At 56.6% G+C, this 113955-nt stretch carries 113 protein-coding genes and 2 riboswitches (1 of these 115 only partly in view); of the genes, 49 read left to right on the forward strand and 64 right to left on the reverse strand.

The features are described from left to right. Positions 1-955: the 3' portion of a caspase family protein gene (locus ABLQ08_RS05210; protein ID WP_352940057.1), read on the forward strand. It extends 842 nt beyond the left edge of the window; the window shows 955 of its 1797 coding nt (coding positions 843-1797); its start codon lies off the left edge, out of view; its stop codon occupies positions 953-955. A gap of 22 nt (positions 956-977) precedes the next feature. Here ABLQ08_RS05210 and ABLQ08_RS05215 read toward each other — a convergent pair whose 3' ends face one another. Both ABLQ08_RS05215 and ABLQ08_RS05220 read right to left on the reverse strand, forming a co-directional pair. After that, entirely contained in the window at positions 978-1838 is an 861-nt protein-coding gene (locus tag ABLQ08_RS05215; protein WP_352940058.1) for a methyltransferase, read from the reverse strand. A gap of 55 nt (positions 1839-1893) precedes the next feature. Further along, complete coding sequence (locus ABLQ08_RS05220) at positions 1894-2649, reverse strand: SOS response-associated peptidase (protein WP_352940059.1); 756 nt, start codon at positions 2647-2649, stop codon at positions 1894-1896. Between the two features lie 123 nt (positions 2650-2772). Between ABLQ08_RS05220 and ABLQ08_RS05225 the strand changes: the two genes are divergently transcribed. From ABLQ08_RS05225 to ABLQ08_RS05245, 5 genes are all read left to right on the forward strand, one after another. Further along, on the forward strand, positions 2773-3285 hold the full coding sequence (locus ABLQ08_RS05225; RefSeq protein ID WP_352940060.1) for a hypothetical protein: 513 nt from the start codon (positions 2773-2775) through the stop codon (positions 3283-3285). Positions 3286-3311: 26 nt separating this feature from the next. Beyond that, positions 3312-3731 (forward strand): NUDIX hydrolase, encoded by a 420-nt coding sequence (locus ABLQ08_RS05230; protein ID WP_352940061.1) that lies wholly within the window; start codon positions 3312-3314, stop codon positions 3729-3731. A gap of 106 nt (positions 3732-3837) precedes the next feature. Beyond that, positions 3838-4866, forward strand: coding sequence for a DUF3179 domain-containing protein (locus ABLQ08_RS05235; protein WP_352940062.1), 1029 nt, complete (start codon positions 3838-3840; stop codon positions 4864-4866). Between the two features lie 38 nt (positions 4867-4904). Continuing rightward, positions 4905-5315 (forward strand): TIGR02301 family protein, encoded by a 411-nt coding sequence (locus tag ABLQ08_RS05240; protein ID WP_352940063.1) that lies wholly within the window; start codon positions 4905-4907, stop codon positions 5313-5315. A 190-nt stretch (positions 5316-5505) separates the two neighbouring features. Next, positions 5506-5778, forward strand: a complete 273-nt coding sequence (locus tag ABLQ08_RS05245; protein ID WP_068407121.1) for a hypothetical protein — start codon at positions 5506-5508, stop codon at positions 5776-5778. Positions 5779-5901: 123 nt separating this feature from the next. On the opposite strand, the gene ABLQ08_RS05250 is transcribed toward ABLQ08_RS05245, so the two are convergent. After that, positions 5902-6537, reverse strand: coding sequence for a LysE family translocator (locus ABLQ08_RS05250; protein WP_352940064.1), 636 nt, complete (start codon positions 6535-6537; stop codon positions 5902-5904). 180 nt (positions 6538-6717) lie between these two features. On the opposite strand from ABLQ08_RS05250, the gene ABLQ08_RS05255 reads away from it, so the two are divergent. Beyond that, positions 6718-7401 (forward strand): hypothetical protein, encoded by a 684-nt coding sequence (locus ABLQ08_RS05255; RefSeq protein ID WP_352940065.1) that lies wholly within the window; start codon positions 6718-6720, stop codon positions 7399-7401. A 97-nt stretch (positions 7402-7498) separates the two neighbouring features. On the opposite strand, the gene ABLQ08_RS05260 is transcribed toward ABLQ08_RS05255, so the two are convergent. The 3 genes from ABLQ08_RS05260 to ABLQ08_RS05270 are packed head-to-tail and all read right to left on the reverse strand — an operon-like array spanning position 7499 to position 9968. After that, positions 7499-7879: a cupin domain-containing protein gene (locus ABLQ08_RS05260; protein ID WP_352940066.1), complete on the reverse strand. Its 381-nt coding sequence runs from the start codon at positions 7877-7879 to the stop codon at positions 7499-7501. After that, positions 7866-8354: an OsmC family protein gene (locus ABLQ08_RS05265; RefSeq protein WP_352940067.1), complete on the reverse strand. Its 489-nt coding sequence runs from the start codon at positions 8352-8354 to the stop codon at positions 7866-7868. The genes ABLQ08_RS05260 and ABLQ08_RS05265 overlap by 14 nt, the downstream gene beginning before the upstream one ends. Before the next feature lie 15 nt (positions 8355-8369). Next, positions 8370-9968, reverse strand: a complete 1599-nt coding sequence (locus ABLQ08_RS05270; RefSeq protein ID WP_352940068.1) for an aspartate dehydrogenase — start codon at positions 9966-9968, stop codon at positions 8370-8372. A 100-nt stretch (positions 9969-10068) separates the two neighbouring features. Between ABLQ08_RS05270 and ABLQ08_RS05275 the strand changes: the two genes are divergently transcribed. From ABLQ08_RS05275 to ABLQ08_RS05295, 5 genes are all read left to right on the forward strand, one after another. Further along, positions 10069-10971 carry a LysR family transcriptional regulator gene (locus tag ABLQ08_RS05275; RefSeq protein WP_352940069.1) on the forward strand — a complete coding sequence of 301 codons (903 nt, stop codon included), beginning with the start codon at positions 10069-10071 and terminating at the stop codon, positions 10969-10971. 127 nt (positions 10972-11098) lie between these two features. Further along, positions 11099-11728 carry an AraC family transcriptional regulator gene (locus ABLQ08_RS05280; protein ID WP_352940070.1) on the forward strand — a complete coding sequence of 210 codons (630 nt, stop codon included), beginning with the start codon at positions 11099-11101 and terminating at the stop codon, positions 11726-11728. A gap of 278 nt (positions 11729-12006) precedes the next feature. Beyond that, positions 12007-12669, forward strand: a complete 663-nt coding sequence (locus tag ABLQ08_RS05285; RefSeq protein WP_352940071.1) for a L,D-transpeptidase — start codon at positions 12007-12009, stop codon at positions 12667-12669. A 138-nt stretch (positions 12670-12807) separates the two neighbouring features. Continuing rightward, entirely contained in the window at positions 12808-13794 is a 987-nt protein-coding gene (locus ABLQ08_RS05290) for a hypothetical protein (protein ID WP_352940072.1), read from the forward strand. 308 nt (positions 13795-14102) lie between these two features. Then, entirely contained in the window at positions 14103-17255 is a 3153-nt protein-coding gene (locus tag ABLQ08_RS05295; protein ID WP_352940073.1) for a tetratricopeptide repeat protein, read from the forward strand. A 15-nt stretch (positions 17256-17270) separates the two neighbouring features. Here ABLQ08_RS05295 and ABLQ08_RS05300 read toward each other — a convergent pair whose 3' ends face one another. The 4 genes from ABLQ08_RS05300 to ABLQ08_RS05315 form a co-directional block, all read right to left on the reverse strand. After that, complete coding sequence (locus tag ABLQ08_RS05300; protein WP_352940074.1) at positions 17271-17993, reverse strand: class I SAM-dependent methyltransferase; 723 nt, start codon at positions 17991-17993, stop codon at positions 17271-17273. Positions 17994-18011: 18 nt separating this feature from the next. After that, positions 18012-19274, reverse strand: coding sequence for a DUF3419 family protein (locus ABLQ08_RS05305; RefSeq protein WP_352940075.1), 1263 nt, complete (start codon positions 19272-19274; stop codon positions 18012-18014). Between the two features lie 158 nt (positions 19275-19432). Beyond that, on the reverse strand, positions 19433-20650 hold the full coding sequence (locus tag ABLQ08_RS05310) for a L,D-transpeptidase (RefSeq protein ID WP_352940076.1): 1218 nt from the start codon (positions 20648-20650) through the stop codon (positions 19433-19435). A gap of 285 nt (positions 20651-20935) precedes the next feature. Then, positions 20936-22267: a dihydroorotase gene (locus ABLQ08_RS05315; protein ID WP_352940077.1), complete on the reverse strand. Its 1332-nt coding sequence runs from the start codon at positions 22265-22267 to the stop codon at positions 20936-20938. A gap of 169 nt (positions 22268-22436) precedes the next feature. Here ABLQ08_RS05315 and ABLQ08_RS05320 point away from each other — a divergent pair, with 169 nt between their 5' ends. From ABLQ08_RS05320 to ABLQ08_RS05340, 5 genes are all read left to right on the forward strand, one after another. After that, positions 22437-23327 carry a YgfZ/GcvT domain-containing protein gene (locus tag ABLQ08_RS05320; RefSeq protein WP_352940078.1) on the forward strand — a complete coding sequence of 297 codons (891 nt, stop codon included), beginning with the start codon at positions 22437-22439 and terminating at the stop codon, positions 23325-23327. A 24-nt stretch (positions 23328-23351) separates the two neighbouring features. Continuing rightward, the gene (locus ABLQ08_RS05325) at positions 23352-24014 is read left to right on the forward strand and encodes an HD family hydrolase (protein ID WP_352940079.1); all 663 of its coding nucleotides are present in this window, start codon (positions 23352-23354) and stop codon (positions 24012-24014) included. Positions 24015-24068: 54 nt separating this feature from the next. Continuing rightward, on the forward strand, positions 24069-24575 hold the full coding sequence (locus ABLQ08_RS05330; RefSeq protein ID WP_352940080.1) for a tyrosine phosphatase family protein: 507 nt from the start codon (positions 24069-24071) through the stop codon (positions 24573-24575). Between the two features lie 19 nt (positions 24576-24594). Beyond that, entirely contained in the window at positions 24595-25578 is a 984-nt protein-coding gene (locus ABLQ08_RS05335; RefSeq protein ID WP_352940081.1) for an NrtR DNA-binding winged helix domain-containing protein, read from the forward strand. Positions 25579-25814: 236 nt separating this feature from the next. Continuing rightward, positions 25815-27062 carry a cell wall hydrolase gene (locus ABLQ08_RS05340; RefSeq protein WP_352940082.1) on the forward strand — a complete coding sequence of 416 codons (1248 nt, stop codon included), beginning with the start codon at positions 25815-25817 and terminating at the stop codon, positions 27060-27062. 20 nt (positions 27063-27082) lie between these two features. Here ABLQ08_RS05340 and ABLQ08_RS05345 read toward each other — a convergent pair whose 3' ends face one another. The 5 genes from ABLQ08_RS05345 to nadA form a co-directional block, all read right to left on the reverse strand. Then, complete coding sequence (locus tag ABLQ08_RS05345) at positions 27083-27589, reverse strand: YqhA family protein (protein WP_352940083.1); 507 nt, start codon at positions 27587-27589, stop codon at positions 27083-27085. Positions 27590-27825: 236 nt separating this feature from the next. Further along, a complete protein-coding gene (locus ABLQ08_RS05350) occupies positions 27826-28890 on the reverse strand; it encodes a GlxA family transcriptional regulator (RefSeq protein WP_352940084.1) in 1065 nt (354 codons plus the stop codon). 107 nt (positions 28891-28997) lie between these two features. Next, positions 28998-29861 carry a carboxylating nicotinate-nucleotide diphosphorylase gene (gene nadC, locus ABLQ08_RS05355; RefSeq protein ID WP_352940085.1) on the reverse strand — a complete coding sequence of 288 codons (864 nt, stop codon included), beginning with the start codon at positions 29859-29861 and terminating at the stop codon, positions 28998-29000. Positions 29862-29873: 12 nt separating this feature from the next. Next, positions 29874-31475 (reverse strand): L-aspartate oxidase, encoded by a 1602-nt coding sequence (locus tag ABLQ08_RS05360; protein WP_352940086.1) that lies wholly within the window; start codon positions 31473-31475, stop codon positions 29874-29876. Between the two features lie 103 nt (positions 31476-31578). After that, a complete protein-coding gene (gene nadA, locus ABLQ08_RS05365; protein WP_352940087.1) occupies positions 31579-32661 on the reverse strand; it encodes a quinolinate synthase NadA in 1083 nt (360 codons plus the stop codon). A 382-nt stretch (positions 32662-33043) separates the two neighbouring features. On the opposite strand from nadA, the gene ABLQ08_RS05370 reads away from it, so the two are divergent. Then, positions 33044-34279 carry an MFS transporter gene (locus tag ABLQ08_RS05370; protein ID WP_352940088.1) on the forward strand — a complete coding sequence of 412 codons (1236 nt, stop codon included), beginning with the start codon at positions 33044-33046 and terminating at the stop codon, positions 34277-34279. 111 nt (positions 34280-34390) lie between these two features. Next, on the forward strand, positions 34391-34717 hold the full coding sequence (locus ABLQ08_RS05375) for a phytochelatin synthase family protein (protein WP_352940089.1): 327 nt from the start codon (positions 34391-34393) through the stop codon (positions 34715-34717). On the opposite strand, the gene glyS is transcribed toward ABLQ08_RS05375, so the two are convergent. Next, positions 34655-36742: a glycine--tRNA ligase subunit beta gene (gene glyS, locus ABLQ08_RS05380; protein WP_352940090.1), complete on the reverse strand. Its 2088-nt coding sequence runs from the start codon at positions 36740-36742 to the stop codon at positions 34655-34657. The genes ABLQ08_RS05375 and glyS overlap by 63 nt on opposite strands. 374 nt (positions 36743-37116) lie before the next feature. On the opposite strand from glyS, the gene ABLQ08_RS05385 reads away from it, so the two are divergent. Continuing rightward, the gene (locus tag ABLQ08_RS05385) at positions 37117-38544 is read left to right on the forward strand and encodes a putative bifunctional diguanylate cyclase/phosphodiesterase (RefSeq protein WP_352940091.1); all 1428 of its coding nucleotides are present in this window, start codon (positions 37117-37119) and stop codon (positions 38542-38544) included. A gap of 27 nt (positions 38545-38571) precedes the next feature. Here ABLQ08_RS05385 and gltS read toward each other — a convergent pair whose 3' ends face one another. The 8 genes from gltS to ABLQ08_RS05425 form a co-directional block, all read right to left on the reverse strand. After that, the gene (gene gltS / locus ABLQ08_RS05390) at positions 38572-39792 is read right to left on the reverse strand and encodes a sodium/glutamate symporter (RefSeq protein WP_352940092.1); all 1221 of its coding nucleotides are present in this window, start codon (positions 39790-39792) and stop codon (positions 38572-38574) included. An 83-nt stretch (positions 39793-39875) separates the two neighbouring features. Continuing rightward, a complete protein-coding gene (locus ABLQ08_RS05395) occupies positions 39876-41816 on the reverse strand; it encodes a DUF2207 domain-containing protein (RefSeq protein WP_352940093.1) in 1941 nt (646 codons plus the stop codon). A 14-nt stretch (positions 41817-41830) separates the two neighbouring features. After that, on the reverse strand, positions 41831-42388 hold the full coding sequence (locus ABLQ08_RS05400; protein ID WP_352940094.1) for a LemA family protein: 558 nt from the start codon (positions 42386-42388) through the stop codon (positions 41831-41833). Between the two features lie 154 nt (positions 42389-42542). Continuing rightward, complete coding sequence (locus ABLQ08_RS05405) at positions 42543-43511, reverse strand: glycine--tRNA ligase subunit alpha (protein ID WP_352940095.1); 969 nt, start codon at positions 43509-43511, stop codon at positions 42543-42545. Between the two features lie 228 nt (positions 43512-43739). Beyond that, entirely contained in the window at positions 43740-43928 is a 189-nt protein-coding gene (locus tag ABLQ08_RS05410) for a hypothetical protein (protein WP_352940096.1), read from the reverse strand. Positions 43929-43974: 46 nt separating this feature from the next. After that, positions 43975-44832 (reverse strand): S49 family peptidase, encoded by an 858-nt coding sequence (locus ABLQ08_RS05415; RefSeq protein WP_352940097.1) that lies wholly within the window; start codon positions 44830-44832, stop codon positions 43975-43977. Between the two features lie 123 nt (positions 44833-44955). Then, positions 44956-45579 carry a PilZ domain-containing protein gene (locus ABLQ08_RS05420; RefSeq protein WP_352940098.1) on the reverse strand — a complete coding sequence of 208 codons (624 nt, stop codon included), beginning with the start codon at positions 45577-45579 and terminating at the stop codon, positions 44956-44958. A 74-nt stretch (positions 45580-45653) separates the two neighbouring features. Continuing rightward, positions 45654-46559, reverse strand: coding sequence for a uracil-DNA glycosylase (locus tag ABLQ08_RS05425; protein WP_417714890.1), 906 nt, complete (start codon positions 46557-46559; stop codon positions 45654-45656). A gap of 315 nt (positions 46560-46874) precedes the next feature. On the opposite strand from ABLQ08_RS05425, the gene ABLQ08_RS05430 reads away from it, so the two are divergent. Both ABLQ08_RS05430 and ABLQ08_RS05435 read left to right on the forward strand, forming a co-directional pair. Beyond that, entirely contained in the window at positions 46875-48551 is a 1677-nt protein-coding gene (locus ABLQ08_RS05430) for an electron transfer flavoprotein-ubiquinone oxidoreductase (protein ID WP_352940099.1), read from the forward strand. Positions 48552-48794: 243 nt separating this feature from the next. Beyond that, positions 48795-49121, forward strand: coding sequence for a hypothetical protein (locus tag ABLQ08_RS05435; RefSeq protein WP_352940100.1), 327 nt, complete (start codon positions 48795-48797; stop codon positions 49119-49121). 1137 nt (positions 49122-50258) lie between these two features. Here ABLQ08_RS05435 and ABLQ08_RS05440 read toward each other — a convergent pair. The 6 genes from ABLQ08_RS05440 to ABLQ08_RS05465 all read right to left on the reverse strand — a co-directional run bounded on the left by ABLQ08_RS05440 (position 50259) and on the right by ABLQ08_RS05465 (position 57857). Continuing rightward, positions 50259-51557: a DEAD/DEAH box helicase gene (locus ABLQ08_RS05440; RefSeq protein ID WP_352940101.1), complete on the reverse strand. Its 1299-nt coding sequence runs from the start codon at positions 51555-51557 to the stop codon at positions 50259-50261. 335 nt (positions 51558-51892) lie between these two features. Continuing rightward, positions 51893-53014 (reverse strand): PQQ-dependent sugar dehydrogenase, encoded by a 1122-nt coding sequence (locus ABLQ08_RS05445; RefSeq protein ID WP_352940102.1) that lies wholly within the window; start codon positions 53012-53014, stop codon positions 51893-51895. Positions 53015-53106: 92 nt separating this feature from the next. Then, positions 53107-53448, reverse strand: a complete 342-nt coding sequence (locus tag ABLQ08_RS05450) for a chorismate mutase (RefSeq protein ID WP_352940103.1) — start codon at positions 53446-53448, stop codon at positions 53107-53109. A gap of 78 nt (positions 53449-53526) precedes the next feature. Then, a complete protein-coding gene (locus ABLQ08_RS05455; protein ID WP_352940104.1) occupies positions 53527-55821 on the reverse strand; it encodes an NADP-dependent malic enzyme in 2295 nt (764 codons plus the stop codon). A 109-nt stretch (positions 55822-55930) separates the two neighbouring features. After that, positions 55931-56575, reverse strand: coding sequence for a ceramidase domain-containing protein (locus ABLQ08_RS05460; protein WP_352940105.1), 645 nt, complete (start codon positions 56573-56575; stop codon positions 55931-55933). A 55-nt stretch (positions 56576-56630) separates the two neighbouring features. Beyond that, positions 56631-57857: a PLP-dependent aminotransferase family protein gene (locus tag ABLQ08_RS05465; RefSeq protein WP_352940106.1), complete on the reverse strand. Its 1227-nt coding sequence runs from the start codon at positions 57855-57857 to the stop codon at positions 56631-56633. A gap of 186 nt (positions 57858-58043) precedes the next feature. On the opposite strand from ABLQ08_RS05465, the gene moaB reads away from it, so the two are divergent. Together moaB and ABLQ08_RS05475 are read left to right on the forward strand one after the other, a co-directional pair. Continuing rightward, complete coding sequence (gene moaB / locus ABLQ08_RS05470) at positions 58044-58601, forward strand: molybdenum cofactor biosynthesis protein B (RefSeq protein ID WP_352940107.1); 558 nt, start codon at positions 58044-58046, stop codon at positions 58599-58601. A gap of 24 nt (positions 58602-58625) precedes the next feature. Continuing rightward, complete coding sequence (locus ABLQ08_RS05475; protein WP_352940108.1) at positions 58626-59612, forward strand: glutathione S-transferase family protein; 987 nt, start codon at positions 58626-58628, stop codon at positions 59610-59612. A gap of 6 nt (positions 59613-59618) precedes the next feature. Here the strand turns inward: ABLQ08_RS05475 and ABLQ08_RS05480 are convergent, their stop codons facing one another. Both ABLQ08_RS05480 and ABLQ08_RS05485 read right to left on the reverse strand, forming a co-directional pair. Beyond that, entirely contained in the window at positions 59619-60068 is a 450-nt protein-coding gene (locus ABLQ08_RS05480) for a VOC family protein (RefSeq protein WP_352940109.1), read from the reverse strand. 105 nt (positions 60069-60173) lie between these two features. Continuing rightward, the gene (locus ABLQ08_RS05485) at positions 60174-60869 is read right to left on the reverse strand and encodes a glycosyltransferase (RefSeq protein WP_352940110.1); all 696 of its coding nucleotides are present in this window, start codon (positions 60867-60869) and stop codon (positions 60174-60176) included. 110 nt (positions 60870-60979) lie between these two features. Here ABLQ08_RS05485 and ABLQ08_RS05490 point away from each other — a divergent pair, with 110 nt between their 5' ends. Genes ABLQ08_RS05490 through ABLQ08_RS05500 form a run of 3 tightly spaced genes read left to right on the forward strand, consistent with a single transcriptional unit; the run spans position 60980 to position 63301 of the window. Further along, positions 60980-62113 carry a PA0069 family radical SAM protein gene (locus ABLQ08_RS05490; RefSeq protein ID WP_352940111.1) on the forward strand — a complete coding sequence of 378 codons (1134 nt, stop codon included), beginning with the start codon at positions 60980-60982 and terminating at the stop codon, positions 62111-62113. A 45-nt stretch (positions 62114-62158) separates the two neighbouring features. After that, positions 62159-62809 carry a ribonuclease HII gene (locus tag ABLQ08_RS05495; protein ID WP_352940112.1) on the forward strand — a complete coding sequence of 217 codons (651 nt, stop codon included), beginning with the start codon at positions 62159-62161 and terminating at the stop codon, positions 62807-62809. A gap of 33 nt (positions 62810-62842) precedes the next feature. Continuing rightward, positions 62843-63301 carry a GNAT family N-acetyltransferase gene (locus ABLQ08_RS05500; RefSeq protein WP_352940113.1) on the forward strand — a complete coding sequence of 153 codons (459 nt, stop codon included), beginning with the start codon at positions 62843-62845 and terminating at the stop codon, positions 63299-63301. 168 nt (positions 63302-63469) lie between these two features. Here the strand turns inward: ABLQ08_RS05500 and ABLQ08_RS05505 are convergent, their stop codons facing one another. The 8 genes from ABLQ08_RS05505 to ABLQ08_RS05540 form a co-directional block, all read right to left on the reverse strand. Then, entirely contained in the window at positions 63470-63949 is a 480-nt protein-coding gene (locus ABLQ08_RS05505) for a F0F1 ATP synthase subunit B (RefSeq protein ID WP_352940114.1), read from the reverse strand. A gap of 10 nt (positions 63950-63959) precedes the next feature. Further along, positions 63960-64508: a F0F1 ATP synthase subunit B gene (locus tag ABLQ08_RS05510; RefSeq protein WP_352940115.1), complete on the reverse strand. Its 549-nt coding sequence runs from the start codon at positions 64506-64508 to the stop codon at positions 63960-63962. Positions 64509-64585: 77 nt separating this feature from the next. Beyond that, positions 64586-64813 carry a F0F1 ATP synthase subunit C gene (locus ABLQ08_RS05515; RefSeq protein WP_008191441.1) on the reverse strand — a complete coding sequence of 76 codons (228 nt, stop codon included), beginning with the start codon at positions 64811-64813 and terminating at the stop codon, positions 64586-64588. Positions 64814-64894: 81 nt separating this feature from the next. Then, on the reverse strand, positions 64895-65644 hold the full coding sequence (locus tag ABLQ08_RS05520) for a F0F1 ATP synthase subunit A (protein WP_352940116.1): 750 nt from the start codon (positions 65642-65644) through the stop codon (positions 64895-64897). Positions 65645-65700: 56 nt separating this feature from the next. Further along, entirely contained in the window at positions 65701-66090 is a 390-nt protein-coding gene (locus ABLQ08_RS05525; RefSeq protein ID WP_352940117.1) for an AtpZ/AtpI family protein, read from the reverse strand. A gap of 207 nt (positions 66091-66297) precedes the next feature. Then, positions 66298-69756, reverse strand: a complete 3459-nt coding sequence (gene smc, locus ABLQ08_RS05530) for a chromosome segregation protein SMC (protein WP_352940118.1) — start codon at positions 69754-69756, stop codon at positions 66298-66300. Between the two features lie 87 nt (positions 69757-69843). Continuing rightward, entirely contained in the window at positions 69844-70479 is a 636-nt protein-coding gene (locus ABLQ08_RS05535; protein ID WP_352940119.1) for a DsbA family protein, read from the reverse strand. 190 nt (positions 70480-70669) lie between these two features. Next, a complete protein-coding gene (locus ABLQ08_RS05540) occupies positions 70670-71179 on the reverse strand; it encodes a DUF721 domain-containing protein (RefSeq protein ID WP_352940120.1) in 510 nt (169 codons plus the stop codon). Positions 71180-71404: 225 nt separating this feature from the next. Here ABLQ08_RS05540 and mutY point away from each other — a divergent pair, with 225 nt between their 5' ends. Beyond that, positions 71405-72472 carry an A/G-specific adenine glycosylase gene (mutY, locus tag ABLQ08_RS05545; RefSeq protein WP_352940121.1) on the forward strand — a complete coding sequence of 356 codons (1068 nt, stop codon included), beginning with the start codon at positions 71405-71407 and terminating at the stop codon, positions 72470-72472. A gap of 46 nt (positions 72473-72518) precedes the next feature. On the opposite strand, the gene ABLQ08_RS05550 is transcribed toward mutY, so the two are convergent. After that, complete coding sequence (locus ABLQ08_RS05550; protein WP_352940122.1) at positions 72519-72905, reverse strand: VOC family protein; 387 nt, start codon at positions 72903-72905, stop codon at positions 72519-72521. Between the two features lie 251 nt (positions 72906-73156). On the opposite strand from ABLQ08_RS05550, the gene ABLQ08_RS05555 reads away from it, so the two are divergent. From ABLQ08_RS05555 to bfr, 4 genes are all read left to right on the forward strand, one after another. After that, positions 73157-73591, forward strand: a complete 435-nt coding sequence (locus tag ABLQ08_RS05555) for a VOC family protein (protein ID WP_352940123.1) — start codon at positions 73157-73159, stop codon at positions 73589-73591. A gap of 144 nt (positions 73592-73735) precedes the next feature. After that, a complete protein-coding gene (locus ABLQ08_RS05560) occupies positions 73736-74284 on the forward strand; it encodes a 2OG-Fe(II) oxygenase (protein ID WP_352940124.1) in 549 nt (182 codons plus the stop codon). A 225-nt stretch (positions 74285-74509) separates the two neighbouring features. Then, on the forward strand, positions 74510-74989 hold the full coding sequence (locus tag ABLQ08_RS05565) for a fasciclin domain-containing protein (RefSeq protein ID WP_352940125.1): 480 nt from the start codon (positions 74510-74512) through the stop codon (positions 74987-74989). Positions 74990-75236: 247 nt separating this feature from the next. Continuing rightward, on the forward strand, positions 75237-75722 hold the full coding sequence (gene bfr / locus ABLQ08_RS05570) for a bacterioferritin (RefSeq protein ID WP_352940126.1): 486 nt from the start codon (positions 75237-75239) through the stop codon (positions 75720-75722). 146 nt (positions 75723-75868) lie between these two features. Here the strand turns inward: bfr and ABLQ08_RS05575 are convergent, their stop codons facing one another. Continuing rightward, entirely contained in the window at positions 75869-77380 is a 1512-nt protein-coding gene (locus tag ABLQ08_RS05575; RefSeq protein WP_352940127.1) for an AMP nucleosidase, read from the reverse strand. 305 nt (positions 77381-77685) lie between these two features. Here ABLQ08_RS05575 and ABLQ08_RS05580 point away from each other — a divergent pair, with 305 nt between their 5' ends. The 5 genes from ABLQ08_RS05580 to ABLQ08_RS05600 all read left to right on the forward strand — a co-directional run bounded on the left by ABLQ08_RS05580 (position 77686) and on the right by ABLQ08_RS05600 (position 82049). Beyond that, positions 77686-78486 carry a transporter substrate-binding domain-containing protein gene (locus ABLQ08_RS05580; RefSeq protein ID WP_352940128.1) on the forward strand — a complete coding sequence of 267 codons (801 nt, stop codon included), beginning with the start codon at positions 77686-77688 and terminating at the stop codon, positions 78484-78486. 146 nt (positions 78487-78632) lie between these two features. Next, entirely contained in the window at positions 78633-79439 is an 807-nt protein-coding gene (locus tag ABLQ08_RS05585; protein ID WP_352940129.1) for an amino acid ABC transporter permease, read from the forward strand. 188 nt (positions 79440-79627) lie between these two features. After that, positions 79628-80050, forward strand: a complete 423-nt coding sequence (locus ABLQ08_RS05590) for a hypothetical protein (RefSeq protein ID WP_352940130.1) — start codon at positions 79628-79630, stop codon at positions 80048-80050. A gap of 41 nt (positions 80051-80091) precedes the next feature. Then, on the forward strand, positions 80092-80778 hold the full coding sequence (locus tag ABLQ08_RS05595; protein ID WP_352940131.1) for a DNA-3-methyladenine glycosylase I: 687 nt from the start codon (positions 80092-80094) through the stop codon (positions 80776-80778). A gap of 131 nt (positions 80779-80909) precedes the next feature. Then, positions 80910-82049, forward strand: coding sequence for a site-specific DNA-methyltransferase (locus ABLQ08_RS05600; protein ID WP_352940132.1), 1140 nt, complete (start codon positions 80910-80912; stop codon positions 82047-82049). Positions 82050-82160: 111 nt separating this feature from the next. Here the strand turns inward: ABLQ08_RS05600 and folE are convergent, their stop codons facing one another. Then, the gene (gene folE / locus ABLQ08_RS05605; RefSeq protein ID WP_352940133.1) at positions 82161-82799 is read right to left on the reverse strand and encodes a GTP cyclohydrolase I FolE; all 639 of its coding nucleotides are present in this window, start codon (positions 82797-82799) and stop codon (positions 82161-82163) included. A gap of 467 nt (positions 82800-83266) precedes the next feature. Between folE and ABLQ08_RS05610 the strand changes: the two genes are divergently transcribed. Together ABLQ08_RS05610 and adh are read left to right on the forward strand one after the other, a co-directional pair. Beyond that, complete coding sequence (locus tag ABLQ08_RS05610) at positions 83267-84037, forward strand: GAF domain-containing protein (protein WP_352940134.1); 771 nt, start codon at positions 83267-83269, stop codon at positions 84035-84037. Between the two features lie 124 nt (positions 84038-84161). After that, on the forward strand, positions 84162-85682 hold the full coding sequence (gene adh, locus ABLQ08_RS05615) for an aldehyde dehydrogenase (protein ID WP_352940135.1): 1521 nt from the start codon (positions 84162-84164) through the stop codon (positions 85680-85682). Between the two features lie 268 nt (positions 85683-85950). On the opposite strand, the gene ABLQ08_RS05620 is transcribed toward adh, so the two are convergent. Together ABLQ08_RS05620 and ABLQ08_RS05625 are read right to left on the reverse strand one after the other, a co-directional pair. Further along, the gene (locus ABLQ08_RS05620) at positions 85951-86667 is read right to left on the reverse strand and encodes an alpha/beta fold hydrolase (protein WP_352940136.1); all 717 of its coding nucleotides are present in this window, start codon (positions 86665-86667) and stop codon (positions 85951-85953) included. A gap of 29 nt (positions 86668-86696) precedes the next feature. After that, entirely contained in the window at positions 86697-87071 is a 375-nt protein-coding gene (locus ABLQ08_RS05625) for a winged helix-turn-helix transcriptional regulator (protein WP_352940137.1), read from the reverse strand. Positions 87072-87205: 134 nt separating this feature from the next. Between ABLQ08_RS05625 and ABLQ08_RS05630 the strand changes: the two genes are divergently transcribed. From ABLQ08_RS05630 to ABLQ08_RS05640, 3 genes are read left to right on the forward strand one after another with little or no spacing between them, the layout of a single operon-like run. Further along, positions 87206-87820 (forward strand): glutathione binding-like protein, encoded by a 615-nt coding sequence (locus ABLQ08_RS05630; protein ID WP_352940138.1) that lies wholly within the window; start codon positions 87206-87208, stop codon positions 87818-87820. Further along, the gene (locus ABLQ08_RS05635; protein ID WP_352940139.1) at positions 87817-88203 is read left to right on the forward strand and encodes a nuclear transport factor 2 family protein; all 387 of its coding nucleotides are present in this window, start codon (positions 87817-87819) and stop codon (positions 88201-88203) included. Before ABLQ08_RS05630 ends, ABLQ08_RS05635 begins: the two co-directional genes overlap by 4 nt. A 2-nt stretch (positions 88204-88205) precedes the next feature. Beyond that, complete coding sequence (locus ABLQ08_RS05640) at positions 88206-88418, forward strand: tautomerase family protein (RefSeq protein WP_352940140.1); 213 nt, start codon at positions 88206-88208, stop codon at positions 88416-88418. 50 nt (positions 88419-88468) lie between these two features. Here the strand turns inward: ABLQ08_RS05640 and tyrS are convergent, their stop codons facing one another. Both tyrS and ABLQ08_RS05650 read right to left on the reverse strand, forming a co-directional pair. Further along, positions 88469-89746, reverse strand: coding sequence for a tyrosine--tRNA ligase (gene tyrS / locus ABLQ08_RS05645; protein ID WP_352940141.1), 1278 nt, complete (start codon positions 89744-89746; stop codon positions 88469-88471). 283 nt (positions 89747-90029) lie between these two features. Further along, on the reverse strand, positions 90030-90518 hold the full coding sequence (locus ABLQ08_RS05650; protein ID WP_352940142.1) for a MarR family winged helix-turn-helix transcriptional regulator: 489 nt from the start codon (positions 90516-90518) through the stop codon (positions 90030-90032). Between the two features lie 96 nt (positions 90519-90614). On the opposite strand from ABLQ08_RS05650, the gene ABLQ08_RS05655 reads away from it, so the two are divergent. After that, complete coding sequence (locus ABLQ08_RS05655) at positions 90615-91304, forward strand: glutathione S-transferase family protein (RefSeq protein ID WP_352940143.1); 690 nt, start codon at positions 90615-90617, stop codon at positions 91302-91304. Positions 91305-91487: 183 nt separating this feature from the next. Here the strand turns inward: ABLQ08_RS05655 and ABLQ08_RS05660 are convergent, their stop codons facing one another. From ABLQ08_RS05660 to ABLQ08_RS05675, 4 genes are all read right to left on the reverse strand, one after another. Next, complete coding sequence (locus ABLQ08_RS05660) at positions 91488-91973, reverse strand: OsmC family protein (protein ID WP_352940144.1); 486 nt, start codon at positions 91971-91973, stop codon at positions 91488-91490. 3 nt (positions 91974-91976) lie between these two features. Continuing rightward, a complete protein-coding gene (gcvH, locus tag ABLQ08_RS05665; RefSeq protein ID WP_352940145.1) occupies positions 91977-92348 on the reverse strand; it encodes a glycine cleavage system protein GcvH in 372 nt (123 codons plus the stop codon). Between the two features lie 23 nt (positions 92349-92371). After that, positions 92372-93523, reverse strand: a complete 1152-nt coding sequence (gene gcvT / locus ABLQ08_RS05670) for a glycine cleavage system aminomethyltransferase GcvT (RefSeq protein WP_352940146.1) — start codon at positions 93521-93523, stop codon at positions 92372-92374. A gap of 69 nt (positions 93524-93592) precedes the next feature. Beyond that, positions 93593-93700, reverse strand: a riboswitch (glycine riboswitch). 3 nt (positions 93701-93703) lie between these two features. Then, positions 93704-93794: riboswitch (glycine riboswitch) on the reverse strand. Positions 93795-94062: 268 nt separating this feature from the next. Then, a complete protein-coding gene (locus tag ABLQ08_RS05675; RefSeq protein ID WP_352940147.1) occupies positions 94063-94650 on the reverse strand; it encodes a hypothetical protein in 588 nt (195 codons plus the stop codon). A 205-nt stretch (positions 94651-94855) separates the two neighbouring features. Here ABLQ08_RS05675 and ispH point away from each other — a divergent pair, with 205 nt between their 5' ends. The 4 genes from ispH to ABLQ08_RS05695 are packed head-to-tail and all read left to right on the forward strand — an operon-like array spanning position 94856 to position 98232. Then, positions 94856-95854, forward strand: coding sequence for a 4-hydroxy-3-methylbut-2-enyl diphosphate reductase (gene ispH / locus ABLQ08_RS05680; protein WP_352940148.1), 999 nt, complete (start codon positions 94856-94858; stop codon positions 95852-95854). Between the two features lie 4 nt (positions 95855-95858). Continuing rightward, a complete protein-coding gene (locus tag ABLQ08_RS05685) occupies positions 95859-96824 on the forward strand; it encodes a homoserine kinase (protein WP_352940149.1) in 966 nt (321 codons plus the stop codon). Further along, positions 96821-97273 carry a ribonuclease HI gene (rnhA, locus tag ABLQ08_RS05690; RefSeq protein ID WP_352940150.1) on the forward strand — a complete coding sequence of 151 codons (453 nt, stop codon included), beginning with the start codon at positions 96821-96823 and terminating at the stop codon, positions 97271-97273. Before ABLQ08_RS05685 ends, rnhA begins: the two co-directional genes overlap by 4 nt. A gap of 35 nt (positions 97274-97308) precedes the next feature. Continuing rightward, complete coding sequence (locus tag ABLQ08_RS05695) at positions 97309-98232, forward strand: diacylglycerol/lipid kinase family protein (protein ID WP_352940151.1); 924 nt, start codon at positions 97309-97311, stop codon at positions 98230-98232. A 43-nt stretch (positions 98233-98275) separates the two neighbouring features. On the opposite strand, the gene ABLQ08_RS05700 is transcribed toward ABLQ08_RS05695, so the two are convergent. From ABLQ08_RS05700 to ABLQ08_RS05720, 5 genes are all read right to left on the reverse strand, one after another. After that, entirely contained in the window at positions 98276-101185 is a 2910-nt protein-coding gene (locus ABLQ08_RS05700; protein ID WP_417714898.1) for an EAL domain-containing protein, read from the reverse strand. A 31-nt stretch (positions 101186-101216) separates the two neighbouring features. Next, positions 101217-101855, reverse strand: coding sequence for a GNAT family N-acetyltransferase (locus ABLQ08_RS05705; RefSeq protein WP_352940152.1), 639 nt, complete (start codon positions 101853-101855; stop codon positions 101217-101219). 18 nt (positions 101856-101873) lie between these two features. Continuing rightward, on the reverse strand, positions 101874-103163 hold the full coding sequence (locus ABLQ08_RS05710; protein ID WP_352940153.1) for a M16 family metallopeptidase: 1290 nt from the start codon (positions 103161-103163) through the stop codon (positions 101874-101876). A gap of 4 nt (positions 103164-103167) precedes the next feature. Then, positions 103168-104574, reverse strand: a complete 1407-nt coding sequence (gene thrC / locus ABLQ08_RS05715) for a threonine synthase (RefSeq protein ID WP_352940154.1) — start codon at positions 104572-104574, stop codon at positions 103168-103170. Positions 104575-104790: 216 nt separating this feature from the next. Next, the gene (locus tag ABLQ08_RS05720; RefSeq protein WP_352940155.1) at positions 104791-105387 is read right to left on the reverse strand and encodes a YqgE/AlgH family protein; all 597 of its coding nucleotides are present in this window, start codon (positions 105385-105387) and stop codon (positions 104791-104793) included. A gap of 186 nt (positions 105388-105573) precedes the next feature. Here ABLQ08_RS05720 and ABLQ08_RS05725 point away from each other — a divergent pair, with 186 nt between their 5' ends. Beyond that, entirely contained in the window at positions 105574-106392 is an 819-nt protein-coding gene (locus ABLQ08_RS05725) for a protein-disulfide reductase DsbD domain-containing protein (RefSeq protein ID WP_352940156.1), read from the forward strand. 123 nt (positions 106393-106515) lie between these two features. Continuing rightward, on the forward strand, positions 106516-107004 hold the full coding sequence (locus ABLQ08_RS05730; RefSeq protein WP_352940157.1) for a peroxiredoxin: 489 nt from the start codon (positions 106516-106518) through the stop codon (positions 107002-107004). Positions 107005-107012: 8 nt separating this feature from the next. On the opposite strand, the gene ABLQ08_RS05735 is transcribed toward ABLQ08_RS05730, so the two are convergent. The 8 genes from ABLQ08_RS05735 to coxB form a co-directional block, all read right to left on the reverse strand. Next, positions 107013-107762: an SURF1 family protein gene (locus tag ABLQ08_RS05735; protein ID WP_352940158.1), complete on the reverse strand. Its 750-nt coding sequence runs from the start codon at positions 107760-107762 to the stop codon at positions 107013-107015. Positions 107763-107783: 21 nt separating this feature from the next. After that, positions 107784-108173, reverse strand: coding sequence for a DUF983 domain-containing protein (locus tag ABLQ08_RS05740; protein WP_352940159.1), 390 nt, complete (start codon positions 108171-108173; stop codon positions 107784-107786). A gap of 84 nt (positions 108174-108257) precedes the next feature. Next, positions 108258-109136 carry a cytochrome c oxidase subunit 3 gene (locus ABLQ08_RS05745; RefSeq protein ID WP_352940160.1) on the reverse strand — a complete coding sequence of 293 codons (879 nt, stop codon included), beginning with the start codon at positions 109134-109136 and terminating at the stop codon, positions 108258-108260. Between the two features lie 49 nt (positions 109137-109185). Continuing rightward, positions 109186-109791, reverse strand: a complete 606-nt coding sequence (locus ABLQ08_RS05750; protein WP_352940161.1) for a cytochrome c oxidase assembly protein — start codon at positions 109789-109791, stop codon at positions 109186-109188. 10 nt (positions 109792-109801) lie between these two features. After that, entirely contained in the window at positions 109802-109963 is a 162-nt protein-coding gene (locus ABLQ08_RS05755) for a hypothetical protein (RefSeq protein ID WP_352940162.1), read from the reverse strand. Positions 109964-109967: 4 nt separating this feature from the next. Further along, positions 109968-110903 (reverse strand): heme o synthase, encoded by a 936-nt coding sequence (locus ABLQ08_RS05760; RefSeq protein WP_352940163.1) that lies wholly within the window; start codon positions 110901-110903, stop codon positions 109968-109970. Between the two features lie 160 nt (positions 110904-111063). Next, on the reverse strand, positions 111064-112659 hold the full coding sequence (gene ctaD, locus ABLQ08_RS05765) for a cytochrome c oxidase subunit I (protein WP_352940164.1): 1596 nt from the start codon (positions 112657-112659) through the stop codon (positions 111064-111066). Positions 112660-112739: 80 nt separating this feature from the next. Further along, positions 112740-113666 (reverse strand): cytochrome c oxidase subunit II, encoded by a 927-nt coding sequence (gene coxB, locus ABLQ08_RS05770; RefSeq protein ID WP_352940521.1) that lies wholly within the window; start codon positions 113664-113666, stop codon positions 112740-112742. Positions 113667-113955: the final 289 nt, after the last annotated feature.

Genomic DNA, 113955 nt, shown 5'->3' on the forward strand with positions numbered 1-113955 from the left:
TGCCCGTCTTCTTGAAGGAACCCGAGTCGAGATGCTCGCGCAACAGGGCGCGTGGTTCGAGATTGAGCTTCGCAATGGCATGCGCGGTTGGGCCTACGGGCGTCACATTGATGCGGCGAAACATCAGTCGGCAACGGCCGAAGTGCCGACAATCGGGCCTGACACAAGCCCTTCACCAGACGCAGGAAACGAAGCAACAGCATCTGCCCCCGCGACAAGTCCCAAACTGCCGGATCTTTCCACACTCCCGGAAGGAAAGCGTGTTGCGCTGATCCTCGGCAACTCCGCTTATGTGCACGCTCCGCCTCTTCCCAATCCGAAGAACGATGCGACCGGCCTGACCGTGTCACTGGAGCGCCTCGGGTTCACCGTGATACTCGGACTCGACCAAAGCAAACCTGCGATGGAAAGCACCATCCGTTCCTTTGTTCGAACAATCCGGGATGCCGATGTCGCCCTGTTCTTTTATGCCGGGCATGCGATGCAGATGGGCGGGAAGAATTTCCTGATCCCGATCGACGCCAAGCTTGAAGATTCCACCGCTGTCGATTTCGAGACGATCGAACTGGGAACGATCCTTGACTACATGAATGCACCCGGCCGCCTTTCCATAGCGCTTCTGGATGCCTGTCGGGACAATCCGCTGTCACGACGCTTTTCCCGGACGCTCGCCACCAGCCGCAGTTCCTTTATAAAACGCGGACTGGCAGCCCCCGAGGCCGGCGGCGGCAACATCCTGATCGGTTTTGCCACCGCCCCAGGCGATGTCGCGCTCGATGGCGACGGCAGAAACAGTCCTTTCACGACCGCACTGCTGAAACACATCGAAACTCCGGGTCTGGAGATCGAACTGATGATGAAGCGCGTAAAGGCGGACGTTTATGCATCTACCAACGGTTCTCAGTCGCCCTGGCACAATTCCGCTCTTCGGCGAGAATTCTATTTTCTGAAATAGACCTGCTTTCGGAACCAAGGCCTTAGCGCAATTGCGCCATCACCAGGTGGCCGGGCACCGGGTCGCCTTCTTCCAGTCTGACGGTGATTGGATCCATGGCCAGGATCTCAAAACCGGCATCGTCCAGCGATGACCTGATGTAGCTTTCAGCCTGTGCGAACCGGCTCTTGGGGCCAACCATGTAGTTCCTGCCCTGCAACGCATCCGCTGGAAGCGTTTCGGTTGAAAAAGCCAGGTACCCTTTGGGAGCGAGTCGGTCCACCGCCCCTTGAAGGAATGGCTCCACCGATCCGAGATACGGAAAGACGTCCGTTGCCGCGATCAGATCCCATGTGGGACGTGAACCGTCTTCTTCTTCGAATTCCTGAAGGAATTCGACAGCTTCTCCGACATAGAGATCCTCATAAACTTCCCGATCGTAGGCGAGTTCGACAATGCGTTCGGAAAGATCAATACCTGTCCGATGCGTGGTGCAATCGGCAAGCGCCATACCTGTCAGACCAGTACCGCAGCCAAGGTCGAGTAGCCGTTCAAACGGACCGATTCCGAGGCGCTGGATCAATTCGCGCAGCAACAAAGGAACGCAATATCCCAGTTCATCAACGAGGATCTCGTCAAAGACATCGGCATGCTGGTCGAACAGTGTCGCTACATAGGCGTCCGGCATCTTGTCCGGAGCATTCTCCGCGCCAATCGCAGCAAGGCGAATGCTGGCACCGCCTGAATCCTCCGGGTCGAGCTCCAGAACTTCGCGAAAAGCCTTTTCGGCACCAGTCAAGTCGCCGGACTTCTGCAAGGCAAGGCCGCGATTATAGGCCTCGGCCAGTGCCTCGTTCTCAGGTTCGCCTTCAAGTTCGGCAGGAGATGTATCGTCTTTGCTCATGGTCGCCTCCCCTACACCGGCAGGACTTCATTTGCACGGCAAAACTGAAGCTGTCTCAGAACAAATCCAGCTGGCTGTCATCAGGGCTGCATCTTTTGCCTGACCCCGGGGATTGTTCTGACGGCGTCGCAAGAACCAGCTCTTCCGGTTCTGCCGCACGCTGAATATCTTCATCGTCATTGACCACCTTGTTCACACGATTTGTGATGGGGGTCGCCACCAGGAAGTCGTCTTCGATCGGCCGCAGCATTTTTTTGGCCTCACGCGTATCGACATTGGCAGTGTCGAGCCAGGTCTCAAAAGACTCAGGCTTCAGGATCACGGGCATCCGGTGATGGATGTTCGACATCATCCGGTTGGACTGAATTGTCAGAATGGCGCCGGTGTCCATATCGCCTCCGTCGGGGTCCGACCACGTATCCCAAAGGCCTGCAAAAGCCATGATGTCGCCATCTGCCGGCCTGATCCAGTAGGGCTGCTTTCCCTCAGGCGTCCGGCGCCATTCGTAAAACCCGGAGGCCGGGATCAGGCAGCGATGATGCCTCATGGCTGCGCGAAAGGAAGGTTTTTCAACTGCTGTTTCGGCCCTGGCGTTGACCAGCAGGGAAAAACTCGCCGGGTCTTTCACCCAGGATGGAATCAGCCCCCAGCGGACCAGGTGGAAGCGGCGCTTGCCATATTCATAACGCACTGTCGCAATCGGCTGTGTCGGGGCAATATTGAAGCGGGGCGGGAAATTCGGCTGGTCCGTGTAGCTGAAGAAATCCCGAACGGCATCAGGCGGTGTTGTAAGGGCCAGGCGACCACACATGTAGCTAACTCCGTTCCGGAACCTTTCAGCCTTCGATCGGTCAATCCACAAGTGCTGCAAAGTTAGGCAATTGGAAACAAAAAAGAAGTAGCTTAGTCCTCAAGGCAATAACAGGGGGCAGATATGGAATTTGTGGGTCCAGTTTTGGGCGCCGGAGATCTGGCAGCTGAAAGGCTGGAGCAGGCCAATATCAATCCCAATACCGGACTTGCGACCGATTACCTCAATCATTTCAACGAAGTGATGATGCTTCTCGAAATGCTTCCGGACATGCCCGATTGTGCGGAAGATGTGCTTGAATGGGAGCCCCTGGACTATGAGGGGCACTTTGAGAATTCGACTTTCAAGGACAAGCAGCTGGCCATTCAGGCCTATTTCGCTGCACCATCACACCTGCGTGAACACCTGGAAGCTCAAGTCGCCGAAATCAACGCGCTGGTCGGTCAGATCCAGGATCAGCTGCGCCAGGCTTCCGACCCTGCGGCGATCGCCGCAGAAGTCGCTGACAAGGCAACGCATGACATCAAGCCACTGATCGCGGTTGCCGGAGCTGTCATTCACGGTCATGTTGAGCCTGAAGCAACCCAACATGAAGGCGACGGCGCACAGGCGGAAATCGACGCTCTGTTCGCCTAGGGTCCTCACCTTCAGGTAAAGAGCGCATGTCACGGTTTTATCCAGCAGTCCCGCGCGTCGGCGTCAGCGTTTTGTGTCACCGAGATGGCCATGCGCTGATGGTCAAGCGCAGCAAACCGCCTTTCAAGGACCATTGGAGCCTGCCTGGGGGAGTGGTTGAACTTGGTGAAACCCTGATCGAAGCAGCAGAACGTGAACTTCTGGAAGAAACCGGCGTCACAGCTTCACTCGCCGCCCCTGTGGAGACCTTCGATTCCATTCAGCGCGACGAAGACGACAAGGTTGTCACGCATTTCGTTCTGACGATTTTTTCCGGCGAATATGTTTCCGGCGAAGCCATCGCCGGTGACGACGCAGCTGCGATCGAATGGGTTCACCCGGATGAGACTGACAACCGGCCAACGACGCCCGGAACACCGGAGCGCATCCGCCGTCATCTGCCTTGACGGTCTCACTGCAAACCGGTTCACACAGGTTTGCAGTACTGTGATTCCCAATTGCACTCATTGTCGAGGACCATAAAGCCAGATCTGACAGGTCTGGAGACTTGACATGTGGCAGGCAAATTGGGTTTTCAAAGCATCATTCATCAAACTGCTGCTGGCCGGTCTTCTTACGATCCTTGTCTCGACTGCGGTTCTGGCCAACCCGGACCAATGGCGGCGCGCCGGCTTTACGACGGACTTTTCCAAGGCGACCGTCAACCTTGACACGATTTTCTCCGGTGGCCCGCCAAAGGACGGCATTCCCTCAATAGACGATCCGAGGTTCGAAAAAGCGCGTGACATTTCGTGGCTGGGGGACCGGGAACCGGTGATCCGGCTAGAACTGGACGAAACCATCAAGGCCTATCCGCTTCAGATCCTGATCTGGCATGAAATCGTCAATGACCACATCGGCTCCATACCGGTTTCGGTGACCTACTGCCCCTTGTGCAATTCCTCCATCGTCTTCGACAGACGCCTCGACAACGACGTTCTCGACTTCGGAACGACCGGCCTTCTCAGAAATTCGGACCTCGTGATGTATGACCGGCAAAGCGAGACCTGGTGGCAGCAATTTACCGGCAAGGGCATTGTCGGAAAACACTCAGGCCGGGATCTGAAGATGATCCCCTCCAGGGTGGTTGCGTTCAGCGAATTCCGGCGAGAACATCCCGATGCCGAAGTCCTGGCCCGGCCGGTGCCGCCCCGGCGCAATTACGGGCGCAATCCTTATGTCGGATATGACAGCCGGTCCGCCCCATACCCGCTTTATCAGGGAGAACTGCCGGACAACATCAATCCGATGGCGCGTGTCGTGGTGGTGCGAGACGATAGCCAGACCTTTGCCGCGACGCTGGAGCATATTCGAAACAAAGGCTCCGTCGCGTTGTCCGATGCCGTACAGCTGCGCTGGACTGGCGAACAGGCTTCCGTTCTTGACCGAAGCGAGACGGGAAGCGGACGGGCCGTCGGCTCCGTTGAAGCGATCAGAACCGGAAAGGCGGAAGAGGTTCTGCTTGTTCACGACGTCACTTTCGCATTCGTCGTACACGCCTTTCACCCTGATCTGCCAATTCTTGGGATCAAAGGACCATAGCGCTTGCGATAGGCGGACCTTATGCGCATGATCCGCTCATGAGGACCTTGCGCCTACAATTTGTCGTTTACCGGGTTGTGCTCACTGCCGCGACGGGGTTGTTGCTGCCCGGGCAAATCACGGCTGCGCAAGAGACCGGGATCGACGCACCTCCTTACGAACAGCAACTTATGCGACTGTCGGAAATTTTCGGTGCTCTGCATTTCCTTCGCCCGTTATGCAAAGAAAATGACACTCCGAGCTGGCGCGACCAGATGGAAGACTTTCTGGACGCCGAAACCATCGATGAAAACCGCCGGCGGCGTTTCATTGAACGTTTCAACCAGGGTTATCGTGGATTTTCAGTCGCTTACAGGGATTGTACGGATGCTGCCCGTATCGCAATGGGACAGTATCTGACCGAGGGCGAAACCATTATCAGCGACGTTACCAGCCGTTACGGCCGCTGAATTCAGCAAAAATCGTCGAATTGTTACGACTTGGTTAACCTTTTGAATCAAATTTGTGGGTGGCCGTTAAGTTTGCGTTCACGGTTACTTATCAGCGCGGTTAGCCGTGCTAGGATCAAATCATCAGATTCGGGGCAGGAACACGTTGGGGTTGTCTCCAGGCGTTCGGGAAGGACCGGTAAGGGAACGAATGATTAACGACGATTATGCTGAAGCGGCGATGGAAGCCGAATTTGCCGAAGACGAAGACATAAGGCGTGCCGCGCTCGGGTTCATTTCTGACGCGTGGGCCGAAGCAATCGCCAACGGTGTGGATGCGGACGCGGTCGCGCATGCGGCAATGTTCACCGCACTCGCCGACCTTGTAGCTGCATATGGCGAAGACGCAGTCGCCAAGCTGGCGGAAGGATTGCCGGATCGCATCCTGCAAGGTGATTACACCGTCAACCGCGTTCTGCAGTAAGCGCGGCAACATACGAAAATGAGGCCGGCCAGTCCGGCCTTTGTGATTCTGAAATCGGAAACTGTGAAAGGCGCCCGCATTCGCCCGTCGGGTTTGCAGTTTGCAATCGGTCAAATCCGCCTGTCAGATTCTGTCCACCGCCAGTTTCAGATAGATCAGAGCGCCAAAGGCGACCAGAATGAATCCGGCGATATGGTTCGCCCGGTCGAGCCACCTGTCGTCGATTCGTGCCCTGAAATGCGAGACGGTTGCCGAGACCATTATCCACCAGGAAGTCGCACCGGCAGAAACGCCTGCGATCATCATCAATGCGCCGGCATGTTCCCCGTGGGGCGGCCGAAATTCCCCAAGCCCACCAAATATGGCAGCGAATGCCAATATCGTACCGGGATTGGTGATTGCCAGGAAAAAAGCCGCGGTCACGTCCCCGATGTATCTGTACTCTTCACCATCGCCATTCTTTTCCAGATGCGGATGGGTATTCCAGATCTTGATACCGAACAGGATCAGCAGCGCACCGCCGACGATCTCAATCAGACTGAACTGATCTTCGATGAACGTTGTCACGGCGGAGACACTGAAGATCGCGGCAGTGGCGTAAATTGTATCGGCGAGAACCGCACCCAATCCAACCAGGACACCATGCCGAAAACCGCCACGAACTGCGTGTTGAATGGCCATCACATTGACCGGACCGACAGGTGCTGTGGTGAGAATGCCGATAAAGTACCCGATCAGCGCATATTCCAGAAATGTCACAGCCGGTCCTTTTCTGTCGAACCTCGGAATCGGTTTCGGAGCGATTGCGCCTTCGATAGCGGTCGAAAAGCATCGTGACAAGAATGGGAATTTCCTGACAGCGCGGTTCCAACTATCGCACGAATTGTTTAAGGAAGGTCCCCAAGGGGCACACGGGTGGAAAACCAGAAGGAAATCGCCATGGGACGGACATTTGCGGCGGCACTCCTGATCGCTTCATTCTCCTGCTCGGCCGGCTTTGCCAAAACAGTCATGACCGAAACAATTCCGGTCACCCCGACTGAGGAAACGCAGTCTGCTCCGATCCCTTCGGAGGAACTCTCCGTGCCGGCAAGCGGAGAGAACCAGCAAGCGCCCTCTCCTCCTGAAACGCAAGCAGGATCTGACGAGGACGGTGCTCCGCCGCAGGTTCTGTACAATACTTCGGTCCTGCCAAAGCCGGTTTCGCGCATGCACTCCCAGCTACGGGAGGCGGCCCTGCTCGGCGACATGGAGCGGTTGCGCATGGTGTTGGAAAGCAATGAGCTGCCACCTACTCTTTCGTTTGGCGAGATTGAGGATCCTATCGACTTTCTGAAGTCCAGTTCCGGTGATGGTGAAGGCTACGAAATCCTGGCTATCCTGGCCGACACCCTGGACGCGGGTTTCGTTCATGTAGATGCCGGAACACCACAGGAAATGTATGTCTGGCCCTACTTCGCCCGCTATCCGCTGGACAACCTAGCCCCCGACCAGAAAGTCGAAATGTTCCGCATCGTAACGGCAGGTGACTTCGCGGAGATGCAGGAATTTGGTGCCTGGACCTTCTACAGGGTCGGCATCGGGCCAGACGGAACGCTGCATTACTTTGTTGCTGGCGACTAAGGCCAGCAACTTCAGTTCTTATGCTGGAAGAATGTTAAAGGTTTGAAGAGCGCTGCACCAACCGGTTCTTCGCTCTTCAGACCTCGGTACCGCCTTGTTAGCGAACCCATCTGCGCGATAACTCGTCACGGTCGTCGTAAGACGCCTCGAAGATCGGAGCAGCCAGTGTCGCGCGGACATGCAACACGCCTTCGCCGTTGTTGCGGAAACCATGTTTGCTTCCGGCCGGGATCAGCACACTCTGATTTGCGCTTGCGTGGTAGGTTTCACCTCCGCACCAGATTTCCGCCGTGCCTTCCATCACCTCCAGAACCTCTTCGACCGCATGAAGATGCAGCGGCGCGCCCATGCCGGGATCGCAGAATTGATCGAAAATGCAGAGCTGATAGGCGCCGTTGACCGATGAGACCCGCATCTGGGTTCGCACGCCCGGGCGCCACTCTTCAAGCGGCTGAGAATTGTGATCAAACATCGTCATGGGCACTTTCCTTGTTCTGTAATGTGACCGACCAGTTTTCAGTAATCGTGCTGCCACTGCCGGCAAACAGTTTCGAAACCGGGCAGAAGCGTTTCAGGTTCGTCTTGGTCTCCTGAAGAGCTGCTTCAGTGCCCAGCGCCGAGAGGGTGATGTTCAATTCAACGTCCGGAAACGGCGTATCGATTTCTTCCTCAAGCATCACGCCTCTGCGGTCGAAACTTGCGTTCAATGCAAGGTCAAGTGACTGAATGTCGAGACCGGCAGCCGCTGCGCAGCGATGCAGGATGACGTTTGTACAGGCCAGCAACGCCGCACAAACCGTTTCCGTGGGCGACGCTCCCCGATTTGTGCCGCCGCGCTCCACCGGTTCGTCCATCACCGCAACCAGATCTCTCACCGAGACTTCGGTTCGCGCATGCGTCGGACAGCTTGCTTCCATGCGAACCGGGACGACTGTTTTTTGTCGAATTGCCATTCTGTTTTCCTTGTATCAAACCAGTCCCGCCCGACGCTGCCTGATAGCTGCCAGGGCAGACAGCGCGGCCATCGCCGAAGTGCGGGGATTGTCAGGCAGAGACGGGCTCTCAAGCCTGGTGGTGAACGTGCCGAAGTTTCCGACCACCCTCAATTCATGGCCGTTCTCGGTGACATCCGGATCGGCGATCAAAGTAATCTCGGTCCGGTCAAAACCAAGACCGGCAAGCGCGATGGCAGCTGCGACATTTGCGTTTTTTGGATAGAGCTGCGCAGCTTCCCGAGCCGGGCCTGAAAACAGTTCAACCGCCGCTTCACATGCGTCCAGGTCCACGGTCCGTTCCGCAGCACTTCCCCGCCATGCAGATGGTGGTTTGCGACTGGTCAGATGAACCTCTTGCAAGTCTGCTTCCTGAAGTGCCCGCAGTGCGTCCAGTCCGGCAATGGCGCCGGACAGAATTTCCAATTGAGCACCGCCCGCCAGCGCTGCGTCTTCAAGCCCCTTGAGGATATCGGCGTCACTCAATGCGCCTGCGGATAGAACCCCCAGCCTTATTCCTTTGCGCAGGACGTCAGCACCAAACATCTGCAAACCTTCATGACCTGCGCACTCAATAGCGAAGTCGAACCGAAGATGAGCCAGATCCTCAAGCCTGCAGGCAATCTTCAACCTCTGCCCGAATTGCGAGGCATAGTTTTCAACCCGGTTCGGGGGCACCAGCACGGCTGCGATTGTCACATCAGGATAATTGTTGGCTGCGGACAAGAGAAATTGTCCGATCGCCCCGCAACCGATCATCAGGACTGAAACGGGACGACGTGAAACACTCTCCCCCCGCAGGAAGGAAAGCACCTGATTGACATAGTCGCCGGGACGGGTAAGCGGAAGAAAATGCCCGCCCGCCGGCAGGAAGCGGCAGACCGCTCCCGGGATCAAGTCCGCCAATTGCCGCGACATGTGCTTTGGTACGACAAGATCGTCTTCAGCTCCCACAACCATGACCGGCTGCTTGATGTCGGCAATTTCGTCCGAGCAGTCGAAGGCCATCAGCGCATCCATGCGCTCAAGCAACGCTTGCCGATTGCTCGTCGCGACCGTCTTGCGTTCCCAGTCTTCCGCAGCAGCAGGATCGGCGGCAATCTGCTCAGGATTCAGAACCGAGAGGACTTGCGCCTTTGCATATGCGGCAAGCCCCATCTCCTCCAGGATCTGACGGCGCAAACGGAAGCTCTTGAGAAAGCCTGCATCCGGCGAGGCCCAGGTCGAGCTGAGTACCAGACGGGTGATCCTTTCGGGATGGGACAGAGCCATCTTCTGCGCCACCGCTCCGCCCAATGATTGGCCGATCACGCGACAAGTTTTGATGTTCAGATGGTCAAGCAGACTGAATGCGAGCTCTGCCAGTATTTCAACCGTGACCGGCTGCTCCAGGGGAAACGAGTTTCCGCTGCCGGGATGGTCGAACGAAATCACACGGAAGTCTTGCCTTAAACTTTCCGCAACCGCCGACCAGAATCCGAATTGTCCTCCAAGCCCCGGGATCAACAGAAGCGGTTCTCCGATTTCAGTGTCGGAAAAAGCGATCTCGCCGCCTTGAAAATCAAACTTCAGCATCGGTCCGTTCCCTGTCTGCAAAAACAGGCTAGCGCAATTTTTTCGATAGAAATATGATGAAGTCAGATGAAATATTACGAATAAATAATCACGAATAATCATGCAGATGACGGACTATCACCTCTTCAAAACAATCGCTGAGACAGGGAGTTTTGCGGCCGCAGCCGAGCTGATGGGCAAAACCCCTTCAGGACTGAGCCGCCGACTGACGCGCTTGGAGGATCGGCTCGGCCATCGCCTGCTTGAGCGTACAACACGCAGCCTTAAGCTGACAGTCAAAGGAGAAGCGTTCCTCGATCACTGCAACAGGCTTGTTGAAGCGATGGCCCGCGCCGACGCAGAGATAGCCTCTGCCGAAACCGAACTGGCCGGAACCTTAAAAATACGGATCATTGCAGCCTATGCAGCGCGAGGATTTCTTCCTGTCCTGAGCGCTTTTCAATCCCGCTTTCCGAGAATAACACCCTGGCTTTTGCCTGAAGGATCAGCTTTGCACAAAGAAGAAGCCGATCTTATCGTGTCATCGACGACCGCTTCCCCCGGATCCGGAGCCTGCGTTCTGGAAATGAACCCCTGGGTCATCTGTGCAGCACCTTCCTACCTTGAGCAACACGGCGTTCCTGAGACGCCACGAGACCTGTTGCGACATCGGTGCCTCGTTCTTGATCTTGCTGGAAAACCTCAACAGCAATGGATGTTTCGGAGCAACGAACAGACATTCGGTCTGGAGGTTCCTCCAGCAATGATTGCCTTTGGGGAGGCGATTCACGCGGCGGCGCGCGAAGGTCTCGGCGTTGCGAGACTGGCCTCTTTTCTCATTCGTGAGGATTTGGAGAATGGAAAGCTGGTTCCTTTGCTGACCGATTTTCTCGGTTCCAGCGGTCGTGCCATTTGCGTTTCCCCTACCGAGAATTCCGCACATTTTGCCAAGGTGCGCGCGTTCCTGGAGTTTGCCGCCAGCTTCGATCTGAACAAAACCGGCAGGAGTAGCTCCCGAACCTAGAGGACCATCTCAACCAGCGTCTGCCACAACTCAAAACTGCTACGCCGTGTGATCAATCCCCTTGCCCACGCATTCCCGATTGGTAGCGTTGGAAAACTTCGACTCAATTTCAATAGGCCGGATCTCAATGAACATCGATTTCGAAAAAATAGACGCCGCCCGTCAGGTGCGCGGCTTTTTGCCCATTTCCCGAATGATGGCCCTACTGGACGGCAATCTGGTCCTGGACCCCTTCTCAACCCTGATATCCGCCGGTGTGAGTTTCGGAAAGGACAATGTTCTTTATCCAGGTGTCACTCTCCTGGCATCGAAGGAAACGACCATTTCGCTGGGGAATGCCAACATCCTGCATTCCGGAACACTCGTCTCTGCGTCCCACGGCTGCGTTACGATTGGAGATCACAATCAGTTCGGTGAAGGCGGTTTCACTGCCAAGGCCAACAGGAATGGTGCGGAGATCCGAATTGGCAGTCATGGCCGCTATCTCAACAATCCGAGTGTTTTTGGCCAGACAGTATTGGGAGATGGAACCCAGATCCTCGGCAGCATTGCTGTCGACACTTGTACCCTACGCGACGGTGGTTCTCACGCTGAGCCGGATCCGGACCTTAGAGGAGGCCTTTTGAAAGGTCAGGGAACGGCCAGAAATCTGCTCGTGCCGATGGGACATGTCATCGCCGCTCAGGGATCGTTTCTGGAAGAAGACATTCTTCCCCAAAGGCACTTCCATCCCAAAAAGGAACAAAACCGGGACTGACAGTTGAGCTAACCGCAAATCACGGATGGGATCCGTTCCAGCACTCGAGACAGCGGCAAGTGTCAGCCTCAAATATCAACGGTTTTCAGTTAGCATCTCTACGGATCAGTAATGACTTTAACGATCCGTTTACCATAATGGTATTGCCTTTATTTCAGGTTATCCGTTTAATTTCGTCGAATATTTATTCCCGCCGAACACCAACTTCCGCTTCACGCAAAGTTATCTCCGGCAGGAAAAATCAAGTGGCTCATGTGCTCCGATGAAAGGATGCGAATATGGCGCTGGATTTAAGCCGCCGCAGTTTTATTGCCGGAATTCCTTTGCTTCTGACGGCATGCCAAAGTCAGAAGACCTCAACACTTCAAGCGGGTCTCAATCCCCTTTCAGACGGCACACCGGATTACGCATTGGCCTACGCGCCAACTGTTGATGGCGGTTTTTCGCTGCCGGGGATCGAATACCAGAGCTTCGATCCGCAATACCTTCGCCAGACAGTCTATTATCCGACCAGCTACCCTGAAGGAACGATTGTCGTCGACCCGAACAACAAGTTTCTCTATCTGATCCGGCCCGGCGGCTATGCGATCCGGTACGGAATTGGCGTCGGGAGAGCCGGCTTTGCATGGAATGGCGAAGCCGTCATTCGGTACAAGAGAGAATGGCCGAAGTGGTTTCCGCCGGATGAAATGATCGAGCGGGACCCCAGCCTCGAAAGATATAGAAACGGCCAGGAGGGCGGCCCGGACAACCCCATCGGTGCCAGAGGCCTGTATTTGTGGCAAGGCAACAAGGACACACTTTACCGCATTCACAGCACCAACCAGCCAAGCAGCATCGGAACCAACGCCTCCAGCGGATGCATCCGCATGTGGCACCAGGACATCATCGATCTTTACGAACGGGTGAATGTCGGCGCCAACGTGGTCGTTCTGGCCTGAGGGCTCTAACTGGCGCGTGGCCGGCGAGAAAGTGGTTTGTTTTGGGCCGTACCAACATCTCCTGAATGGCTGCACCCGGAAGAGCATTACTGCCCCACGGGGCGACCCGAATAAGCGCAATTGGCACGCAGGCATTCCATGATCATGCCGCTTAAAAGAAAGATCCATCAAATTGCACCCGAGCTACAATTCTGGGGCTACGAAGGCGGAAACATACTGGCTGCCATCGCCGGGACCGGCGGATTTTTGTCGCTCTACAACGGATTGCGCTCTCTTGGAGGCAAGGCCGAGCAAGACCCGCTAGACGGCGTTGAAACCGCACTTACCAACTATCCCGATATCCTGGTCACGGTCGGACTGGCAGTCATCGTGCTGGTCACCATCCTGTTCGACCACATCACAAGCGGCAGCACCGGGCAGAAGTTGAAAATCTGGATTGACCGGACGGCATCCATTATCGGTATCTGTCTTGTCGGTGCGGCATTCTACTACGGAGCCAGCTGGATAACGTTCAGTGCCGTCAGTTTCGTTTCCGCATCGGCCCTATTGCGCCTGTGTCGCACCAGTCCGGTTTTCCTGAAACTTGGCGGACTTATGCTCGCAGCCGGCGGAATTGGCCTTGCAGGATATGGCGTGAGCACTCTTCTGGGGACCGAGCTCTCTCTCTTGCCCGGCTTGACCATATTTACCGGCATCTATGTGTTTTTTGCCAGCCTGATGACCTATCAGGGCGGTATTTTCGAGTGCAACGCGTTCCCGCAGAACTCTCGCCCGGAAAAGACCCGGGCCGGTCCGTTTCACCCCGGCAGCCGGATCGGACGCCTGCTTGAACGCAGACTGGATCAACCGGTCACTATTGTCGTAGCCAAAGTCGCTATGCCGTCGGTGTTCTGGGTGCCAAAGAATGTCAAAGCCAATGCCCCGTTTCTCACCTCAATGTGGACCAGACTGCCATGGAGACTGTTGACCGGGATCGCCGCAATCGCGACCGGCACAATGGTCGGAATTCTGTTCGGCATTGCCAATGTGCTCTGGGCGGTCGGCGATATTGCCATCGGTTCCCTGGACTGGGACGTTTCGGACGAAAAAGGGAGGACGACGAGAGCGGCGGCGCCGGTCGAATAGATTACCGGCATATGAAGTTCAGAGCGTCGCGCCCAGGCGTGTTCCAGGCGACGTTTATTTTGAATTTGTTTGATCGCACGCGTTCGCCTTACGGCATTTTCGCATTTCAGCTTCTGGGTCGCTCGGCCGTCCGCGGTTTGCGGAACGATCAGGCGGCAATTCCTGCATGTCGCTGATTTAGCGCACCAAAATCTGGAAATCGGGCAATTCTGACCAAGCCTCGGTTGAAACAGAAGGTAACTTGGCCGATCTTGGGTTGAATTTGAATTCATAGGTTGTGGTCAGCAAAGCTGATCGTGGAGGTGACTTTGCAATCTGGCTTGCCCTGGCCCAAGGCCTTTGCGAATTTGTTGCCTTTGGTACAGCAGAAACTCGGCGCCGAGGGGACAATTTGCCTGAGCCGGGAACTGCGCGGAGGCAAATCCGGCGCGCAAGTCTATGTGGCCGATGTCCATTGCCGGAGTTACACCGGTCAGGTGATCCTGAAATTTGACCAAACCAGATATCTAACACAGGAAGACCAGAGCGAATCCAACCTGCTGATGCAAGCAATCAGTGACGCACCTGACTTTGCGAAGCAACACCTGCCAAGACTGCTTTTCGCGGTCCGCTCCGGCAACCAGTTTGCCATTCTCTCGACCATTGCCGGGCGCGGATTGGAATATGCAGATCCCTGGCCCGACGTGACTTTCGAACGGCAACTGTCCGTGACCAGGCAACTTGCCAGGGAACTCTTCACAGTATGGAACCAGGATTACAAATTGAGCAGTGGCATGCATTTGCCTCAGGAGCTGCTCGCATCCTGGCTCGGGCACAGACTAGATCCATCCGAGGGTGGACGCATTCACGATTTCCTGTCAGATGAATGCAATCTTGACCTGTCGGCTCCCAGCATCACATTCGAAGGCCACTGGTACCCCAACCCGCTTGCGTTCGCAGAGGGAGCGTTAGAGCTGCCGGACAGATTGCAGATCCGCGCGGTGACAGGGCGTTGTCACGGCGACCTGCATGGACTGAACCTATTGGTTGGACACGCCAACCGACAGGATCCGGAATATTTCCTCATAGATCTTGCAGACTATCAGAGCGAACAGTTTCTATTCTTCGATCACGCGTATTTCGAAGTTGCCTATCTTTTGACGTCGCGAAGCAATCCCGATGCTGTTTATTGGGAGACAATTCTCGAAAAACTGCGTCGCCGTCACACTCTGGGACCCAGCCACGGCTTACGAGCGGACGATCTCGGCCTCATGCAGATTGTCTATACGCTTCGAAACGAAACCAATGGTTGGATCGAGGAGCAGGAACGGGACCGGCTTTCCTACATGGAAAGCCAATATCTGCTGGCCAGGGTCGCGGCCGGGTTGAGTTTCACGCACAAAAAGATCGACGACCGAATGCGGCGCCTCGCCTTCCTTTATGCCGCGGCAAACCTGAAGGACTATCTTGAACTAAATCGCCTGGACTGGCCGAAAAATGGCCCTTCGTTTTCCGTTTCGCCCGAGCAGGTGCGCGTCAAAGTCGAACCGGAAATTGAGACTACGCTCGCGCAAACACGGCTGCCCGCACATCGGGCCCGGAGCACCGTCCAGAACCGAAACACACCCCTATCCCTGTCAGAACGACAGGCGAATGATCGAAACACCTTAGGATCGTTTTTTGCGGAACTGAGACGGCGCCAAGTCATCAAAGCAGCGGCCGGATACATTGTTGTCGCCTGGTTGTGCCTGCAAGTCGCCATCGTTTTGCAGAGTTCGCTCAAACTGCCCGAATGGACAGACAGTCTGGTCGCAACATTGCTCGCGCTGGGGTTTCCCATGGCCTGTATTCTCGCCTGGGCTTACGAGTTGAGCCCATCCGGTCTGCAGAGGACGACGCCGGCAAGTGGTGCGGATACACGGTCTTCGAGGTTTGCCGTAACAAGCGACTATCTGTTGGGTATCGGGGTTCTGGCAATCTTGCTTTTTTCCGTGGCGAACCCGATTTACAAGCGATTTTCGCCGGCGGTGACACAGACGCCAAACGGGAGTGTTCAAAAATCGATCGCAGTCCTTCCCTTCAAGAACCTCAGCGCGAGCGATGAAAAAGACAGTTTCAGCGACGGCCTCACGATCGAGATCATCAGCACTCTGGCCAGAACCGGGAAATTTCGTGTTCCAGGACAGAGTTCCTCGTTCAGTTACAAGGCGAAGGACGAAGACCTGCGTGTCATCGGCAAAACCCTTGGAGTTGAATACATTCTGGAGGGAAGCGTCCGCCAGACCCAGGACGATTTTCGAATTGAAGCCCAACTTGTTCAGGCTGATGACGGCTTCTTGATCTGGTCAAACGTATTTGACGAAGACCTTCAGGACATTTTTCAGGTTCAGGCGAAAATTGCTTCTGAAATCGGCCAGGCGCTGGAAGTTCCATTACAATTGAAGGCTTCTGATCAAAAGAAACATTCAGCTCCAGACCCCAAGGCGTATGAGCTTTACGTGCAAGCTATCGGCCTTTACGAGCAGCGGGGAAATGGGGTTGAAGAGGCGAGCCGCCTGCTGCGAGAAAGTGTTCGCATCGACACTGATTTTGCCGCTGCCTGGGCAGCACTTTCGCTTGTTTACAATTCCTTGCCTGCTTTCACGGAAAGCGAAGATGGCAACCCGGTCATCCCAGCCGCATCGTTTAGCCGGGCGCACGAGTTTGCCCTGAAAGCCTACGCTCTCGACCCGAGCCAACCCATCGTCCTACATGCGATGGGCAACGCCTATCGCAGGAACAGGCAGTGGATGCAGGCAGAAGACATGTATCGTACGGCCCTGGAAACCAGGCCAAACGCACATCACATCATGGAGGATTACAGCGAGTTGCTGTCCACTCTCGGGCGGCACGAACAGGCCGTCGCCATGGCGGAGTTTACGGTCAAACTGGATCCGCTCAATGCCCTTTACGAATACCGTCTTCTTGAATCCAGATGGGCCGCGGACGCAGGCGCGCAGAGTGCTGAAGACCTGATAGCATTTTTCGAAAAAGACACGCCTCTTCGTGAGGAATCGGCACGAGCCGTCATTGGATATCTTACCAAGACAAAACAGTCCGAGAGATTAACCGGGCTAATCGAAGAATGTGACACCTGCGACACTGACTGGAAGGAACAGGTGCTGGCGCTCATCGGATCGATCGGCGAGCAACCCGCAGAAGAGATCTACCTCACTTACAGAGACGAGACGTTTGTCGGATATGTGTTGCTGGACGCCATCGGCGGCACTGACCTTGTGCTAGAGGCCTATCAGTATTTTGCCCTGACTGCCAACCGCCCCACCGTGAACTACGCAGTGCCCTGGTCGGTCGTTGCCGAAGTGGGAAGGAACGCCAAGTTCAAGCACCTTGCTGAGCAAACTGGGGTCGTGGACTATTGGCGTGAAAGAGGCTGGCCGGAAAGCTGCAGGCCTCTTGAGGGCGATGACTTCGAGTGCACCTGAAACATAGAACCATACTCAAGGAACCACCCGAACGCTGATTGTCCGCGAACAGCCGTCCTGATCATCGCCCAGGACCGCTTCCGTTCTCTCCAACTGCAATTCCGCGTAGTCCGCATATCCGCGGTAAAGGTGGTGGAATTGCAGGCTGGAACCAGTGCGTTCAGCAAGCGTCTGCAGTTCCTGTTCCAGATCCGCGCGCGGCGTCACATGGAAGGAACCGAGCCAGGAAAAAAGCAGCTTGCGGAACCAGCCAGGCAACTTTCCCTGCTGACCGAAATCTACGACATGTATGCGCCCGTCTTCGGCGAGCCTCGTCGCACCGGCGCTCAGCGCCTCGCGCCATATCGGGATCATGGACAAGGTGTAGGAGTAAAACACGCGATCAAAGGATGGAACATCCAAGGCTTCCGTGGCCGCCGGGTTTGCCGCGTCCCCCTCAATCAACTGGACCTGATCGCTCAACCCGGCCCTGGCAATATTCCTTTCCGCGGTTTCCAGCATGTGCCGCGAAATATCCAGACCGTAAAACCTGGCATCAGGATACCGTCTGGCGGCAGCGATCAGGTTTCGACCTGTGCCGCATCCCAGTTCAAGCACAGTCCCGCCACGCGGCGGTTTGAGCTCCTCTATCAGATGATCCCGGCCCAGCAGATAGTATTTGCGCGTCAGGTCATAGACATGCCGTTGATGACGATAAACGGCATCCATCAACCGGGCAGTTTCAGCGGCCTCGCTCATATGCTTGTCCTGACTGCCTCAGCCGTTGAAGACATAGAGGTGGAAACCGCCATAGATGGATGAGCGGTCCTGACGACCAAGCTCCAGGCTTTCTTCCTCCTCATAAGTCCACCGGTCGAGGATTTGGTCTGCGACCCGACCCGGCAGAAGTGTCGGCTCGGCAGCCGTGCGGAAGATGACCCGCGCGCCCGGCCGGGCCGTCCTTGTGATCTCGCTCCACAACGCGTTCAGCTGATGATCCGTCATCCAGTCCTGCGCATCGAGCAGAACATACGCATCAAGAGTTTCGTCAGCGACACCTTGCAGATGTTCGGTGAAATTCCGGTTGAGCACCCTGACGCGACCCGCGCGTGCACGGATCTTCTCGAAATGAGTACGCTTGAGATAGGGCGGCAGAGGTCCGGATTCGCCTGTGGTTTCTGCGCTGGCCGGAGCATATCCACGTCCGAATGCCTGCCAGGCGAAATAGTTGTCCTGCATCGAAAAATCACAGGCAAGCTTCTCCAGCCGCTGGCGCAGAACTGCCGACATATCGCCTTCGGCATTTGCCGAAACAAGAGCATCATATTGCGCAGGCGGAATGCCAAGACCGTACAAGGACATCTTTTTGGATGTCGCCCAACGGACGAGGCGCTTGTCGAACAATGGTGCAAGCGCTGTGTTGAAGAACGACCGCTGCTCTTCCAGTGTCCTGGTCTTAACCATGTGCCTGGGGTCGATGCCGTAGAGGCGCGCCACCAGGTGCCCCATGCCGATGCAGTAGCCGAGTAGTCCATGGTGATAGAGATCGCGGGAGAACAACGTGATTCTTTTCCGGCCCCAGTTGGCAAGGTCTCTGCCCTCCCAGTAGGAGATCGTTTCCGCATCCAGATTGTCTTTAAGGAATCGATTGTAGGCGGCAACGTTGGCTTTCTCGTCCGCCTCACCGAAGAACCGGTAGAAAGTGTCGTAGTTGGGAAAATGTTGCGCCGCCGCCAGCTTGAGCCTGCCGAGCGCGACATGAGCCCGGTTCAGATCGACGGCGGTTATCTCCGCCGGGTTGGCGGTCAGGTAGGACATCACGTTGCAGCCACCGGAAGCGATGGTGATCATGCGGGATTCCGACGTCAGGCGCAGCGCCCGCATGTCGACATCCGGGTCTTCCCAGATCTGCGGATAGACAAGCCCCTTGAATGCAAAGGTGAACAAGCGCTCCAGAATGCCGTCCCTGGAAGCCGCTTCGGAACGGTGGACCGCATTCCTGAGCCGTTTTTTCGATGCTGTTAGCGTGCTCTGCGCCATCGTTTTCTCCCGAGTCACCCGCGCAATAAACTGCCTTCCGATACGTCAGAGACACGACAGTTTGGTGACGCCTGTGGAGATATTGCAGCCAGGCGAAAAACAAAAACCCCCGCCGAAGCGGGGGTGTTTCCATTCTTCACTTGTCGTCCAACCAGAAATTATCGAGTGATCACAACGAAGTCCGTCCCAAGGCCCGTGTTGCGCTTGAAACTGCGATCGGTGATCGTCAGCGACGTTCCCGGCGTCAGCATTCGTGAGAGCTCACGGGCAACCTTCTGCGGAATTTCGACGCGGTCCAGCAGGTCCCTGGAAGAGCTGCCTCGCTCACTTTCGGCAGACACCGCCATCCACTCGACGGAACCGTCACCCGGTTTGAAGTCCATTGCCGTAAAGACATGAGTACCGATTTCCTGATCGATATTCCTGACTGTTACCGGTGCAGAATAGATATCGTGGAATTTCCGGCGCACCCGCAAAATGGCGTTTTGCGGCTTTTCATACCCGGCATCGGCATGGATATGTGCGATGAGGCCGTCGGTAATACGTCCGGTCACGGGCAAGTCGGCGCCTTCCTGGTAAAGGCGGATGGCGGCACGGGTCTTGCGGCCAACGACACCGTCTACAGGGCCGGCATTATATCCCATCTGATTGAGAAGCCTTTGCATCACTCTCAGTCGGCTCGGCGGTTTTTGCGGGGTAATGATCATCCGCAGTGGCCGATCGAAGTGAGGATTCTCAGGTTGAGCCACCGGCAATGCTGTGGGCTGAATTGCGCCGCGCAAAGCCGCATTCGCGCCAACGGTATCACTGGAAAGGCTGGCAAGCTCCGTAACCGGAACATAAGGCTGCGGCAGCGCTTCATGCAGAACCGGAACGGGCTCTGCGGCCTCACGCGTCACAACGACATGCATTCCCCGTTCAGTCATGCTGTAGAGCGACTTTGCAAAGGGGCGCGGCAGGCGAATACACCCATGCGAGGCCGGATAACCTGGAAGCTTACCCACGTGAAGGGCAATGCCGGACCATGTGAGCCGCTGCATGAACGGCATCGGGGCATTGTCGTAGATGTTGGAGAAATGCTTGCGACGCTTCTCCAGAATCGAAAACACTCCTGTCGGAGTGCTGTAACCGCGCATGCCGGACGAAATCGGTGATGTCTCAATCAGATCGAGGCCACGATAAACCTTGATCTGCTGATCATCCAGCGAGACCAGCATGTGCAGCGGAGCTTCTTCTCGCGCCTCTTCAACCGCTTCCGGTGCGGCATCGGAACCGGCTGCACCGGATACCGAAGTCAAGGAAAACAGGGCGAGACCAGCCAGCCCTGCAAGAAGTCCCGCACGCTTATATTGATACTTAAATTCTTTTGTTGCCATCCCTGAGCTCCCCAACGCAAAACAATTAAAGCTCGTATTAAAATCTAATCGAGACCTGTGTAGATCGAGTTAGGAAACACGGTTACTTATTGGTTTCCCTTACTCTTTGGACCCAAAGCCTCGCAGCCGAATCGCCTACCGGCTGTTACCCATGTCACACAATTGCGGTTGCAGCGGCAGGACCTTCCTGCCACCGCAAACACCTAACCGAACTCGGGAAATCAGCCGGAATTGCACTGCCGCCATGTGAGCGACAGCGTCACACGATTGTTGATAGAGATGCGTTTAACGCTTCAGGCCGTCCTGAAAGACCACTGCCTCGCCGCGCGACGGCGTGGAAAGTTCACCTTCCCACATGACGCGTTGTCCCCGGACGATCGTACCGACAGGCCAGCCGGTAACCGACTTGCCGTCATACGGCGTCCAGCCGCATTTTGAAGCTATCCAGTCGTTGCTGATTGTCTCGGTGTGCTTGAGATCGACGACCGTAAAGTCGGCATCATAGCCAACGGCAATACGCCCCTTGCGTGCGGTCTGGAACAGACGCGCGGGACCTGCACTGGTCATGTCGACGAAACGCGCCAGGCTCAGGCGGCCGGCATTGACGTGATCCAGCATGATTGGAACCAGCGTCTGCACACCAGTCATTCCGGATGGTGATGCCGGATAAGGCTTCTGTTTTTCTTCCAGCAGATGCGGCGCGTGGTCGGAACCGAAAATGTCCAACACGCCCTGCTGCAGACCCCACCACAGACGCTCGGAATGACGCGGAGCGCGCACGGGCGGGTTCATTTGAACCAGTGTACCTAGGCGATGATAAGCTTCATCGGTCAGGGTCAGGTGGTGCGGGGTCACTTCGATCGACGCAACGTCCTTGTGATCGATCAGGTAATCCACTTCTTCCGCTGTGGACAGATGAAGGATATGGATCTTGGCATCGGTCTCGCGCGCAATCCCGACAAGCCGCTGTGTACACTGAAGGGCGGCAATTTCATCGCGCCAGATCGGGTGCGAACTTGGATCCCCCTCCACTCTTTCACCCTGACGATCGCGCAGGCGGAACTCGTCTTCGGAATGGAATGCCGCACGACGGCGCGTGGCTGAGAGAATATCGCGAACACCCTGATCGTCTTCGACCAGAAGGTCGCCGGTGGAAGACCCCATGAAGACCTTGATACCGGCCGCAGCGGGCAAACGCTCCAGCTCCGGAATGTCTTTCACATTTTCTCGAGTACCACCGACCCAGAAGGCAAAGTCGCAATGCATGCGATGATGACCGCGCTTCACCTTATCCGCAAGCGCTGCTTCGGAAGTTGTCAGAGGATTGGTGTTCGGCATTTCGAAGACTGCCGTGACGCCACCCATGACAGCGGCGCGTGATCCCGATTCCAGGTCTTCCTTGTGGTCGAGACCCGGCTCGCGAAAATGAACCTGGGTGTCCATCACTCCCGGCAGCACGTGCAGTCCGGCACAGCTGATCACCTGGTCTGCTTGCGACGCATCAAACGACCCGATGCCGGCGATCCTTCCGTCCTTGATCGCCACATCCCGAAGTCCCTCACCATCCTGATTGACTACGGTTCCACCTTTCAGGATCAGGTCATAGGTCGCGCTCATGAGGCTCCTCCGGCAATGGTTTTATCAGTGGCAGGACTATTTCTTCGGGCTTATACGCGCGCACCGGGAAAAGAGCCAGATGCTCCCTTACGATTTCCTGGACTTGCCCACCTGGGGCAAAGCGCCTATTTGGCCTAAACGACATTTTACATCTCAACGGGAGCGCTCCGTGCCGTCCTTCTCCTTTGCTCAGCTTGCCGACCGGTCGATCATTCGCGTTTCCGGGGAAGAGGCCCAGCATTTCCTGCAGAACCTGGTAACCGCTAATATTGACGAAATCGACCGGACAGGTGCCGGCGCCTCAGCCCTGTTGACACCACAAGGCAAGATCCTGTTCGATTTTCTGATCTACAAGACGGACGCTGCCTACCTGGTGGACGCCCCATCATCCACGGCCGCAGATCTTCTCAAACGTCTTACGTTCTATCGGCTGCGGGCAAAGGTGGATCTTGAGATGATGCCGGAAGGCACCGCCGTCTTTGCGGTCTGGGATGGAACAGTACAGGCTGAAAGCGCCATCACCGCGGTCACAGACCCACGTCTGCCGGCTCTCGGGCAACGGTTGGTCGGTCCTGTGGCAGCACTTGAAGGCGAACTTGGAACGGAAACCTCAGACCTCCAAGCCTACGACGCCCACCGGATCAAACTGGGAGTGCCCGAGGGTCTCAAGGACTTCGACTATTCCGACATCTTTCCGCACGATGCAGATCTGGATCAGCTGGGCGGCGTGTCCTTCAGCAAAGGCTGTTATGTCGGCCAGGAGGTCGTTTCACGCGTGCACCACAGAGGAACAGCACGAAAGCGCTTCGTACAGGTCCAGAGTTCCAGCTTGCTGCCGGAAAAAGGAACAGACGTTTCGGCTGACGGCAAATCACTTGGCACGCTCGGTTCCTCCACAGCTGCAGACCACGGCAGCATCGGCCTTGCGCTGCTTCGGCTTGACAAGGTCCGCCAAGCCAAGGACAACGGCAGCCCACTTCAATGCGGTGACGCCGAGATAACGGTCAAACTTCCCGAATGGGCCGAGTTTGCCTTGCCGGAGCCGGACACCGCGGACTGAAACCGCATTCTTTGTCTAGGACCAATGCCCTCAGCCCGTACCGACAAACCGCCCCGCGCCTGGCAGCGCATGCTTTCCGGCAGACGCCTCAACCTGCTGGATCCATCGCCGCTTGACGTCGAAATATCCGATATTGCCCACGGGCTTGCCCGCGTCGCGCGCTGGAATGGTCAGACTTATGGCGATCACGCCTTTTCAGTCGCCGAGCATTCGCTGGTCGTGGAAGACATCGCTTTGAAACTGAAGCCCGACTTGCCGCCTCACTGGCGCCTTGCTGTGCTTTTGCATGATGCACCGGAATACGTCATTGGCGATATGATCTCTCCGTTCAAGGCAGTCATCGGCGAAGCCTACAAGGCGGTGGAAACACGCCTTCAAGGCGCAATACATGTGCGGTTCGGGCTGCCGGCCGAAATTCCCCAGACGGTCAAGAAGCTGGCAAAACGGGCCGATATCATCTGCGCCTATTTCGAAGCCGTTGAGCTTGCCGGATTCGATGACGATGAAGCTGGAAAGATATTCGGGCGGCCGCGCGGATTTTCCGTGAATGGCGACGGCAAACTTCGATACGGCCTCAAACCTCAACCGGTCGCCAGGGCCGAAGAATTGTTCATGAAACGTTTTGAGGAAATCGAAGCTCTGCGCGAAGCTGGGAACAAACCCAAAAGCCGACACGCAAACGGGTGACCTAGACCGCGAATACCCCTAGGTTACTGACAGAAACAAATAACTGGTTCTGTCATGCTGCACGTGTGTTCACTTTCGAAATTGCCCGAGACGGTTACGGAAACCGGAGCGAAGTCTCTGGTAACCCTGATCAATGCCGAGATGGAGGTTCCGACCCCTCAGGGCATCGATCCGGACCGGCATCTGTTTCTGGCTTTCAACGACATTGTCGACCCGATCGAGGGCCTTGTTCCCGCCAGCGAGCAACAGGTGAAGGAGTTCATCGCCTTTGTCGAGACCTGGGACAGACAGGCGCCTCTCATCATTCACTGCTGGGCCGGAATCAGCCGCTCGACAGCCGGGGCCTATGTTGCCGCGTGTGCCTTGAACCCCGATGCCGACGAATTTCAGATGGCGGCACTGCTGCGGGAGAGATCACCTTCCGCGACCCCAAATCAGCGTATCGTTGCAATCGCGGACAAGCTGCTTGGACGGGAGGGGCGTATGATTGAAGCCATTCGCGGTATCGGTCGTGGCGCAAACGCCTTTGAAGGCACGCCTTTTGTCATGCCGATTGACTGAGATTTGAACGGGAGAACTCATGCCGCACAGGCACGCAAGTATCGAGATTGGACTGAACGCCGTAATTGTTTCCGTGACCGACGGTGTTCCGCAGATCGTCCACGTTGACGATGCCCGCGATGCCGCTCTCGACAGCTTGCCCTTCGGCCCGTTCGACCCGATCCACCACAGAACGTTTGAAATCGGCCTCCGTGCCTGGGTGGAGAACCAGACAGCTCTGCGTCTTGGATACATAGAACAGCTTTACACGTTTGGAGACCGAGGCCGCCACAGGGTCACGGGAGACGAGGGACCGCACGTGGTTTCCGTCGGCTACCTTGCCCTCACCCGGCAAACTCCGGACTCAGAGAATACCCTTGCGCGGCACAACTCGGCCTGGAGGTCCTGGTACGACTACTTTCCCTGGGAGGACTGGCGCAATGGTCGCCCGGCCCTGCTCGACAACGACATTTTACCGGCGCTCGAAACATGGGCTGAAGAAACGCCCTCTCCGGAGGAAACACCAAAACCGTTGAGCCGTCAGGAACGCATTCGCCTTGCTTTCGGGACCGAAGCGACAAGCTGGGACGAGGAACGGGCGCTTGAGCGTTTTGAACTTCTCTACGAGGCGGGACTGATCCTGGAAGCAAAACGGGACGGACGGCCTGCGGCATTGGCCCGCGACACCCTTCCCTTTCTCGGAGCTTCCATGCGTTTCGATCACCGCCGTGTTCTGGCAACCGCGATTTCCCGTTTGCGTGGCAAGCTGAAATACCGTCCGGTCATTTTCGAGTTGATGCCGGAAACCTTCACCCTGACGGAACTGCAAACTTCAGTCGAAGCCATTTCCGGGCGGCATCTTCACAAGCAGAATTTCCGCCGCCTGGTGGAAAATGCCGATCTGGTCGAACCGACGGGCGCGACTTCGACTGCGACGGGCGGACGGCCAGCTGCCCTGTTCCGCTTCCGCCACCAGCTGATGAGCGAGCGACCGGCTCCGGGACTGAGGGTCGGCGGACGCTGATTCCAGCCCAACTGTGACTTATCTACCACGTCAGTTGCCCCCCAGTACTTCGCATTATTAACCATACACGCGCCGCGGACAGAGAAAATTTCGCGAAAACCGGCGAATTCTGATCTCATTAACGCTCTTTCAAGGTTAAGCAGACATCTTCAACTGAAGTGCCGCTGTTTACACGGTGATAGCACTGGTCGTCCGGCGTGATGGGACGACGTGTAACGAGTTGGAGTCGGCTGCGTATGTTTGGCCTTAAGTCCCGCACAGTAAAGCGGTTATCTTCTGAAGTGACGCTATATCAAAGCCCGACGCGCGCACGTTTGCGTCGGTTCGCCTACCTGCTTGCCGCAAGCCCGGTGGTCTATCTGGGTCTCGGCGGTTCCGTTGGCGAACAGGATATTTTCGCGCTGATCAACGCACGCCATAATCAGACGCCGCGCTGGATGATGGCGCTCGAGCCTGCAAACTTCACCTCCAAGATTACGCCACAGCTGGCCCTGGGGACGACCCCGGTTCCCAACCATGCGAGCGCACCCATTCTCACCCTGACCTCCCCCGACAAGGGGTTCGAAGCCAAACCGTTGACCGGGCTTGAGGACGTTGCCAACAGCGTGCGACCAACCGAGCTTCCGGAAACGATCGTCACCAACACATCAGGCAAGGGTGACCGCAAGATCACGATGGCTCCGGACCGTCAGATGGTCGATATGGCAGCGGGCAACATTTACGCAATGTCCAGCCTGATCTCCAACGAGAAGAAACATGAAGACCTTCCGCGCGTCGCCTTCGTGAAACCCGCACCGCTCAATTCCAGGGAAACCACCCTTCTGGCAAAGGCCGACAAGGATGGGCTTCTTGAGGAAGGACCGCTCGACCTGCAAAAGATGATGATGGCGCGTAATGCCGCTGCCGCCAGCTTCTCGCTCGTTTCCGCCTACGCGCCCGAAAGCGTCAAGGAAACCAAGGAACCGTTCGACGCTCTGTTCGGTGCGGCAAAATACGAGCAGGAACTGCCGCCGCCGGAAGATCCCGAGAACCCGCACTGGTGGGCTCAAAAGCCTTTGCCCTTGTCTGTGGGGCAGAAAAAGGAACAGCGCTGCCTTGCCGAAGCCATTTACTTCGAGGCGAGAGGCGAAAGCGAAGAAGGTCAGGCTGCCGTTGCCCAGGTTGTTCTGAACCGGGTGAAGAACCCGGCCTATCCGAACTCGATCTGCGGTGTGGTTTATCAGAACCGGCACAAACGCAACCGTTGCCAGTTCTCCTTCGCCTGTGACGGCATCAAGGACCGGATTTCAAGCAAAGGCGCGTGGAAAACCGCACAAAAGCTGGCAAAGGAAGTTCTGGACGGCAAGCGCTACCTGAAAATGGTCGACGCCTCCACGCACTACCATGCCACTTACGTGAACCCGAGATGGGCGAAGTCCATGGCCAAGCGGGGCCAGGTCGGCCTTCACATCTTCTACAAGACCTATGCAGGTGGCTGGAACTGATCCGCCAAACCGAACCTGAATCAATCGCTGGACCTGAAGACGTTTGTGACGACATAAGTCGCCAACAGAACAAGGTGAAAACCGAATAATGCCGCAAACTGCAGCGTGCTGATTTGCGAGAACTCCAGCAGCTCACTCAGAACGTGAATCGATGAGATGATAACGATCGTCGACACGATCCTGTGCTTCATTCGTCTGTAAGCCCGCTCGCTTTCCTTGATATACCCTTCACCATGGGCCGAAGCCTTCAGCCGATATGTGTTGTAAGTGTTGTTCGCGACCATCACGACAAGGTTCGCAATGAACACCATGTCCAGCAGATTGAGGATCAGCAGGATGGTCTTCTTGCGATCGAGAAACTCGTAGGTCGAAATGGCATCATAGATGTCAACGAAGAAGGTGATCAGAAACAGGACCATGCCGATCGACAGTCCAACCAGCATCGGGATCTGTGCCAGACGTGTCAGGCGATTGGCCAGATCAAATTCTGTTGTTGTTGTTTCTTCAGCAGGTTGCCGTTCGTCCATTTGATCTTCCGGAACTTTCTTTCCAGGCTAGTCGACAAACGCTAGGGCAAAATCCGACCGGACGAAACCGTTTAAGGTTTTTCCTGTTTGATTTTGCCTTGTCCGTCCAAATTCGCTTTAGATGTTTTTTCCCCGGTAATCCAGTACCTTCGCCCAACCTGCTGCCGTCCGGGTGCGCCAACGCACCTTTCGTGAGCACGCCTGATGAACCGATTCGGAAACATAGCCTTTTCGGTTCAGCGCTCCCAGAGATTGCCTTTGAGCTGTCTGTCCTGAGCCGGGCTCACGCCATGTGCCGACCGGTAGCGTTTGGAGAAATGGGAAGCGCTGGAAAAACCGCAGGCAACACCGATGTCGATGATCCGCATGGATGTCCGGCAGACGAGCTGGCGCGCGATATCGATGCGGATCTTGTTGTAATACTCCAGCGGAGAGCAATTCAGATACTTCTGAAAATCTCGCTGCAGCTGGCGGGGGCTGGCCCCCAGCCGGTCGGCGATTTCCTGCAGCGACAGTGTTTCACTGACATTCTCGGTCATCAGCTCGATACAGCTGCGCAGTTTTTTCGGCACCATTTGCAGATCATCGCGCATGAGCGTGTGCTGTCGCTCGGCTCCGGACCGCATGTCATGATGGAGCGCGATCTCTGCAACATCGCTTGCAACGGCACCGCCATGGACCTCGGCAATGAAACCGATCATGAGATCGAGCGCAGCCGTGCCGCCCGCGCACGTCAGATACCGTCCGTCGGCCTGAATGAGATTGTCGACAAGCTCCGCATTGGGAAAAAGCTCCTTGAAGAGATCTGCATATTCCCAGTGAATGGTGCAGGTGCGGTTGTCGAGCAGCCCGAGATCCGCGAGCACGTAGGCTCCGGTGCAAATTCCCGCGATGCGGCTGGACCGCTTTGCGAATTGGCGGATCAACGCCTTTTGTCCGGATGTCAGCGAGACACGTTCGACGTCGTCGGAGCTGCAAACCGCGACAAGATCAGCATGTTCGATTTCATCAAGTGCACAATCGGCCCGCATGCGGCTGCCATTGCTGGCAATGGCATCCTGGCCGTCGACCGTACAGCACCTGTAAGTGAAGGCCTGCCGCTTCAGGACCTTGTTTGCGATACGAAGCGGTTCGATTGCAGAGGCAAAAGAAAGCAGGGAAAAATTCTTCAGAAGAAGAAAGCAGACGTCGACTGTCGCAGTGTTTGACGGCTCCGCAATCCGCTGCCAGCCCGGTTGAGACGAAATGACCTCATGAGATTGCTCGGAGGGAAAGACACCATTGCGCGCTTTTGTCGTCACCGAAAGCCGGCCTCCTTCATTTCCGCAGCAGATGACGCTGTCGGCCACCTCGTGCGCACACTGCCTTACTCAGCCGCATAAGTCGAGTTTGCAGACCGTATGGCGGGTCAGGCGATCTCGATGTCGAGACCGAGATCCAGCACCGGAGCAGAATGCGTGATCCAACCCGATGAAATCAGGTCCACACCCGATTCCGCCACCGCCCTGACCGTGTCAAGCTCAATGCCACCGGAAGCTTCCAGAAGAACCTTGCCGCCGGCAATTTCAACTGCCTGCGCCAGCTGGTCCGGCTGCATGTTGTCGAGCATGACAACGTCCGGCCCGGCCGTGAGGGCTTCCTTCAACTGGTCCAGCGTGTCGACTTCGACTTCGATCTTCACCAGATGACCGGCAAAGGCCTTGGCTGCCTCGATGGCGGGAACAACTCCTCCGGCAACCGCAATGTGATTGTCCTTGATGAGGATTGCATCATCGAGACCGAAACGGTGGTTGGCTCCGCCGCCGCATTTCACGGCGTATTTTTCAAAGGCGCGCAGACCCGGTGTTGTCTTGCGGGTACAGACGATGTCGGCCTTGGTGTGAGCGATCAGGTCGGCGAAACTCGAGGTCGCCGTAGCGATGCCGGACAGATGCCCCAGAAAATTAAGAGCCACCCGCTCGGCTGAAAGCAACGCCCTTGCCGGCCCTTCAATGCGGGCGACAACGTCCCCCGGCGACAGTCGATCACCGTCTCGCATGATGGGCTCGAATTGCAGCGAAGCATCCGTCAGGCGGAAGGCGCTTTCGGCGAAGCCTGCTCCCGCCAAGACTCCCGGCTTGCGGGCGGCAATGACGGCGCTGGCACGCGCCGCCGCAGGAAGAGTTGCCTGGCTGGTGATGTCTCCTGCCCGGCCCCAGTCCTCGAGAAGTGCTGCCCTGACAGCCTCATCGATCATCAATTGCGGCAGGTCGGGACGGTGCGTGCTGGTCATCGGCATTTCCGCTTACGCGGTCTCCAGAACTTCGGCGGTGATCGCTTCCACCTCTTTCAAGGTGGTGTAGGAACGCTTGGCCATGTCCGGATTTGCCTTCGGGAAATCGCTGCGGAAGTGACCACCACGGCTCTCCTGACGCTTCAAGGCAGACGCGGCAATGATCTTGCCCGCAACCATCATGTTCTTGATGGATTGACGGACGCAGATGCGTTCGGATTTCACGATGTCTGCAAGTGCGATTTTCAGACTGTCGGCATCGCGCACGACACCGACATTTCTCGCCAGCGTGTTGCGCAGAACAGTGATCGCATCACGCTCTTCAACATTCCGCTGGCTTGGAAGTCCCGGTTCGTCATCCATCGCATTCCAGTAGGCGCTGCGCGGCGTCGGCATCAGGCCCTGGATGTCTTCGGCAATGCGCGCGGCAAAGACAACGGCTTCCAGAAGAGAATTGGACGCCAGCCGATTGGCTCCATGAGCCCCCGTGGATGCGACTTCTCCAGCCGCCCACAGGCCATCCAGAGACGTTCTGCCGTTCGCGTCCGTCAACACGCCGCCCATATGGTAGTGTTCGGCCGGAGCAACCGGAAGCAGATCTTTTGTCGGGTCGATACCCGCAGCGCCCGCTGCTGCAAAGACTGTTGGGAACTCTTCTTTGAACCTGTCGCCGATGGCCTCACGGCAATCCAGATAGGCACCACGACCGGCGGCAATTTCCTGATGAATGGCGCGCGCCACGATGTCGCGCGGAGCAAGCTCACGGTCCGGATGAAGCCCATCCATGAACCGCTCCCCGGCCTTGTTGACGAGAATGGCACCTTCGCCGCGCAAGGCCTCGGTTGCCAGCGGTGTCGGATCCTTGCCAACATCCAGGGCTGTGGGGTGGAACTGGACGAACTCGGCATCGGCGATCACCGCACCTGCCCTGGCGGCCATGGCCAGTCCATGGCCGTTTGCTTCATGGGGATTGGTGGTCATGCCATAAAGATGGCCGATGCCACCGGATGCAAGAACAACCGCCTTTGCAGGAAATGCCATGCGCTCGATGCCGCCACGACGCCGGGCCAGAACACCGGTGACGTATCGCCCCTCGCCCAGGAAGCTTTCGCCGATATAGCCTTCCAGGACACGGATAGACGGCGTGTTGCGCACCGCCGCGATCAGGGCGTCCATGATGGCCTTGCCGGCCATGTCACCACGAACGCGGACCACGCGGCTCTGGGAATGCGCAGCCTCACGGGAGAACTTCAAACGCCCTTCCAGATCCTGATCGAACGGAACGCCGTAAGACAGAAGATCGTGAACCCGGTCGCTGCCTTCGCGCGTCATCTGGTCGACGATTTTTTCCTCACAGATGCCGCAACCGGCGGCAAGCGTGTCGTCGCGGTGCTTTTCAACCGAATCCTGTTCGGAGATAGCAGCGGCGATACCGCCCTGTGCCCAGGCCGACGAGGCTCCCTGCCCGATCGGAGCATTGGTGATGATTGTAACCGGTCTCGGACTGAGCTTCAGAGCGCAGAAGAGGCCTGCAAGGCCTCCGCCCAGAATGACGACATCATCTACATCCTTGCCAGTGTAGGCAGGCGCGAAATCCTCAACCGATACGGCCATGGGAATCTTCCTGGAACAGTTTGGGCCAAGCCCGAAAAAGTTTCCGGGCCAGGGAACCCTTCAGCCCGGAAAATACGCTGTGCGCGGTTTAGACCAAAGACGGTCAGATTTTCAAGTTGATCATCCGCTCGACGGAGACGCGAGCGCGGTCGGCAACCACAGGATCAACAATAACTTCGTCTTTCATTTCGACAAGCGTGTCGAGGATCTTGTCCAGTGTGATCCGCTTCATGTGCGGGCAGAGATTGCAGGGACGAATGTAATTCACGCCCGGCGTCTCGCTGGCGACGTTGTCGGCCATGGAACATTCGGTGATCATCATCACCTTTTCCGGCTGCTTCGTTTTGACCCAATTGATCATGTGGGCGGTGGACCCGGCAAAATCAGCTTCGGCCACAACGTCAGGCGGGCATTCCGGGTGAGCGATGATCTTCACTTCCGGTTCGATCTTGCGATAGTCGCGCAGCTCCTGAGCGGTGAAGCGCTCATGCACCTCGCAGGCGCCGTCCCAGACCAGAACTTCAACGTCGGTCTTGTTGCCGACATTGGCCGCCAGGTACTTGTCCGGAATGAGGAATACCTTGTCGACACCAAAGCTTTCCACCACCTGCAAGGCGTTGGACGAGGTGCAGCAGATGTCACATTCCGCTTTCACGTCGGCCGAGGTGTTCACATAAGTGATGATCGGAATTCCGGGGTTGCGTTCGCGCAGGCCGCGCACATCCGCTCCCGTGATCGATTCAGCAAGAGAGCACCCTGCCCGCATATCGGGAATCAGGACCGTTTTTTCGGGACTGAGGATCTTCGAGGTCTCGGCCATGAAATGGACGCCACACTGCACGATCACTTCCGCATCCGTGCGGGTCGCCTCGATGGCAAGCTGCAGGCTGTCGCCGACAATGTCCGCCACACCGTGGTAGATGTCCGGCGTCATGTAGTTATGCGCCAGAACAACCGCGTTGCGCTCTTTCTTGAGCTTGTTGATCGCATGGATCGTAGGGGCGAGCGCAGGCCATTCGATGGCCGGGATGATGTGTTTCACCTTCTCGTAAATCGGCGCAGTCGCCTCGGCGATTTCAGGCGAATAGTTCAGATCCGGACGTTCAATCCTGCCGTAGCGCTCCAGAGCCGTCAGGCCATTCGAAATCGGATCACCAACCGGCGCGGATGTCTGGGCAATGGTCATTGCGACCTCCCTTGGATGTGCAGACCGAACCTGATACTTCAGACTGCGACCTCATTATACTCAACTTGAGCATATTAATCGCAAAAGAAAACGGGCACATCGGCCCAGACACTTTTGCTCGTTCGGAGTTTATATAAGGGGAATGTGGCCAAAAATCCATCACTTTCCATACAAATTGGCCGGATAGATATTTTACCTTTAAACTTCAATACTTTGAGACAAAATTTTATGATCTCTGACTAGCCAGCTAACGAAATCCGGGCCTGTGAAATGTGCGCGGTGGTCATTCATTTCATTTCTTGATCCATTGATCAAAAATACGCGTTTTGCCGATTCATGTGCACCCGTTATCTTATCGTAGAAATACGATTTGAGGCTTCCAATGACCATCGCAACTTCCTCTATACGCACGGGTCCCAACATCCCGCTGGTGATCGCGTGCGGCTGCCTGATTGCCCTGATTTCCTTCGGACCGCGCTCGGCCATGGGGTTGTTTTTTCAACCTATGACGGAAGCTCGCGACTGGAGCCGCGAAATATTCGCACTGGCGATTGCCATTCAGAATCTGGTGTGGGGCATCGGCCAGCCCGTCGCCGGAATGATGGCCGACCGATACGGCACGTGGAAAACAATGACGCTCGGCGCAGTGCTCTATGCCACCGGTCTTCTCTTGATGATTGATGCCGATAGCGCTGTAGCACTGCATGTTTCCGCTGGCGTACTTATTGGCCTGGGCATCGCGTTTTCTTCCTTCTCCTTGGTTCTGGCAGCGTTCGGCCGCACCGTATCACCCGCGCAACGGTCGATCGCCTTCGGCATCGGCACAGCGTCGGGTTCTCTCGGCCAATTCCTGTTTGCACCGCTTGGTGGCGCTCTCATTGCCAATGTCGGCTGGCAGGACACCCTGCTCGTCTTCACGGGACTGGTCGCACTCATCCCGCTGTTTGCAATTGCCCTGCGCGGCAAATCCGATCACTCCTCGACAGCGGCTCCCGCGAGCAATCAGAAGCTTTCCGAAGCTGTGGCGGAAGCATTCGGCACGCGTGGTTTCATATTGCTGACGATCGGCTTTTTCGTTTGCGGATTTCACGTGGCCTTTATCACGGTGCACCTGCCACCCTATATTGCCGACCTGGGTCTGGACCCGGCCTGGGGCGCGACCGCGATCGCACTTATCGGGCTGTGCAACATCGTTGGCTCTCTGGCGTCAGGCTACATCGGAGGGCGCTATTCCAAACCGATTTTCCTGTCACTGATTTACCTCGGCAGATCGATTGCAATCTTTGCCTTCATCATGCTGCCGGTCACACCAACGTCCGTGCTGGTCTTTTCGGGTGTCATGGGATTGCTTTGGCTTTCGACAATTCCGCCGACATCCGGCCTCGTCGCAGTGATGTTCGGTCCACGCTACATGGCAACCTTGTTCGGCTTCGTATTCCTCTCCCATCAGATCGGCTCGTTCCTGGGTGTCTGGCTGGGAGGCAAACTCTATGACGAGACCGGCTCCTATGATGCCATCTGGTGGTGCGGCATCGTGCTGGGCATTCTGGCAGCCCTGATCCACCTGCCCATTCAGGAAAAACCGGTGCCAAGGCTGGCAGCTGAACCGGCCCAGTAGCGAGCATCGCTGATTCTCCGGAACCTGTTGAGACTATCAGTTGCCTCGGCAGGTTCCGTGAAGACATATCGAAAGCCTGACATGTGGACGCACTGCCAGCGCTCGCGGCATATGACGAGGACACGGACCGTTTTCCTCATCCTCGACGTCGTGCGCTACAAGTATCCGCCGGTCTGGGTCGATGCGGCAACGTTGTTCGATGCAATGAACACCACCGATTCCGATAACAACGACCAGACCAGAGGCAATGTCACGGTTGGCCGCTCCGAGCAGCCGCCTTCCCTTTGCCGAAGGGTTTACGCAAAACGCTTGGACAAGCCGATCATGTCCAGGCCGCCGGCATGTTTTCAACAGACATGCCCGCCTGTACGTGGATTACCCTGCCACTTTCGAGAAATCGGCGACCACGTGGGTCGCATCGCGGATTTCGCCGAGTAGCTGCAGGCGGTTCATGCGCAGAACCTTGTCGTCCGAATTCACCAGAATGTCTTCGAAGAAACGGTCGACCGGTGCACGCAGTTTCGACAGCGCTTCCATGGCACCCTCGAAATTCTCGGCGCTAACAGCTTCAGCAGCCTCGGCGCGGGCCGTGCCTATGGCAGCGGCCAAGTCGATTTCCGCCTGTTCCTGCAAGTGATCTGCATGCGGCTTGCCTGTTATCGGCGCGCCGTCCTTCTTTTCTTCCGCCTTCAGAATGTTTACTGCACGCTTATAACCCGCGAGCAGGTTGGCGCCGTCGTCGGACGACACAAGCTTGCCAAGAGCCTCGACTCGCTTGACGACCATCAGCAGATCATCCTGACCTTCCAGCGCAAAGACAGCATCGATCAGGTCGTGACGGGCGCCTTCATCCTTCAGGTGAACCTTGAGACGGTCACCGAAGAAAGAAAGAAGGTCGGCAACAAGCGCGTCCGGATCCGTTACACTCACATTGTGCAGGTCGAGAGCAGAACGGATCGCCTGCCCCAGTTTGATCCGTATTCCGTTTTCAAGGACGAGACGAATGACACCAAGCGCAGCACGACGCAGCGCGAACGGATCTTTCGAACCGGTTGGCTTTTCATCAATCGCCCAGAAGCCGGCCAGCAAATCCAGTTTGTCCGCCAGCGCGACGCTGACCGCAACCGGGTCTGCCGGCACGTTGTCGGAAGGACCCTGCGGCTTGTAATGTTCTTCGACCGCCGTCGCGACAGATGCGTCTTCTCCCTGGGCAGCGGCATAGTAACGGCCCATCAATCCCTGAAGTTCCGGGAACTCGAAGACCATTTGCGAGACCAGGTCCGCCTTGGCAAGTTCTGCGGCGCGTTTCGCCTTTGCTTCGTCTGCCCCGACGGTGGAAGCGAGCGCTCCGGAAAGAGCAACGAGGCGCTGCACACGTTCGCCGACGCTGCCGAGCTTTTCGTGAAATTTGACCTCGTCCAGCTTCGGCAGATTGTCGGAAAGCCTGGTCTTCAGGTCCGTCTCCCAGAAGAAACGGGCATCGGAAAGCCGCGCTCGGATGACCTTTTCATTACCAGCCACAATCAACTTGCCACCATCTTCGGCAAGGATGTTGGACACGAGGACGAATTTGTTGGCAAGGCGTCCGGTCTTCGGATCCTTCAAAACGAAACACTTCTGATTGACGCGAATGGTGAGCTGAATGCACTCGTCCGGAATTTCCAGGAACTCTTCATCGAAGGCTCCGGTGAGAACCACTGGCCATTCGACAAGACCTGCAACCTCTTCCAGAAGACCGGGATCCTCGACCAGCTCCAATCCGAGAGCCAGTGCCTGATCCTTGGCATCGTTCAGGATGATCTCCTTGCGGCGATCGGCATCCAGAACGACCTTGTGTTTTTCAAGGCCAGTCGCATAGTCGTCAAACCTGCGCACTTCAAAGGCTTCATCAGCCAGGAAACGGTGACCACGCGTCGCCTGTCCCGAGCGGATACCGTCAAACTCGAACGGCACGACTTCAGGCTCCTCGGTTTCCGGACCGAATGTGGCAACGATGGCATGAAGCGGGCGCACCCAGCGGGTGGTGGTTGATCCCCAACGCATGGATTTCGGCCATGGGAAGTTGCGCAGGATACCCGGCATGAACTCGGCGATGATGTCAATTGCGGTGCGACCCGGTTTTTCGATCACCGCGACGTAGAATTCACCCTTTTTCGGATCGCTCTGGATCGTCGCATCTTCTATGGAAGCAAGACCGGCGCCGCGCAAGAACCCTTCAACTGCCTTTTCCGGCGCTCCGACCCGAGGTCCCTTGCGCTCCTCGCGCGTTGCAGCGGAACCGACCGGAACACCCGCGACATGAAGGGCCAGACGCCTTGGTGTGGCGAATGCCTTTGCGCCCTCATACGGCAAACCGGCGTCGACCAGTGCGTTTGTTACGAGAGACTTCAAGTCTTCGGCCGCCTTGCGCTGCATACGGGCCGGAATTTCTTCGCTGAAAAGCTCAAGCAGAAGATCGGGCATGGGATTAAAGGCCTTCGGTCTTGGTGGGATGCCACCGGAAATGGATTGAGCGTCCGTTACCAAGTCGCTGGCCTCTTGTCACCCCCTTTCCGGTTCAGTCCGCCAACGCTGCGTCACCTGTTCTTGCAATGACGGTTTCATGGGAATGCTTCACTTTTCTTCAAGGAATACATGCAAGACTTCAGCGAAATCAGACAGCCTGATGTATTGGGACCAGTTACGTGACTAAACAGGAAGTTGCAGAAAAGCGATTGTTGCCTCGATCTATGATTGCACTCCTTGTATTAGTCTTCGGTAGCTTTGTATTATTGCAGTTTTTACCTAGTATTTTTTCGTTTGAACAGACGAGTGAAGATTATCGCACGTTCAAGTTCGTGACGAGTTCCCTTCTCACAATCGCTGCTCTTTGTCTTCTCTATGGCATTTGGACAACAAGACGCCTGCGCAAGGAATTGACCGCCAGATCTTCTGCCCATTCCGAAGCTCTTGCGCTCGCCCAGCACGATCCCTTGACCGGTCTGCCAAATCGCCGCCGCCTGCTGGATGCCTTTCCGGACCTGACGCGCGAGGTAAAATCGGACAGCTTCAGGGCCGTGATGATGCTGGACCTGGACGGCTTCAAACCGATCAACGACGTTTACGGGCACGATTTCGGTGACAACCTGCTGCGGAGCTTCGCCAACCGACTGGCGGAGACCGTCGGCAATGAAGGCCTCGTTGCCCGTCTCGGCGGCGACGAGTTCGCGGTCATTTCCCCGATCTTCGAGGACAAGTCGGAAGCAGCCGGTTTCGCCCGGCGGCTGCTGACGCGCATCAGTGACCGGTTCGAATTCGGCGAGCGTCAGATTTCCATCGGAAGCGGCATCGGAATAGCACTTTACCCGCATGACGGCTACGCGATCACGGAATTGCTGCGGCGGGCAGACATCGCGCTCTACCGGGCCAAATCCTCCGGTCGATCCACCTATCGATTTTTCGAAGTCGATATGGACGCCTCGATCCTGCACCGGACACTTCTTGAGCAACGCCTTCGCCGTGCCATCGAAGACCGTTTGGTCAACGCCTATTATCAGCCGATCCTCGATATGGACTCAGGCAAAATTGCGGGTTTCGAGGCTCTGGCGCGCTGGACAGACACAGATTTCGGAATGGTTTCTCCGACCCAGTTCATTCCAATCGCGGAAGACTGCGGCATCATCTCCGAACTGACCCGCCATCTGCTCAACGATGCTTGCCGCGTTGCAAAGGATTGGCCGGATGAACTCTACTTGTCATTCAACCTGTCGCCCGTTCAGTTGCAGGACCCTGCCCTTCCGCACCAGATAAGCTCCATTCTTGCCCAAAGCGGCTTTGAACCGAAACGGCTGGTTCTGGAAATTACCGAAACATCCCTGGTCAAGAACCCGGAATCGGCCAAACGCATACTGACCGAGTTGACCGAACTCGGGATCTCGATTGCCCTTGACGATTTCGGCGCCGGTCACTCGAGCATGAGTTACCTGCGCGACTTTCCGATCAAGAAGGTCAAGATCGACAGGTCCTTTACCGAGCGAATGCTCGTCGACAAGCAATGCGGCGCGATCGTGGAAGCCATTCTTGTTCTGTCAAAAGGATTGGACATCGACGCCGTCGCGGAAGGTGTTGAAGAAAGTGAAATTCACGAGGCTCTCAGCTCCAACGGTTGCCACTATGGGCAAGGCTTTCTCTATGCGGAAGCGGTAGATGCGGCGGACGCTGCCGATCTGCTCAAACTGCAGGGGAATGGACCACTTCCCTTCACCGACAAGACCGACGCCGCCTGAACCAGCCCTCTGAAAAAGTTCCTGCGTTCATCCTCCGAGGAACAGGAGGATGATCACTGCATTTGCCAGGTCGACAAAAAACGCGGAAACCAGCGGCAGGATCAAAAAGGCCTGTGTCGACGGCCCGTAGCGCTTGGTGACGGCCGTCATGTTGGCAATCGCGGTGGGTGTTGCACCTAGCGCAAATCCAGCGAATCCCGATCCCAGGACAGCGCCGTTGTAATTTCTCCCCATGAGAGGAAACAGGATCAGAATGATGTAAAGCGCGGCTACCACGATCTGCGTTGCCAGTATGAGCATCATCGGACCGGCCAGTCCGGCAATGGTCCACAGCTGCAGGCTCATCAGGGACATGGTCAGGAAAATGCCGAGTGCCAGATCGGAGATAACCGCTAGTGAGCGGGACCTGGCCGGCCAGGTGATGTTCGGAAAAATCAACGGCACGGTGTTGGACAAGACGATGCCGCAAAAGAGGCAGGTCACGAATACCGGCAAATCCAGTCCAATTCCTGTTTTCAGGACCTCTTGCAGAATGCTGCCAAGCCCGATTGCGATGTTAAGAACCAGGATGGATCGCATCAGGCCGGTATGAGTGACGTTGGTATCAGCCTCCTGATCGCTCTCGATACCGATCATGGGATCTTCATGAGGACGGTTCGGGTCCGGTTTCGCACCCTTTCGTTCAATCAGGTAGTTGCCGACCGGCCCGCCCAGGAGACTGGCAGCAATCAGGCCGAGCGTGGCTGTTGCAGCCCCAATCTCGACAGCGCCTACCACCCCGTAGTCGCCTGCCAGTCTGGGGGCCCAGGCAATTGCGGTGCCATGCCCACCAACCAGGGAAACCGTGCCGCCGAGCAGACCAAAACCGGTTGGGAAACCCATGGCGACCGCGAGGCCGGTTCCGACGATATTTTGCAGAAGCATGTAGCCCACTGTCAGGCCGAGTAGGACCAGAAGCGGTCTACCTCCCTTAGCCAGATCGGAGAACTTTGCGTTCAGGCCGATTGCGGTGAAGAAGCAGAAAAGAAGATAGTCGCGGGAAGCAAGCGAGAAACTTATTTCGGTTCCGCGAACGAGGTAGACCATCAGTGCCAGGAAGGCCACCAGCAAACCGCCTGAGACGGGTTCGGGAATGTTGTAGTGGCGAAGGAACTCGATTTTCTTGTTTAACCGGACCCCCAGAAAATAGACCAGGATCGCCAGGTTAAAACTCACGAATTCACTCAGGGAGAGTGTCTCTCCTGTCATTGCCCACCCGCTCCTTCACGCCGCTTTCTAAAGAGAGCACCCGGCGGGCATTCAATCAAATGGGAGAAAAAAGGCAAGCGGCTCTACCAGCCGCCGCCTCCACCGCCGCCTCCGCCGCCCCCGGACGACCCGCTGGATGAACCGGAACTGGAGGTTTCAGGAACCGGCACAGACGATTGGAAGGAACCAGCCATCGCGCTTGCCGTTGCCCCCACGCTCTCAGAGATTCGCCTCGCGTCAAATGATCTGCCGGAGTACCAGCCTGGATGATAGTTGTTCGCCGCAGCGGCCCCGGCAGCGGTCGCCAGCCAGCCTTCAAATGCTTTGGACCATGGCTTTTCCACGCCCAGAGCGACGGCATAGGGAAGCAGTTTTTCAAAATGTGTGGTGGTCATGTCCGGTGCCTCGGCCATGTTGAGGCGCTCTTTTTCTGCGACAGACAGATAAAGATGCAACCCCTCGATTTCATCCAGCACTTTGCGCCCAAGAGCCGTTGGAGCGCCTATCACGCAGATAAACAGGATGTTCATTGCAATCAAAAAGACAACGACAAGCGGAAATGCCTGCATGCCGTCAAGACCGCCGGTCGCTAGATCGGCCAGGCTGGTGGCTCCGTATGCCAGCAGCCCCAGCGCAACAATAGTCAAACCCAACTGCACCGGAAAATTGACGAACCTGCGAAAGAGCAGACCAAACCCAACAGAAATCATGGTCACGAAGACGGAGAAGAACATGAACATGATGGTGAATTCCTCCTGCGCCGATGTCTTCGGCACAAGAAAAATCATCGCTGCTATGGTGACCAGAGAAAGCAGGATCGCCGGGATCAGGTAGGTCCAGTTGCTTTTGAAATAAACGTTTCTGCTTTCACCGATAATCGCGCCGCAGAACCTGTCGCCCAGACTCTCGATCGATTTGCCGTTGTTCTCATTCAGGATCAGGGGACTGTCGCGGTCGCTCAGCCATTTTTCCAGAGCAGCTTCTCCCTTGGGCAGGCCATTTCCCGCAATGGCTCCGTTCCTGCCGTCAGGCGCCAGGAACAGGGTCACCTCGCCATCATCGTCTTCCAGCCGAAGACGTTTTTTCACTGCAAGATTGAGGCAGGCGGCAGATAGAGCGATCCAGCCGCCGTCTCCAAATCCCCGTTCGACGATATACTTGGCAAGTGCGGGAGAGACGCCTTCAGGAGCCTCGAACCTTGGGAAAATGACGCCCTTTGCCGGGTCACGGCCGACCTTGAGCCATGAGAACAGGTAATAGAGGAGAACCAGCAGAGCGCCCCCACCACCGATCAGCTCATACCGATAGTCGGTCAGGAAATACTGAAACTGTTCGGCCTGCGATGGCGGCTGAATCGAGCCGACGGGCATATTGACGACAACAGACAGCCCTTCATGAGGCGCCAGTGTCTGGTTCGTGACAAAAACAACTTCTGAACCATCCGTTTCTGAAACGGCATCATAGTTCTGCTCGGTTGACCCGAACGGCCCCGTGAAAGCAGTCCAGTCGGTGGCCATTACATCTTCCGGCAGCACGACCCGCGCAATCGCCTCGTCAATCGGAAACGCCCATTCCACTCCGGTCGCGTTCCAATAAATCTCGTCGTAATCTTCGAAAAAACGGACCTGCCGGGTGGTTTCATAAACAAAGGTGTAGGTGTAGTTGCCCGGTCGCAGGAAGACGCTTTCCTCGCCGACATAGATCCGGACGCCGTTTGAACTCTTTCTGGTGAAGTGCGGCGCCGGCTGCCCGTCCTGCAGAACAGAGAGGAGTTTGAAACCGACCTGATAGGTTCGCCCATTCGGCCCCTTGGCAGAAAGCGGAATGTCCCTGAAAATTCCCCGCCTGATTTCTCTGGCTTCTGCGCGGACGGTGATGGTCTCTGTGACCGTCAATGTGCCGTTTTTCGCCGCTTCAATGTTGGAAACGAATTTCAGGATCCGCTCGTCCGCCTGCGCGGAGCAACCGAGCACAAGAAGGAACAGCGCGGCAAAGCCGCAGGTCAAAAATCGCAGAGTTTTCATCGGGCCGGTCTCCGTCAAAACTGAACCGCCGGCACGGCCCGGTCTGCGTCATCCTCGATCTCGAAATACTCGGCCTTTTCGAACTTGAACTGGTTGGCAATCAGGTTGGATGGAAAACTCTCGACCGCCACATTCAATCCCCGAACCGCACCATTGTAATAGCGGCGCGCCATTTGAATGGCGTTCTCGATGTCGTCCAGGGACTGGTGAAGATCGGAAAAATTGTGACTTGCCTTCAGATCAGGATAGGCCTCGGCAACGGCAAAGAGCCGGCCAAGCGCCTGTGACAACTGTCCTTCCACCTTTGCCCTTCCGGCAATATCGTCCTTTGGAAGAGAGCCTGCCTGCGTGCGCAGCTGCGTGACCGCATCCAGCGTTTCCTGTTCATGGGAGACATACCCCTTCACAGTCTCGACCAGATTGGGGATCAGGTTTGCCCGTCGCTTCAGCTGGACGTCGATACCGCTCCAGCCTTCTTCGACCATCTGCCGTTTCTTGACCAACGTGTTGTACAGAATGATCGCGAAAACAGAGAGCGCGATCAGAAGCGTCAGAACAAACCAGGCAATCATAAAAAACCTCCGCAAATGAGCTGCGGAAGCTATCCGTTCAGTTCCTGATTGTCATCCGGTACACGGGAATTGATTTGTTTCAATTCTGTATCAAGCGACAAAGCGTGATCGGGAACACACTTTTCGGCGGCTGCGAGCGGACCGAACCGCTTGATTATCCGGCCGCCTGATTGTTGTAGCCAACGCCGCCTGCTTCGGTCTCCAGGAAAGCCGCACCGCAAGCCTTGGCGAGTTCACGCACGCGCAGGATATAGCTTTGACGCTCGGTCACGGAGATCACCCCGCGCGCATCAAGCAGGTTGAATGCGTGGCTGGCCTTGATGCACTGGTCATACGCAGGCAGAACGACCTGGTGAACGTTGGCACCAGCTTCATCGCGCGCCTTGGCGCCGGCCTCGAGAAGCGCACGGCATTCGCTTTCCGCATCCTTGAAATGACGGAACAGGATTTCGGTGTCGGCATGTTCGAAATTGTGCCGGGAATATTCCTGCTCGGCCTGAAGAAAGACGTCGCCATAGGTAACCTTGTCGTCGCCTTCCATGCCGTTGTAGTTCAGGTCATAAACGTTATCGACACCCTGGATATACATCGCCAGGCGCTCAAGGCCGTATGTCAGTTCGCCGGAAACCGGTGAACATTCAAATCCGGCAACCTGCTGGAAGTATGTGAACTGGGACACTTCCATGCCGTCGCACCAACATTCCCAGCCAAGCCCCCAGGCGCCAAGCGTCGGACTTTCCCAGTCGTCTTCCACGAAGCGGATATCGTGAACCTTCGGGTCCAGACCAATTGCATAAAGCGAGTTCAGGTAAAGTTCCTGCAGGTTCGCCGGAGACGGTTTCAGGATCACCTGAAACTGATAGTAGTGCTGCAGCCGGTTCGGGTTTTCGCCATAGCGGCCATCGGTCGGGCGGCGGGACGGCTGAACATAGGCAGCCTTCCACGGGCGCGGCCCGAGAGACCGCAAAGTTGTCGCCGGATGAAAGGTACCCGCACCGACTTCCATGTCGTAAGGCTGGAGAACCACACAGCCCTGATCGGCCCAGTAGCGTTGCAGCGTCAGGATCAGGCCCTGGAAAGAGTTTTCCGGACGCATATGCGCCGGCAGATTTTCAGTCGACATGGATAAATTCCGCAATGAGCATTCCGCAGCGGGCACAGCCCGCCTGTCCGGTGGCGAGAGGTGCCATGGAGCTGCGGCAAGGTCAAGTGCGGATGGTTTGCCCTGGTCTGGACGGTGAAAAACCGGGTGTCCGGCCAACTATGTGCAAGAGGCGCAAAGTATCCTCCTCACCCCGACCCTTGAAAGCGGATATTGAGAAGAGCCGGCTGTCTTCTTGAGAGGCTGAGATCAGCTTGGTTCCGGCCGATACTTTCCCGTCACCGGGTCAAGCACGAGCTTGGCACCACGGCCATTCGGGTCGGCCTTCGCCGCGGCTTTGGAGATCTGGTTTTCGACTTCGGCCATCTTGCGCTTGACGCGCTGCATGATCCAGTAGCCGCCGACGGCAAGCGCCGCAACACCTATCAATTCAGTCATTTGAACTCCCCTTGTGTCCCCTCACTTCCCAAATCTTTGTGCCCTTTTAAAGGCCGTAACGCATCCAGAGTGCACGGGTTTCAACCGCCGAAATCAGCTCGTCACCAAGGCCTTCCGTCAGGCGCTGGTCCGAGAGTGCAACGCCCAGCCCGCCCTTGCGACCGAACAGGCCACGCGGTGCGGAAATCAGCTTCGGCTCCGCTTTTTTGCCGTAGCGTTCCTTGATGACACCGCGCAGATCGCCGATCGCATCGACCAGACCCAGCTGTACCGCTGTCCTGCCAGTCCAGAACTTGCCTGTGAACAGGTCCGGGTCGTCCGTCAGAACATCTCCGCGCCGGGTCTTGACCATGTCGATGAAGGTCTCGTGGATCTCCAGCTGAAGGCTCTTCAGATATTCGATATCCTCAGGGACTTCCGGCTGGAACGGATCCAGCGTCACCTTCTTCTCACCGGCGGTGTAAACGCGGCGGTCGATCCCGACCTTCTTGATCATCTCGGTGAAACCGAAACCTGCCGCCACCACGCCGATGGAGCCGACAATGGAAGACGGGTCGACGAAAATCTCGTCGCCGGCCAGCGAGATCATGTAGCCGCCGCTGGCCGCGACATCCTCGACAAAGACCAGAACGTCCTTTTCGTACTCCTTCGCCAGATCGCGAATGCGCTTGAAAATCAGACGCGATTGAACGGGCGAACCACCTGGTGAATTTACAATCAGGGCGACCGCCGGAGCCTTCTTGATAGAAAAAGCCTTTTCCAGTGGTGTTGCAGCGGAAGCCAGCGACAAGCCCTGGCGCATGGGACCACCCATGCCAATTGCACCTTGCAGGCGCACGACGGGTATTACCGTCTTGTCATCACGGAAGCGTTTCGGAAGGATACGGCGCAAAGAAGAAAGCACGCTGAATTGGCCCTGACAAATTTCACAAACTCCATCCGATATATGTATCAGATGGCCTCTTGCAAAGACCGCACTCTTGGCAATTCTACGGAAATGAGAAGCTTTCGTCCGAACAATGAGGTTTTATCGGCCAAATGCGCTGATGCGCTTTCTGGGTTTTGGCTTTGACTTTTGCTTTTCCAGCTCTTCATCGAACTGTTTCAGCAGCATTTCGGGCGTCGGCTCAGCTTCCGGTTCAAAAGGCCAATCCAGTTTCACACCGGCCTGATTTCCATTTCGCCAGACCATCACCGACTTGATCGGCAAGTCGAGACCAGGAATGGATATGTGAATGTGCTCCGGCAGACGATCCAGTTTGTCACCTTCCAGGCGGCAACCGGATTTGCTCGCATCCACGATACGGCACTTCATGGTTATCGGATTGGTTTGCCCAGACACAACCGCACTGATCCACACCGGACGCCTTATTTCACGGCGTTTTTCGGCCGGCTTGACCTTGCCACCCTTGAAGGAAACTCGCGCTTCATTGTCGCCATAGGCCGTTACCCAACCACGCACAAGCATATCAATGCCGGGGAAACGGAGCCCGACTTCCTTGCCGGTCAGATCAGTCTTGGCGGAGACGATACGGCAGCCTCTGTCGGAAAGGTCATGCACGACAGCATCGAAACACGACATATCCGCAAGATCGACAATAAGTGCCGACACGCCACCATCGGCGCATTTCGCTACGGCCAGACCGCTCAATTTCCATCCTCCAAAGATACACGTCACCCTACAACCTGAAGGCTGAAAACCGGGTTAACACAAGGAAGGTAGATTCAGCGGTCGGACAGCTTGGCGTGGATGCTCAGGAAATCGCGCCAGGACAACCGTTTTTCCAGGGGGCTGCGCAGCAGGTAGGCCGGATGATACGTGGCGATCGCCGCAATTTCCCGCCCCTGACCGGGATAGGTCATCCAGCGACCGCGCATCTTTCTGATGCCGTCCTGAACACCCAGCAGCGTCTTGGCCGAAGCTGCCCCCAGAAACACGAGAACATCCGGGTTAACCAACTCGATTTGCCGGGTGATGAAGGGTTTGCAGATTTCCGTTTCCTGCGGTGTCGGAGTTCTGTTTCCCGGTGGACGCCATGGCACGACATTGGCGATATATGCCGAAGACCGGTCAAGTCCGATCGCCTCCAGCATGCGGTCGAGCAACTGACCGGATCGGCCGACAAACGGCTTACCCTGCAAGTCCTCGTCCCTGCCCGGAGCTTCGCCAACAAACATCAGCTTTGCGGAAGGGTTGCCATCGGAAAAGACCAGTTTCTTGGCTGTGAGTTTCAGATTGCAGCCGTCAAAAGCTTCCAGACAGGCCCTCAGATCGTCGAGTGTTGCAGCCGAAGCAGCAAGATCCCGGGCAGCCGAAACAATCTCTTTGTCGGGGATGACGGCGGCCTGTCCGGCCGGAGCCGGTCGCGCCACAGCAGGAGGCGGAGTCCGTGCCTGGGCGGGATTGGCGGCAAACGACTGTTGTGCCCGTTGCGATCCGGGATCCGGCTGTCCACGGTTTGCATGCGGCAAAGCCTGAACGGATTGCGCCTGCTGCCGTTGTCTAAGCTGCTCATTCGTCAGCTCAAACCAGTCGACCGGATCGTCACCTAAAAAGCAGTCCACGCCGGAATCCATATAGAAATCCAGCAGAGCTTCGATCTGACGCAGGTCTTGAGGGGTTTGATGCAAAGGTTCAGCCTCCGGTGGCGGAGTTTAACCAGATGGCGGTGGAGCACAAGAAAAAGACCGGAATGCCGTGCAGTTCCGAGAGGTTTTCCAGAGTGTTTGCACATTTCAAAAGCGAGAATCACATCATTATTACGCTTACGTAAACGTAAGCAATTTCACTTGACGCTCAGGCCTTGCTTTGATCTATCTGACCACAATAAGACGAATTACTGCCCGGATTTCGCAATCAACGATGAAAAATGTCGTGTTTTGCACTGCCAAATAGGGCAAAGAAGGCGATACGGGTATAGCCCCATTGGGCAGAGGGAGATGACTATGAGCGAACAAGACGCGCTTGGTGAACGCGAGAGCATGGATGTGGATGTCGTGATCGTCGGCGCAGGCCCCGCGGGGCTGGCGGCCGCAATCCGGCTGAAGCAGATCGCAAACGAAAAAGGCGAAGAGCTGAGCGTTGTAGTTCTGGAAAAAGGGTCGGAAGTCGGCGCGCACATTCTGTCGGGTGCCGTGATTGACCCTATTGGACTGGACAAGTTGCTGCCGGAATGGCGCGATGAAGATACTCCGATCAAGACGGCCGTGACCGACGACCACTTCCTCGTTCTTGGACCTGCCGGTTCCATGCGCCTTCCCAACATGTTCATGCCCAAGCTCATGAACAATCATGGCAACTACATTGTGTCGCTTGGCAATGTCTGCCGCTGGCTGGCGGAAAAAGCCGAAGCCCTCGGTGTCGAGATCTACCCGGGTTTCGCAGCCGCGGAGCTGCTTTATGACGACGAAGGCCGGGTGGTCGGCGTTGCAACGGGAGATATGGGCATCGGCCGTGACGGCAAGCCCAACGCCATGTTCACCCGTGGCATGGAACTGCGTGGAAAATACACCCTCATCGGCGAAGGGGCACGCGGCTCTCTGGCCAAGCAGCTGATCGAGAAATATCAGCTCGATAAAGACAGTGACGTGCCGAAATTCGGTATCGGTATCAAGGAACTGTGGCAGATCGATCCGGCGAAACACAAGCTGGGTCTCGTGCAGCACTCCTTCGGCTGGCCGCTTGACGGCAAGACCGGAGGCGGTTCCTTCCTCTATCACCTGGAAGACAACCAGGTCGCAGTCGGTTTCGTGGTTCATCTCAACTACGAGAACCCCTGGCTGTCGCCGTTCGACGAATTCCAGCGCTTCAAGACACATCCGTCCATCCGCGATACCTTTGAAGGCGGCAAACGGATTTCCTACGGAGCACGGGCCATCACGGAAGGTGGCTACCAGTCCGTTCCGAAAATGTCCTTCCCGGGCGGTCTGCTGATGGGCTGCTCCGCCGGTCTGGTGAACGTGCCGCGCATCAAGGGCTCTCACAACGCCATGCTGTCCGGCATGATGGCGGCTGAAGAAGTCATGGAAGCAATCGGGCGCGGCGAAGCCCACACCGAGCTGACCAACTTCGATACAGCCTGGCGCGACAGCCCGATTGGCGAAGACCTCAAAAAGGTCCGCAATGCCAAGCCGCTCTGGTCCAAATTCGGCACCTGGCTGGGTATCAGCCTGGGCGGTCTGGACATGTGGACCAACGAACTCTTCGGCTTTTCCTTCTTCGGCACGCTGAAACACGGCAAGCGGGATTCTGAAACTCTGAAGCCTGCGAAGGACTGCAAGAAGATCGAATACCCGAAACCCGATGGTGTGGTCTCGTTCGACAAACTGTCGTCCGTGTTTCTGTCGAACACCAACCACGAAGAGGATCAGCCGATCCACCTCAAGGTCAAGGACGAAGCGCTGCAAAAGACATCCGAGCACGACACCTTTGCAGGACCGTCCAACCGCTACTGCCCTGCCGGGGTCTACGAATGGGTCGAGGAAGGTGAAGACGCGCCGCGTTTCCAGATCAACTCGCAGAACTGCGTCCACTGCAAGACCTGTGACATCAAGGACCCGAACGGCAACATCACCTGGACGGTACCGGAAGGTGCAGGCGGACCGAACTATCCGAACATGTGATCAACTGAAACGTCGAAATTTCAGATGCATGAATTAGGAGCGGCTCAGGCCGCTCCTTTTTTGTTTCTGAACTGGCTCCTGAAACACGAAGAACTGAGAACCTGTCATCTTCTTAATCTTTGTGACTGTTTTTTCACGAGAAAATCAAACTGCGGCCAAATCGCAGCCCAACAACAACCACAGCCGCGGATCAGATATCGCCTCCTTCCTGTGGCAACCGCCACGCAACACAAGGAGGTTTTCATGACCAGATCCCTGTTCATGACATGCGCAATCGCGGCAGCCATGACGATGGGTGTTCCCGCCCTGCCAGCCGGACTGGCTGGTCCTTTGTCAGCTTCGGAAGCAAGAGCGGACAACGGTGAAGCCCGACGCGCGGCACGCAGGACCGCCCGGCGGACCGCAAGGCGAGTCTCACGCCGGCAGGAGCGTTATTACAACAGCCTGCCCGGCGGTTGCGTTCAGGTAATCCGCGGCGGCGTTTCATATTTCCAGTGCGGGACGGTCTACTATCAGCCTGTTGTTCATCAAGGCGCAAACGTCTTCGTGATCGTGACGCCGCAAGGCTGATCTTTGGATGAAAAAACAAGCAGCACCGAAAAGGAAGCCTTCCCGGTGCTGCTGTCTTGTGGCCGATGGGTCGTATCAGGCAGGCGATCGTGGGGGGCCAAGCCTGTTGCGGTTGTCAGTTGCACAAAGAACGGATGGCAGACGCGCCGCACATCCGCTCACCGTTGCGCAACAGCCCGCGCCACAAGTTCTTCGCCGCTATTTGCAAACGGCAAAATGTATGGGGTCGGTGGTCCGGATGGAGCCGACGTGCACTTTATTCCCAGAATTTGATCTGGATTATTGGAGGTGATGGTTTGTCTAAAATCATTAACCATATCCTCGCTGGCGGCTGACATATACTCACCTAACGGTAGCGTCAATCAGATTATGTTCAGGATAAATCTTTATTATGGACCCAAAAAATGACCTTATGTCAGTCGGCAAAAATGACTTCAACAGTACTCTGTTTGCCAAAACATTTTGCTGATCGGGCAATTTCAACGAGCAAGTAAAGTCAACTGCGCTCTTCATTGACCCCATTCGAACCAGCTCTGAAAATTTATCGAAATATTTCAAAGCGTTGATTTGATACATCATTGATTTCTACTTCATAAAATTTTTTTATACACCAATAGAAAAATAATATTAAATCTGCAATTCTTTGAAAGATAAGCACTTCTCGAAAATATCGCCTCGCCGATTCAACCTTTACTTGCTTATCGCCAAGCGGCAAATTGGTAAAAATCTTATAGCTAATTGTTTTTATTCATTTTTTTACTTATCCACATGCGCCCTAATTACGACACAGTTGTGATTGCGCGCTTCGAAAGGTTAATCTAGGTTTACTTTTGTCGGGGGCGACCTGGAAGGTTTACGGCAAATATTTGTCGTTCCTTGCAAATAAATGCATTTCCTTTGCAAGTCCTCGTAAAGAGTAGCAGATCGAGCCGTAGAAATGCGGCTGGATGCCTTGTGGGCAAGGAGACCGTGAAATCATAACCGGACTGCGGCGGTTACGGAATGGTTTGATGGCTCTTAAAAACAACGTTGGAGAGGTTTATGCCGCTCTGATACCCATCGGCCACAGGGTTTGGCACCGGGAAGGCCACTTCCCGGTGCATTTTTTTCAATCCGGCCAATGCCGGACGCCAAAACTCAGGCAGCGCTCTTGCGGTTGTTCTGCCGACGCCGACGCTGTTGCCTGGAATTGGCCCTGTTGTCGTTGTCCCCGGAGGCAGTCCCTTTGCGAAACGGCTTCTTGCCTGCTGGCTTGCCGTTGCGATTGTTTCCGCCGCGTTTGTTACGTCCGGTCGCTGCCGACATTGGCGGAACGTCACCGCTGGCCACCGTAATCTCGATGCCGATCAGTTTTTCGATCTGACGGAACAGACCGATTTCCTCTGGTGCACAAAGAGCCACGGCTTCGCCTTCTGCCCCTGCCCGTGCCGTCCGGCCGATCCGATGGACATAAGCTTCCGCAACTTCCGGAAGTTCGAAATTGTAGACATGGCTGACACCGGGGATATCGATCCCGCGCGCGGCGACGTCGGTTGCCACCAGCACGTTGATTTTCCCCTCGCGCAGGTCACGGATCGCGCGGTCGCGCTGACCCTGGCTCTTGTTGCCGTGGATAGACCCTGCAGCGACGCCGTTTTGGGCCAGCTTGCGCATCAACCGCTCCGCGCCGTGCTTGGTGCGGCAGAAAACCAGCGACATGCCATCTGGCTTGGACTGGAGTTGTTCCAGCAAGAAATCACCTTTGGCCTTACGGTCCATGAAATGAACGTATTGGCTGATCTTGTCAGCGGTCCGGCCCGCAGGAGCAACTTCCACACGGACGGGATCATTGAGATAAGATTGCGCAAGCTCGTTGATCTGTTTCGGCATGGTTGCCGAGAAGAGCAGTGTCTGCCGCTCCTGGCGAACCAGGCCGGCAATCCGGCGCAGTGCATGGATGAAGCCGAGGTCCAACATCTGGTCAGCTTCGTCCAGAACCAGATAGTTCGCCGTACCCAGATCGACGGCCTCACGATCAACTAGGTCCAGCAGCCGACCAGGTGTCGCGACCAGAATGTCGGTGCCCTTGGATAAGCGTTTGATCTGACCATTGATCGACACGCCGCCGACAACAGACGTTACCCGCAGCGGCGTTTTCTTCAGGAAGGAAATCAGGTTCTTTGCGATCTGGTTCACCAGTTCGCGCGTTGGAGCCAGGATCAGCGCCCGCGTGCCTTTCGGCTGCGCCCGCTTATCCTCATCGAGAAGCCTGTCGATCAGCGGAAGTCCAAATGCTGCGGTTTTGCCTGTTCCGGTCTGGGCAAGGCCCATCAGATCCCGGCCCTCCAGTACGAGCGGGATCGATTTCAACTGAATCGGGGTCGGGGCATCGTAGCCGTTCTCGGCGACAGCATGAAGAAGGCCGTCGGAAAGTCCCAGGCTTTGAAAGTCGGTCAAGTTAAATTCCTTGGTTCAAGCGCAACAACGCTTGGAGGACCGCACTGGAGATCCAATGCAGTTTGATTTTGGATTGCGGCAGCCGATTCGATTGAATGTCAGGCTCTTTGCCGCCAGACCCTCGCGTGACATGGGAACTGGTTGAACCTCTCATTAGGTTCGAAAACTTAGCAATCGCAGAGCAGCCACTCTGAAAATCCAGTTACTCGAACTTTCCGGGCGCTCAATCTGCTCACGCGGCAGCGGTTGCAGAGCGCTATATCGTCGGAGCGGCCCGGAATGTCAAGCGAGGCCTCCGGAATTCACTTCAGGAGACCTTCACAAATTCAGGTGCATTACGGCACGAGACGGATCAGCCTGCCATCATCGCTATCGGTCAAGACATAGACGAAACCGTCCGGCCCCTGACGAACGTCGCGAATACGTTCTCCAAGCTCTGTAAGCAGCTGCTGTTCTGACGTAATCTGCTCGCCCTCAAGCTCAAGCTTTGCCAGATGTTGGCCACGCAACGCCCCGACGAGGAGATCACCCTGCCAGTCGGGATAATTCGGGCTGGTGACGAAAGCCATTCCGGACGGAGCGATCGACGGATCCCAATAGTGAATGGGTTGCTCCATTCCGGGTTTGGATGTCCCTTCGCCAATCTTGCCGCCCGAATAATGACGTCCGTAGGAAATCACCGGCCAGCCATAATTCTTGCCGGCCTCCGGAATGTTGATTTCGTCACCGCCGCGCGCGCCGTGTTCCACGATCCAGAGAATCCCGGTCTCCGGATGGATGGCGGCACTTTGCGGATTGCGGTGACCGATCGACCAGATCTCGGGCTTGTATCCCCCCTCATCAATAAAGGGATTGTCGGCGACCGGCTCACCATCCGGCGTCAGGCGCAGAACAGATCCGGTGTGTTCACCGGTGTCCTGCGCCCTGGGGCCGTCCCCGCGATCCCCGAGCGTCATGAAGAGCGAACCATCCGGGGCAAAGGCCAATCTGGAACCGAAGTGACGGCCACCATATCCCTTGTTGTTTGCGGCAAAGATGGTCTTGCCATCCTCAAGGCGATATCCGCCTTCATCGGCAACCAGTCTGGCACGGAACAGCGAGGTTCCTGCGCCTTCCGGAGAACCTTGGGAAAAGGTCATGAAAATCGTGGCGTCATTTGTAAAATCCGGGCTGAGCGCGATATCGAGTAAACCGCCCTGCCCTTGCGCAAACACTTCCGGCACACCCGGAACGATGCTTTGATCGCCTTCTTCGGAAACGAACTTGAGCAAGCCGTCGCGCTCGGTGACCAGATAACCACCTTGGGGCAAAAACGCGACGCCCCAAGGATAGGACAGGCCGTCGGAGACGGTTTCCAGCTGAATAGAGGATTGGGCAATGGCTTGCCCGGCGCCGGTCAAACCAACCGTAAGCGCAACTGCTGCAAGCGTTGAAACAGCGAATTTCCTGGTAGTCATCAACGGCTCCATCCGAAAGAGTGCCTTTTTAGCATTTCCCTTTACGTAGGATAGCAAACCGGTGATGACAGCAGCCTTCACGTTAAATTTTGTCAATCCGCGACTTTGGTTTCTTCCGCGCCCGGAGCAGCGAGACGTTCGGCGATAGTGCGCTTCTCGTAGGCGACATTCCAGGCAATCAACGTACGCCAGACCTCCTCAACCTGCTCGCCTTCCAGGCCGAGCGCCTCGGCGCGGTCTTTGATGGAGGCCACCATGGTTTCGATCCGTTCGCCATCAAACGCTTCGTCCGGGTGCTGCTTCAGCTGAGCCATTCGCCGGACATAGCCTTGCCGGCGAACAAAGATTTCCAGAAGTTCTTCATCCAACGCATCGATTGCGGTTCGGATGTCTTGTTTACAGACACATTCTGCAGGCGATTTCACTTTTGCCATCCAGTTGCTGAACAGGGAAACGAGCGCGAACCGGTCTACCGGTCCGCGCTGTCAAAATGAAGGCGCAAATTGAAGCAGCTAGTCTTGTGCCTGGGTCTGAGCCTGAACGCTGGCCAGTGCCGACATATTGACGACACCGCGCGAGGTGACGGATGGTGTCAGAATGTGTGCCGGTTTTGCCGTTCCCAGCAAGATCGGTCCGACATGCAAGGCCCGCGTGGCAACTTTCAGGAGGTTATGGGCAATGTTCGCCGAATCAAGGTTCGGGAACAGCAACAGGTTCGCCTCGCCCTTGAGCTTGCTGTTCGGCATCACTCCGTCCCGCAGAACGGTGCTCAGCGCGGAATCACCATGCATCTCGCCGTCGGCTTCCAGATCCGGGTAACGTTCCCAGATGATATCCAGAGCTTCGCGCATCTTGCGTGAAGATGCTGTATCTCTTGAGCCGAAATTCGACATGGACAACAAGGCGATCTTCGGCTCGATACCGAACCGCCGGATTTCGTTGGCCGCGAGAATTGCCATTTCGGAGATTTCCTCGGCCGTCGGATCTTCCGTGACAAAGGTATCAGAAAGGAACAGCGCCCCCTGGCTGTTGATCAACAGCGACAACGCCGAAAGGTCATGCGCCGTGTCGCAGACGCCAATGACCTGTTTGATGTCGCGGTGATGCCGGATGAACCGGCCTTCCAGGCCGCAAATGACCGCATCCGCGTCTCCCCGCCGAACTGCGAGCGCCGAAATCACGGTGCTGTTGGTTCGCACCACCGTGCGGGCCGCGTTGGGCGGCATGCCCTTCCGGCCGACGCATTCGAAATATTCGTCCACATAGTCGCGATAGCGCGGATCGTCCTGCGGGTTCACGTATTCAAAGTCGACATCCGGGCGGATCTTCAAGCCGAAACGTTCGCAGCGGGCCTTCAGAACATCCGGACGGCCTACCAGGATCGGCTTGGCGATATTGTCTTCCAGCAGGACCTGAGCCGCACGCAGCACCCGCTCGTCCTCGCCTTCCGCATAAATGATGCGCTTGGGATCCTTGGAGGCGTTCTGAATGATCGGCTTCATGATCAGGCCGGAACGGAACACGAAGCGGTTCAACCGATCATAGTACGCATCGAAGTCGGTGATCGGGCGGGTTGCGACACCGGACTCCATCGCGGCCTTGGCAACAGCTGGCGCAATGCGCAGGATCAGACGCTGATCGAATGGAGACGGGATCAGATAATTCGGCCCGAAAGTCTCGGTCTTGCCGCCATAGGCACGTGCGGCGACATCTGAGGGTTCCTCCTGGGCCAGGCCGGCAATGGCTTCCACCGCCGCCCGCTTCATTTCCTCGTTGATTGTCGTCGCCCCGACATCAAGCGCGCCGCGAAAAATGAACGGGAAACACAGGACGTTGTTCACCTGGTTCGGATAGTCCGACCGGCCGGTGCACATGACCACGTCGTCGCGAACTGCCTTGGCCTCTTCCGGCATGATTTCCGGGTTCGGATTGGCAAGGGCCAGGATCAGCGGACCCTTGCCCATTTTCTTGACCATCGGCGGTTTCAGAACACCGGCGGCGGACAATCCCAGGAAGACATCCGCATCATCGATGACTTCGTCCAGAGTGCGCTTGTCGGTATTCTGGGCAAAGACCGCCTTCCATTCATCCATGAGCGCTTCACGGCCCTCATAGACAACGCCCTCAATATCCGTGACCCAGATGTTTTCGTGCTTTGCACCAAGGGAGACCAGCATGTTCAGACATGCCAGCGCTGCAGCCCCTGCGCCGGAAGCGACGATCTTGGCTTCTTCAATCTTCTTGCCGGCGAGTTGCAATCCATTGCGGACGGCAGCGCCGACGATGATAGCGGTACCATGCTGATCATCGTGGAAGACAGGGATGTTCATCCTCTCCCTGAGCCTGTCTTCGATCATGAAGCATTCGGGCGCCTTGATGTCTTCCAGATTGATGCCGCCGAAGGTCGGCTCAAGAACGGACACGGCGTCGACGAACTTGTCGACGTTGGTTTCATCCACTTCAATGTCGAAAACATCGATACCGGCGAATTTCTTGAAGAGAACGGCCTTCCCTTCCATGACGGGTTTGGAAGCGAGCGGACCGATGTTTCCAAGCCCGAGTACGGCAGTCCCGTTGGAAATCACAGCGACCAGATTGCCTCGCGATGTGTAGTTCGCTGCCTTGGCCGGTTCCTCAGCAATCTCAAGACAGGGAGCAGCGACACCGGGAGAATAGGCAAGCGCCAGGTCGCGCTGGTTGCCAAGTGGCTTTGTCGCCTGGATCTCGAGTTTACCGGGCTTGGGATGCTCGTGATAGAACAGGGCGGCTTCGGTCAGATCGCTTTCAGTCTTGTTGCTGTCGCTCATTTTTGTCTCTGTCTTCCTGCCTGTTCCGTTAGGTCACTTGTTGTTGCTGCAAAAGCTCTGGCTGACACCATAATTGAACTCCTGCAATTTCGTGAATTGTCTCTGTGGTTTATCCGGCGCGTTGCAAAATGAGAACCCGTAATAGTGCAAACAGCACGATGCCGTTCAGGATATGCCACAGGAAATGCGTTCCGATCTCGATGTGACCGCACAAGGGCTCGTCCAAGGTGCGGAAGGTAACCGACACGGCAAACACCAGGCCCGTCAGCAGCACCTGCGCACCGAGTTTCCGGTTTTTCCGGGAATAGAGCGCCCCAACGACGAATATCGCCAGCAGGGCCGGCACGTAGCCTGAGGATGAAGCCGCAATCGGCTCGACCACATCGGCAATGAACGGTGTTGCGGCGAAAAAGGCGATAACGATGCCGAGAGCGCCCCACCAGGGCAGCCCAAGAAAGCGCTTGAGAGCGAAAAAGAGATAGATGTGAATGAAGAGCGCAATCGGGATCACATCGGCTAGCATCGCCCAGCGGGTTGCGAACGTATGAAAGAGGAAGGATCCCACCCCGGTTGCAAAGACAATTGCGATCAGAAGGAGGGCCGGAAAATCGTCCGGTGTTTTCCTGCGCCAGATCGCGAAGGCGGCAAGCGCTGCGAGCACAATGGCAGCGTTGGTGATCGCGTTCAGCGGCTCGGACCAGAATTCGGGTCCAAGCCGCTCGCAATAGTTATTCAACTGATCTGTCAGCGCCATTCGCCCTCACCTCTCTCTCAGCACTCAGACCAACCGACGACACTTTGTCCTTTGCTTACAACTTGGACGTGACAGTTTGCGTAATCAACCTTCCAAGCCTTGAAATACCTTCTTCTATTTTTTCATAGTCCGCACAGGAGAAGCTGAGACGCATCGTGTTGGCGCCGCTGCCGTCCGGATGAAACGCCTTGCCGGGCACGAAAGCGACTTTTGCCGTTTCCACGGAATGTTCCAGCAAGTCGCCCGCATCAAGGTGCTCCGGCAGGGTTACCCATATGAACATGCCACCATCCGGCTTTGTCCAAAATGTCCCCTCCGGCATATGTCTTTCCAGCGCTGACAGCATTGCGTCCCGGCGCCCCTTGTAGATACCGTTCGTACGCGCCGTATGGGTGTCGAACTCGGATTCGGCGACACGTGCCATCGCTTCCTGGTTCAGAACCGGCGTGTTCAGGTCGCTCGCCTGCTTGATGAGCACCAGACGTGAGATGACTTCCGATGCCGCGCAGATCCACCCCAACCGCAGGCCGGGCGACAGAGATTTGGAAAAGCTGCCGCAATAGAGCGTGCGGCTGTTGTCAATGCCACCGGACACCTCGCAATCAAGAGCCAGGATCGGGGGTATCGGGTCACCATCGTAACGCAGGCTCTCGTAAGGAGCGTCTTCGATCACTGCGCAGCCGAGATCGACCGCCAGCGACAGGACCCGCCGGCGCGCTTGCGCATCCAGTGTCAATCCCGTGGGGTTGGCAAAGTCTGGAGAAAGATAGGCAAACTTGACCGAACCGCCGGCTTCGCGCGCCTTGACCAGATAGTCGCCAGCCGTCCGATTGGTTCCGGGGTCCAGCCGATCGTATTGAAGTTCGTAGGCATTGAAAGCCTGAACGGCACCAAGATAAGTCGGCCACTGGACAAGCGCCGTATCGTTCTCCGAAAGGAACAGTTTGCCCAGATAATCGAGACCCTGTTGAGAGCCTGAGGTAATCAGGATGTTTTCCGCACGGCACTCAACGCCCATCTTGCGCATATGGCCGACGACCCATTGCCGCAATCTTGCGCTGCCCTCACTGACACCGTATTGCAGCGCTCTTGCCGCATCCGGACCACCCAGAATGTCTGAATAGGCTTGCTGAAACGCCCCTGCCGGAAAAAGCGCCGGGTCAGGTATTCCACCAGCAAAGGAAATCACGTCCGGCTGGTCGAGCAGTTTCAGAAGTTCACGGATTTCCGACGCGCGCATTCGCGACGCACGTTTGGCGTAAAGGCTTTCCCATGTGGACATGATTGGCTCATTCGCAATTGGATAGACAATTATTAAGTCAATAATACTGACCTATTTATTTTGCAAGTGTCGTAATCTTGTTATTTTTTGTAATTTTATTTCCCATCTTAACAACCACGTGCCTTGGTCATGCCACTGGAATGAGCCTGCGCGATCGCCTATGTGTTGGTCACAAAGGAGCATTTCATGTCGCGCATCGATGATACCCGCCCATTCATCCCTCTCAACATTGCGGTCCTGACCGTCTCTGACACGCGAACACCGGAAGAAGACCGCTCCGGCAACACGCTGGTGGACAGGATAAAAAAGGCGGGTCACACGGTTGCCGACCGCAAGATTGTCACGGACGATGTGCCGGCCATCCAGGAAATCGCAAAGGCCTGGATTTCGGACAAGGGGGTGGACGTGATCATCTCCACCGGCGGGACCGGTTTCACCGGGCGGGACGTGACGCCTGAGGCAATGGAACCGCTCTTTGAGAAACGTATGGACGGTTTCTCGGAAGTCTTTCACCGGATCTCCTACGACAAGATCGGCACATCGACCATCCAGTCCCGGGCAACCGGCGGTGTTGCGGGCGCAACCTATGTCTTTGTACTGCCAGGCTCTCCCGGCGCCTGCAAGGATGCCTGGGACGGTATCCTGAAATGGCAACTCGACTACCGGCACATGCCCTGCAACTTTGTGGAGATCATGCCGCGGCTGGATGAACACCTGAAGCGTGGCAAATTGCAGGAAGCCTGATCGCGGCACCCGGGAGGAATTTTCATGGGCATGCTGATCGATGGTGTCTGGGATCCACAAGCAACCGGCAACGATGTGTCAGGCGAACGATATGAACGCTCGAGGGCGCAGATCCGCAACTGGGTAACCAGAGACGGATCGGCGGGACCGACCGGCGCGAGCGGATTTTCAGCTGAAAGCGGACGCTACCATCTCTACGTTGCCTGGAATTGCCCCTGGGCTCATCGAACGCTTTTGATGCGCGCCCTGAAAGGTTTGCAGCCGCATATCCCGATTTCCGTATTGGCTCCAAGGCGCACTGACGACGGATGGGTATTCGCACCCGAAGACGGCTATGTGGACACACTTGGCGGCGCAAACGCCCTTCACGAAATCTACGCTGCGGGCACGGAAAACTATACAGGACGCGTCACCGTCCCGGTTCTTTGGGATACTCACCGCAGCAGGCTGGTCAGCAACGAATCCGCTGAAATCATCCGCATGTTCAATGAGGCCTTCGAAGGTATTGCCGGCACTGAAACCGATTTCTTTCCCGAAAAGCATCGGAAGGAAATCGAGGACTGGAACAGCTATATCTATCCGAAGCTCAATAACGGGGTGTACAGGGCCGGTTTCTCGCGTTCACAAGAAGCTTATGACGAGGCAGTTGCCGACGTCTTCGAGGCACTCGACCGTATCGAAAAGACGCTTGAAAGAGGTATGTGGCTGTTGGGCGATGACCTCACCGAGGCGGATGTCAGGCTGTTTCCCACCCTCACCCGGTTTGACGTTGCTTACTGGAGCGCTTTCAAATGCAACAGGCGCCGGTTGATCGACTACCCGAACCTTTGGGACTATGCCCGTCGCTTTCATGCGCTGCCGGGCGTAGCGGAAACCGTCAAGCTGGAGATCTATCGGCAGGGCTACCACTCGAAAAGCGAAGCCCGTAATCCTCACGGAATCGTGCCGAAGGGACCGATTGTCGACTTCAGCAGGCACCCGGGACGCCATGCCCTTGCAAAGCAGGTCTGAGAGCAATCAGCCTTCGACGCCCCACTGTGCAAGCTCGATGGTGATCCCTTCCGGGCCGGTTATGAAGTAAAGCAACCTGTCGTGAAAGCCCTTGAGCTCGCTGCGCACCTCGACACCGTTGCTCTTCAGCCTTTCCACCATCGCCTCCGCGTCATTCACCTTGAAGCAGATGTGATTGTATCCGGTCTTGTCGAGACGGGTGCACAGCGGATCGACGACCACTTCGGGATTGCGATAGTGCAGCAGCTGAATTTCAAAGCGCGGTGACAGGCCCGGCACAACAAGAGTAACGTGATCGGCCTCGAGGTTCTCAACGCCCATGTACCCGGCAAAGACCTCACCCTTGATGACCGTGGTCTTCTGCTTTTCCTCTTCAAATCCCAAAAGCGAAAAAAAGGATCTGGCCGCGTCGAGATCCCGGACCGCGATCGTGCAATGGTCAAAACTCTGGATCATCCGAACCTCGCTCGTTGAGTGACAACTTGACGGATTTACACCCAAGATTGTGCGGAGAGTTTGCTTGCGTCAAGATTGAATTCGGTAACGGCCGGAACCAGAGCTTCATCCATGCAGTTTCACGGCCACTCGCGCCGGTATTCGCAAGGTTCCGACACAGAAGCGAGCAAGTGCTCGGCGCAAACGTGCCGTCATTCCTTCATTTTCCGGATCACCTGAAGATACTGCAGCTGCCCTCAGGAAAACCAGACGGCTGCGACCGATACGCTTTGCAATATCGAGGTCTTCCAGCTCCGGCAGGAGCCGATGACCACCAAGCTCGTCATAGAACTGACGCGAAATCAGCAGTCCCTGATCTCCATAGGGCATTCCGAGCAGCTGGGAGCGAATTGCCGCAATCATTTCGCTGATCCTCGCACTCAGACCGAATGCTTCGAAGCGAAGACGGAAACTGGCGACGGCTCGTGGGCCATTGGACGTCCGCCCCGCCCGCTCGATAAACGCCTGAGCTTCATGGTGCCAGCCGCTTTCCAGCAACGTTTCCGGTCTTAGAAACAGTAGCCAATCGCCTCGCCTGGCCATAGCGGCGCCATGGCTCAGACGCTCGCTGCGGGATGTTCCCGGACAGCTTGCCCACACGCATCCGGCTGCATCCGCGACCTTCTCCGTGTTGTCGGAAGACCCGGCATCGACAATGATTACCTCGCGGATGACACCTTCAGCAGCTGCCGGAACGAGAGCCGAGAGCGCGTGAACGAGTTCGGTCTCGGAATTATCTGTCGCTATAACCACACTGATCATGGTCCCGAGTTTTACATGAAAAATATTGCGGTGCGAGAGAAGGGGCTTGTCTGAACGCTGTTTTTGACTAATGTTCTCTTTATGTTCTCACTCATACACGGAACACGTTCATGAGCGCCGTGCTGCAAACTGTCACTTCTTCCTGCCAAGATGAAGGCCCTTCCACCAAGAATGCCCGGCTTTCAGAAGATCGCCGCCGTGGCCGGGGAGCGGCGTTGAACAGATCAGGTCGGTTCGAGCCGCTGTCCCGTGAAAGCTTTGATGATGGCTGGGAGAGCCTGGAAGACCTTCCGCCGTTGAAGACCCAGGTTCAGGAAGAGCAAGCCAGGACGATTATCACGCGCAACGAATCGCCGGACCTCTCATTCGACCGGTCGATCAATCCTTATCGGGGCTGTGAACATGGCTGCATCTACTGCTTTGCCAGGCCAAGTCATGCCTGCATGGGACTGTCACCCGGTCTGGACTTCGAAACCCGCCTGTTCGCCAAACCCAATGCCGCTCAGCTGCTGGAAAGGGAACTCTCAAAACCAGGATACACACCGCGTGTCATTGCGATCGGCACCAATACAGATCCATATCAACCGCTGGAGCGCGGCTACAAACTGATGCGGGATATTCTGGAAGCTCTGGAGAATTGCGGCCATCCGGTTGCGATCGTGACCAAGTCTGCTCTTGTCATACGGGATATCGACATTCTCGCGCGCATGGCCGAACGCAATCTGGTCAAGGTCGCACTTTCCGTGACAACACTGGACAAGAAACTGTGCCGAGCCATGGAGCCAAGAGCCTCTGCGCCTCACAAGCGGTTAGGTGCCATCAAGGCCTTGTCGGAGGCCGGTATTCCGACTTCGGTCATGATGGCACCGATCATTCCGGCGCTTACGGACAGCGAGATTGAAGCTCTTCTTGAAGCAGCTGCCGAACATGGAGCTCAGGAAGCGGCCTTCATCCTCCTGAGGCTTCCCCTCGAGGTATCGGAGCTTTTCCGCGACTGGTTGTTGCGTGAAAGACCAGATCGCTACCGGCATGTGATGAACCTGATCCGGTCAATGCGCGGCGGCAAGGACTATGACGCCAAATGGGGCGAGCGCATGCGCGGCCGGGGCCCCTATGCGGACCAGATTGCCAAACGCTTCTCGCTGGCTGCCAAAAGGTTTGGCCTGAACCTGCGTCGGAAGAAGCTCAACACGGACGAATTCGTCCAACCGCAAAAAGGTGGTGTGCAACTGAGTCTCTTTTGAAGAACTTGCTTGCGAGTGAATGAAGCTGGCGGCAGGCTGCGCCTCATGTCAGACAGTTTCTCTCTTTTCGACCTTCGCTTCCCCGACAGCCCGGATCTTGCGCTGGAGCGCAGGCACGCGGCATCGTTTGACGGGTTGCTTTGTGGTGTCGATGAAGCAGGCCGCGGTCCCTGGGCTGGTCCGGTGGTGACAGCCGCAGTCATTCTTGACTACGACAACGTTCCAGATGGTCTCAATGATTCCAAGAAACTCACTGAGGCCAAACGGGAGGAGCTTTTTGAGAAGATTGTCACGAGCGCCCATGTCTGCGCTGCCTGCGCCTCCCCTCAGACCATCGACCGTCTGAACATCCGGACAGCCACGCTTTCAGCCATGGTCCGCGCTGTAAACGGTCTCGCCCTGATACCAAGATATGTTCTGGTAGATGGCCGCGATGTGCCCCGAGGTCTGAAGCAAACCGGACAGGCACTGGTAAAGGGAGACGGTCGGTGTTTGTGCATAGCGGCGGCCTCCATTGTCGCCAAGGTCACCCGGGACCGGATGATGGTTCAACTTGAGGAACATCAGCCCGGGTACGGCTTTGCCCAGCACAAGGGCTACGGGGTGCCCCAACATCAGGAAGCTTTGCAAAAGCTCGGTCCGACACCACATCATAGGATGTCCTTCAAACCAGTGCGGCTTGCGGCGGCGGAATAAAGCACTCCACGACGGGATTGCCGGGTTGTGTCATTGAGAATTCAAAAGGCGGAAGTACATCACGCAGCAGATCTGCTTGAACTCCAGATACTGGCCTACCAGAGCGAGGCTGCGATCTACCAGGACTGGACAATTGATCCGCTGGTTGAAACGCTCGATGACATGCGCGCCGCCTTCGACACGCACGTTATCCTCATGGCAAGGATGGGAGTGCAACTTGCCGGCTCGGTCCGCGCCAGGTTGCATAACGGAGCCTGTGACATCGGACGCGTATTTGTGTCACCCGATTTTCAGGGACAAGGCATCGGCCGGTCGTTGATGTCAGCGATCGAGCGCGAATTCGAACACGCCAATCATTTCTCTCTGTTCACCGGAGGCGACAGTGAACGAAACATCTCGTTTTACGAGAATCTCGGTTATTCGATCACGGGAAGACGACTGGCAAAGCAACAGATTGAGCTGGTGATCATGCAGAAGCAAAATAGACGTTGAGACCAGCGCAAATCTCCCGTCGGCATTTTCTGCATGAGCAGACTGCCTGACTCCTGGCCGACGGGCGCTCAGGGCATGTATCAATTGGCCAGACAGCGTGCACCTGACGAGGCAATAAAAAAGCGGCCCCGAAGGCCGCTTTTCAAATCTTGGATAATCAGAACCGGTTTAGTTCAGGCGTTCTTTCACCTGAGCGATGCTCTGGGAAAGAATGTCGTCGGCAACCTTGTCCTTGACCTTGTTGCTGAGAATGTGTTCGGCCGCAGTGACAGCAATGTCTGCTGCCTTGGAACGAACTTCAGCAATCGCCTGTGTCTCTGCCTGAGCGATCTTTTCTTCCGCAGCCTTGGAGCGGCGGGCGATCATCTCTTCAAGAGCCTGATTGGTTTCAGCGGTCAGGCGCTCAGCTTCAGCGGTCGCTTCTGCGACAATTGCTTCTGCTTCGCCTTCTGCCTCATGACGCTTGCGCTGATACTCAGACAAAAGAGACTGGGCTTCTTCACGCATCTTGCGCGCTTCTTCCAGTTCCTTGCGGATGTCATCAGCACGGTTGTCAAGCGCAGAGCCGACCTTGGCCGGAACCTTGATGTAGGCGATCAGCGCGAGGAAGAGGATAAGACCAACCAGGGCCCAAAAAGTAGCGTCCATGTTGGTCTCCTCAGTTCATCGCCGACTTCAGCGCCTTGGTCAGATCGGTCTTGGTCGGAGCCTTACCGATCAGCTGCTCAACGAGAGCAGTCGTGGTGTCTCCGGCAATTTCACCGATCTGGGACAGAGCTTCCGTCTTGATCCCGGCAATATGCGCCTCTGCCGCCTTCAGCTTCTCACCAAGCTCGACTTCCGCGTTTTCGCGGCGAGATTCGTGGTCAGCCTTCAGCTTGGCCCGCGTGTCATGGGCAATGCCATGCGCCTTATTCCGGGCTTCGGCCAGAGCCTGCTCGTAAGCCGCAACAGCCGCGTCGGTTTCGTCCTTCAGCCGGTTGGCTTCGGAAAGATCACCGGCAATGCGGTCCTTGCGGTCTTCCAGGATCCCGGCAATCCGAGGCACCGCCACGTTCTTCATCATCCAGTAGAAAAAGCCAAAGGTAATGGCCAGCCACAGGATCTGAGAAGCATAGGTGGTCGCGTCGAAGGGCGGAAACCCAGCGCCGTGCTCGTCCGCCGGAATATGAACTTCCGTGTTCGTTTGTTCGGCGTTGCCTGCCATGTCCTATCTCCAAAATCCGATCGGGCGGCAGAGCGCCGCCCCCGGAGTCGCGTCAAAAATCTCTAAAAGTTAGAGAATTAGACAGCGAAGAGCAGGAGAAGAGCGATGAGCAGGGAGAAGATGCCCAGAGCTTCGGTAACGGCGAAGCCGAAAACCAGACGGCCGAACTGACCGTCAGCAGCGGTCGGGTTGCGCAGAGCGCCGTTCAGGTAGTTACCGAAGATGGTGCCGAGTGCGATAGCTGCACCGCCCATGCCGAGGCATGCGATACCAGCGCCGATGTATTTTGCTGCTTCTGCTTCCATGACACGTGCTCCTAAGTAGTGTTTATGCAGATTTCAGATAAGTCCAAGCGGCGGTTTGAGCCGCCGCAAGAGCGGATTTGCCTAGTGTGACGGGTGAAGGGCGTCGTTCAGATACATGCAGGTCAGAACCGTGAAGACGTAGGCCTGCAGGAAGGCGACAAGAAACTCCAGCGCGGTCAGCGCGACCGTCATACCGAGCGGAAGGATTGCACCGGCGGCACCAGCGACGCCTGCAGCGCCCATGCTGACAATGAAGCCGGCGAAAACTTTGAGGGTGATGTGACCGGCCAGCATGTTCGCGAACAGACGAACGGAAAGGCTGATCGGACGGGACAGAAAGGAAACAACCTCGATCGGTGCGACGATCAGCAGGAGAACCGGGGGAACGCCAGCAGGTGCAAAGAGGTGGAAGAACTTCAGTCCGTGGCGCATCAGACCGTAGATGGTCACAGTCAGGATGACCAGCATGGCAAGAGCGAACGTAACGATGATGTGGCTGGTTACCGTGAAGAAGTACGGGAACATGCCGAGAAGGTTTGCCATCAGGACAAACATGAAGAGCGAGAATACCAGCGGGAAGAAGCGCATTCCTTCGGTTCCCGCCGAACTTCGTAGCATCCCCGCCACAAACTCATACGCCATTTCCGAAAGCGACTGCATGCGGGTCGGCACGAGGCCGCGACCGCTGGTGGAGAAGATCAGAAATGCGGACGCCGCTGCAACGGTCAAAACCATGAAGAGCGAAGAGTTGGTGAAAGAGAAATCCATTCCTCCGACTTCGATCGGAAAGAGTGTCTGGATTTTGAACTGAGAGATCGGATCGTTCGCCACCGGTCAGCCTTTTTCGCTCATAAATCTTGTCAGGGCGCGTTTACCGCGCAGAAAACTCACTTTGATCCATCGTCCTGCTTGTCGTCGCGCTTTATTCGCGCTTCCGGGTGGGCAACCTCGCCCGCAGCCCTCAGCACGTTCAAAACACCCGCAGCAAACCCAATCAGCAAGAACACAATCAGCCCAAAGGGTGATGTTCCCAGCCAATGGTCGCAGAGCCAGCCCAAACCGCCTCCAACCACAATCCCTGCAATGAACTCTGAAGACAGTTTCATTGCCTGGGCGTAGCCGGGTGCATCGCTTTTCTGGGATTTGCGTTCAGCGTCTTCCGCCGCACGCTGCCCCTCTAGCATCCGGTTTAGCCGATCCCGCCGTTCCGACAGATCCGCTTCAGAGGTCGCCTTGGTTGGACCGTTTGTTTCGTCGTCTTGCGAAGAGCCACTCATGTTGATCCCCGCACCTTGAAACTGTTTCGACCCGGCCCTTGGACACCCCCTTAAGCCGCGCGCACCATAGTCGGGGGCCCCAGCCCTGTCAAGAACACTAATAAATAAGTTAAATATTTGAAATTAAAGAAAAAATACTGCTCAGAGGCAATTTGCCTGACCATAGTCTTACCCGAAAACCTTTCTCAGGCGGTCTTCGAGGGGCACTTAGCCGGTTTCACGGAATCGTTCAGCCGTTTCCAGATCCACGGAAACAAGCTGGGAAACACCCCGTTCGGCCATGGTGACACCGAAGAGACGGTTCATGCGTGCCATGGTAATTGGATTGTGGGTAATCACGACAAAACGCGTTTCCGTGCTCGCCGCCATTTCGTCAAGAAGATCGCAATAACGCTCGACATTGGCATCATCCAAGGGAGCATCGACCTCATCAAGGACACAGATCGGGGCCGGGTTTGTCAAAAAGACAGCAAAGATCAGGGACATTGCCGTCAATGCCTGCTCGCCACCCGAAAGCAACGTCATCGTCTGAGGCTTTTTACCGGGTGGGCGCGCAATGATTTCAAGCCCTGCGTCAAGCGGGTCGTCAGAATCGACCAGCTGCAGCTCGGCTGTACCACCGCCGAACAAATGGGTGAACAGACGCTGGAAATGACCGTTGACCACTTCAAAGGATGCCAGAAGCCGCTCGCGCGCCTCCCGGTTCAGATTGGAGATGCCGGTGCGCAAGCGGCGAATCGCTTCGATCAGGTCGTCGCGCTCAGATGTCAGAGTGGTCTTCTGCTCATCAATCTCTCGCAATTCCTCTTCCGCTCGCAGGTTGACCCCGCCAAGGCGTTCCCGCTCTGCCTTCAAACGCTCCAGCTTGCGCTCCATGGCTTCGGGGTCGGGCAGCGGCGCCCCCTCCTTCAAGCCGGCAATTTCCGGCAGTGCCGCGACAGAGACTTCCAGATCCTCGTCGATGCGGCGCTCCAGATTGCCTTTGCGCTCACGCGCGGCTTCTAATCGCTCTTCGGCACGAATCTTCTGTTCGCGCGCGCCGGACATGGCTTCCAGCGCCACCTTGGCCGCGCGGTCAACGTCGGCCTGATCCAGCTCCGCCTGCTGTAACCGGTCGTCCCTGGCCTTCTTCTCTTCCTCGGCCTTGGCGATGGCCGAGAACAGGTCACGCCGCTTGATTTCGATGTCTTCGGGAGCTTCGATAAGTTCCGCTCGCTCTTCTTCGGCCTCTTCCCGCCGTTCGGTCAGTACCGAAATCTGCTGGGCAGCGTTGGAGGCTCGGGTTTTCCAGCTGTCATATTCCCGGGCGATCGATTCCAGACGCCGGTCCCGCAGTTGCTGTTCCCGTGCAAACCCCTCGGAAACCGCCCTCGCCTCCGCAAGAGCCCCCCTGGCCGAGCCGACCTGCCCCTGTAGCTCCTCGATCTGGTCTTGATAGCTGGTGCTGTCCGGTGCTTCTTCGAGACGTTCCTCGGTCTCGGCTACCTGTTCGCGCGCCAATTCCGCTTCTTCGCCCAAGCGATCCGCGCGGTCCTGAGCTGCGGCTTTTTTTGCCGCCAATTGGGAAATTGCACGCTCCGCAGTCTGAAGCGCTTCACGAGCTGCTGCAACGCTACGCTGCCCATCACGTACCTTACCGCGGGCATTCTGCTCCAGCTCCACTGCCTGCCTGACACGTGCAGCAGCGGTTTCAAGCGCCTGCTGGCGGTCACCGACCTCGCGGCGGGCTGTCTCGATCTCGTCTGCCAATTCGGCGAGCCGGTTTTTCTGGGCGAGGCGCTGCGCCGCAGGCGTCGGAGCATTGGCAGCGACTACGAAACCGTCCCAGCGCCAAAGATCCCCCTGCTTCGAGACCAACCTCTGGCCCGGCTTCAACTGTTTCCGCAGCTCCGGTCCGTGTGCCTGCTCGACGATCCCGATCTGTCGCAGACGCCGCGACAATTCTTCCGGCGCAACCACGACATCGGCGAGCGAGCGGGCTCCTGCAGGCAATTCCGGATCCTGATCTCCTTCAAGAACACCACCCCATTTCACCGCCGCAGCATCGTCCAGCGACGCATCAAGATCCTCTCCGAGCGCCGCGCCAAGCGCGGTTTCATATCCAGACTCGACCTTGATCTGTTCGACAACCGGCGTGTGGTCCTGTTCGGAGTGGACATTCAGCACCTGTTCAAGCGTGCGAGCCTCTGTTTCGAAACCTTGCAGAAGCTGCTGGGCTTCGCTCAGCGGCAAACGCGCCGATTGCTCCTGCTCCCGCGCGTCTCTTGTTGCCGTTTCCGCCTCCTCCACGGCACTTTCGGCTTCCAGAAACGCTTCTTCGGCAATTTCCAACGCTTCGCGATTTTCGGCTACGCCATCGTTTTCAGCCATTTGGGCATTGAGGTCGGAAAGCGCCTGCTGAGCTTCCTGGGCCTGGGCAACAAGCCGGTCGGCACGTTGACGGCTCTCCATGACCGCCCGCTCCAGCTGGCGCCGTTCAGCACTGGCACGTGCTTCGGCTGCCGTCAGCTCCGACAGTTTCCCCTCCAGGGACCGAACTGCATCTTCGGCATCGGCAACCTTTTCACGGGCCGTCTCGGTGCGCTCCTGCACCATTTCGTTTTCTTCCAGAAGCTCGGCTCGTTCCTCGGCCAGGCGCTCGAGGACTTCATCATTTTCCGACACCATGCTCTGCTCGCGCCGGATATCTTCGGCAAGCTGCACCAGCCGCCGTTCCAGATCCTGAAGCCTCTCCTTTACCCGCCGCTCTTCCGCGTCAAGCTCGTTGCGGGCGATGACCAGACGCTGCAGAGCGGCGCCGGCCTTCGCAGCATCGTCCCTCAGTTCCGGAAGCTTGTGCGCCGCGATTGCCTGAATGCGCGCGCTTTCGGCCTGCAGGGCGGTCGCTTCGTTCACCTGCTTCTGCGCTTCGGTAAAATGTTCTTCGGCCGCGGCAAGCGCGTCGCGTGATTCGGTCCAGCGGATATAGAGGATGGACGCTTCCGCACCGCGGATTTCCGAAGACAGGTTCCGATAGCGTGAAGCCTGCCGGGACTGGCGTTTCAAACTGTCGAGCTGACCGTCGATCTGGACCAGGACATCTTCCAGGCGTTCAAGGTTCTGCTCTGCGGCGCGCAAGCGGATCTCGGCCTCGTGACGGCGCGAGTGAAGGCCGGATATGCCGGCGGCTTCTTCCAGGATCTGACGCCGCGATGTCGGTTTGGCTGCAATCAGCTCGCCGATCTGTCCCTGCCGCACCATTGCAGGCGAGCGGGCACCGGTGGACGCATCCGCAAAGAGCAGCTGGACATCGCGCGCGCGCACGTCCTTCGCGTTGATCTTGTAGTTGGAGCCCTGCTCCCGCTCAATCCGCCGGCTGACCTCCAAAAGGTCGGCGTCGTTGAACGCCGTCGGAGCCGATCTGTCAATGTTTTCAAGGAAAAGCGAAACTTCGGCAGTATTCCGTGCCGGACGGTTGAGACTTCCGGAGAAAATCACATCGTCCATGCCGGAGGCGCGCATGTTCTTGTAGGAGTTCTCGCCCATGACCCAGCGCAGGGCTTCGACGAGATTGGACTTTCCGCAGCCGTTCGGACCGACAACCCCGGTCAATCCGTTGCCGATGATGAACTCCATCGGCTCGACAAAGGATTTGAATCCGGCAATGCGCAGTTTGGAAAATCTCATCGGCGCCCAAGCCTCCGGGAGGTGGGCGCCGAGAAAGCGTCGTCAAGATCAGAGCGAACCTTATCGCCCGGCAGCAATTGTGCCGGTTTAGAGATTCTTCTCGATGATCTTGCCCATTTCGTCAATCGACAGCGCTCCGGAGACCATTTCGCCGTTGATGAAGAATGTTGGCGTGGAGTTCACTCCGAACTCACCAGCGCCGCGATCTTTCACAGCATTAACTGCGTCAAGCAAACCCTGGTTTGTCAAGCATTCCTCGAAGGACTCTTGTGTAAATCCGATCTGTTTGGAAAAGTCGAGCAGCGATTGGTACGGATTGTCGGTAAATGCCCAGTTCCGCTGCTGTTCGAACATGATGTCCACAATCTCGAAATATTTGTCCGCAGGAGCGCAGCGGGCAAGCATGAATGCAGCGGCAGCGACCGGATCCAGCGGGAACTCGCGGAAAATGAAGCGAACCTTGCCGGTATCGACATAGTCCTTCTTCAGGTCAGGCCAGGTGCTCTTGTGGAAATTTGCACAATGGCCACAGGTCATCGACGCATATTCGACGATTGTGACCGGTGCATTCTCGTCGCCCAGGATCTTGTCGCCCAGTGGACCGGGTTTGAGCAACTCTTCCTGATCTACGGATTGCGCGAAGGCCGGAACCGTGGCTGCAACGCTGAATGCAGCCGTGGCCAGCGCGGTGGTTTTGAGAAACTGTCTACGGGTCTGGGTCACGAAGATCGTCCTATAACAAGTTTTTGACGCAGCACCCTGCGGTGCGAATTCTATAGCTTCATGTGCCCCTTCAGGCACGACGCGTCAACAAGGCTTATCAAATGTGGCAGAAGCGAGGAGGTTACAAGGCTCTGTTTCACGAAGTTGTTATCGAACAAACACACTACCGTTAGGTCATTCTTCGACCGGATCAGGCGGCCGTTTCCGTGTTTTTTGCGATCACCTGGGCGCCAAGCTTTTTCAGAGCTTCGCGCAATCGCTCGTTTTCAAAGCCCTGGAGGCTGTCGTCGAGCTTCTTTTCTTCAGATTGAGTCAGTTCCCGCAGTGTCTTGCGAGGTGCAACGTGTTTTACCTGCACGGGCTTTTGCAGGATCTTGATGCGTCCAATTGCCGCCCAACCGTAAAAGGTGTTTATGCGCTCGATGACCTGCCCGCTGTCATGAGACAGCATCAGTGCCGTTGCACCATCGGTGTGTACGACGAGTGTCGCCGGTTGCGGCGCCGTTTCCGGATCGCGGAGTTCCGGTTGCCGTGGCCAGACAAGTCTGTCCGGCTGAACACGCGTGCCATAGCGCTCGCCGACGATATCAGCCCAGGAGGCGACGATATCGACAGAGGCAAAACCGCGCTTGCGACAGACCGGCGTCATCGCCTTGCTGACAAGATCAGCAAGCGGTTTCGCCTCTTTGGACCTGCGCATAGAATTTGCCTTTACCGCGCTAATGACCTACCTCCTCTTCCGGCCAAGCAAAAATAGCATAGATTTGCCAGTTTTACGGATCGAGATGTTGTCTCCCAATAGAATGCGACAAAATAACGACCAATACTTCCCCGATACGCTTGTGCCAGACTTACTTCACGAAGTTGTCCCCAGGCTTTCCAATTATGCACACTTGGTCTCATCGACGTGAGCTCAGCTGATCACATGAATTCTGCTTCCTTAGCCGCGACACTTTTGGACTGGTACGACCGCCATGCACGGAAACTGCCCTGGAGAGTAAGTCCGGAAGATCGAAAACTGGGAGAAATTCCAGACCCTTACAGGATCTGGCTATCGGAGGTCATGCTGCAGCAAACCACCGTGGCCGCTGTGAAGGACTATTTCGAGAAATTTACCAGGACATGGCCGACCGTTGAAGATCTTGCCGCGGCGCCAGAAGAGGACGTCATGAAGGCCTGGGCGGGGCTCGGCTACTATTCCCGCGCCCGTAATCTGAAAAAATGCGCCGATACGGTCGCAAGTGAGCACGAAGGCCGGTTTCCGGACGACGAAAAAGCTCTTTTGGGGCTGCCCGGCATCGGGCCGTACACAGCAGCTGCAATTGCAACCATCGCATTCGACCAACATGCGGCGGTTGTCGACGGCAATGTGGAACGTGTGCTCACCAGATTAAGACAGATCGAAACGCCACTTCCCGACGCAAAAGTTGAGATCAAGGCCGTCATGTCTGATCTGACACCTTTCGACCGGCCCGGTGATTTTGCTCAGGCCGTCATGGATCTCGGCGCGACCATCTGCACGCCAAAGCGACCTGCCTGTTCGTTGTGTCCGTGGATAGAAGCCTGCAAGGTCCAGGGCTCGGCCGTTGCCGAGACATTGCCCAGAAAGGCGCCTAAGAAGCAAAAACCGACACGCTATGGTGCGGCCTTTGTCGCGAAGGACCAGGTCAGCGGCGCTGTTTTGCTGCGTCGCCGTCCGCCAAAGGGGCTGCTCGGCGGCATGACGGAAGTGCCGGGATCCGAGTGGTCGGAAACCTTCGATCCGTCAAAGGCGCTTGATCACGCCCCCTTTCCCGCGAGTTGGCGCAAACGATCGGTCGAAGTGAAACATACGTTTACGCATTTTCACCTGAAGCTGACGGTATATATTTCCGATCTTGCAGCATCAGCCGTACCGGAACTTGAGAACACCTGGTGGTCGGCTCCGGACACACTTCAGGAAGAGGCCCTGCCGACGGTCATGCGCAAGGCTCTTGCAGCAGCACTGGATTGATGGGACTCGCATTCTTGGCGCGTATCGGCGCGACGACCGGAATTTGTCAGGCCCTGTCTTCCAGGCTCACCGATACGTTCAGCTTGTTTCCGTCAAGATCGCGCGCATAAGCACCGTAGTAGTCCGGGTGATAGTTCCGCGGCCCGGGAGCTCCTTCGTCCGTTCCGCCACAGCGAAGCACAGCTGAGTGAAACGCCCTGACTGTTTCTGCGTCTGGCGCATAAAACATGACTTGGGTTCCATTGCCGAAGGTTGCTCTTTTTTCGTTAAATGGAACCACGACAAAGAAGGAGGTCCGCCCGTCAGCGCCCGCATACCCTCGTTCATGCTCATCTGAAAAGACGCATTTCATGCCAATGACCGCCAGGACTTCGTCGTAGAATTTCCCTGCCGCCGCAAGATCATTTGTACCGACACAAACTCCTGAAAGCATGATGCAAATTCACCCTGTCTGTTTCCTGACAATGCTCTTTACCGCTAGTTTGCGGTTTGTTTCCAGTCACTTTCTTCAGCCGGATGCACATTCTTCAAATCAGTTCTCTACCAAGCGCTCAGCTCCCGGGCTGGCTTCAAAGCGTTTGCCTGACGCCGCTTGAAGTTCCGGCAGTCGCGAAGTCAAGGATTGCATCAAGCGCAGGTCACGCCTCTAATCATGTAGTTCCGAACAAGCTGAAAGGTCTGCCGATGAAGCCAGGATTTCAGGTCAGAGGTCTCAGTGAGATTGCCATTCATACAAGCAATATGGCCGCGATGATTGAGTTCTACCGAGATTGCCTTGGTCTGGAACCATTCGCCACCCGCGCGGGTGGTGCCATCGAGTTCTTTCGTATTGGCGATGGTTTCGGCGGTCTGACAACGGTTCTGGCTCTCTTCGATGCCGGTGAGGAAAAACAGATAATTGCAGGACGAAACAGCCCGGCTTCCTCCCTCCACCACATTGCGCTGTCCGTCTCACGGGAAGAACAGGATGCGGCCGAAAGGTGGTTCGCAGAACAAGGTGTCGAAACAAGAACAGAGAACTTCATCTGGACCGGCTGGCGGGGACTGTTCGTGAAGGACCCGGACGGCAACACGGTGGAACTGGTTGCCGCGGAAAGAAAACCTTCCCATTTCAGTTAGGTGACGCACGTCAAAAAACAATCGTCGCGTCTGAAATTGCAGGAACTGCCCAAAGCGGTCCGGACAAACCCCGACTGAACACGTTAGATGCACTGTTCGTTTCAGCAGCGTTGGTCGAACTCTTTTCCGAATCGGATCATCGCAATGTTCACTTATGCCATCGATGGTCTTTTCAGCATTGAAGAATGCGAAGAAATCCTCAGGTTGAGCCGGGCGGGTTTCCAGGCTCAATCCGGTCTGTTGGGGGGTACGCGGCAAAGCGAAATTCGCCGTGCGAAAATCTGCTGGCTCGACGAAGAAGGTTCGGCTGCCTGGGTCATGAACAGGATCGCGGAAGGGGTCGCTCGGGGAAATCGGGAAGTGTTCGGTTTTGATATCACCGAATTTCGGGAGAAGCTTCAGGTCGCAATGTATGACCAGCGCGAAAAAGGCCATTACGACTGGCATTCGGATGTCGGTGAAGGCCCGATTGCGCAATTCCGCAAAACGACGATTGTCGTACAGCTTTCCTCACCCGGCTCCTATGAAGGGGGCGGCCTTGAGATCAATCTGGGCAATCGCGTGCTTACCGCTTGCCGTACACGAGGCAGCGCCACCATGTTTGCCAGCTTTCTGATTCATCGAGTCGTGCCGGTCACCAAAGGCACCCGCTATTCCCTGACCTGCTGGAACCACGGTCCCCGCTTTCGGTGAATTCCAACGATACTGAGTGTGCGCATTCACGCGGACGAACAAACCGGAGCATTCAGTGCCACGCGTTGACGGCGGCACAAATCCATCCCGATTTTTTCCTCATCCGTTACTCCGGCGGGTACGTAGAGTTTGCGACACAGGCATCAGTCAAGCATTTGAACTGACTCGGGAAAACTGATTTCCCGGTGCGCTTTCGCTTTGCCTGTGAGACTGTGGGAGTGACTTATGAAACCGATCCAAAATCTTCTCTTTGCCCTTCTTCTCATCGTTCCTCTTTCCGCGGCCAAGGCGGGTGACAAGGATATTGTCGATACAGCTGTTGGCGCGGGATCCTTCAACACGCTGGTTGCAGCGGTTCAGGCCGCCGGACTTGTGGAAACACTGAAAGGCGACGGCCCTTTCACTGTGTTCGCACCAACCGATGAGGCATTTGCCAAACTGCCGGCCGGCACCGTCGAAAACCTGCTGAAACCTGAAAACAAGGATCAGCTCGTTGCAGTGCTCACCTATCATGTCGTACCGGGCAAGGTGATGTCGTCGGATATCGCCGGCAAGAAAGCTGAAGTCGCCTCGGTTCAGGGAAGTGAGATTTCCGTCGACGCGACAAATGGCGTCAAAGTGGATGATGCCAACGTCGTGACCGCCGATGTGGAAGCGTCAAATGGCGTGATCCACGTGATCGATGCGGTGATCCTGCCGAACTAACCAGATCGCCCGGCGGGCACTCCAACTACGTTATGCCCATCGAAGGCGTGGTCTCAAGAAGGCCACGCCTCATTTTTTCCAGCAATTGGCTGCAGAATGCCGACCACTTCCGGACTTGAAACCGGAACGGCGCCAGCGCCCATCAGAGCAGCATCAATATTTTCGCCTAAAACGCGAATAGGCGCTGGACTTCAAGACTAGAATAATTCTAAACTGCGTACCTAATTAATTTTAAGGAGGCATCGCCATGAAAGGGAATGCGAAGGTCATTAAACGCCTGAATGAGGCTCTCTTTCTGGAGCTTGGCGCAATCAACCAGTACTGGCTACATTATCGCCTCTTGAGCGACTGGGGTTTTACCCGTCTGGCCAAGAAAGAGCGTGAAGAATCCATTGAGGAAATGCATCACGCCGACAAACTGACCGACCGGATCATCTTTCTGGAAGGCCACCCGAACATGCAGAAAGTGGCTCCGCTGCGCATCGGCCAGAACGTCAAGGAAGTTCTGGAATCCGATCTAGCAGGCGAGTATGACGCCCGCACTTCCTACATGAAGTCGCGTGAGATCTGCCGCGAGGAAGGCGACTACGTCTCGATGGCGCTTTTTGAAGAACTTCTCAAGGACGAGGAAGGTCACATCGATTTCCTGGAGACCCAGCTGGAGCTTCTGGAAAAGATCGGCGAGGAACGCTACGGCCTGCTGAACGCAGCCCCTGCCGACGAAGCCGAATAAAGTATCTGACCTTTCTGGAACTTAAAAAGCGCGGTTCGAAACCGCGCTTTTTTCATGGCCATACTCCGGTTTGTTACCCCGGTCACAGAAAAGCGACGCGCCGGGATACAATCAGGGGCGCCAACTCACTCACCAGAACAACGAACTTACTGGAACGCCGTTTCCGCGAAACTTCTGAGTTTGCGTGAATGCAGACGATCAGCCGTCATGTCGCGCATCTTTTCCATGGCACGGATACCGATCTGAAGGTGCTGGGCGACCTGACGCTTGTAGAAGTCGGTAGCCATGCCCGGTAGCTTCAACTCGCCATGAAGCGGTTTGTCGGAGATGCAAAGCAGCGTGCCGTAAGGGACCCGGAAGCGGAAGCCGTTGGCGGCAATCGTTGCCGATTCCATATCGAGCGCAATTGCACGTGATTGTGAGAAACGCTTGACGAGTTCAGGCTGATCCCAGAGCTCCCAGTTCCGGTTGTCGAGAGAAACAACCGTTCCCGTGCGCATGACCCGTTTCAAGTCGTAACCGTCCAGTCCCGTGGTCTCGGCAACCGCATCTTCAAGCGCCACCTGAACTTCGGCAAGCGGCGGGATTGGCACCCAAATCGGAAGATCCTGGTTGAGAACGTTGTCTTCACGCACATAACCATGTGCCAGAACATAGTCGCCCAAAGTCTGGCTGTTCCGAAGGCCGGCGCAATGTCCGAGCATCAACCACACATGAGGTCGAAGCACAGCCACATGGTCAGTAATCGTCTTTGCGTTGGAGGGACCGACACCAATATTGATCATGGTGATGCCGCTGCCGTCAGCCCGCTTGAGGTGATAGGCAGGCATCTGAGGAAGCTTGGCCGGTTCAGCTCCGCATGAGGGTGCACTTTGCCCGGCTTCGGTAATCAGGTTGCCCGGTGCAACAAACGCTTCGTAGCCACTGTCCGGATCTGCGAGCAGCTCGTGAGACATCCGGCAGAATTCATCGATATAGAACTGGTAGTTCGTGAAAAGAACATAGTTCTGATAGTGCTCGGCCGCCGTTGCGGTGTAGTGCTGCAGACGGTGAAGAGAATAATCGATCCTCGGAGCCGTGAACGAAGCAAGCGGCATGACGCCGTCGACCGGCTCGTAAGTGCCATTGGCGATGGAATCGTCCATCACGGTGAGATCCGGCAGATCGAACATGTCGGCCAGAGGCCGATCCAGGTTTGCAGCCGCGGCGCCACCTTCCACATGCGTACCGTCGTAAAAGGCGAAGTGAAGCGGTATCGGCATGTCGCTGTCGCCGACGAGGATCGGTACATCGTGGTTGCTCATCAGCAACGACAACTGGGATTCCAGGTAGTTCTTGAACAGGTCCGGACGGGTTATCGTCGATGAATGGGTTCCGGGACGGGAAACGAAACCATAGGACAGTCGGCTGTCCAGGCGCACATGGCTATCGGTTACGATCCGCACTTGCGGATAGTAGGCGCGAACCCTCCCCTCAATTTCCTTGCCCTCCAGAAGATCCTGAAAGTGAGAGCGCAGGAACGACGTGTTCGCTTCGAAGATTTCGATCAGACGGGCAACAGCTTTTTCCGCATCGGTAAAAACTTCCAGCGGGTGGGAAGGAGCAAGCCGGACCCGCCGTCCCGCCTGCTGCAAGTTGTTGCTGCTTAGTTTGGACATAAAAGTCTCCTTATTGTTGTTATATCCCCACAGTCCTGCCTACGCCCGTCCGGGTCAATAGATGTGACAACAGATTTTGAATTTTTTTTCGCAAGGAGAAAAATTCTGCACTCTGCCGTACCCATCTCTTTTCAACCGATTCAATTGCCCTTTTCCCGGTGCGGTGAAACCGATAAAGTCACCCGGAATTTTCACAGGGGTATTTGGCGGATCTATGAACGCGACGTGCCCCAGCAATTGGAAACAATCAACTTTGCTGCTTTTTGGTGCGCGCACTTCGAAGCAGGTTGATCTAGGAGCTTGCCATGCAACGAACTTTCCTCTCCCTTGCGGTCGCCGTCACTGCCATGATCGGCGCCGGTTTTTCCGCTCTCGCGCAGGACCTTCCCGATCTTGAGGGGCGCGACGTCGTCATCGCTTCGGAAAACACCTATCCGCCGCTGCAGTTTGTCGACCCGAAATCCGGAGCAGCAACGGGCTGGGAGTATGAAGCGATTGCCGAGATCGCCAAGCGCCTGAACATGAATGTGACTTACGAGAATGTCAGCTGGGATGCGATGATCCCCGCCATTTCCGCAGGCGAATACGATCTTGCCATGAACGGCATTACCATTCGTGCGGACCGGGCAGAGCAAGTCGATTTCTCCGAACCTTACATGCGCTCTGAAATGTTCATGCTGGTCCGTGCCGATGAAGACCGCTTCACCGACGCCAAGGGATTTGCCGCCAATACGGATTTTCTTGCCGGGGCACAGCCGGGCACGACGCCTTTCTATGTCACTGTTTACGAAGTTCTGGACGGTGACGAAGCCAATCCGCGCATCAAACTCTTCGAGACCTTCGGCGCAGCCGTCCAGGCTCTCAAGACAGGTGACGTCGACCTTGTCCTGACCGACAGCACCGGTGGACAGGGCTATGTTGCGACAAACCCGGACACATTCAAGCTGATCGGCGAGGCGATGGGCACGGAAGATTTCGGGTTCATTTTCCCGAAAGGGTCCGATCTCGTTGCGCCTTTCAACGCTGCGATTGCCAGCATGCGTGCCGACGGCACCCTGAACGCTTTGAACAAAAAGTGGTTCTTCGACTACAAGGCCGGCCAGTAACGAACCGGCTGTGCCGTAGTTCGGCTAGACATTGATGTTCATGGCCGGTATCCGCCAGTTGTTCCGGATGCCGGCCATTTGATTTTTGACCGGTCGTAATTCCACAAAGAACTCACCGTTCCCTACTTTCAATCCAAGACAGATCCATGTTCCGCAAAAAATCTTCGAGCGCCGCTTCTCAGCATGACTTTCCCTACTGGCTTGTGGCGGCTTGCGGAATTGCCATCTTTCTCCTGTTTCAGATCGCGACCGACGAGATCTATACCCAGGTCATGGCAACCGTTTCCCGCGGCATCGGCCTGACAATTTTCGTCACGCTGGTCGGTTTTTTCCTGGCATCTGTTCTGGGGCTCATTCTCGCCCTGGCCTCTCTGTCCGGATCGATCGTTCTTCGTCAGGTTGCCCGATTCTATGTCGAGATCGTGCGTGGACTGCCGATCATCGTGCTGTTGCTCTACATCGCCTTTGTCGCAACGCCGCTTCTGGTTGCCGGTGTCAACGCTGTGCTTGAGCCGCTTGGGCTTGAGGCCATGCGCACCAGGGACTTCCCGCTCTTGTGGCGCGCCATCGTCGCCCTGATGATCGGCTATTCCGCGTTTATCGCGGAAGTTTTCCGTGCCGGCATCCAGGCCGTCGACAAGGGCCAGATCGAAGCGGCGGAAGCGCTCGGCATGAACCGCTGGCTGCGTTTCCGGCTGATCATTTTCCCTCAGGCCCTCAAGACCATCCTGCCGCCACTCGGGAACGACTTCGTTGCCATGATCAAGGACAGTTCGCTCGTGTCGGTCCTCGGCGTTGCCGATATCACCCAGCTCGGCAAGGTTTATGCGGCAGGCTCGTTCCGCTATTTCGAAACCTACAATGTGGTCGCCCTGATCTATCTGATGATGACCATTACCCTGTCCTTAGCGCTACGCAGGTTCGAACGCTCAAAGGACGTCGGCGCCCGATAGAAAAGAGGTTTCGGACGAGTTCGTCCGTCGACAGTTCAAATTTTGTTGGATTGGCTGTGAGAGCGATGCCTCGGCAGGCAATTGGGTTTGATTGCCGGCCCTTCACCCGTTTGCCGAAACGAATTGAAGAGGCCAGGCAGGTTCGCCATATTGAGGAACGTTGTTCTATTTAAAGGTGCAATCAGTTCATGAACGGGCCGAAGCTGAAAACAGTCGCCTCAACAGACAATCTGGCAACAGACCTGCTGACCCTTGCGCCTCGTTACCCCTTTAGAGGATCAAGAATCAACATTCCGGCCATCATCAACGAAACCCCTCAAGACATGCTTGAACTCGAGCGGTTCTTGCACAACCGCCTCATGATCGCCGACGCGACGCTCAAACGTAAGCGGTCTTTTCTGGGACGCCTCTACAACCTGCTGGCCGCAGAGGACCCGGCCTATATTCAGATGTCCGGTGCGCGGTTGAAGGAAGTGCTGCCTGCCGCTGGCTATCCGGTCCCTGACGAAATTCGGCCCGGCACCGAATATGCCTTGCGCCGCGACATCGTTGAAGCCGCCCACTCCTCACTGCAAGGCGAGCTCGAAAGATCCCCACCCGCCGACGGCTGACAATGACCCGGCGACTGAAAATGCATGGAAGATGACAGCTGATGCGCTCTTTTGAAGAAATCGAAGCCCTGGCAACTGAAAAGAAAGGGGGTGCAGCCGAACTGGCGGCCCTGCTGGGTGAACACAATCCGCCCAAATCGCAAGCCGAGCTGGAACAGATCAGCGATGACCGCTGGCTTGCGATGTTCACCAAATGTATTTTCCAGGCAGGCTTCAGCTGGAAGGTGATCGATCAGAAATGGTCCGGGTTCGAGGAGGCCTTCGAGGGGTTCGATGTTGCCCGCCTTGCCTTTCTGCCCGACGAAGCCTTCGAAGCTCTGCTCAAGGATACCCGGATCGTGCGCAACGGTGCCAAGATCAGGACCGTGCAGCATAACGCCATATTCCTGAAGGAGTTGGCGGCCGAACACGGCAGCGCATCGAAGTTCTTTGCACACTATCCGGTGGACGATCAGATCGGATTGATGGAGTTCCTGAAAAAACGCGGCAGCCGGCTTGGCGGTAACACCGGTCAACTTGCTCTGCGTTTCATGGGAAAAGAAAGTTTCATCCTGTCAGGCGACGTGGTTAACGCGCTCATCCGCGAAAACGTCATGGAAAATGATCGCCTGTCGAAAAAAAATCTGAAGGCGATACAGGTTGCCTTTAACGATTGGAAAGCAACTTCCGGTCGTACACTCAATGAAATCAGCAGAATTCTGGCCTTTTCGGTTGGCACAGGTCGTTAACCTCTCATTTAACTTTTACGATTGTAAACAAAGCATTGATTTAAAGAGAATTTTTGTTTTGCGAGCTTAACGGCTGATTTACCAAAACCGGTAACCATGACACTCGAAATTGCGTGAGGTATTGCGTCGCAATGAGTGTACTGCGTACCGGGGTGTCCTTTGCGGCACCCCTTCAAAAAAAGAAATCGGAAGCACCCGCTTCCTGGCTGAATACGATCCTGAAGGGCGACTGCGTGGCCGCCCTTGAGAAACTGCCGTCCCGGTCGGTCGACCTGGTCTTTGCAGATCCGCCCTACAATCTCCAGCTGGGCGGCGACCTGCACCGGCCGGATCAGTCGAAGGTGGATGCCTGTGACGATCACTGGGACCAGTTCGAGAGCTTCGAGGCCTATGATGCCTTTACCCGGGCCTGGCTTCTGGCTGCCCGCCGGGTGCTGAAGCCCGACGGCTCTCTTTATGTGATCGGCTCCTATCACAATATCTTCCGGGTTGGCGCGATCCTGCAGGATCTCGGCTTCTGGATCATGAACGATATTGTCTGGCTGAAGTCCAATCCGATGCCGAACTTCCGCGGCAAACGGTTCACCAATGCCCATGAGACGATGATCTGGGCGGTGAAATCCAAGGATGCCAAGCCGACCTTCAACTATGATGCTCTGAAGACATTCAACGAAGATCTGCAGATGCGCTCCGACTGGCACCTGCCGCTGTGCACGGGCACGGAGCGCCTCAAGGACAAGAACGGTCAGAAGGTGCATCCGACCCAGAAACCGGAGTCCCTGCTCTACCGGGTTCTCACGGCGTCATCCAAGCCGGGTGACGTGGTCCTCGATCCATTCTTCGGAACCGGAACCACCGGGGCTGTGGCAAAGAAACTCGGACGGCACTTCGTCGGTGTCGAACGCGAGCAGGATTACATTGACGCTGCGACTGCACGCATCGATGCAATCACGCCCGGAGATGCCGAAGCCCTGGAGATGCAAAAGGGCAAACGTGCCCAGAAGCGCATCCCTTTCGGCACGCTGCTGGAAAGCGGTCTTCTGGAACCTGGAACGGAACTGACCTGCTCCAAAGGCAAGCACCAGGCTGTGGTTCGTGCGGATGGGTCGCTGAAGTCGGGCGATCATACCGGCTCGATCCATAAGGTCGGCGCTCTGGTCCAGGGACAGGAAGCCTGTAACGGCTGGACGTTCTGGCACACGATAGACGGCGCCAAGAAGTCTCCGATCGATGAGCTTCGCAAGGAAATCAGGTCCCGCCTGCAGGCATAAGCAGGCATTAAGCAAGAAGCGACCTTCGCGGCCCCGCGATCGACTTCAACCCCGCTTCCGATCAGGAGGCGGGGTTTCTTTATTGCCCGGTCGCCGGGGAACCGCTTCCGGCTATCCGAAATTCTCATTGGGACCGGCAAGAGACGACAGAAAGTCCCGTCGCAGCTCCTTGTCGGTTGCAAATTCACCTAGCATGCGGCGGGTCATCATCGAGACACCTGGCTTTTTGACGCCACGCGTCGTCATGCACATATGCGCCGCTTCCATGACCACCGCGACACCTCTGGGCCTGAGCACCGTGTCGACGGTTTCGGCTATCTGTGCGGTCAGGGTTTCCTGTATCTGCAGCCGCTTGGCAAACACTTCCACAAGACGTGCCAGCTTGCTGATACCGACCACGCGGCCTGCGGGCAGATAAGCAATGTGAACCTTGCCGACAATCGGAACCAAGTGATGTTCGCAATGTGATTCGAAGCGCAGGTTCCTCAACACAATCATGTCGTCGTAATCATTGGTTTCTTCAAAGGTGCGCTGCAGCAGCTCAACCGGATCTGTCCGGTAGCCTTCAAAGAACTCTTCATACGCCTTGACCACGCGCGTCGGCGTATCAAGCAGCCCTTCCCTGTTCGGGTCATCTCCGGCCCATTCGATCAACAGTCGAACCGCGGCCTCCGCATCCGCCCGTTGCGGCCTTGCCCCTGCAACGGGGCGCTCCTGTTCTTTTGTCTCCAAAGCTTCCGCCACCGACATTCATTTCTCCGACTTTGGTATTTTCTCTGCCAGTTTTGTTATGTTATTTCATTACAATTTTAAAGCCTAACAACGCAGAAATCGTGAGGAGAAGACTATTTGCCGGCGCGATCATTGGACGAGGAGAGTTAGAAAGCAAAGTGCCTGGCGGATTCCCATCACTTGAATTTTCCAGTCAATCCATTCATTTTGAATTCGCTCGATGATATTGTTGAGCTAGATACTCAACTTTATAAGAACAGCAAACCGGACGATCGAGGAGGAGAATTCAGATCGCCCCGATACAGGATCATGTTGAGACCGTTCTCAAGACGGTGCGGTCCGGGTCAGCGCCAGCACTGTCCCGGATTGCCGCTTCCTGGCACCGGTCGCTTTATACGCATGGTCTTGACCCCGCCGACTGTCACAACCGTGAAAGGATCTGCGAGTCCAGATTGCGGCAATGCCGTGAAGCATCCGAATTCCTCTTGAGGATTGCCGCTCCCAAGCTCGACCAGCTCTTCGGACTTGTCGGTCAGTCGGGCTGCACCGTGCTTTTGACCGACGCGAAAGGCATTCTGTTGGACCAGCGCTGCTCGGCCGGAGACGCACCAGCCTTTGAGGAATGGGGGCTCTGGCAAGGGGCGGATTGGAGCGAAGAAGCCGAAGGCACAAATGGCGTCGGCACCTGTATTGCCGAACAGCGACAGGTCATCATTCACCGGAACGAGCACTTCCTGGCACGTAATGCAGGCATGAGCTGCATGGATGCGCCGATATTCGGACCGGATGGAAACCTTGCCGGGGCGCTGGACATTTCCTCTGCACGCTCCGACCAGACCGAAGCCTTCAACCGGCTGATTGCGGCTACCGCCGCACAAACGGCACGGCAGATTGAAGCGGAAGCGTTCCGCGCTTCCTTTCCCAAGGCCCGTATTGTCTGTGCGGACCATGACACCAGCGAGACTGCAATGCTGCTTGCTGTCGATTCCGATGACATCGTGGTCGGAGCGACACGTGGCGCGCGCAAAGCCTTTGGCCTCCGCGCCTCAGGGCCCATTGCTCCCCTCCCCGCGTCGGACCTGCTGGGCCGCGAGGATGGTCCGTCCGGTTTCGAGAAGGCTGAACGCGCAGCCGTCGTTCGAGCCCTTACGCGAGCAGCCGGCAACGTCTCAGAGGCAGCACGAGCGCTGGGTATCGGGCGCGCCACCCTCTATCGCCGCATGAAGAGGCTGGGCATCGGTGAAATTTCCGGCTGACCTGTCTCAGTTCTGAAACAGTTTGACGGACAACCCGTCGCCGGCCGGCTGACAGGTCTCGTCAATGTTGGGCAGATTCCCTTCGATCTCTGGTGGAGGACCAGGGACATGTGGAGGAAACAACATGAACGAGATGCCGATCTTCGCGAAAGATACGGAGTCGCCTTTCAAGGCCCGTTACGACAACTACATTGGTGGAAAGTATGTAGCGCCGGTCAATGGCCGCTACTTCACCAACATCACCCCGATCACAGGTGCCCCGATCTGCGATGTTGCCCGCTCGTACGCTGCAGATGTCGAGCTGGCCCTGGATGCGGCGCATGCTGCGAAGGATGGCTGGGGCAAGACCCCGGCGGCAGAACGGGCCAACACGCTATTGAAAATCGCGGACGTGATCGAGGCCAATCTGGATTTGTTGGCCAAGGCAGAAACCTGGGACAACGGTAAACCGATCCGGGAAACAACCGCGGCCGACATTCCGCTTTCCGTAGACCATTTCCGCTACTTCGCTGGCGTCCTGCGCGGTCAGGAAGGTTCCATGTCGGAAATCGATGCCGACACGATCGCCTATCACTTCCACGAACCGCTTGGAGTGGTCGGCCAGATCATTCCCTGGAACTTTTCGATCCTGATGGCGGCATGGAAGCTCGCTCCGGCGCTGGCGGCGGGCAACTGCGTCATCCTGAAGCCCGCGGAACAGACACCTGCGGCCATCATGGTTCTGGCGGAACTGATTGGCGACCTGCTGCCTCCGGGCGTTTTGAACATCGTCAACGGTTACGGCGCCGAGGTCGGGGCTCCGCTTGCCAAGTCCTCACGCATTGCCAAGATCGCCTTTACCGGCTCGACCCAGACCGGCCGGATGATCATGCAATACGCAACCGAGAACCTGATCCCGGTAACGCTTGAGCTTGGCGGCAAGTCTCCCAACATCTTCTTCTCCGATGTGATGCGGGAAGACGACGCCTTTCTCGACAAGGCCATCGAAGGCTTCGTTCTGTTTGCCTTCAACCAGGGAGAAGTCTGCACCTGCCCGAGCCGTGCGCTCATTCAGGAAGATATCTACGAAGCCTTTATCGAACGCGCCATTGCACGGGTGAAAGCCATCAAGCAAGGCGACCCGCGTGCACTGGAAACCATGGTTGGCGCTCAGGCCAGCCGTGAGCAGCAGGACAAGATCCTGTCCTATCTGACGATTGGAGCTGAAGAAGGTGCGGAAGTCCTGTGCGGTGGTGCGGAAGCGAAGTTCGATGGCGATCTGTCGGGCGGTTTCTACATTCAGCCGACCATCCTGAAAGGCCACAACAAGATGCGCGTCTTCCAGGAAGAGATATTCGGCCCGGTGGTGTCTGTCACCACCTTCAAGGACGAAGCAGAAGCACTCACGATCGCCAATGACACCATGTACGGCCTCGGCGCCGGCGTGTGGTCGCGCGATGCCAACACCTGCTACCGGTTCGGCCGGGCGATCGAAGCCGGACGGGTCTGGGTGAACAACTATCACGCCTACCCGGCACATGCTGCCTTCGGCGGATACAAGCAGTCCGGCATCGGCCGTGAGACCCACAAGATGATGCTGGACCACTACCAGCAAACCAAGAACATGCTGGTCAGCTACAATCCGAACAAGCTGGGTTTCTTCTAAGATAATCTATTGCGCCTATTGGAAACTGAAGGGGCGGCTTTACTTCGAGCCGCCCCTTTTGCCTTGGCAATTATTTTGATTTCGTATTTTCGGACAGTCGATGCGTGCGCCAGAGCTGAAGAACTGAAACCTAACTGTTTGCGTGGTTCTTTAGGCAGGAAGCTCTCTGTCTTTCCGCCAGATCACCGCTGCGCTGCGACGGGGATGATAACGGAAACACGGTGATCTGCGCCGATAACTCCTGTTGACGCCTGCCTGCTTGTATCCTTCACCCGGCCAACTGTTCCAGAAGATCCGCGACCGCCTGTGGCTCCGTCACCATCGCGTCGTGCCCGGTCGCGATCTGGGAAATCGGCCAGCCGAACTCCTGCGCCCGCTGTTTTGCAATGGCAGCCGGTCGGTAGGGTGGATCCGTGCATTCGATGTAACTCGCCGGCAGGCCGTTTCCGATCGGATTCTTCAGCGTCAGGCTGGTTGTGAAAGTCTTGAAGGGATGCGGCGTCAGTCGTGGCTCCAGAAAGGCAACATCAACCGGGCGTGTGACACCGAAGCTTTCCGGTGGTGTCGGCGGGAGGCTCAGACCACCGCTGGTTTTGTCCGCAAGCGCCTTCCGGTCATTGGCCATATCTTCCGGCAAAAGGTCGAACCATGTTTCACCGGAATTCAGCATGATCGCATCGAGATAGATCAGCTTGCCGATCCGCTCCGGCGCAACATCGGCGACACCGGTGATCGGAATACCGCCGAAGCTGTGTCCGACAAGAACAACGTCGTTCAGATCTTCAAATTGCAGGTGCTGAACAATGTCTGTCACGAATGTTTCTATTGTGATGTCGTATGACAATAGATGAGAGCGTTCCCCAAGCCCGGTTTGCGTCGGAGCAGAAACCCTGTGCCCCCTGGAACTCAGGATCCCGGCAACGCGCGACCAGCACCAACCGCCATGCCAAACTCCGTGAATCAAAACAAATGTCTTTGAATTCATCGAATTTCCTTCGCAATAAAGTCCGAACTCTATTCAGCTGCCTCAACCTCCGGTTCGTATCCCCGCAGGCGTTTCAATTTGTACCCTACCTGAACAATTGCCTCCAACGCAGGGATTAATTCCTCACCCAGTTCCGTCAATTCGTATTCGACAGAAGGTGGGGATGTCGGGCGCACGTGGCGCAGGAGAACACCTCTTTCCTCTAGTTCAGATAGCCGCGCCGACAGCACCTTGGAAGAAACCGGCGGAATATCACCCTTCAATTCGTTGAAACGCCTAGGCCCCGCACGCAGGCTCCAGATGACGTTGGGCGCCCAGGCCCCGGCAATCACCTGCATGCATTCGGTCAGCATGCAGGGCTCAGGGGGCTTCGGACTGCGGTTCTTGCGCATCTTGAGAACCATTTTGCGTGTAACTCCGCTGAAATCAGGTTTCTCCGAGGTAACTCGATAATGAGAGTTACCAATAGAAACTTACTTGTCAATAGTGACCTAAATCAACACCTTCCTGCCATCGACATCAACGATGGAGCCAAACGATGAAGCTGTTTTACAAACCCGGTGCCTGTTCCATGGCGGCGCATATTCTTCTGAATGAAGCAGGCGCTTCCTATCAGCTGGAAAAGGTCGATACGGATGCCGGCACTACCGAAACGGGCGCTGCCTATGAGAGCACCAACCCGCGTGGCTATGTGCCGGCATTGCAATTCGAAGACGGTCAGGTTTTGACCGAAAATGTTGCGGTCCTGCATTGGATCAGCGAGCAGTTCCCTGAGCTTTCCCCGAGGGCTGTCGACAATCCCTTGCAACGCTTCCGGCAGCTGGAGCTGTTGAGCTTTCTTTCTTCCGAACTTCACAAGGCCTTCAGCCCGTATTTTTCCGGCAAGCAGTTTTCACAAAGCGAGCAGGCAGCAAATCTGGCAAAGCTGAACGCCAAGATTTCCCAGTTCGACAAGCTGCTTGATGCGGATGGCCCCTTTCTTCTTGGAAACACCTTTTCCGTTGTCGACGCCTATGCGTTCGTCATTCTGAACTGGAGCAATTTCATCGGTGTTTCTCTCGCCGACTGGCCAAGGATTGAAAGTTACGTCGCCGGAATTGGGCAACGCCCGGCGACCCAAAAAGCCATGGAAGAAGAAGGACTGGCCGCATGAGCGAAGCATTCCAGGACCTGCAGCGCGTCATACACGACTATTTTGACGCGCTATATCACTGTGACACGGATCTTTTACAGAGAGTGTTTCACCCGAAGGCGGTCTATGCGACCGCAGATGAAACGCCTCTGCTTCATCGGACGATGGACGAATATGTGCCTGTGGTCGCGGCCCGGCAGTCGCCGGCCTCACGCGGTGATGCAAGACGCGATGTGATCGACGAGATTCAGGTTGCCGGAGAGAACACGGCTTTCGCCAGGGTCCGCTGCAGCATCGGCAGCAATGATTTTGTAGACTTCCTGACCTTTGTTCGAGACGAAGGCAGCTGGCAGATCATGTCGAAGATTTTCCAGATCAAACCACGTGCAGACGGAGCTGAGTGATCATGCCCTATGTCAACATTCAGGTAACCCGTGAGGGCGTCACCGCAAACCAGAAAGCTGAACTGATCAAGGGTGCCACAGACCTGCTGGTGGATGTCCTTGGCAAAAGCCCTTCAACCACCTTCGTCGTTATCGAGGAAGTTGAAATGGAGAGCTGGGGCATCGGCGGTCTGCCCGTGGAGGAGTTTCGGGCGAAACAGGCACCGGAACAGTAGCGCGAAGGTGGAGCCGGTTTTACGACCGGCTCCATCACTTCAAATGAGGTTTACTCAAACCCGACCAATGCCTTGCGTCGCTTGCCGACTGAAACAGACAAACGGTCATCCGCCATCAGGTCACCGGTAGCAATTCGGCGGCGGGGATCTTCCACGATCCGGTTGTTGAGACGGACACCTCCTCCTTCAACGAGGCGGCGCGCTTCACCGTTGGATGCGGCGAAACCGACGGCAACAACCAGTTCCAGAAGGCCGAGACCGTCAGCCAGTGTCGAAAGTGGAAGCTTGTGGGTCGGCTGCAGAATTTCCCCTTCGCCCGCGAACAGGGCATCGCCTTGCTGCAACGCAGAGAGCGCCTCTTCAGGACCATGAACGATTGTGGTGACCTGCGTCGCCAAAATTTTCTTGGCCTCGTTCAGCTCTGCCCCCTGCAGCTCGGACAAGCGCTCCACTTCCCTGATCGGAAGTTCTGTGAACAGGCGCAGGAATTTGCCGACATCGGCATCAGCCGTATTGCGCCAGAACTGCCAGAAGCCGAAAGGCGACAGGTGTTCGGGATGCAGCCAGACGGCCCCGGCAGCTGTCTTGCCCATCTTGGATCCGCTTGCGGTGGTCAGGAGCGGTACGGTCAATCCATGCAGTTTGCGGCCGTCACGGCGGCCAAGTTCAACACCGTTGACGATATTGCCCCATTGATCGGACCCTCCGACCTGGAGTGTACAATCGTGCCGCTTGGCAAGTTCCAGGAAATCAACGGCCTGCAGCATCATGTAGCAGAATTCGAGCACAGTCAGCGGCATCTGCGCCTCCAGGCGTGATTTTACGCTGTCGAAAGTCATCATGCGGTTGACGGTGAACTGGGAGCCATAATCGCGGAGAAATTCCAGGAAGCGGAATTCATTAAGCCACTCCGCATTGTCAACCAGAAGCGCACCATCCGGACCGTCCATATCGACCAGACGTTCCACCGACCGGCGGATCGTCGCAATATTTGCCGCAATCTGCCGCTCTTCCAGCATCGGCCGCGCGTCATTGCGGAAGCTCGGGTCGCCAATCTGGCTGGTGCCACCGCCAAGAACGACGATCGGGCGATGTCCGAGCTTCTGCAGCCAGCGCATGGTCATCAACGGCATCAGATGGCCGACATGCAGGCTGGCCGCGGTGGCATCAAATCCGGCGTAGGCGGTGATGGGGCCTTCGGACAGGGTTTTGTCGAGCGCCTCGAGGTCTGTGCATTGATGCACGAGCCCCCGCTCCAGAAGCACGGCAAGTGCTTCCGATTTGAGTTTTGTTGCCGGCTTCCCGGCTTCAATCATGTGTCTGGTCATTTTCGGCTTCCTGGTTTCCCCGCCAGGAGCCTTTCTTGGAAACCAAAAAGCCGCCTGACGCGGCGGCTTTTTTAGGTTTCTATGAGATGAGCAAGATCCTACGCAGCCGCCGGTATGTCGGTGACGTAATAAAAATACACGAAGGATGCGGTCATCTTGGTCATGCCAATTTAAATGCTCGAAGCTCTACAGAGAGTCAAGCCCCAGTTTCAAATTGCCCGTTCGGCATCCGGTTCCATGCCTGGACAACACACCGGACCGTCGAGATGGACCTGATCATAATCTATTTATTTTCAATATCTTGTCGATACCCGGCCTGTTCGCCAGGTAAGAACTTTCCAAGCAGCCTGAATATTTCTGCTGCTTCGTCTTCGCTCAGGTGACAGCCGAACTCCGACTGAATGGCGCTCTTGTAGACCGGCCACATATCTTCAAGCAGCGAGGATCCCTTCGCCGTCAATGCGACCACAACACCGCGTCCGTCCTCTGGTGATTTCCGCTTTTCCACAAACCCTGCCGAAGCAAGCCGGTCGATGAGTCGAGAAACGTTATATTGCGCCAGCAACGTTCGCTTTTCGACCTCTACCGGCCGCAACCGCCCCCCTTCTGCGCGTCTCAACTCCAAGAGAACGTCGTACCAGGCAAGGGGTGGAAATCCGGCCGCCTTCAGTTTTATCTCAACCTGCTCCAGAACCGTGGCGCTGGATCGGAGCAGCCGGGCCCAGGCCTCTATCTTGGCCGGGCTCGCTTCTTCAATCGTTTCGTCAATCATTTCCGAACTATGCAATTTCAATGCAAGTGCATCAATCTTGAATTTTCATGCAAGTGCATTTACTTTAATGCAACTGCATGAAAACAGGAGTTCTCAATGACAGCCCCTCTCACGCTGATCAGCCATTCGCTCTGTCCTTATGTTCAACGCGCTGCAATCGTACTGGCGGAAAAGAAAGTTCCCTTTGAGCGTATCAACATCGATCTGGCTCACAAGCCGGATTGGTTTCGTGCAGCCTCACCTCTTGGCAAGGTACCCTTGCTCAAAATCGGCAACGATCGGTATCTTTTCGAATCCGCTCCAATCGTGGAGTTTCTCGATGAAACGGAACCGAGCCGACTTCACCCGGAAGATCCGGCGGAACGCGCGTGGCATAGAGCCTATGTCGAGTTTGCGTCTCAATGCCTCAATGGTATCGGTGCTCTCTATGCCGCTGGGAACGAACCGGATTTTCAACAAGCACTGATCACGCTGCGACAAAAATTTGAGCATCTGGATAACCAGATTTCGCGCAAAGGACCGTTCTTTTCCGGTGAACGGTTTTCCCTTGTCGATGCAGCTTTCGGGCCTGTCTTCCGCTACTTCGATGTCTTCGAGACCTTCACCCGGCTCGAGACCTTCCGCGATCTTGAGCATGTCTCAAGCTGGAGACGCCAGCTTGCTGATCGTGCTTCGGTTCGAAATGCCGTTTCTGAAAACTACGGGGAATTGCTTCTGGAGTTTCTGGGAAATCGCGGAAGCTGGATCTCCGGCCTTTTGCGGGATTGGAGACAGCAGATGTCTTAGAAGATGGCCACTCGACTGACATCTGAATAAGGATCGACGATATCCGGACCTCGTCCTTAAAAGCTGCGAGCCTGCGCCCTCGTCCGTCAGCTGCACACAATGGCAGGCATCAAGGCCGAAAACGGGAAAGGAAAACCCCGGCGTTTGCCGGGGTTCTCGATTGGTCGAAAAGATCTGGTAATGCTAAGGCGCGATCAGACGGACCGGCCCCTGCTCCACGACGATTTCGCAGCTGACTGAATTGGCGATGAAACAAACGTCATGTGCCTTCTCATGCATGTCGGTCAGCCAGCTTGGGTCGGGTTGCTCATTGGCGATCAACGTGACCTCGGGTCTCAAAGTCACCTTGGTGATTGCCATCTTGCCACGGGACACGCGGCTCATCACACCTTCTGCATGGTCCTTGTAGCTGGCAACGTTGAAATTCGCTCTGCGCGCCAGGTCCAGGAACCACAGCATGTGGCAGGAGGAAATCGCCGCGACAAATGCTTCTTCCGGATCGATTGCCGCTTCGATGGAATGCGGCAGGGGCACTACCGTCGGAGAGGCGCTCGCCGGAACTTCGAGACCGCCGTCAAAGCGCCAGATGTGGCCACGGGAATACTTGTTCGCAGCGTAGTCGCCATCACAGGCCCATTCCACCTGTGCCTTGTAATAGTGCCCTGCCATGGATCAGAGTGTCTCCACGTATGCCTTGTAGGCGGCTTCGTCCAGTAATTCGCTCAATTGATCTGCATTTGCAACTTTCATTTTGACGAACCAAGCTGCCCCTTCTGGGTCTTCGTTTACCTTGCCGGGTTCATCAGCCAGAACTTCGTTCGCTTCAACGACTTCCCCATCTATCGGTGCATAGATCTCACTGGCGGCCTTCACGGATTCCACCACTGCAGCTTCATCGCCCTGCGCGAACTCCGCACCGGCTTCCGGCAAATCGACGAATACAACATCGCCAAGCTGTTCCTGTGCATAGTTGGTGATGCCGACCGTCGCGACGTCCCCTTCCACGGCGATCCACTCGTGGTCCTTGGAATAGTAAGTTGTCATTTTCTCGTCCAATCTCTGAAAGGTTAGGATTTCGGTTTTCGATAGTAGCGGTTCGGAACAAACGGCATTTCGACAATTCTTGCCGGAAGACGCCGATTGCGAACAATCAATTCCACGTCTGAGCCAATTTCTGCACTGTTGACCGGAACGTATCCCATGGCGACCGGCGCACCGACGGTCGGCGCGAAGCCGCCAGACGTCACGGTTCCGATGACGGGCCCGCCCGGCAGGGCAATCTCGGCACCTTCGCGTGCCGGAGCCCTTCCCTCAAGACGGAGGCCAACGCGCACCCTGCCAGGCCCGTTGCGAAGTTCTTCCTGAATGCGGCCGGCGCCCGGATACCCGCATTCCTCACGCCGGCGCCTTTGCATGCAGAAGGTAATACCCCCCTCCACGGGAGACGTAGTTTCGTCGATATCGTGACCGTACAGGCAAAGACCGGCCTCAAGACGAAGACTGTCCCTCGCTCCGAGACCGATGGGTTCAATCCGGTCATCGGCAAGCAGCGCCCGCGCGATCGGTTCTGCCGCACCTGCGGGAACAGACATTTCAACACCGTCTTCTCCGGTGTATCCGGCGCGGGCGATATGACAGTCAATGCCGTCAAATTCCATGCGAGCGGCGGACATGAACGCAAGCTCCGCTGCGTCTGGCGCGTGTGCGGCAACGGCAGCGACGGCTTCCGGTCCCTGCACGGCAAGGAGCGCGCGATCCTCGATCAGCTCCAACCTGACATTGCCCGGCAGCTTTTCTCGCAGGTGAGAATAGTCGACTTCCTTGCGGGAGGCGTTGACCACCAACATAAGCTTGCCGTCGTCTTCAGACGAAGCGGGGCGCGTTACCATCAGATCATCAATGACACCACCTTCTTCGTTCAGAAGAACGGTATAGCGCTGACGTCCAGGTCCGAGTTCCAGAAAACCGGAAGGGGTCAACCGTTCCAGCGCTGCGGCGGTCGTTGCGTGATCAGGTCCGACCAGAACGGCTTGCCCCATATGGGAAACGTCGAACAATCCGGCGCTGCTGCGGGTCTGCAGGTGCTCCGCCATGATACCGGTCCGGTATTGCAGCGGCATCGAGTAACCGGCGAAGGAGACCATGCGCGCACCGAGTTCCACATGCAGATCATGCAGGGGTGTCTGTTTCAGATCGATATCTGCAACGATGTCCGCCATGAACGGTCCTCGCGAGTCGGGTTGCGCAGTCCCAGGCCGCCCTGTCCGGGTTCGGTCTGTCTGCACCCCCTCTGTCCGAGAACCTGAGAGATTTCCCGGTAAAGCCCATCGGGCCCGGCCGGTTACTCCTTCGGTGAGCATTCCGCGGAACGATCCGCGGAGCACTGCTTTCCAGAGCGTGTTTCCCAAGCGGTCCTTTTGCCTGAGAGTTTCCGGGGCGGTTGCTCCTTCGGCGCCGGGAAAAAGACCCGATCTCTCCCGCATGGGCGGCGACACAAGTGTGCCAGTCAGGGGACGACCCTGATTTCGGCCGGGATTGTGCGAGCGGGTATTTGCCTTGTCAATACGCGAACATACGCGAAACCCACAAACAAATACGGGACCTTAACAAGCCGCGACGCGAACGCCGCGTCACGCTGCTGCTGATAGGGCGTCTGCGAGCGCATATCCACTGCGCAGCTGGTTAGAGCGAACGCCGCGAGGTGGAACAGAGCACTTCGATCCTTACGCGAATCGCTGCCCTGCCGAACGTTGGGTCGTTAACGGCGACGGCCTTCGTCGAACCCGAACACCACTTTCACACTTTCGTTCGGCGGAACGGAGAACTTGTTCTCGACCAGAGTCCATTTCTCTGTTGGAGAGTCGGAGCCGACCGTGACCGGAATCTTCAGGATCTCGGAAGAAAGCGGCTTGGCATCGCTTCCCCCCGGCACGACCGCGACACGCAGCGGCAGCACGATTTCGCCGCCTTTCCAGGCCGGTCCCGGTGTCACGTCACCGGAGAAGCCCAGTTTCATCTGGCGCCCTCCGCCAGCAGCCTGGGTGCAGGTGTTCGCCCAGTCTTCGACGGTGGCCTGATAAAGAAGCCCTTCCTGCTGGTCTTCCTTGCCACGGACAAATTTTCTGATCAGGTAGGTGTTGGACTGCAATTCCATCGGCGGACAAGGAACAGGCGGCGCAAAAGTCGCTGCCGAGACCTCAATCGGCTCCTGGCCGCCGGAAATGATCTTGCCGGCCACGCCATCAGCACCGCCGCCGCAGCCGGCAAGGGTCGCCGCGCACAAGCCGACGCTCAGCATGGTCTTCAGGTTCGTTCCGGTTACCGATTGAAACACACCGATCATCATTTACCCATTCAAATGCAATGCAAGTTGGCGGGGCTTAATAGCAGTTACTCATTTGCTTGGCGAGGTCTGTTTACTCATCAAACAAATATGAGACCGTTGAAACAACACATTATGGCCGAAATCGTGCGCTGTTCATGGCAGCCGACTTGACAGAGCGAACATGCCGCCCCTTATTGCGGCCAGACAGGTTCGTCGAAAGTGCACCATGACAGAGACCAAACAAGAAAAACCGTCACTCTCTCTTCGGCTTTGTGCGCCGCGCGGCTTTTGCGCCGGGGTTGATCGCGCCATCCAGATCGTTGAGCTGGCTTTGCAGAAATACGGCCGCCCCGTATATGTGCGCCATGAGATCGTTCACAACAAGTTCGTCGTCGACGGTCTGAAGTCAAAAGGCGCGGTTTTTGTAGAAGAGCTGGAAGAAATCCCTGCGCAGGATGCGGACCGGCCGGTGATCTTTTCCGCGCATGGCGTGCCCAAATCCGTGCCGGAAGACGCAAAAATGCGCAACATGTTCTATCTGGACGCGACCTGCCCGCTCGTTTCCAAGGTTCACAAGGAAGCAGAGATCCATTTCCGGCGTGATCGTGAAGTCCTGCTGATCGGCCATGCAGGTCATCCGGAAGTCATCGGCACGATGGGCCAGTTGCCCGAAGGCACGGTAACTCTGATCGAAAACGAAGACGACGCGCGCGACTTTTCACCCAAGTCTGACCGGCCGCTGGCTTATATCACCCAGACGACCCTTTCGGTCGACGACACGGCGGGCATTGTTGCCGTTCTTCAGGAGCGGTTCCCCGAAATCGTCGCGCCGCACAAGGAAGACATCTGCTACGCCACGACAAATCGTCAGGAAGCCGTGAAACATGTCGCGCCGAGCGTTGATGCCATGGTCGTGGTCGGAGCACCGAATTCGTCAAACTCTCAGCGCCTGCGCGAAGTTGCCGAGCGCGCCGGTTGCAAGGTTTCGGTGTTGATACAACGTGCAAGCGACATCAACTGGCAGGATTTCGAAGAGGTCCGCTCGTTGGGCCTGACTGCCGGTGCCTCGGCTCCCGAAACTCTGGTAGAGGAAATCATCAGCGCGTTTTCAGAGCGGTTCGAGGTAACCGTAGAGACGGTGCGAACCGCGGAGGAAACGATTTCCTTCAACCTGCCACGAGAATTGCGGGACACGACCCCGCCAGCCCACGCAGCCACCGGATAAGATAATGGCCGTTTATACCGAAGTAACCGATGAGGAATTGCAAGACTTCATCGGAACCTATGATGTCGGGCGTCTGCTCTCATTCAAGGGCATTGCCGAAGGCGTCGAAAACAGCAACTTCCTGCTCCATACCGACAAGGCCTCGTTCATCCTGACACTCTACGAGAAACGGGTGAACCCGGACGACCTTCCCTACTTTCTCAACCTGCTGCAACATCTGGCTGGCAAGGGTCTTTCCTGCCCGACACCCGTCGCGTCAAAGGAAGGAAAGCTCCTGGGCACGCTTGCCGGTCGCCCTGCGGCGCTGGTTACGTTTCTTGAAGGCATGTGGGTCAAGCGTCCCCGCGTGAACCATTGTGCTGAGCTCGGCAAGGCAATGGCCGAACTGCATCTGGATGGCCAGGACTATGAAGGCTTCCGCACAAATGCGCTCAACGTGAAAGGCTGGCGTCCGTTATTCGAACAATGCGATGGCCGCAGCGACACCGTGCACGCGGGTCTTGGCGATGAGATTCTTCAGGAACTAAGCCACCTTGAAACCGTTTGGCCGTCCGACCTGCCAGGCGGCGTTATTCATGCCGACTTGTTCCCGGACAACGTGTTTTTCCTGGGAGACGAGCTGTCCGGCCTGATCGATTTCTATTTCGCCTGCAACGATGCCTTTGCCTATGACATCGCAATCTGCCTCAATGCCTGGTGTTTCGAGCAAGACCTTTCTTTCAATGTGACGAAGGCGCGGGCGCTGTTGAAAGGCTATGTTGCCGTGCGGCCACTGGGCGATGACGAATACAAAGCCTTGCCGACGCTCTGCCGCGGCGCCGCGCTGCGTTTCCTCCTTACGCGGCTTTATGACTGGCTGAGTGTCCCCGAAGGCGCTCTGGTAACGCCAAAAGACCCGATGGAATATGTGAAGAAGCTGCGCTTCCATCAGAGCGTTGAAACCGCAGAAGCATACGGGCTGGAACGATGAGTGCCGAAAACCGCGTAACGATCTATACTGACGGTGCCTGTTCCGGAAACCCTGGTCCCGGAGGCTGGGGAGCTATCTTGCGTTTTGGCGAGCACGAGAGAGAGCTCAACGGCGGAGAATCGGAAACCACCAACAACCGCATGGAGCTGACCGCCGCAATTGAAGCGCTCAATGCGCTCAAGCGCCCTTGTGCGGTCGACCTTTATACCGACAGCACTTATGTACGCAGCGGTATCAGCGAATGGATGCATGGCTGGAAGCGCAAGAACTGGCGCACGGCAGCCAACAAGCCGGTGAAGAACGCCGACCTTTGGCAGGCCCTGGATGCAGCCAGAGATCGTCATGTCGTGACCTGGCACTGGGTGAAGGGGCATGCGGGACATCCTGACAACGAACGCGCCGACGAACTGGCGCGGGGCGGCATGGCCCCTTATAAAGTGAGCGAATAACCGGCGAATCCTGTCTGACCTGCAGAGGATTTCAAGTGAGATTACTGAAGTGGCCAAACCCGGGTGTGAGACGCACCATCGTTCCGGATGCTCCCGGAACAGTGCTGATTCTGGCCAACCCGACCTCCGGCGGCTACAATCCTGATCTTCTTCAGAAAGTCCGCGTTCACCTTGAAGACCTTGGGTGCCGCACCGAAATCCGTCTCACCAGCCATGCAGGCGAAATCGGCGAAGTTTGCGCTGACCCTACCTTGCCGGCACGAACCATTGTGATCGCCGGCGGAGACGGTTCCGTCAACGAAGCGCTGACCGGCTTCCAGCATCACCCGGAACCGCCACAGCTAGCGGTTATTCCGTTCGGCACCGCGAACGTTCTCGCCCTTGAATTGGGTTTACCGCGCAGCGCCCGTGCGATAGCGGATATGATCAGGAGCGAGAAAAGCAAACCCCTTCACTTCGGCCTGGCCAACGGACGCCCGTTTGTGCTCATGGCCTCCACCGGATTTGATGCGGAAGTCGTGCATGCCGTACCACTGGCGCTGAAACGCCGGCTGGGGAAACTTGCTTACGTCATCACTGCCCTGCGTATCGGTCTCAAACGCAAGGGGACCGCACTGGCTGTCACCCTGGACGGTATTCGAATTGCCGGGAAATTCGCCGTTGCCAGCAACGCCCGACACTACGGCGGCCCATTCGTCATCTGTCCTGGCGGGGCAACTGATCCGGGATTGCACATGCTCGTACTGGAAAATGACGACCCCTGGTCGTCTTTTCGCTATGGAATTGCCTTGATGTTGGGCCGGATCCACAAGGTTCGCGGAGCTGTGGTCAAACCGTTCACCACAGCGACCATCACGGCCGCTGACAACGTTGCTGCCCAGGTCGACGGAGATCCATTCGGCGCAACACCGCTCGAGATCAGTCAAACGGAAAAAACTGTCCCGATCCTGGTACCCTGAAGTTGATGGCGCGGTATTTCTTCCAACTTGCCGGCCCGGCGGTTTAAGCCGGTTCTGGCTCAGCGGGCATCTTGCGAAGCATCTTTGTCGCCTCGGCCGACGACATGGCTTCACCGAAATAGTAGCCCTGCGCGTATTCACAACCCAGTTGATAGAGTTCCAGCGCGTCGGCTTCGCTCTCGGCTCCTTCCGCGACGACGGACATGCCAAGGTCGTGGCCCATGGCAACGATCGTCCTGAGCAGAACAGGTCTTGCGGCCGAGCCATTCGGTTTGACGAAGGACTGGTCGATCTTGATCGTGTCGAACGGGAAGCGCTGCAGGTAGGACAGAGAGGAATGTCCGGTTCCAAAGTCGTCCAGCGACAGACCGGCACCGAGACCGCGCAACCGTTCGAGCACTTTCGCCGAGTATTCCGGATTGGACATCACGAGAGACTCCGTCAGCTCGAGCTTCAATGTTCCCGGTTCAAGCGATGTTCTGGACAGCACCGCCTTCACATCGTTGATGAGGTCCTGCTTCAGAAGCTGGCGCGACGACAGATTGACCGAAGTGAACAACGGTTGCTGCATCGGGAACTCGCGCTGCCAGAACGCCAGCTGCTGCGCCCCCTTGTCGAGCGTGTACATGCCGAGCTCGTTGATGAGACCGGACTGTTCCGCCACCGGGATAAACTCCGACGGTGAGATCTTGCCGCGCTTTGGATGGTTCCAGCGGGCGAGAACCTCAAAGCCTGCCACAGACTGATCTTCCAGACGGATGATCGGCTGGAAGAAGACGCCGAGCGTTTCCTTCTTGATGGCATCACGCAGGTCGGCTTCCAGATCGACAACGTTCTTGCCCAGCGGACGCAGGATGGGCCGGAAAACTTCCTGCCGGTCGCCACCAAGCCGCTTAGCATGGTTGAGGGCGATCTCCGCATTGGTAAGCATGTCTTCAACGCCCTGCTTCCCTCCTTCGAAGAAAGCGATGCCGACGGAGCAGGTCAGGAAGATTTCCCGGTCACCGAATGTGATGGGGGCACGGACGGCTTTCCGGAGAGAATCTGCCAGAGCCACGATGCGGTCCGGCTCCTGTTCGGACAGGAGCACCAGACCGTACTGATCACCGGACAGACGGCCAAGTGTGTCCTGCTGACCGATCAGGCGTCCGAGACGACGGGCAACCGTCAGAAGAATGCTGTCACCGGCCGACAGACCAATGCTGTCATTGACCTGCTTGAAACGATCGAGATTGAGCACCAGAACCGTCGGCTTGGTGGTTTCTTCGGCCTTGGATCGGACGACGCTGGTGCGCAGCCGGTCGACAAAGAGCTCGCGGTTTGGCAAGCCAGTCAGGTTGTCGTGTACGGCATCGTGCAGCAACCGCTCTTCGGCAGTGCGTTCCTCGGTGACATCAAGCAGTGTGCCGACGCACCGGATCACCTCACCATCGGATCCGATGATCGGGCGGGCCCGCAGCCGGAACCAGCGGAAATGACCATCTTCCGACCGCAGACGGAACGTCTGCACGACTTTGCCCCGGCGTTGGTCGATCACCGCATCAAGCGTTGCGCGGAAGCGATCCCGGTCCTGCGGGTGAAGAACCTCGAGCCAATCGCGCGCCGGTCCTTCCAGTGTTCCATGTTTCAGGTTGAGAAGGTCCTCGACTTCGTTGCCGGTGTAGATGCGGTCACGGTCGATGTCCCAGTCCCAGATGATGTCACCGGCACCGGTGAGCGCGAGCGCCTTGCGCTCGACATCCGAGATCAGCCCTTGCGCAATGGCTCCGCCCGCAAAGGCGTGCTGCATGACCGTGAAGCCGATGAGAAGGACGATCAGGACGAGCCCTCCGCCAAGAGCCGGCTGGACGATGTCGTTCGACAGATATCCCGTTACCGTCATGGCCGCGCCGATCAGCCAGGCGATCAGGAGACACCAGGTCGGGATAAGCAAGATAGCGCGGTCATAATGCTGGAACGCAAGAACGGCGATGGTGACGAAACCAAGGATACCGATAACGCCGAGTGCAAGACGTGCAATGCCGGCCGCGACCGACGGATCCCAGACGGCGACGCCCAGAAGACCCAGGATCAGAATCAGCGTTGTCAGTGCCAGGTGGGAATAGTGAATGTTCCAGCGATTGAGGTTGAGATAGGCGTATAGAAAGATGAGCAAGCTGGCGGCCAGCATCACTTCAGCACAGGCACGCGCCAGCTGACTGCCACCGCCCTCAACGTTGAACACCATGCCCCAGAAGCCGAAGTCTATGCACAGATAGACCAGAACGGACCAGGCAAGCGCCGCGGTCGCCGGGAACATGACGGTTCCCTTGACCACGAAGAGAATTGTCAGGAACAGCGCCAGCAGTCCGGAAATACCGAGAATGATACCCCGGTAAAGCGTATAGGCGTTGACCGTCTCCTTGTAGACATCCGGTTCCCAGAGTCTGATTTCCGGCAGATTCGGCGTTGTCAGCTCCGCAACGAATGTGACAATCGACCCCGGATCAAGCGTTACCAGAAAAACATCTGCTTCAAGACTTTTCTGCCGCTGAGGTGCAATTCCCTGACTGGGTGTGATGGTCGTGATGCGCGACGACCCAAGGTCCGGCCAGAACATGTCGGACCCGACCAGCTTGTAGTTCGGCGCTACGATCAAGCGGTCAATCTGCTCGTCACTGGTATTGGCAAGCGCAAAAACCGCCCAGTTGGTGTTGCTGCCGTCACGGGACGGCACTTCGAACCTGCGGACGATGCCATCGGCACCTGGCGCGGTCGAGACCTGCAGGCGCGTTCCTGCGTCCCTGTGAAGGTCTATCGAGTTGGTGATATCAAGCGCTTCGATATCAATCGGTACGGGAATTGGCTCCAGAGCCTGCGCCAATGGGGCGGCAAGCATCGAGACAATTACGCAAAGAGCAATGACAAAGCTTCTCAACACGTTGCTGATTGAATCCGGTAACGAAGTCGACATGAGGCGAAGAACTACCGGGTTGTGGCTCATGTCACAAGAATTCTTTCAAGATACCTTCGACGCTGGGTGACATTTTTCCGGCCCGGGACGCATGGTCTTCCGCCAAACAGGCAAACAGCAGGTGGTCCTGCCAGGTGCCGTTAATTAACAGATAGTTGCGCGCGTAGCCTTCCCGACGAAACCCAGCATTCTCCAAAAGACGGATAGACGGCGTGTTGGTTGGAATGCACGCCGCTTCAATTCGATGAAGGTTCAACACGTCGAAACAAAACGGCAAGATCATGGCGACAGCCGAAGACATATGTCCTTTTCCAGCGTGCTGTTCACCCATCCAGTAACCAAGGGTCGTCGTCTGACTGACACCCCGGCGGATATTGCTGAGAGTGAGGCCTCCAAGAATTTCGTCGGTTCTAGACCGGAACAAAAGAAAGGAGAGACTGCGCCCTTCCTTGCGATCCTTGGCATAACGCCGAAGGCGGCGCCGGAACCCGGATTTGGTCAGGTCATCGGACGGCCAGAGCGGTTCCCATGGCTTCAGAAAACGGCGGCTATCCGCGCGCAGTTCGGCCCAGGGTTTGAAGTCGGTCATGATCGGCGGACGCAGGTAATACCCGCCCGCCTCGATCAGCAGTTCGGCGTCAGGTGATGATCCCGGCCGTAGCAGTGCCATGCCCCGCACTCCGCAAACTCACAATGATGCGGCCCGTAACACCGGGCTCTGCTGCAACCTTCCTGCCAGTTCACTTGCCGTCATGATGCCATCGACCGGGCCGATCGCCGTCAATGTCGGCGTGGTCCCGACAAAGGTCTCATGTGCGACCCTGCGCAAGTCGGCTGCGGTAACCGCTTCGATCTTACCGGAAATCTCGTCCGGTGTGAGCACCCTTCCATGGACCAGTATCTGGCGTGCAATCTGCCCTGCCCGTGCAGCCGGGCTTTCAAGCGCCATCATGAGACCGGCACGAATTTGCGCACGGGAGCGCGCCACTTCCTCGTCGGTAATCGTTTGAGTGGCAGAAACAAGCTCGTCGGCGATCATCGGCATCAGGGCGCCGAGATCTTCGTGGCTGGTCGCCGCATGCAGGCCAAACAGACCTGTGTCGGAAAATGCCCAGTGGAAACTGTAAATGGCATAGCAGAGGCCATGACGTTCACGGATTTCCTGGAAGAGGCGGGATGACATTCCGCCGCCCAGAACGGAGGCCAGAATCTGGATGGCGTAATAGTCCTTGGACTTGTAAGGCCTGCCCTCAAAGCCCATGAGAACCTGGGCTTCCATCAGATCCTTGCTGAGAAGGGTTTCACCACCGCCGTAACGAGCCTCTGTTTCCGAGGCGGCGGCGTCGCTGCTGAGGCCACCCAGCTTTTCGCGTGCCAGTGCGACGAGTTCATCGTGATCGACGGCACCGGCCGCAGCCAGCACCATATCGGGCGCACGATAGCGGTCGGCAAGATAGGAATTGAGAGCATCCCGATTGAACCCCTGAACGGTTTCGGGAGTCCCGAGGATCGGTCGTCCGATCGCCTGATCCGGCCACGCGGTGCCCTGGAACAGATCGAACGCCTGGTCTTCCGGCGAATCGTTCGCGGCACCGATTTCCTGAAGGATCACGTGCTGTTCGCGCGCGAGCTCTTGAGCATCGAAGGTTGAATTCTGCAGGATGTCGGCCAGGATATCGACCGCCAGCGGCATGTCTTCCGCCAGAATGCGGGCATAATAGTTGGTGTGTTCAATGCTCGTCGATGCGTTCAATTCACCGCCGACCGCTTCGATCTCCTCAGCAATTCCACGCGCCGTTCGCGTGTGAGTACCCTTGAAGGCCATGTGCTCAAGAAGATGGGTGATCCCGTTCTGATGGACCGCCTCAACTCTGGATCCGGTCCGGACCCAGATCCCGAGCGCCGCCGTTTTCAGATAGGGCATCTGGTCGGTAACGACAGTCAACCCGTTTTCTAGAACCGTAGTTTCTACTTTCATATAGTTACACCCCGGCGCTGACGGCCCGGGCGTGATCTTCGATATATCGCTCCACCACGTCCTGCTCCGCCGCCAAAACCTGCTGGCGCTCCTCCGCAGTCATCATTTCTTTTAGATTATCCGGCAGATCCGGGCGGACGCCAGAGGCTTTTTCGACAGCATCCGGGAATTTGGCCGGATGCGCCGTTCCCAGAACCACCATGGGGGCAACGCCATCATCATGGTCTTTTGCCACGTGCACACCAATTGCAGTATGCGGGTCCAGAAGATAGCCAGTGGCTTTCCAGACCTCGTCAATCGTCGCTGCCGTTTCCTCCTCATTGCAACGGCCGGCTCCAAAATGTGCCCGCATCTCGTTCAGCGGACCTTCCTCGATGGTAAAGCTACCCGATTGGGAAAGCTGGTTCATCATGCGACGAACCGCTTCGCCGTCCCGGCCGCACACTTCAGCCAACAGCCTTTCGAAGTTCGATGAAACCTGGATGTCCATCGACGGTGAGATTGTCGGCGTCACACCACGCTTTTCGTACCGGCCGGTCTCGAGCGTCCGGGCCAGAATGTCGTTCACGTTCGTTGCAACGACCAGCTTTTCGACAGGCAGTCCCATTTTCATGGCCGCGTATCCGGCAAAAATGTCGCCGAAGTTGCCGGTGGGAACCGTGAAGGAAATCTTCCGGTGAGGTGCCCCCAACGCAACACCGCAAGTGAAGTAGTAGACGATCTGCGCAAGAATGCGTGCCCAGTTGATCGAGTTGACACCCGACAAGGCAACACGGTCGCGGAACGCGAAATGATTGAACATGCCTTTGACGATCGCCTGGCAGTCGTCAAAGTTTCCGGTCAGTGCCAGAGCGTGAACATTGCTGTCCGCCGGTGTCGTCATCTGGCGGCGCTGGACATTGGAAACCCTCCCGTCAGGGAAGAGAATGAAAATATCCGTGCGCTCACGCCCACGAAACGCCTCAATGGCAGCTCCGCCCGTATCGCCAGAGGTTGCTCCCACGATGGTTGCTCTCAAACCACGCTTGGTGAGCACATAGTCCATCATCCGGCCGAGCAGCTGCATGGCAACATCCTTGAAGGCCAGGGTCGGTCCGTGGAACAGTTCCAGGATGAACGTATTGGCACCGGTCTGCACCAGAGGCGTGACCGCCGGATGCCGGAAGCCGGCATAGGCCTCGTCGATCATTGCCTTCAGATCATCTTCCGGAATTGCTTCACCGATGAACGGACGGATGATTTCAAAGGCAATGTCCTGATAGGACTTTCCGGCAAATGAAGCGATCGTGTCAGCGTCGAACTGAGGCCAAGTTTCGGGAAGATAGAGACCGCCGTCGCGCGCGAGCCCCTGTAACAGGACATCGGAAAATTCCAAGACTGGTGCTTCACCACGCGTACTGCTGTATTTCACCGCGTCACTTCCCTTTGTATTTGCCTTGTCGCAGGTCGTCCCAATCCCTGCCCGGGCGCCTGAACATACCAGCCTACTTTAGTCCCGGGAGATTTGAAACAAACCATGCCATTGAAGCGACTTACGCGCCATAACATTTCAGCGCAAGTCGCTTTTGGTTAAATTGATGACCTTGGGTGGACAAGAACGGCGCGTTTCAAAATCCGATGACCGCTATCACGCATGACCTGCGTCGGAAAAAAGCATGGCGGGATCAATACCCAGAGACCCGAGTGCCCGGTGCCATTTGGACTCAAAATCCGGATCGAAAAGAATTTGCGGGTCGGCCGGTGCGGTCAGCCAGCCATTGGACTGGATCTCGTTTTCCAGCTGCCCGGGAGCCCAGCCGGCATAGCCAAGCGCGAGCATTGCCTGCGATGGCCCGGCCCCTTGGGCCAAAGCCCGCAGGATCTCGAGTGTCGCAGTGAGGCAGATACCGTTGTCGATCGTCAGCGTCGACTGGTTCAGCATGAAATCGTCGCTGTGCAGCACAAAGCCCCGTTCAACTTCCACGGGCCCACCCTTGTGCACATTCATGTCACGCACCTGTTCCGGCAACCGGATGCTGCTGTCATCGTTGACGATGTCCAGCTGGATGAGAAGCTCTTCCAAAGACAAGTGACGGGCAACCTGATTGACAATCAGTCCCATGGCACCCTGTTCGGAATGAGAGCACAGGTAGATAACCGAATGCTCGAACCGGCTGTCCGCCATGCTCGGCATTGCAATCAGAAACTGACCTTCAAGGGTGTCTGTTGCTTCGGTTTCGGCCATGCGTACCTCGTTACCTGTTGACGCTCTCTGCCTGACAATAGAAGCATAGCCTCTTTGACAGGTTTTGTTAATGACTGTTTCCCGGTTAAGTCGATGAGCGGTCTCACATTGCCGTCACGAGGATATGACCCGGATTGCTTCTTCTGCCCCATGACGCTTGAGCGAAACTCGTGTAGCACAAGAACCATGAAACGGATCGTCTACACTTTTATCGTCTTATTCATCGCCACCCTCACCTCTCTTCGAGCTGAAACAACGGATTGGATCGAGGTTCACGGAGGCGCCGTCAGGCTGATATCTGCCGGTCCGATTGAAGATGGCCAATACCTTGCTGGCCTGGAATTCATGCTGGAGCCGGGTTGGCATACCTATTGGCGCTATCCGGGTGAGGCCGGCATACCACCGCAGATCACCTTGACGGACACAGAAAATTTAAAGGATGTCGAAATCCTTTATCCCGTGCCTGAACGTTACAGCGACGGGTTTTCGGAATCGATCGTCTACCACGATGGAATCGTGCTGCCGATCAGGATTACGCCTGACGATGGCGAACAGAATGTGCGCCTCAATATCGACCTGTTTTTCGGCATCTGCAAGGACATCTGTGTTCCAGGCGATGCATCGCTCACGCTCGACCTCAACCCGGCAACGGAGAAAGACTCGCTTGCGGCAAAGCTGATTCAACGTGATCTTGCAAACGTTCCCCAAGTCGCGGCGACCGACAGCCTCAAAGTCGAGTCGGTAAGCCTGACCGACGAAGACAGGCTTGTTATCGAAACGCTCGTGGAAGCGGGGGCAACGCCCGAATTGTTTGTTGCCGGTCCGGAAGGATCCTATATCGGTCTAGCCAAACTTGCTTCGCAATCCGGCGACAAGGTCACGTGGCACCTGTCCACCAAGGGGCTCAAGTCCGGGGAAGGAGATGATCACCTCAGGCTTGTGCTCGCCATCGAAGGTTCGGCCATAGAACATCTGGAGCCCATTCAACCTTCCTGGGTGAACTAATTCCACCTGTCTCCCTTCAATGTCATTTTTTGCAGTATCTTCACTCGACGTGCTGCAGCTTGCGCCCTATCTGAGCAGCGGGCTGTGATGAACGTGCGGCCAGGTAGCAAAGGGAATTTCGATATGACAATCAAGGTAGGGGACCGCCTTCCCGAGGCCAGTTTCAAGATCATGACAGCCGACGGGCCCGGAGAGATCTCGACCAGAGACCTGACGAGCGGAAAGACCGTGGTGCTGTTTGGAGTGCCCGGCGCATTTACACCGACATGCCACATGAATCATCTTCCGGGGTTTGTCGAACACGCGGAAACACTGAAGAGCAAGGGTGTCGATACGATTGCCGTTCTTTCGGTCAACGACGTGTTTGTCATGGACGCATGGGAAAAGGCATCCAACACAGGCGGTCAGATCCAGTTTCTCTCAGACACCGCAGCTGAATTCGTTGAGGCAGCAGGCCTCGGACTCGGTCCTGCGCCGATTTTCGGCCATGTGCGTTCGCAGCGTTTTGCCCTGATCGCAAAAGACGGTGAGGTCACATTCCTCGCCATTGAGGAAACGCCGGGCGAGGCCACCAAAACCGGCGCTGCGGCGATCCTGGAGGCCCTGGGCTAAGTCACTGCCTATCTCGACTTGCGTGGCCACAGAACGGTGGCCGCGTAGGTCAGGAACACACCGACAAGTGTGGCGGCCAGACCGAACCAGGTAAGGGCATATCCGAGATGGTCGTTCTTGAAGCGGACAACCGTTTCTCCAGCCTGTGGCAGCCCCGCAGGCGGTGTAAATGCTGCATCGAGATCAATACTGTAAGGCGCCAGATCCGGGCCTCCCACTCCGAGAACATCTCCCATCGCTTCCGTATCGCGAGCAAACCAGATCCTGTCTTCCTTGTCCGGCGCGGGTGTCGTCCAGTTTGGTTTTTCGCTGAGCCGTAACAGACCTGAAATCTCAGTCCCTCCGGCAAGCGGCACAAGTGCTGCCTTTTCCTGTACTTTCGAAAGCCCGTGTGGGAGAAATCCGCGGTTCACCAATACAGTCCAGCCTTCTTCCGTACGGAACGGCGCGTAAGCCATGACGCCTGGTCCCTTCAGGGGACCAGCCGGGTTCGAAAGTGACGTGTAGTAGAACACCGATCCGTCCTGAAACTCACCTTTCACACTGACATGCCTGTAGTCGTCCTGTTCGGCAATATCGTTCCATGCGGAAGGCGGAGGGGCGGTCACGGCAGGTTTCGAAACACCCTCTTCAACCTGGCGGATGAGGTTTTCCTTCCAGGTCAGCCTGTCCAGCTGCCAGAAGCCGAGGTTCAGCAAGATGAACAGAGCGATAGCTGCCGCAATCGCCGGAATGATGAGTTTACGCACTGGCCCCATGGCCGGGTTTCTCTTTCTTGGCTAGAGAGACTTGTCCTGGTCAAGACGGCCTTCTTCCGCCTTGTGCCGGAACTGCAATGCAATCATCAACCCCTTCAGCGGACGCAAGGAGGCACCTGCAAGCAGGACAGTCAAAGGCAGCCACAGGATCAGGTGAAGCCAGATCGGCGGCTGATAGGACAGCTCCACAAGCAAGACCAGCGCGACCACAATGAAGCCGACGAGCATGATGACAAAGACCGCAGGGCCGTCTCCACTGTCGGCGAAGGAATAGTCCAGACCGCAGGCTGAACATGACTTCTTGATGCCGAGGAAGCCGTCGAACAGCTTTCCCTGACCGCATCTCGGGCACTTTCCGGAGAGACCGGCTGTCACCGGATTGACCGGAGGAAAATGCGCCTTGTCTTCCATGTCCTGCCTCACTGCCGTTCAGGAAACAAAAACGCCCGATCCGTCGGCCGGACCGGGCGTTTTCAAATTGCTGTCTATCCCGCCTTAGTGGGCGGCCGGTGCACCTGCGCCCCAGATGTAAATGGCGACGAACAGGAACAACCAGACGACATCAACGAAGTGCCAGTACCAGGCAGCCGCCTCAAAGCCGAAATGCTGCTTCGCTGTAAAGTGGCCGGCAAGCGCGCGAAGAAGGCAGACAAACAGGAAGATCGTTCCGACAATCACGTGGAAACCGTGGAATCCGGTCGCCATGAAGAAGGTCGCACCGTAGATGTTGCCGTCGAACGTGAACGCGGCGTGCATGTATTCGTAGACCTGGCAGATGGTGAAGATCACGCCAAGCAGCACCGTCAGTGTCAGACCCCACTTCAGGCCTTCGCGATCATCGTGCAGCATCGCGTGGTGTGCCCATGTAACCGTTGTTCCCGAGCAGAGCAGGATCAAGGTATTCAGCAACGGCAGGTGCCACGGATCGAAAGTCGCGATGCCATCGGGCGGCCAATGACCACCGGTCGCTTCGACTCGGCTGAACTGGATTGCTTCACCGGCAAACAGGGCGACATCGAAGTAAGCCCAGAACCAGGCGACGAAGAACATCACTTCAGAAGCGATGAACAGCAGCATGCCATAGCGCAGGTGCAGGGAAACGACACGGGTATGGTGCCCCTCATGGGCTTCCTTGATGGTATCGCTCCACCAGCCGTACATCACGTAAAGCACGATCAGCAGACCGACGGCAAACAGGCCCCAGCTGGCGGAGGCAAGTTCCATTCCGAAGAGCGCAAAAGACTCTCCGGCAGCAGACCGCATCCACGCGATGGCGCCGATTGCGAGGATGAACGCGCCGATCGACGCAATAAACGGCCACGGACTTGGTTCCACAAGGTGGTAGTCGTGGTTTTTGGTATGTGCCTCAGCCATCGGCAAGCTCCCCAAACACAGTCATCTCAAGCGCATAAAGCGCCATAACTTACAGTTTCGTTTCAGTGACAGGCGCTTCAGCCCGCACATCAACAGGACGTTCCGGTTGTTCTACCGGGAAGAAGGTGTAGGACAAAGTGATTTCCTTCACGTGTTTCAGCTCAGGATCCTTGTCCATTTCCGGGTCGACGAAAAAGACGACCGGCATTTCGACAGTTTCACCGGACTTGAGCGCCTGCTCGGTGAAGCAGAAGCAATCCAGCTTGTTGAAGTAGGCACCCGCAGTTGGCGGGGAAACGTTGAAAGTCGACGTTCCGTAAGTCGTCTCTTCACCGTTGTTGGTTGCCAGATATTCAAGTTGCGCGGTCTCTCCCATCTTGAGAGTGACCGAACGCTGCGCGGGTTTGAACTTCCAGGGCAACTCGCGATTGACATTGCCATCAAAGCGCACCGTGATCATCCGATTGATGACCACATCGCTCTCGCTTTCCGCGACCTGTGTCGTGCCACCAAATCCGGTAACACGGCAGAACAGGTCATAAAGCGGAACGGCTGCATATGCCGCGCCGACCATCAAAGCGAACAGCCCGGCACAGGCCACCGCGACTTTGCGGTTGCTGTTGGCAAGGTTCTGACTGTTCTGCCCGTTGCTCACACGAAGTTCCTTAAAGTGCTCTGTCAATCACGCCAGGCCCAAGCTTGACAATCGTGACCACGTAGAAAAGGGCAACCAGTGCTGCGAGGACAATGGCAATTGCAATCGACCGTGAGCGGCGTTTCTTGGCCTGCTCCGGTGTCAGCTTGACGCCCTGCTCTTCCTTGACCATTGCCTTATGCCCCTACAATCAGGCTTTCACCCAGCAGCAGGGCAAACAGCAGGAAGAGATAGAAGATCGAGAACTTGAAGAGACGTACGCAGGCCTGGCGCGCCACGTCCCCTTCCCGCTTGCGCCAGACGTCAAACGCCAGAGCAACAAAGGCGAGGCCGAGCACCGTCGAGGCAATGCCGTAAACGAGCGTAGCAAAGCCAAGGAAATACGGAGCTACACCGATCGGAGCCAGCAGCAGCGAATAGACCAGAATGTGATGCCGTGTACTGGTTTCACCAGCGACAACCGGAAGCATCGGAACACCAGCCGCGCGATAGTCGCCGCTCTTGAAAAGAGCCAGTGCCCAGAAATGCGGCGGCGTCCACATGAAGATGATCAGGAAGAGCACGAAGCTCTCCAGGCTCACACCACCAGTAACGGATGCCCAGCCGACCATTGGCGGAAACGCGCCCGCAGCACCGCCAATTACGATGTTCTGCGGCGTCGAGCGCTTCAGCCACATCGTGTATACGATCACGTAGAAGAAAATCGTGAAAGCAAGGAAAGCACCAGCGAACCAGTTGACCAGAAGACCCAGGGTGACAACCGAGCCGATCGACAGAGTAATGCCGAAAGCAAACGCTTCGTCACGGGTGATCTTGCCGGCCGGGATCGGACGCTTTTTGGTGCGCGACATGATTTCATCGATGTCGGCGTCGTACCACATGTTCAGGGCCCCGGAGGCACCGGCGCCAATTGCAATACACAGGATTGCAACTGCGCCCAGAACCGGATGCACGGAACCTGGAGCCAGCATCAGTCCGACAAAAGCCGTGAAAATCACCAGAGACATCACACGCGGCTTCAGGAGCGCCACATAGTCGCTCACTGATCCCATTCCACCGTCCCAGACGGCAGTGTTCTGGCCAATCGTATCCTGGCGCTCTACGAGCGACATGGGCGCGTCCTTTGAATTCTTTCTCACTGCCTTTGCCCCGACTTTTGTGTCGTGCGGTTTGAACATTTTACGTTCGGCAGCGATTTTTTAAAGTTTGCACCGCGCCAGTGTCCGGCGCGGTGCCGATTTCCGATCGGAGGGATCCCCCTCCGGCCACGCATTACTTGATGCGCGGCAACGTCTCGAACTGGTGGAACGGAGGCGGAGAAGACAGGGTCCACTCCAGCGTTGTTGCACCTTCACCCCACGGGTTGTTGCCGACGGCACGCTTCTTGGAGAAAGCCTCGAAGATACCGAACAGGAACACCAGAACCGCGAAAGCAGAGATGTAGGAGCCGATTGAGGACACAAAGTTCCAGCCCGACAGCGCGTCCGGATAATCGGCATAGCGACGCGGCATGCCGTTCAGACCAAGGAAGTGCTGCGGGAAGAAGACCAGATTCACGCCTATGAAGGTGATCCAGAAATGGGCCTTGCCGATCGTCTCGTTGTACATGTAGCCGAACATTTTCGGGAACCAGTAGTACCAGGCCGCAAAGATTGCGAACACGGCGCCCAGAGACAGAACGTAGTGGAAGTGAGCAACGACGTAGTAAGTGTCGTGGAAGGCACGGTCGAGACCGGCGTTCGCCAGCTGCACACCCGTCACACCACCGACGGTGAACAGGAAGATGAAGCCGATTGCCCATACCATGGGTGTCTTGAACTCGATGGATCCGCCCCACATGGTGGCGATCCAGGAGAAGATTTTCACGCCGGTCGGAACCGCGATCACCATCGTTGCAGCAACGAAATACGCCTGCGTTTCGGAGGACATGCCGACAGTGTACATGTGGTGCGCCCACACGATGAAGCCGACGACGCCGATGGCGACCATGGCGTAGGCCATGCCGAGGTAACCGAAGATCGGCTTGCGGGCAAAGGTGGAAATGATGTGGCTGATGATGCCGAAGCCCGGTAGAATCAGAATGTACACTTCCGGGTGACCGAAGAACCAGAACAGATGCTGGAACAGAACCGGGTCACCGCCACCGGAGGGGGTGAAGAACGTGGTGCCGAAGTTGCGGTCCGTCAGCAGCATGGTGATGGCGCCAGCCAGAACCGGCAAGGACAACAGCAGCAGGAACGCGGTGATCAGAACGGACCAGGCAAACAGCGGCATCTTGTGCAGGGTCATGCCCGGCGCACGCATGTTGAAGATCGTCGTGATGAAGTTGATCGCGCCCAGGATCGAGGAGGCACCTGCGATGTGCAGGGACAGGATCGCGAGATCCACTGCCGGACCCGGCTGGTAGGTGGTCGAAAGCGGCGGGTAGATGGTCCAGCCACCGCCAACGCCGTTACCACCCGGAGGGCCCTCGACGAAGAGAGACAGAAGAAGAAGCAGGAAGGCCGGCGGAAGCAGCCAGAAAGAAATGTTGTTCATCCGCGGGAACGCCATGTCCGGCGCACCGATCATGATCGGCACGAAGTAGTTGGCATAACCGCCGATCACCGCTGGCATAACCATGAAGAAAATCATGATCAGGCCATGAGCCGTGGTGAACACGTTGAACATGTGTGGATTGTTGAAGTACTGCATTCCCGGTTCTTGCAGTTCCATCCGGATGCCGACGCTGAGCGCGCCGCCGACGATCCCTGCAAAGATCGCGAAAAACAGATACATCAGTCCAATGTCTTTGTGGTTGGTCGAATAGACCCACCGCCGCCATCCTGTCGGATGGTCATGTGCCGCATGTGCTTCGGTCGCAGCCATTTGGGGCTCCCTCTTTAATCTTTCTCAGCGGCGCTGCGTGTCATCGCGCGCATCGCCAAACGTAAAGGCTTGTCGTCGCGTTATTTCGCGGCGACTGCAATCTCTTCCAGCGTACCTGTCGCTGCGACCTTCTTGGCGGCAGCAATAGAAGCCATCAGTTGTAGGTTGGCGTTGTCCAGATCTTCCTGAGCAGCTACCGCCCAAGCCTTGTACTGATCAGCGGAAACAACCCGAACCGCGATCGGCATGAAAGCATGGTTGACGCCGCACAGCTCAGAACACTGACCGTAGTAGACACCTTCGTTACGGGCGTGGAACCACGTTTCGTTCAAACGGCCCGGGATCGCATCGATCTTTACGCCCATGGACGGCATTGCGAAGGCGTGGATAACATCCTCAGCAGTAACCTGTAGACGGACAGTTGTGTCGACCGGGATCACCAATTCGTTGTCAACAGCCAGAAGGCGCGGAACTTCGTTGAGCGTCAGGCCCCGTTTCTGAGCATACGCTTCCCGATCTGCCTTGTCTTTCGCGGCATCCAGCGCATCACCGACCATGTAGGAATCGAAGTAAAGGTCGCCCATGCCTTCGTCGGTGTATTCGTAACCCCAATACCACTGATAGCCGATCGCCTTGACCGTCATCTGGTACTCGGGAATGTCCAGCTGCTTGTAGAGCAGGCGGAAAGACGGGATCGCGATCACGACCAGAATGAGGATTGGAACGATGGTCCAAACCACTTCGATCACGGTGTTGTGCGATGTGCGGGACGGTACAGGGTTCGACTTGGCGCTGAACCGGGTCATGCACACGATCAGCAACGCCAGAACGAACAGCGTAATGACAGTGATGATCGTAAGCGTGAAGGCATTGAACCAGGTGATGTCGTCCATCACGTCGGTGATCGAGTTCTGAAAACCGAGCTGCCACTCGCTCATACCGGATTCAGCTGCCAGAGCCGCAGTGGACGCTCCCGCAAATGTTGCCGCCAATCCGGCCATAGTCATGAGACGCTTGAAGATACCCTTCACGTCCGCGCTCCCTTCCCTCAACCGCTAGCAAGCGGCACATGCAAAAATACCGGACCCAAAATCCGGCTCAATCCGGTGCGGCAGTAACGGGCTTATCTCAGCTTCGCAAGCCCATTGTGCCGACCCAATGTCTCGAACAGGTTCGTCAGATTGCCGGACTATAACCATAAACCCCGGCGAAGGGCGATGGTTACAATCGGCTGGAGCGGCGATGTGCCGCATCCCCTTGCTGACGCCTTAATGCCGCACAAAAACCATAAGACAC

The sequence above is a fragment of the Roseibium sp. SCP14 genome (genome assembly GCF_040329475.1).
GTDB lineage: Bacteria > Pseudomonadota > Alphaproteobacteria > Rhizobiales > Stappiaceae > Roseibium.

Coding starts and splice junctions, on each gene's coding strand:
- ABLQ08_RS05230 (WP_352940061.1), top strand. CDS start 3,312: ATGTCACGGTTTTATCCAGCAGTCCCGCGCGTCGGCGTCAGCGTTTTG.
- smc (WP_352940118.1), bottom strand. CDS start 69,756: ATGAGATTTTCCAAACTGCGCATTGCCGGATTCAAATCCTTTGTCGAG.
- ABLQ08_RS05720 (WP_352940155.1), bottom strand. CDS start 105,387: ATGGCCGAAACCGAAGCAACAGACACCCTTGAAGGTCAGTTTCTGATT.
- bfr (WP_352940126.1), top strand. CDS start 75,237: ATGAAAGGGAATGCGAAGGTCATTAAACGCCTGAATGAGGCTCTCTTT.
- ABLQ08_RS05580 (WP_352940128.1), top strand. CDS start 77,686: ATGCAACGAACTTTCCTCTCCCTTGCGGTCGCCGTCACTGCCATGATC.
- gltS (WP_352940092.1), bottom strand. CDS start 39,792: ATGACAGGAGAGACACTCTCCCTGAGTGAATTCGTGAGTTTTAACCTG.
- ABLQ08_RS05745 (WP_352940160.1), bottom strand. CDS start 109,136: ATGGCTGAGGCACATACCAAAAACCACGACTACCACCTTGTGGAACCA.
- ABLQ08_RS05240 (WP_352940063.1), top strand. CDS start 4,905: ATGAGGACCTTGCGCCTACAATTTGTCGTTTACCGGGTTGTGCTCACT.
- ABLQ08_RS05630 (WP_352940138.1), top strand. CDS start 87,206: ATGAAGCTGTTTTACAAACCCGGTGCCTGTTCCATGGCGGCGCATATT.
- ABLQ08_RS05430 (WP_352940099.1), top strand. CDS start 46,875: ATGAGCGAACAAGACGCGCTTGGTGAACGCGAGAGCATGGATGTGGAT.
- coxB (WP_352940521.1), bottom strand. CDS start 113,666: ATGACTATGGCCGGATTGGCGGCAACATTTGCGGGAGCGTCCACTGCG.
- ABLQ08_RS05220 (WP_352940059.1), bottom strand. CDS start 2,649: ATGTGTGGTCGCCTGGCCCTTACAACACCGCCTGATGCCGTTCGGGAT.
- ABLQ08_RS05730 (WP_352940157.1), top strand. CDS start 106,516: ATGACAATCAAGGTAGGGGACCGCCTTCCCGAGGCCAGTTTCAAGATC.
- ABLQ08_RS05505 (WP_352940114.1), bottom strand. CDS start 63,949: ATGGACGCTACTTTTTGGGCCCTGGTTGGTCTTATCCTCTTCCTCGCG.
- ABLQ08_RS05290 (WP_352940072.1), top strand. CDS start 12,808: ATGATCATGCCGCTTAAAAGAAAGATCCATCAAATTGCACCCGAGCTA.
- ABLQ08_RS05640 (WP_352940140.1), top strand. CDS start 88,206: ATGCCCTATGTCAACATTCAGGTAACCCGTGAGGGCGTCACCGCAAAC.
- ABLQ08_RS05635 (WP_352940139.1), top strand. CDS start 87,817: ATGAGCGAAGCATTCCAGGACCTGCAGCGCGTCATACACGACTATTTT.
- ABLQ08_RS05655 (WP_352940143.1), top strand. CDS start 90,615: ATGACAGCCCCTCTCACGCTGATCAGCCATTCGCTCTGTCCTTATGTT.
- tyrS (WP_352940141.1), bottom strand. CDS start 89,746: ATGACCAGACACATGATTGAAGCCGGGAAGCCGGCAACAAAACTCAAA.
- ABLQ08_RS05660 (WP_352940144.1), bottom strand. CDS start 91,973: ATGGCAGGGCACTATTACAAGGCACAGGTGGAATGGGCCTGTGATGGC.
- ABLQ08_RS05310 (WP_352940076.1), bottom strand. CDS start 20,650: ATGGCAACAAAAGAATTTAAGTATCAATATAAGCGTGCGGGACTTCTT.
- ABLQ08_RS05245 (WP_068407121.1), top strand. CDS start 5,506: ATGATTAACGACGATTATGCTGAAGCGGCGATGGAAGCCGAATTTGCC.
- ABLQ08_RS05735 (WP_352940158.1), bottom strand. CDS start 107,762: ATGGGGCCAGTGCGTAAACTCATCATTCCGGCGATTGCGGCAGCTATC.
- ABLQ08_RS05305 (WP_352940075.1), bottom strand. CDS start 19,274: ATGGCGCAGAGCACGCTAACAGCATCGAAAAAACGGCTCAGGAATGCG.
- ABLQ08_RS05650 (WP_352940142.1), bottom strand. CDS start 90,518: ATGATTGACGAAACGATTGAAGAAGCGAGCCCGGCCAAGATAGAGGCC.
- ABLQ08_RS05510 (WP_352940115.1), bottom strand. CDS start 64,508: ATGGCAGGCAACGCCGAACAAACGAACACGGAAGTTCATATTCCGGCG.
- ABLQ08_RS05215 (WP_352940058.1), bottom strand. CDS start 1,838: ATGAGCAAAGACGATACATCTCCTGCCGAACTTGAAGGCGAACCTGAG.
- nadC (WP_352940085.1), bottom strand. CDS start 29,861: ATGACCAGCACGCACCGTCCCGACCTGCCGCAATTGATGATCGATGAG.
- ABLQ08_RS05620 (WP_352940136.1), bottom strand. CDS start 86,667: ATGAATTCAAAGACATTTGTTTTGATTCACGGAGTTTGGCATGGCGGT.
- ABLQ08_RS05460 (WP_352940105.1), bottom strand. CDS start 56,575: ATGGCGCTGACAGATCAGTTGAATAACTATTGCGAGCGGCTTGGACCC.
- ABLQ08_RS05760 (WP_352940163.1), bottom strand. CDS start 110,903: ATGTCGCTCGTAGAGCGCCAGGATACGATTGGCCAGAACACTGCCGTC.
- ABLQ08_RS05700 (WP_417714898.1), bottom strand. CDS start 101,185: ATGTCGACTTCGTTACCGGATTCAATCAGCAACGTGTTGAGAAGCTTT.
- ABLQ08_RS05685 (WP_352940149.1), top strand. CDS start 95,859: ATGGCCGTTTATACCGAAGTAACCGATGAGGAATTGCAAGACTTCATC.
- ABLQ08_RS05445 (WP_352940102.1), bottom strand. CDS start 53,014: ATGACTACCAGGAAATTCGCTGTTTCAACGCTTGCAGCAGTTGCGCTT.
- ABLQ08_RS05585 (WP_352940129.1), top strand. CDS start 78,633: ATGTTCCGCAAAAAATCTTCGAGCGCCGCTTCTCAGCATGACTTTCCC.
- ABLQ08_RS05495 (WP_352940112.1), top strand. CDS start 62,159: ATGTCAGACAGTTTCTCTCTTTTCGACCTTCGCTTCCCCGACAGCCCG.
- ABLQ08_RS05485 (WP_352940110.1), bottom strand. CDS start 60,869: ATGATCAGTGTGGTTATAGCGACAGATAATTCCGAGACCGAACTCGTT.
- ABLQ08_RS05595 (WP_352940131.1), top strand. CDS start 80,092: ATGCGCTCTTTTGAAGAAATCGAAGCCCTGGCAACTGAAAAGAAAGGG.
- ABLQ08_RS05755 (WP_352940162.1), bottom strand. CDS start 109,963: ATGGTCAAGGAAGAGCAGGGCGTCAAGCTGACACCGGAGCAGGCCAAG.
- ABLQ08_RS05410 (WP_352940096.1), bottom strand. CDS start 43,928: ATGACTGAATTGATAGGTGTTGCGGCGCTTGCCGTCGGCGGCTACTGG.
- ABLQ08_RS05455 (WP_352940104.1), bottom strand. CDS start 55,821: ATGAGCGACAGCAACAAGACTGAAAGCGATCTGACCGAAGCCGCCCTG.
- ABLQ08_RS05590 (WP_352940130.1), top strand. CDS start 79,628: ATGAACGGGCCGAAGCTGAAAACAGTCGCCTCAACAGACAATCTGGCA.
- mutY (WP_352940121.1), top strand. CDS start 71,405: ATGAATTCTGCTTCCTTAGCCGCGACACTTTTGGACTGGTACGACCGC.
- ABLQ08_RS05315 (WP_352940077.1), bottom strand. CDS start 22,267: ATGAGCGCGACCTATGACCTGATCCTGAAAGGTGGAACCGTAGTCAAT.
- ctaD (WP_352940164.1), bottom strand. CDS start 112,659: ATGGCTGCGACCGAAGCACATGCGGCACATGACCATCCGACAGGATGG.
- ABLQ08_RS05515 (WP_008191441.1), bottom strand. CDS start 64,813: ATGGAAGCAGAAGCAGCAAAATACATCGGCGCTGGTATCGCATGCCTC.
- ABLQ08_RS05710 (WP_352940153.1), bottom strand. CDS start 103,163: ATGAAAGTAGAAACTACGGTTCTAGAAAACGGGTTGACTGTCGTTACC.
- ABLQ08_RS05540 (WP_352940120.1), bottom strand. CDS start 71,179: ATGCGCAGGTCCAAAGAGGCGAAACCGCTTGCTGATCTTGTCAGCAAG.
- ABLQ08_RS05370 (WP_352940088.1), top strand. CDS start 33,044: ATGACCATCGCAACTTCCTCTATACGCACGGGTCCCAACATCCCGCTG.
- ABLQ08_RS05255 (WP_352940065.1), top strand. CDS start 6,718: ATGGGACGGACATTTGCGGCGGCACTCCTGATCGCTTCATTCTCCTGC.
- ABLQ08_RS05490 (WP_352940111.1), top strand. CDS start 60,980: ATGAGCGCCGTGCTGCAAACTGTCACTTCTTCCTGCCAAGATGAAGGC.
- ABLQ08_RS05400 (WP_352940094.1), bottom strand. CDS start 42,388: ATGATTGCCTGGTTTGTTCTGACGCTTCTGATCGCGCTCTCTGTTTTC.
- nadA (WP_352940087.1), bottom strand. CDS start 32,661: ATGACCATTGCCCAGACATCCGCGCCGGTTGGTGATCCGATTTCGAAT.
- ABLQ08_RS05340 (WP_352940082.1), top strand. CDS start 25,815: ATGTTTGGCCTTAAGTCCCGCACAGTAAAGCGGTTATCTTCTGAAGTG.
- ABLQ08_RS05235 (WP_352940062.1), top strand. CDS start 3,838: ATGTGGCAGGCAAATTGGGTTTTCAAAGCATCATTCATCAAACTGCTG.
- moaB (WP_352940107.1), top strand. CDS start 58,044: ATGTCGCGCATCGATGATACCCGCCCATTCATCCCTCTCAACATTGCG.
- ABLQ08_RS05740 (WP_352940159.1), bottom strand. CDS start 108,173: ATGGAAGACAAGGCGCATTTTCCTCCGGTCAATCCGGTGACAGCCGGT.
- ABLQ08_RS05335 (WP_352940081.1), top strand. CDS start 24,595: ATGCCGCACAGGCACGCAAGTATCGAGATTGGACTGAACGCCGTAATT.
- folE (WP_352940133.1), bottom strand. CDS start 82,799: ATGTCGGTGGCGGAAGCTTTGGAGACAAAAGAACAGGAGCGCCCCGTT.
- ABLQ08_RS05565 (WP_352940125.1), top strand. CDS start 74,510: ATGAAACCGATCCAAAATCTTCTCTTTGCCCTTCTTCTCATCGTTCCT.
- ABLQ08_RS05345 (WP_352940083.1), bottom strand. CDS start 27,589: ATGGACGAACGGCAACCTGCTGAAGAAACAACAACAACAGAATTTGAT.
- ABLQ08_RS05480 (WP_352940109.1), bottom strand. CDS start 60,068: ATGATCCAGAGTTTTGACCATTGCACGATCGCGGTCCGGGATCTCGAC.
- ABLQ08_RS05465 (WP_352940106.1), bottom strand. CDS start 57,857: ATGTCCACATGGGAAAGCCTTTACGCCAAACGTGCGTCGCGAATGCGC.
- rnhA (WP_352940150.1), top strand. CDS start 96,821: ATGAGTGCCGAAAACCGCGTAACGATCTATACTGACGGTGCCTGTTCC.
- ABLQ08_RS05575 (WP_352940127.1), bottom strand. CDS start 77,380: ATGTCCAAACTAAGCAGCAACAACTTGCAGCAGGCGGGACGGCGGGTC.
- ABLQ08_RS05280 (WP_352940070.1), top strand. CDS start 11,099: ATGAACATCGATTTCGAAAAAATAGACGCCGCCCGTCAGGTGCGCGGC.
- ABLQ08_RS05300 (WP_352940074.1), bottom strand. CDS start 17,993: ATGAGCGAGGCCGCTGAAACTGCCCGGTTGATGGATGCCGTTTATCGT.
- ABLQ08_RS05435 (WP_352940100.1), top strand. CDS start 48,795: ATGACCAGATCCCTGTTCATGACATGCGCAATCGCGGCAGCCATGACG.
- gcvT (WP_352940146.1), bottom strand. CDS start 93,523: ATGGCGGACATCGTTGCAGATATCGATCTGAAACAGACACCCCTGCAT.
- ABLQ08_RS05225 (WP_352940060.1), top strand. CDS start 2,773: ATGGAATTTGTGGGTCCAGTTTTGGGCGCCGGAGATCTGGCAGCTGAA.
- ABLQ08_RS05550 (WP_352940122.1), bottom strand. CDS start 72,905: ATGCTTTCAGGAGTTTGTGTCGGTACAAATGATCTTGCGGCGGCAGGG.
- ABLQ08_RS05725 (WP_352940156.1), top strand. CDS start 105,574: ATGAAACGGATCGTCTACACTTTTATCGTCTTATTCATCGCCACCCTC.
- ABLQ08_RS05525 (WP_352940117.1), bottom strand. CDS start 66,090: ATGAGTGGCTCTTCGCAAGACGACGAAACAAACGGTCCAACCAAGGCG.
- ABLQ08_RS05395 (WP_352940093.1), bottom strand. CDS start 41,816: ATGAAAACTCTGCGATTTTTGACCTGCGGCTTTGCCGCGCTGTTCCTT.
- ABLQ08_RS05560 (WP_352940124.1), top strand. CDS start 73,736: ATGTTCACTTATGCCATCGATGGTCTTTTCAGCATTGAAGAATGCGAA.
- ABLQ08_RS05450 (WP_352940103.1), bottom strand. CDS start 53,448: ATGGCAAAAGTGAAATCGCCTGCAGAATGTGTCTGTAAACAAGACATC.
- ABLQ08_RS05600 (WP_352940132.1), top strand. CDS start 80,910: ATGAGTGTACTGCGTACCGGGGTGTCCTTTGCGGCACCCCTTCAAAAA.
- ABLQ08_RS05285 (WP_352940071.1), top strand. CDS start 12,007: ATGGCGCTGGATTTAAGCCGCCGCAGTTTTATTGCCGGAATTCCTTTG.
- ABLQ08_RS05270 (WP_352940068.1), bottom strand. CDS start 9,968: ATGCTGAAGTTTGATTTTCAAGGCGGCGAGATCGCTTTTTCCGACACT.
- gcvH (WP_352940145.1), bottom strand. CDS start 92,348: ATGACAACTTACTATTCCAAGGACCACGAGTGGATCGCCGTGGAAGGG.
- adh (WP_352940135.1), top strand. CDS start 84,162: ATGAACGAGATGCCGATCTTCGCGAAAGATACGGAGTCGCCTTTCAAG.
- glyS (WP_352940090.1), bottom strand. CDS start 36,742: ATGCCCGATCTTCTGCTTGAGCTTTTCAGCGAAGAAATTCCGGCCCGT.
- ABLQ08_RS05325 (WP_352940079.1), top strand. CDS start 23,352: ATGCCCTCAGCCCGTACCGACAAACCGCCCCGCGCCTGGCAGCGCATG.
- ABLQ08_RS05330 (WP_352940080.1), top strand. CDS start 24,069: ATGCTGCACGTGTGTTCACTTTCGAAATTGCCCGAGACGGTTACGGAA.
- ABLQ08_RS05375 (WP_352940089.1), top strand. CDS start 34,391: ATGACGAGGACACGGACCGTTTTCCTCATCCTCGACGTCGTGCGCTAC.
- ABLQ08_RS05360 (WP_352940086.1), bottom strand. CDS start 31,475: ATGGCCGTATCGGTTGAGGATTTCGCGCCTGCCTACACTGGCAAGGAT.
- ABLQ08_RS05555 (WP_352940123.1), top strand. CDS start 73,157: ATGAAGCCAGGATTTCAGGTCAGAGGTCTCAGTGAGATTGCCATTCAT.
- ABLQ08_RS05265 (WP_352940067.1), bottom strand. CDS start 8,354: ATGGCAATTCGACAAAAAACAGTCGTCCCGGTTCGCATGGAAGCAAGC.
- ispH (WP_352940148.1), top strand. CDS start 94,856: ATGACAGAGACCAAACAAGAAAAACCGTCACTCTCTCTTCGGCTTTGT.
- ABLQ08_RS05405 (WP_352940095.1), bottom strand. CDS start 43,511: ATGTCGACTGAAAATCTGCCGGCGCATATGCGTCCGGAAAACTCTTTC.
- ABLQ08_RS05275 (WP_352940069.1), top strand. CDS start 10,069: ATGCAGATGACGGACTATCACCTCTTCAAAACAATCGCTGAGACAGGG.
- ABLQ08_RS05260 (WP_352940066.1), bottom strand. CDS start 7,879: ATGACGATGTTTGATCACAATTCTCAGCCGCTTGAAGAGTGGCGCCCG.
- ABLQ08_RS05475 (WP_352940108.1), top strand. CDS start 58,626: ATGGGCATGCTGATCGATGGTGTCTGGGATCCACAAGCAACCGGCAAC.
- ABLQ08_RS05625 (WP_352940137.1), bottom strand. CDS start 87,071: ATGGTTCTCAAGATGCGCAAGAACCGCAGTCCGAAGCCCCCTGAGCCC.
- ABLQ08_RS05705 (WP_352940152.1), bottom strand. CDS start 101,855: ATGGCACTGCTACGGCCGGGATCATCACCTGACGCCGAACTGCTGATC.
- ABLQ08_RS05675 (WP_352940147.1), bottom strand. CDS start 94,650: ATGATGATCGGTGTGTTTCAATCGGTAACCGGAACGAACCTGAAGACC.